The following is a 109528-nucleotide window of genomic DNA, read 5'->3' on the forward strand; positions in this document are numbered from 1 at the left end:
CATGATCCTTTACCCCGCGATCGACCTCAAGGATGGCAAGGCGGTGCGCCTGCTTCGTGGCGATATGGACAAGGCCACGGTCTTCAATGACGATCCCGCTGCACAGGCATTGGAATTCGTTGCGGCGGGCTGTGAATGGCTGCACCTGGTGGACCTCAACGGCGCCTTCGCCGGCGAGCCGGTCAATGGCGCCGCCGTCGAGCAGATCCTGAGCCAGACGAACACACCGGCGCAGCTTGGCGGCGGCATCCGTGACATGGCCACCATCGAGATGTGGCTGCAGCGGGGACTCGCCCGTGTGATCCTCGGCACGGTGGCCGTGGAGAACCCGGCGTTGGTGCGCGAGGCGGCCGCAGCCTTCCCGGGCAAGATCGCGGTGGGCATCGACGCGCGCGACGGCCGCGTGGCGACAAAGGGCTGGGCCGAGGTCACCGACGTCGACGCCACCGATCTGGCGAAATCCTTCGAGGATGCGGGTGTGGCGGCGATCATCTACACCGACATCAACCGCGATGGCGCCATGCAGGGGCCGAACATCGAGGCAACGGCGGCGCTGGCGCGTGCCGTGACGATCCCGGTGATCGCCTCCGGCGGTGTCTCCTCGCTGAAGGATCTCAAGGCTCTGCGCGATTGTGGCGCCGCGCTGAATGGGGCGATCTCGGGCCGGGCGCTTTATGACGGGGCGCTCAACCTCAAGGACGCGATCAAGGCGCTGCGCGACTGATCTATCCAGCCGGCCCGCCCCCGGAAAGCCGGGGTCGGCTCACTTCGCCAGAAAGGGCGCGACAAGACCGGCAATGCGCGCCGATCCTTTCTGCGATGGATGCAGGCGATCCCTTGCGAAGAGTGACAGATCGCCGGGGCGGAACACGTCGTCCATATCCACAAGGCTTACTCCCGCAGAGGCATTGGCCATACGGCCAAGCCGGTCTTCGAGCATGGCGTAGGGCGCGACACAGGCGGTCCCGGCATAGTGCGGAGAGGTGTAGTAATCCGCCCAGATCACCTGCGAGCCGCGAGCGCGCAGATCCGCCACAAGCGTCGGTATCGCGCCACGGCTTCCGTCTTCGGAGATCAACCGGTCCAGAACCGGGCCACAGTCCGCACAGTCGCAATCGCTCAGATCGTTGGCCCCGCCGTTCAGCACAACCCAGTCCGCCCGCACCCCCGCAAGCTGCGCGGGAATGTTGAGCGCGCCGCGTCCGCCCAAAACCTGCGCCAGCGGCAATGACACGTCGCCCACCGGCTCGCCCAGCCGCGCCTGCAGCCCATCCGCCACGGAGCCCCCCGCGATCCGGTTCCACGCCATGACCGAATCCCCGGCCACGACGATCCGCGCATCCTCCGGCACGCCCCGCCCGCAGGCGGCCAACAGGCACAGCGACAGCATGATCCAATATCGCATTCGCATCCCACTCCACACAGTCTCGATCACACCGCCAATTCCCGGGCGGCCCCTGCGGAAGGATGTAGGGCGCTCCGCGCGCCCTGCCCAGGGCCGCGCGCGGTCAGCCGCCACACTGGCCAACCAAAATATCCACAATCCGCGCGTACCACCTTCACAACCCCCACCCTTTCGCGCTACCTCAGCGCCATGTTGAAAACCCGTATCATCCCCTGTCTCGATGTCGCCGATGGCCGCGTGGTCAAAGGCGTCAATTTCGTTGATCTGGTCGACGCGGGAGATCCCGTCGACGCCGCCCGCGCCTATGACGCCGCCGGTGCGGACGAGATCTGCTTTCTCGACATCCATGCCACGCATGAAAACCGCGGCACCATGTTCGATGTGGTCACCCGCACCGCCGAGCAGTGCTTTATCCCACTGACCGTGGGCGGCGGCGTGCGCACCGTGGCCGATGTCCGCGCCCTCCTGCTCGCGGGTGCGGACAAGGTCAGCTTCAACTCTGCCGCCGTGGCCAATCCCGACGTCGTGGCCGAGGCTGCCGACCACTTCGGCAGCCAGTGCATCGTCTGCGCCATCGACGCCAAGACAGTCGAACCGGAGGATCGCGACAAGGGTCTGCCCGGCCGCTGGGAAATCTTCACCCACGGCGGACGCAAACCCACCGGGATCGACGCCGTCGAATTCGCCATCCAGATCGCCGCGAAGGGCGCCGGAGAGATCCTGCTGACTTCCATGGACCGGGACGGCACCAAATCCGGCTTCAACCTGCCGCTCACCCGCGCCATTGCCGACGCCGTGAACGTGCCGGTCATCGCCTCCGGCGGCGTCGGCACTTTGGACCACCTCGTCGAGGGCGTCACGGAGGGCCACGCCTCCGCCGTGCTCGCCGCCTCGATCTTCCACTTCGGCACCTTCACCATCGCCGAAGCCAAAGCCCATATGGCCGCAGCAGGCGTGCCCGTGCGGCCGTGAGCGGCGGGGCCACATCCGACGGCAGCAATGTCGTCATCCGCGAAGGCGAAAGCGAAGAGACCACCTGCACCTGCTGCGGCAAAGCCGTGACCGCCGTCACCGGCTATCTTGACGTGGGCCAGCTTTCCGCAGGCTGGTACACTGTCGCCGTCACCCATGGGACAAAGGACCACCTGCCCCTGCTGCGCCTGTTCATCGGCGATTGGTCCGAAACCGCCGCCCCCTCCGAACGCTGGGGCATCCGCATGGGCATCGACCATGACGGCGCCCATATCACCGACTGGCCCGAGGCCGATCAGCACGAGGCCGCGCCGGTCTTCACGCCCCTGAGCCGCGCCCAGATCCTCGGCACGCCCATGGAGGCCCAGATCTGGACCCTCACGGACCGCATCCTGACCCGAGACAGCCGCCTCTGAAGGAGCCAACAATGACCCTTGAAGACCTCGCCGAAATCGTCGCCCAACGCGCCGCCGCCTCCCCGGACGAGAGCTGGACCGCGAAACTCCTCGCCAAGGGCCCGGAGAAATGCGCCGAGAAATTCGGCGAAGAGGCGGTCGAGGCGATCATCGAAGCGATCAAGGACGACAAGGCCAAGCTCGCCTCCGAGGCCGCCGATGTGCTCTTTCACCTGCTGGTCATGCTGAAATCCCGCGATGTCCCCCTCTCGCAGGTCATGGACGTCCTCGCGGCACGGCAGGCCCGGTCCGGCCTTCAGGAAAAAGCGGCGCGCGGCTGATTTTACTGGAACCGGCGGGCTATTGAGCGCATTGACGAGGGTATCCCCAACCGAGTGGTCCCATGCAAATCTTCGCCTGCCCGACCTGCGGCCACCGCCTGTGGTTTCAGAACGCCACCTGCCCCTGCGGCCAATCGGTGCGCTTTGATCCCGAAACGCAATCGATGCAGGCCAGCGCGGACTCCTGTGTGAATTTCGACGCCATCGGCTGTAACTGGCAACCGGGCGAAAACGGCTATTGCGCATCGTGCAACCTGACCGAGACCGTTCCGGACCTGCGCAAGGACAGCAACCTGCCGCTCTGGGAGCGCACGGAGGCGGCGAAGCGCTGGATGCTGGCCAATCTCGCGCGCTGGGGCTGGTTCACGCTTGCGGACACAGGCGCCCGCCCGACCTTCAAGATGCTCGCAGAACAGACCGTCGAGGGCCGCGAAGAGGTGGTCATGGGCCATGCCTCCGGCGAGATCACCATCAACGTCAGCGAAGCAGATCCGGCGATCCGAGCGCAGCGCCGTGCCAAACTGGGCGAGCTTTATCGCACCATGCTTGGCCACATGCGCCACGAGATGGCGCATTTCCTGTTCGAGCGCCTGCTGCGCCGTCCCGGCTTTGCCGATGATTTCCGCGCCCTCTTCGGAGACGAGCGCGCCGACTACGCCCAGGCCCTGAAACAGCACTACACCCGGCCCGCTCCGGCGGATGAATGGCACATCACAAGCTATGCCACCGCCCACCCGCATGAGGACTGGGCCGAGACCGTCGCGCATCTTCTGCACCTCGTGGACCTGCTCGACAGCGCCACCGCCGCCGGTCTTGTCGGCGGCTATGATCCCTATGGCGAGACCGATACCGATGGCATGCTGACCCGCGCCATTGACCTCTCTCTCGCGGCCAATCACGTGAACCGTGCGCTTGATCTCGCGGACGTCTATCCCTTCATCCTGCCACCCGGTGTGCGGGGCAAGATGGCCTTCGCCCACCGCCACCTGCGGCAGCCGGCGCCTTAGCGACTGTCACGGTATGAGGGGGTTCACCGGCGCTCCGCCGGTCTGACCGCGCTGTGGCCTCAAGGCCAGAATCATCGAAAAAAACGCGCATTAACCAAAAAATCGCGCAAGCGCCGCGCAATCTGCAACCAATGCGTGTGGGATTTTGAGTTTTGTACCAAATCGGCGAGGAATCGTACCAAACGCCGGCTTTCCGAATGGTAAACACGCGGCAGAAAAGGTTAAGCCGCGTCGCGTTCGGGCGTTGGGATGTCGTGTTTGACCAAGGTACGCAGGATTAACCGCATCGTGCGCCGCGTTAATCCCGCGATTTGCCGCGTCCAGCGCCCCGCCACGCCCTCAGAGCTTCGAAGAGATCACGCCGGTGTTGAATCCGCCCATGCGCAATTCGCCAAAAAGCCTTTGATATTCGATCTTTGGACAGCGATCTTGAACCACATCAACGCCCCGCGCCTCGGCCATGGCCGCCGCTTCGGCGTGTTGCACGCCAATCTGCATCCAGACCGTCCTGAGCCCCTCGAAACACTGCAAGGCCTCTTCGACGATTGGCGGCACATGCTCCGGCCGGCGGAAAATATCCACCATATCCACGGTCTTGGGACAATCCGAGAGCGACGCTCTCACCGTCTGCCCGAACAGCATTTGTCCGGCATGGCCCGGGTTAACGGGGATGACCGTGAAACCCTTGAGCGACAGATAGCGCGCCACATAGTAACTCGGCCGCACCGGGTTCATGGACACGCCCACCACCGCCACCACTTTGGTGCGGGTCAGGATGGCCTTCAGGAAGTCGTCGGAATAGGTCATGCGATGACTTTAACCCCCTTTTACACAAAGAAAAAGCGCCCGGAAAAAAATCCGGGCGCCAGTCACGGAACGAGGGACAGTGAAGGCGTCGCGGGGGTTCCGGCCCCGCGATCCTGATAGTGATATAGGCATGAAAGCCACAGTAAAAAGGGTTGTCACCAATCTGTGATGATTGCGCTTGACCATATCAATCAGCCCGGTGGCAGCATCGACATTTTCGGGATAACTCTTTGTAAAGTTGCGTGTATTTTCTCCGACGGGTCGCGGCCGATCGCCCGGGCATGGCGCAGCAGGAACAATTTGGACACCCCCGACCATGTTCCAACCGACGGCGCATCCGGATTCGTCGGAAACCGCTCCCGCCATCCCCCCGGCAGCTCAACGCCGCAGCCTTCCAGCCGCTCCAGCATCCAGACCAGTGGAATATTCGACAACCCCCGCGCCGCGTCGTTCTCGCCCACCTGACCGCCGATATCGCCATGGCTCCCACGGAACCAGACCTGCTCCATGTCGCCGTCCCAGTCATCTTTCTTTTCCCAGAGGACCGGGGCATAGGCCATCCGGGTCTCATCCGCGGCCAGCGCCTGATAGCCCCGTTTCACCGAAGAGCCCAAGGCATGGGAATGAAACGCATGATCGTCGCGAAAGAACCGCCAGAGCAGCGGCAGGCGCAGCCCCAACGCCTTTACCGTGTCCCAGACCCCGATCATCTCGATCGGCGCGTCCGCATGGCAATAGCGCCGCCGGAACACATCGGCCGCACGCCCCCCGGCGTCGTATTGATACAGTCGGTAGGCCTGCCGCACATTCCGCACGGTCGCATACCGGGCCTGCAAGAGGCCGACCTGATCAATCACCCCGGCCAGCGAACGAACCGCGTAGGCCCCGCGCGAGTAGCCCATGAGAAAGATCCGGTCGCCGACATGATACCGCGAGGCGAGATACCCGTAAGCCCTTTGAATTTGGCGATTTATTCCGCGCCCGACCACAACGTCATGGGTCGAGCGCCAGTCAGACCATTGCACGCCCGCCTCATAGTACACAGAGGCGACGCGGGCCTCCGACAGCAGACGGTAGGTCAGTCCGGCATTGGTCTCCTCGCCCGGGGTGAGCGAGGACATGGTGCCATCGAGGATGATGACGTGATCGACAGGGCCACGGCGCGGCGCATAGGAAGAATGGCCCCGGGCAAAGCGCCTGCGGAGCCATCCCAGAAGCGTATCACTCAGCCGCGATCGGTGCATCCCTCAACATCTCCCACACCCTTTGGGGCGTGAATGGCATATCTACTTGTTTCACCCCACGCGACCACACCGCGTCCTGTACGGCATTGCCCATGGCGGCCATCGCTCCGACGGTGCCAGCCTCGCCGCATCCCTTCATGCCCATTGGGTTGGCCGTCGACGGGACCGGCTCCGTCTCGAAATGAACCCAAGGCATGCTGTCGGCACGCGGCATACCGTAGTCCATGAACGTCGCGGTGAGCAGCTGCCCTTCCTCGTCATAGACGACATGCTCCATCAATGCCTGCCCGAGGCCCTGCGCCACGCCGCCATGCACCTGCCCCTCGGCCAGCATCGGATTGATCAGATTGCCGAAATCATCGACCACGTGGTAGCGGTCGCAGGTGACATGCCCGGTCTCCGGATCAATCTCGACCTCGGCGAAATGCGCCCCATTGGGGAAACTGCGCGCCGGAAGCGCGTCCCGCGCCTTCCAGATCAGCAGGTCCTCGCGCCCGGCCTCGCGCGCCATCTTCGCCGCTTCCAGCATCGTCGGCGTCAGGTTCGACCCTTCGGCGCGGAAGCGTTCGTCGTCGAAGGAGATATCTTCGGCCGAGACGCCCATTTCGTCCGCAAGGAAGGCAGAGAAGCCCTCGACCATGTCGCGCACGGCTTTGAGCGTCACATTTGTCTGCGTCGTGACAGAGCGCGAGCCGCCGGTGCCGCCGCCCTTGGCGATCAGGTCGGAATCGCCCTGGATCACCTGGATCCGGTCCGCCGGGATGCCGGTCTGATCCGACAGGAACTGTGCAAAGACAGTTTCGTGCCCCTGCCCGTTCGATTGTGTCCCGACATAGATCAGCGCACCACCCTCCTCGGTGAAATCGACCTGAACGCCCTCGCTAGGATCGCCGAGAATACTTTCAATATAGTAACACAGACCCAGACCGCGCAATTTTCCCTGCGCTTCGGACGCAGCGCGGCGTGCGGCGAAGCCCGGCACATCCGCCAGCTTCTCTGCATGGGCCAGCACGCGAGAGAAATCACCGACATCATAGGTCTCGCCGGTAACTGTCTTATACGGAAAATCCTTGACGAAATTCAGGCGCCGCAGGGCCATGGGGTCCATGTCCAGCTCGCGCGCAGCGCGGTCCATCATCCGTTCCAGAACGTAAATCGCCTCGGGGCGGCCGGCGCCGCGATAGGCGTCGGTCTGTGTCGTGTTGGTAAAGATCCCCTCACAGCGCAGATAGGCGGTCTTGATGTCGTAGGTGCCGGTCAGAACGCGGGCAAAGAGGTTCGACTGGATCGCCTGCGCAAAGTTCGAGCAATAGGCACCCATGTTGCAGATGTTATGCACGCGATAGGCGGTGATCTTGCCCTGCTCGTCAAAGCCGAGCTCGGCCATCGTCACAAGGTCACGCCCGGCATTGTCGGTCAGCATGGCTTCGGTCCGGTCGGACATCCAGCGCACAGGACGCCCAAGGATACGGGCGGCGAGCGGGACGGTGAAATACTCGGGGTATGGCATGCCCTTCATGCCAAAACCGCCGCCGACATCAGGATTGGTGACGCGGATCTTGCCTTCGTCGAGGCCGAAGACACGGGTCAGCTCGGCCTTCATGCCCCAGACGCCCTGTCCGTTAAAAGCAAGATGCACCCGCCCGTCCTGCCATTCGGCATAGCAGCCACGCGGCTCCATGGAATTGACGATGATGCGGTTGTCACCGACCTCCAGCCGCACCACGCGGGCGGAGTTTTTCAGCGCCGCATCCGTGCCTTCAATGTCTCCCAGTCCCCAATCGAACACCCTGTTGTTCGGCGCGTGTTCGGGGTGCAGCGGCTCGCCTGCGGGCGAAAGCTCCATATGGACCGGCAGATCTTCGTACTCGAATTCGATGAGTTCCGCCGCATCTTTTGCCTGGTTCAGGCTCTCGGCAACGATCAGCGCAACCGGTTCGCCAACAAACCGCACGCGGCCTTCTGCGAGGAACGGGCGGCGCGGGGCGGCGGCGTCACTGCCGTCGCGGTTCTTCATGACGGTGAAAGACATGCCCTCGGTCACGCCTTCGGCGGCGATGGTCTCGGCGGTCATCACAAGATGCACGCCTTCGGCCGCCTCTGCCTCTTCGGTGCCGATCGACGTGATTGTCGCGTGGGCCACGGGCGAGCGGAAGATGAAGGCATGCAGCGCACCCTCCGGCGCGATATCATCGACATAGCGGCCAGCGCCGGTCAGAAAGCGACTGTCCTCAACCCGTGTGACCGACTGGCTTTTTCCGAACTTTTCCATGGTAACCTCCCGCTGGACCGTGCGTTTGACTGGGACATTAGACGCGCCTGCGCCGGTGTCCAGCCGGGAGATACGATTATTCTGTCACAACAAGATGCGGCTGGCCGTAACCGTTGAATCCAGTAGCAAGGCACTGGCTGTAGGCGCCCATGCCACGGATCATCACCCTGTCGCCCTCCTGCAGATCGGCGGGCAATGGCAGGGCTTCGGGCAAGCGGTCGAGGCTGTCGCAAGTCGGGCCAAAGACCGTGCGGGGCATCGGCGCGGCCCGGCGCGGGGTGCCGTCCGGAGCCAGTGCGGTGATGCGCTCGGGGGCGGGAATGTCGCGCCATTCCATCAGCGCGCCATACAGCCCATCGTTGAGAAAGACCACATCACCGCTGAGAGCCTTGACACCCAGCGCGAGCGTAAACGCTTCGGACACCATGGCGCGCCCCGGCTCGCAGACCAGCGCGGGCTGCGCGTCTCCGAATGCGGATTGAACGGATTGTTTAATGGCGCTGAAGACCCGTTGCAGATCCGGGGCCCTGGTGCTGCGGAACGCGGCAAACCCGCCGCCGACATTGAGCCGGTGCAGCCGAACGCCGGCCTGCGCCGCAACGCAAGCAGAGACTTCGATATAACGCTGCCACGGCGTGGGATCGTCGCATTGCGTGCCGGGGTGGAAGGTGATCGAGGGGCGCCCTCCCCGGGCCACGACCGTACGCAGAAGGGTCACGGCGGCCTCCGGCTCGGCTCCAAACTTGGACCCGAAGTCGTAGGTCGCGCCTTTCACCGGAAGTTTGAGCCGCACGGCGATCTCCTGCCCGGCGATCTCGCCGAGCTTGTCCAACTCGGAGGCGCGGTCCACCGACCACGAGGTGATCCGGTGGCCGCGCGCCGTGGCGATCTCGCTCATCGCGCGCACCGGGTTGTGATAATGCAGGCGCGCTTCGGGGCAGACGGCGCGAACCTGCGCCATCTCCGCCGGAGAGGCCACGTCAAACGCCCGCATCCCGGCCCGGCACAGGGTTTGCAGCACCCCGGGCGCCGGATTGGCCTTGACCGCGTAGGTGACCTCTCCGGGGAAATTTTCCTCAAAGAACAGCGCGGTATCAGCCAGGACCTTTGGTGAAAAGAAAAACACCGGCGCCTCGCAGCCGTGGCGGATAAGCCAGTCCTGTGGATCGGTGGTGAAGTCTGGATGAATGCCCATCGTGCGCGTCTCCTGCTCTTTTCTTTTCAGGATGAGCGCAAAATACTAGGATTTCACCTGTCAGAACGAACAAAGTGATTCTTCATCTCAAGCAAAACGCCGAGGCTTTGATGCAGATTGACGAAACAGACCGCGCCCTGATTGCCCTGCTGTCCGAGAACGCCCGGTTGCCGGTGGCGGATCTGGCGCGGCGGCTGGGGATTGCGCGGACGACGGTGCAGGCGCGAATCGAACGGCTAGAGGCGCGGGGCGCGCTGGAAGGGTTCACCATTCGTCGCGGCCCGGCCCTTCGCCCGGCGCTTAGGGCGACCGTGCTGGTGAGCATCGAGCCGCGCTCCGGCCCGGCGGTGTTGTCACGCTTGAAGGCGATGCCCGTGGTGGAACAGGTGCACACCACTTCGGGGCGGGTGGATCTGATCGTGATCCTGTCGGCACAAACCACCGAAGAGCTCGATCAAACGCTGGATCAGATCGGCGAGGCCAAGGGCGTCAAAAGCTCCGAAAGCCTCATTCATCTGAGTACGAAGGTAAATCGCACCGGTTAAGCCTTTGTTACGGCAGCGCGCGGGCGCGGCCGCGGACCCAGGTTACAACCGCGCATTGTCCCAAACGACCCCAACGGGCCGGGCCGGATGTCACCACACACGCGCCCGGTCCTGCACGGATCAGGAGGCGCCTTTGCCCTCGTCTTCCTCGATGCCGTAGGTCTTGAACAAGCCACCTTGGGTGATGAAAAAGAGCACAATGGCCGCCGTCAGGCCGAAGGTCTTGAAGTAGACCCAGGTTTCCGTGGACATGGTGCGCCAGATGATCTCGTTGAGAAGCGCAAGGCCGAAGAACAGCATCATCACGCGCCGCGTCAGGATCATCCAGCCTTCGTCTTGCAATGGCATGACCCCCTCCATGACCGAGCGCAGCCAGCTTTCGCCGCGCATCAGCCCGATGGCCAGCGCCCCGCCAAAGAGCAGATAAATCAGCGTCGGTTTCATCTTGAAGAAGCGCTCATCGTTGAGCCAGACCGACAGCCCGCCAAACACCACGATCAGAACGGCGGTGACCGCCTGCATGCGGCTGAGATGGCCGGTCAGCTTCCACAGAATACCGGTTGCCAGCAAGAAGACCGGGATGAACCCGGCGGTGACCACGATGAACCCCTCGTAGGGCGTGCCCCCGATGGTGAAGATCTCGTCCTTGAGCCAGATATAGGCCCCGAAGAAGGCGAGGATCGGCCCCATCTCCAACGCCGTTTTCAGACCCGAACTGATTTCTTTTTGCGCCATGTTGGGCTCCTTTGTCCCCGAGATAGGGGCTTTATCCGGCAAACTCAACGATTACCGCCCCGAGGGCGATCAAGGTCATGAGAGCGATGCGGCGCGGCCCCACCGTCTCCTTCAGCACCAGCCAGCCGATGAGCGCGGCAAAGACCGTCGAGGTCTCGCGCAGCACCGCCGCTTCCCCGACCTTGTCGAGGCGCGTGGCCATCATGATGCCGCCAAAGCTGAGATAGGCGATCAGCCCTCCCGCCACGCCGCGCGTCAGCAGCGGGCCAAGCGCGGGAGGCTCTGCCATGGACCGGTAGCGCAGCACCGCAATGATCGGCATGACGATCCCGTCGATCGCAAAGAACCACGCGAGGAACGTAAACGGGTTCTGCGTGGCGCGGATGCCGTAGGCGTCATAGGTCGTATAGAGCGCCACCAGAAGGCCGGTGGCAAAGGCGAAGAGCAGCGCGGGCACAAGCGTCTCGCGCGCCGTCACGAGGTAGAGATAGTTGTACAGCGCAAGACCAAAGATGCCGGAGAGCAGCACCGCCACCCCGAGCCATTGTGTCAGGGTGAAATGCTCGTTGAAGATCAGCGCCGCGCCAATGACCGCAAAGAGCGGGCCGGTGCCGCGCACAACAGGATAGACCACGGTATAAGCACCGCGCGTGTAGGCCTGCGCCTGCAACAGTTTGTAGACCGTGTGGATCACGAAGGCCCCGGCAAAGATCGGCCACATGTGCGGCTCTGGCCACGGCACGACAAACAGCGCGAAGGGCACGGCCATGAGGCCATACGCCCCGTCGATCGCACCACGCGACAGCCACGGGTCGTGCTTGCCCTTTTGCAGGGCGCCAAAGACAGCATGCAGGAACGCCGCCATGAGCGCGAGACTCAGCGCGAGCTGATGCCCGGCTTCGGTGCCTTCGATGGAAATGAGCCAGTCTGTCATGGGACCTTTCCGGGAACCCGGCCGCGCAGGTGATGGTTGATCCGCGAAATGGCATCAGGAGGGACCGACATGTGGCAGCAGATATCCGATGAACTGGGAGCGAGTTTCTCGGTGGTGCCCGCGTCGCTCGCCTTCACCCGGCTGCTCGTCGCTGTGGTGCTGTCAGCAATTGTCGGATTTGAGCGGGAGTTGCAAGGCAAACCGGCGGGACTGCGCACGCATATCCTGGTTGCGGTGGCTGCGTGTTTGTTCGTTCTGGTCGGTCAGGAACTCAGTGCGATCAGCTTTGGCGACTCCGGCGAACAGCACCACGACCCGCTGCGCATGATCGAAGCAGTGACAGCGGGCGTGGCCTTCCTCGCTGCCGGGGCCATCTTCACCAGCGGCGGCAAGGTTCAGAACCTGACCACCGGCGCATCGCTCTGGCTCTGCGGGGCCATCGGGCTTGGCTGCGGGGCCGGGAGCGTGGCGCTCTCGGCCATGGCGACGGGGCTGGTGGTCGTGGTCTTGTTCTTGCTTAGGCAGTTGGAGAAGGTGATGGGCACCGACGACGCCGGATAGAGCGCCGGCTCAGGTCTCCAGGCCGGTGAGCGCGGCCGCAAACTCTTCGGGATCAAAGGGTTGCAGATCGTCGATCTGCTCGCCGACACCGATGGCATGGATTGGCAAACCGAACTTATCTGCCAACGCCACGAGCACGCCGCCCTTGGCCGTTCCGTCGAGCTTGGTCATGACAAGGCCCGACACGTCGCTGAGCTTCTGGAAGGTCTCGACCTGATTGAGGGCGTTCTGGCCCGTGGTGGCGTCCAGCACCAGCAAGGTGTTGTGCGGCGCCTCCGGGTCCTTCTTGCGGATCACGCGGACGATTTTCGCCAGCTCCTCCATCAGATCCGCCCGGTTTTGCAAGCGCCCGGCGGTGTCGATCATCAGCAGGTCGGCGCCATCTGCCTGTGCGCGGGTCATGGCGTCGAAAGCAAGGCTGGCCGGGTCGGAGCCTTCGGGAGCCGTCAGGACCGGCACCCCGGCCCTGTCGCCCCAGACCTGAAGCTGCTCGACGGCGGCGGCGCGGAAGGTGTCACCGGCGGCGATCACCACCGACTTGCCCGCAGCGCGAAACTGCGAGGCGAGTTTGCCGATGGTCGTGGTCTTGCCGGAGCCGTTGACGCCGACCACCAGGACGACCTGCGGTTTCGTCGGATAAAGCGGCAGCGGGCGGGCCACTGGCTCCATGATCCGGGCGATTTCAGTGGCCAGCAACTGCTTGATTTCCTGAACGGAAAGTTTGCGACCCATGCGGCCTTCGGCGATGTTGGAGGTCACGCGGAGCGCCGTGTCGACGCCCATGTCGGACGCGATCAGCAGCTCTTCGAGGCTTTCGACCATGTCGTCGTCGAGCACGCGCTTGATCACCGGCTCGGCGCTCTGGCGGCCGAACAGACGGCTGATCAGGCCCGGTTTGCCCTGGCTGGCGGCGGGGGTGTCCGCAAGGGCAGCCGCAATGGCGAGATCGTCGGGGCCGACGTTGGGCATGGCCTCGCCGGGGCTTGGGAGTTCGAGCGGGATTTCCGGCGCGGCGGGCTCTTCGGTGGGGGGCACCTCGATGGGCGTGGGAGCCGGATCTGGCTGCGGCGCGGGGGCCGGGTCCTCGGGCGGCGTGGCTTCCGGGCCGATTTCGGGCAGGTCCGGCGCAGGGGTCTCAAGCGGTTGGTCCGGCTGGATTTCCGGCACCGGCTCCGGCGTGACAGGCTCGGGCTGCGGGGCCTCCTGAGGCGGCGCAGGCGGCGTCTCTTCCGGGGTTTCGGGGCGGCCTCGGGGCGGCTCGGGCGCTTCTTCCTGACCGCCGTCCTCGATGATCGCCTCCAGCCCCTCGTCCAGCTTGGAAGAGGATTTGAAGAGCTTGTTCTTGAGCTTGCCGAAGAAGGACATGAGGGGTCTCGGTTCTGTTTGACCTCACCCAAGTAATACGCATGGGCCTGTAATGAAAGTGTGTGTTGACCGAAGCGGGCCCGTGGGCTGTAACTAAGTCATGGTTTTTCGTGTATTTCTCGTGGTTTTGGCGATCCTGTCCGGCGCGGCGGGGACGGCGCGGGAGCCGGGGACCATGTGTTCGCCCGGGGCCTTTGGGCAGGTGCAATGCATCCGACCCGCGCATTTCGTCTTTGACACCTGCCAAGCCATTGAAAGTTTTGCCAAAGAGCAGAGCCTGGACCCCGGCTTCTTTGCCCGGTTGATCTGGCAGGAGAGCCGGTTCAATCCCAATGCGCTCAGCCATGCCAATGCGCAGGGGATCGCGCAGTTCATTCCCTCGACCGCCGGGATGCGGGGCCTTCGGGACCCGTATAATCCAGCGGAAGCCCTTGAATATTCGGCGGAATATCTTGGAGAGCTGCGTCGACGGTATGGCAATCACGGGCTGGCGGCGGTGGCCTACAATGGCGGCGAGCGGCGGGCCGATGGCCTGGTCGCGGGCACCGGGGGATTGGCCAGGGAAACCATTGATTATGTTCGTATAATCACTGGTCTGACGGCCTGGGACTGGGCCAACGCGCCGCCGCAGAGCCATGACTTCAGCCTGCAGAAGGACAAGCCCTTTGCGCAGGCCTGTCACGAGCTTGCGCGCAAGCGGATCCTGACCGCTTTTCCACCGCCGAAACCCAGCGTGAAACCCTTTGGTGTGCAGCTTGCCTTTGGCACGACGAAGCAGAAAGCGCTCACGCTTTTTCAAAGAAAAACAGCAGCTTGCGGCAGTCTTTTAAAGGGGGAGGAACCGGTTCTGATCTGGGAGAAAAGCCGCGCCTCGCCACAGGGTGGATACTACATGGCGCGGATCGGGCGCAACACGCGGGATGCGGCCTGGACGCTCTGCGGAGAACTCAAGAAGCGCGGCTGTGTCTGCGCCGTTTACAAAAACGATTGAGGCCCGATGTTAACGGCCCGTGCGCCGGGGTAACGGACCGCGCGGTGCCTGTCGCACCACGAGATGTTGGGGGGCATACCGGATTTTCCACAAGGCTGTGACAGAGGTTAACCTCTCCGGGGGGCGCATTAACCCGCGTTTGGTACGATTCGGCGCGCGTTTGGTACAAAACTCGAAACCGGAGTGCGGAGTGATCCCGAAACGCTGCTCCTCCCACGGATTTCTGGTTAACGGCGGTTTTTCGGCGGTTTCACCCGAAGGATGCGGGCAGTCACGGCTCAGACGGTCAGGCCAACCAGTCCCATCGCAACACAGGCCTGCGCGGTGCAATAGAGCGCCCAGATCGCCAGCCCCTGCCCCGGCCAGCGGGTCTGCAGGAATCGCTCCCGCCCGATGAGCACATCGGAGATCACGAAGAGCACCGCCCCCAGTCCAATAAGGTGACCGGCGTCGTTCGGCGGCATCATCATGGCCAGTACCGCCATGACCAGAAGCACCGCCCCGTAAAGCGCGACGGGCCGCCGCATTGGCCCGGCGGCGCGGAGGATGCGCGCGGCCATCCACAGGCCCAAGCCGAACAGCAGCAAGGCGCCGCGAAAACGCGGGTCCGGCCAGGGCGGCGCGCCGGTCTGGTTCAGGATGGCAACGAAGAGTCCGATATAGACCAGATGCGCGGCGGCGAAGGCGGCCATGCCGTAGAGGAAGGCGCGCGGGCCAGGGCGGGAGAGGAACCAATCGCCAAAGGCTGAGAAGGCGAGCGCCGCGGCAAGGCCATAGGCCCCAAGGCTCAGCGCCCAGAGTACGAGCGCGGCAATGGCCGTGGTCTTGACGGCGCTGCGCATGAGACTTTCGCCCCTCAGCCACGGATAGGTGAGCGCCGCCCCGAGGAACAGGACGGCGCAGAGGGGAGCGATGCCCGTGAGGGGCGGGATCACACCTCGTCCGGGAAGTGTTTGATGACCGAGCGGATCGGGTTGGGCGCGGCCTGCCCCAACCCGCAGATCGACGCGTCGACCATGGCGGTGGAGAGCTCTTCGAGCAGGCCCTGATCCCAGCGTTCCGCCATCATCAGCTTGACCGCCTTTTCACAGCCAACGCGGCAGGGCGTACACTGGCCACAGCTTTCATCCTCGAAGAAGCGCAGCATGTTGAGCGCAGCGTCGCGGGCGCTGTCCTGATCCGAAAGGATAACCACGGCGGCAGAGCCGATGAAGGTGCCATGCGGTTGCAGCGTGTCGAAATCGAGCGGGATGTCATTCATGGTGGCGGGCAGCAGGCCGGAGGATGGCCCGCCGGGCTGATAGGCCTTGAGGCTGTGGCCGTCCATCATCCCGCCAGCGGCGTCGATGATGTCGGTGATGGTAGACCCTGCGGGCAGCAGGTAAACGCCGGGATTTTTCACGCGCCCCGAGACCGAATAGCTGCGCAGGCCGGTGCGGCCGTTCTTTTCTGTCTGGTTCAGCACCTGCGGCCCTTCACGGCAGATGCGGGCGACCCAGTGCAGGGTTTCGACGTTGTGAACCAGCGTCGGTCGGTTGAAGATGCCGACCTGCGCCACGAAGGGCGGGCGGTGGCGCGGCAGGCCGCGCTTGCCCTCGATCGATTCGATCATCGCGCTCTCTTCGCCGCAGATGTAGGCGCCCGCGCCGCGGCGCAACTCGATATGACCCGGCGCGACAAGTCCGGCCTCCTCCAGCGCCGCGATTTCCGTGGCGAGGATGTGGAGCACCGCGGGGTATTCATCGCGCATGTAGATGAAGCAGCGCTCGGCCTGCACGGCCCATGCGGCGATCAGCATCCCTTCGAGCATCAGGTGCGGGCTGCGTTCGAGATGGTAGCGGTCCTTGAAGGTGCCGGGCTCGCCCTCGTCGCCATTGACGGCGAGGTAGCGCGGGCCTTCGTTTGCCCGGACGAAGCCCCATTTCTTGCCCGACGGGAAACCGGCGCCGCCAAGGCCGCGCAGCCCGGCAGAGAGGATGGTGTCCTGGACCTTCTCCCAATCGCCGTCGGTGCGCAGGGTTTGCAGGGTCTCGTAGCCGCCAGCGTCGCGGTACGCCGAGAGGGTTTCATAGGCCGGAATGCGGGCGTGGATGTCGCCGGAGGCGATGGCCTGCTCGACCTTTTCCGGCGTGGCATGGTCGATGTGGTTGTGGCCGAGTTCGAGCACAGGGGCGGTGTCACACCGGCCCATGCAGGGCGCGCGCAGGACGCGGACCTTCGCCGGGTCCATGCCATCGTGAAGCGCGGCGAGAAGCTGCTCCGCCCCGGCAAGCTCACAGGATAGGGAATCGCACACGCGAATGGTCAGATCCGGCGGCGGGGTCTCGCCCTCGCGGACCACGTCGAAATGGGCGTAGAAGCTGGCCACCTCGAAGATCTCCGCCTGACTGATGCGCAACTCTTCGGCGAGGGCGCGGATGTGCGCGGCGGAGATATGGCCATAGGTGTCCTGCACCCGGTGGAGATATTCGATCAGCAGATCGCGGCGGTGCGGCCCGTCGCCAAGGAGCGTGCGGATCTCGTCCCAGGCCTGATCGTCAAGCTGGCGGCCCTTGGTCGTGTGGCGGCCCTTGCCCTTGCCCGATTTCCAGACGCCTTTGCGTTCATCCAGTGCCATGTGCGGTCTCCTCTGCGCGTGGGGGCACATTAGGCGGACAGCGCCGCCTTGGGCAGGCGGAAAACGACCGTTGATCCCAAGGTCGCGCCCTGAAATGCCCGCGCTTTTGCCCGATGGGTGACGGAAAGTTCCGATAGCGGTACGATCGGGCAGGTTTTTGGGGGCGCGGATGGCGCGGTTTGTCGGTGTAACGTGGGGCATGGTGATCTTGCTGGCGCTTGGAATGGCGTTCGGCGGGCTCTGGGCCGTGGGCGCGTTGCTCTACATCACGGTCTTCACCTTCTTCATGGATCGTGTCGCGGCCCTCGCGGCGCCGGATCATCCGGGGGCGGAGTTTCCGGCCGGGGATGGCCTCGCCGTGGCTTTGGCCCTGGTGCATTTCCCGCTGCTCTATGGCGGGGTTGCGGTGCTTTCGGGCGATGGCGCGGCGGGGGAGCGGGGCGTGCTGTTCGTGGCGCTGGCGCTGTTTCTGGGACAAGTGAGCAATTCCAATGCCCATGAGCTGATCCACCGCGCGTCGCGCGCGCTGCGGCGGCTGGGCACAGCGGTCTATGCCTCGGTGCTCTTCGGTCATCATGCCTCCGCGCATGTTCGGGTGCATCATGTCCATGCCGCGACGGATCGGGACCCGAATTCAGCGCGGCCCGGCGAGGGGTTCTGGCGGTTTCTGGCGCGGGCGTGGCGCGGGGAATGGGTGGAAGGGTATCGCGCCGAGGCGCGTTTGCGGCAGGGGCGCGGCGGGCATCCCTACCGGGGCTACCTCGCGGGCGCGATGCTGTCGATTGGCCTCGCCTGGGGCGTCGGGGGCGGCGGCGGGATCGTGGCGCTGCTGGCGCTGGCGGCCTATGCGCAGGGGCAGCTTTACCTGTCGGATTACGTGCAACACTACGGGCTGCGACGGCGGCAGGAGGGCGCGCGGCTGGAGCCGGTCGGTCCGCAGCATTCATGGAACAGCCCGCATGGGTTTTCCTCGGCGCTGATGCTCAATGCGCCGCGCCACTCGGATCACCACACCCGGCCGGGGGTGCCCTTTCCCGGCCTCGATCTGGATCGCGAAACGATGCCGATCCTGCCGCACAGCCTGCCGGTGATGGCGGTGATCGCGCTGGTTCCGCCCCTTTGGCGTCGTGTGATGGACCGCCGGTTGCGCAGATGGGCGGCGGCGGTCCGCACAAATTAACTTAATAGTAACTAAATTCTTCCCCGCCCCGCGCGGCTCTGGCAGCATGGTTACATGAACCTTAAAGCCAGCATAGTGCTGAGCCTCACGGCAGGCCTCAGCCCCCTCATCGCCATCGCGGCAGAGCCGATGTCCGGTGGGGAATTCGAACGTTATGTCAATGGAAAGACGCTGTATTTCGGCCTCGCCGGACAGGCCTACGGGGCCGAGGAGTACCTGCCAAACCGGCAGGTGCGCTGGTCCTTCCTCGATGGCGAGTGCAAGCAGGGCCACTGGTACGAAGACGCCGGATCCATCTGTTTTGTCTATGAAGACAAGCCCGAGCCGCAATGCTGGTCTTTCTTCAAGGAAGGCGAGAAACTTCGGGCGGTGTTCGAGAATGACCCGGGCAGCACGGTGCTGTACGAAGCGCAGCAGAACGAAGAGCCGATGATGTGCCTCGGCCCCGACGTGGGCGTTTGACCGCGGACAGGCTCCCTTCGGAGTTTCTTCTCTGTCCAAATATCCCGGGGGGAGGCGAAGCCGGGGGGCGGAGCCCCCTGACCCGCCCGCCCCAGGCGCCGTCAGGCGGCATTGGAATTCGCAGCGCCCAGCGTGTTGAATCCCTGCCGCAGATAGGCCTTCATTGTCTCGATCAGCGCCTGATTGCCCCCGCCGCCGTAACCGTAAAGGTTGATTTTCTGCATCCCCAGCGTCGGAAGCTGCGCGCCGGGATCGACATGCACCAGCTGCGATGGCGCGTGGCCTTCAAGCGACGCGGTGACCGCCAGATCGGCGCTCACGGAGGCCTCGATGGTGCGGTCGTTTTCGGAGCTGACGGCCATTTCCCACGGGATTCCGGCCGCGTCCAACGCGGCGATCGTATGCCCGCTGAAGGCGCAGTAAGAGCAGAAGGCAAGCCGCAGCGGCCGCTGCTTCCACGCCTGCCCGTCCGGCGCGCCGACCCAGAGCAGCGGCAGGGCGAGCAATGTCTCGCCGCCCTGATCAAGCCCGCTTTCAGTGGTCAGGATGACGTCAACGTCGCCTTTGGCGAATTGCGCCTTCAGCCGGTTCGTTGAGGAGCTGATCAGCTCGACCCGGACGCGCGGGTGGCTGCGCCCCATGCGTTTGAGAACCTCCGGAATCACCGGATAGACGATGTCATCCGGCACCCCGAGGGCAATCTCCCCTTCCCAGCTCTGATCGGTCAGTCGACTGTAGATCTCGTCGTTCAGCTCGATCATCTTCTGCGCGTAGGTCTGCAGCTGCGCCCCGGCGGGCGTCAGCGTCACGCCGCGCCCGGACCGGTCGAGCAGCTTGAGATCCAGCATTTCCTCCAGCCGCTTGAGCTGCATCGAGACGGCAGATTGCGTCAGGTTCAGAAAGCCCGCTGCGCGCGTGACGCCGCCGGATTCCGCCACCGCGAGAAAGGATCGCAAGGTGGTGATGTCGAGATTTCGCATTCATCAATCCTCGTGATGGATGTCTTAAGGAACATTCGTTTCACAAATACAGCCTGCTCCTTCATATCATCACTATACAACATGACCAAGACGCCCATCATCACAATTATTGAAGGAGACCATCATGATCCGTGCACTCCCGACGATTTTTCCGCAGATCGCCCCACGTCCGTTCGCCCGCCTCGCCCAGTGGAGCGCCCTCGCCCGTCAGCGCCGCCTTCTGCGCGCGCTTGACGATGCTGCGCTCGCCGACCTTGGCCTGTCGCGTCAGGACGCCGAAGCAGAGGCGAACCGCCCGTTTTGGGACGCTCCGGACAATTGGCGCATTTAAGATGCTGCAATCAGCCGGAGTTCCGCCTGTAGTCCTTGAAAAAGGCGTCCGCATGCCCAATATTCCATTCAGGGTCTGCGCGCGCATCCGCGAGCGTGGGGTCCGCGTGATTGCGCGGAGTTGAACAGGGTTCCATTCGGAGGCTTCCATGGCTGAATACAACACGATCCGGGCGTCTGGCGTCTCTGGTGCACGCGCCGCCCAGATTGACGAAGGGCTTCGCGCCCATATGAACAAGGTTTATGCAACGATGTCTGTCGGCACTTTGCTGACATTCCTTGTCGCATGGGCCGTCGGCTCCAATGCCGACCTGCTGAGCGTGTTCCGCGATCCCGCGACACTGCAGCCGAACATCCTCGGCTGGATCGTGATGTTCGCACCGCTTGGCATGATTTTCCTCTTCGGCAGCATGATCAACAAACTGTCGATGGCCGGTGCACAATTGTTCTTCTACACTTTCGCGGCCGTGATGGGCCTGTCGATGGCGTGGATCTTCGTGGCCTTCACCGGCTTCTCGATTGCGCAGATCTTCCTGGTGACCTCGATCGCCTTTGCCGGGCTCAGCCTTTTTGGCTATGTGACGAAGAAGGACCTGTCCGGCATGGGCAGCTTCCTCATCATGGGTCTGATCGGGATCATCGTGGCGTCGCTGCTCAACATCTTCCTGCAGTCGCCGGCGATCTACTACGCCGTGTCGATCCTGGGTGTGCTGATCTTCGCGGGCCTGACCGCCTATGACACGCAGAAGATCAAGAACACCTATATCGAGCACGCCGCCCACGCCGATCAGGAATGGCTGGGCAAGGCCGCGATCATGGGTGCGCTGTCGCTCTATCTCGACTTCATCAACATGTTCATGTTCCTGCTGCAGCTGTTCGGCAACCGCGAATAAGCGCAGGGATCAGAAACAGTCAGGGGGCCGGTCCACGCGACCGGCCCTTTTTCGTTGCGCAGGTTTTGGTTGCGCCATGCGCGATCCACGCTAGGGTTTCACGCAACCACGAGGGGAGGCGGCGCCATGCCGAAGGTAACGCGAGACGCGGTAAAGCGGGAAACAGGCGACGGTGCCTGCGGTCCGTTCGAAGCACTCTTGTTCAGTGACAGCGGCGGGCTCAGCCAGTTTGGCGCAGCAGAGGAGATCCTGCCCCCCGGATCGCGCTCGTCGAACCTGCACTGGCACGAGGAGGAGGACGAGTTCGTCTACGTTCTGGAGGGCACGCTGGTGCTCTGCGAGGGCGACAGCGAGGACACGCTGGCCGTGGGCGATGCTGCCTGCTTCCGTGCCGGCGCGCGGGAGGGGCACTGCCTTGAGAACCGCAGCGACGCTCCGGCGCGGCTGCTTGTGGTCGGCACACGGGCCCCTCGTGACCGGGTGCATTACCCTCAGCACAACCGGGTGCAGCACGTCGATCGCCGCAATGAGGAACGCCGTTGGACCAACGAGGTCGGCGCGCCCGCGGACCCGCTTCCCTGAGCGTCAAGACGCCGATCGCCTGAATGCCCGACTTTCGGGATTCACAGGGAAATGATCCGCTGATACCCTAAGCGCACCCGAAAAAACCGGAACAGGACCAATGAAAACCAGCCCTCTTGCCCTGCTTGCTGCCCTTGGCGCCACCGGCGCTGCCGCTGAAAAGCCTGACACATGGGATCTGCTTGGCCAGATCGAGATTGACGAAGTGGTCACCGAGACCAGCTACACTGTCAACAAACGCTTTCCCGCCGCAATCGGCGAGGCCCCGCAAACCGTGACGATCAGTGGCTACGCCGCCCCTGCGCTGCCCGGCGATCTGGTGAAGGAGCTGATGTTGGTGGCGGACATGGGCACCTGCCCCTTCTGTGGCAGTCTGGACCATGGCGCGGCTCTGATGGTGACGCTGGCCGAGCCGATCGCGTCGCTGGACGAATCCCGGCGCATCACCCTGCAAGGCACGCTGAAACGGGTGACCGATCCGGAAACCTGGCAGGCTGTCGTTATGGAAGACGCGACCATTCTCGCCGACTGAACTGGCGTCTCGCGCGGTTTGACCAATCGTGCGAGCCCCCGCCGGCCGTCCCCACCCGCGACACAAGGAAAAGGCCGCCGCAGGTTTCCCTGCGCGGCCCATTCACACCATCCGCCGGACGGGAGGCAAGATTACTTGATCTTGCCTTCCTTGTACTCCACGTGCTTGCGGGCAACGGGGTCGTACTTCCGCACCGACATCTTTTCGGTCATGGTACGGGCGTTTTTCTTGGTCACGTAGAAGTGGCCGGTGCCTGCGGTCGAGTTCAGGCGGATCTTGATTGTGGTCGGCTTCGCCATTGTCGTGTCTCCTGGGGTCGTGCTGCTACAGGGCGGCGGCCCCGTGAAAATCCGTAGAGCCTGCCTTTTACCCACCCCGCCTCCCGAGTCAACGGGGTAGACGAGAAAATCTCATGCGCGGAAGGCCTATAAGCCGGATTCTGTTCCAGGCCTGGTCTCCCCGGCCCTTCGACGACCATTCATCTGGGCCACGCGTTGCCACGTGGCTCTAGCTGCCAACCCGGACCACTCGGGGTGAAGCCCCCCTGCCCCGATATCCCGCAGGCGGGATCAGGCGGGCGCGTGGTCCCTATTTGGCATTGCTCCCGGTGGGGCTTGCCATGCGGGGACTGTTGCCAGCCCCCCGGTGGGCTCTTACCCCACCGTTTCACCCTTACCTGCCCCGAAGGACAGGCGGTTTGTTTTCTGTGGCGCTCTCCGTCAGGTTGCCCTGCCCGGGCGTTACCCGGCACCGATGCTTCAGCGAGTCCGGACTTTCCTCTCATCCGGGGCACACCCCCGACAAGCGGCCGTCCAGCCTTCCGCGCACCCGCCGCAATAAGAAGCGCGCCCGCAGCCGTCAATCCCCGTCTTCTTGTTGGTCGACATACTCCGTCGCCCGGCTGACCCGGGCGCGGGGGTTCAACCGATTGCGAACCAGAGGCCCTATGCGCCCGCCCGAGGAGAAGGCCGCAAGGCCGCCGACGAGACCAACCGTGTGCGCCGGGACGGCGCACTCCGCGCAAGAGCGCTCAGCGCAGCATCAGCGGCAGGGCGAGCCAGGCGCGCAGCGCGTCGGCCACCGCCTCGGGCGCTTCCAGCGCAGGCAGGTGCCCGGCCTCTTCGATCACCTGAAGCGTCGCGCCCGGGATCAGGTCCGCCATGAAGGCGTGGCGCTTGACCTCAAAGAGCCGATCCTGCGCACCGCAGAGCACCAGAACCGGCACCGCGATCTTGCGCAGCGTGCCCTGCTGGTCGCGCCGCCGCTGCAGCGCGCGCGCCTGCCGCAAGTAGATCTCCAGCCCCAGCACCGCGCCCATGTCCCGCGCCAGCGCGAGGATGTCGTTTCGGTAAGGCCCCGGTGCCAGCGTCTCGGCGGGCAATTCCTGCTCCAGCACCTCGCGCAGCCGCCCGGTCCGGGCGCGCACCATGCGCGGGTCACGTTCGGCGGCCTGCGCGGGCGTGTCCGCCAGCGGCGAGGTGTCCATCAGCGCCAGCCTCGACACCCGGTCCGGCGCCCGCCGGATGATCTCCAGCGCGACCATCCCGCCCATGCCATGGCCCACCAGGGCGCAGCGCTTGGGCAGCAGGTCGAGCATGCCAGAGGCGATTTCCTCGATCCGTTCACCGCGCGTCGGCGGGATGCACATGACAGCAAAGTCGCGGGACAGATCGGCGAGCTGCGGGCCGAAGGCCCGGGCATCCGCCATCATGCCGGGGAGGAACACAACAGTTTCGCGCATGATCGCCGATCAGCTCCTGCTCGTCACGGGTCCGGGCGGCTGGCGGCGGTGCGCGCGGCTAAGCCCCGGATTTTCAGGCACATTACCAGAGCCGCGCTCAGCGAAAAGGCCGAAACGAAAAACCGGCGCGAATCCGCGCCGGTTGTGTGTTTTGCCATGGGGTCCCGCACAGCCCGGCGTCAATTGACGTTCATCCGGTCCCAGAAGATCCCGAGGTGTTTCGAGACGATCTCGTTGTAGCGGTCGCTTTCCTTGAGTTTCGCCAGCCCCGCGTTGAAGCGGTAAAGGAACGTCGTTCCGCGCCAGTGACGCTTCGAGATGATCATATGCATGCCGAGGCTCGACACCGGGCGATCCAGCGGCACCACCTGCCCCTGCAGTCCCATTTCCTTGATCACCTGTGCCCCGAGGAAGACGTTGAGCGACACCGCATCCACGTCACCGTTTTGCAGTTTGCGGAAGCAGGCGGGTTCATCGTCCCCCCGCACCAGCGTCACCTTGCCTGTGCTGAGCCATTGCCGCTCCGGCGTGTCGAGGTCGAAGGACAGGAAGCCATCGGGGCGGCAGATCGTCTTGCCAAAGATATCCTCGTCGCGCTCGAAGGTGAAATCCGAGCCATCCTTGACGAAGAGCAGCATCAGCACCTCGGCCAGCGGATCGGAGAAGTGATAATTCACACAGCGTTCGCTGTCAGGCATCTGATCGCAAGGCGGCTTGTACCACGGAAACCCCATGTCGAAGGTCTTGGCATTGAGCTCAGGGAAGTGCTTGCCCCAGTCATTTTCCCAGGTGATCGAATAGCTCACCGGGTCCGGAGTCTCCTCCATCGCCGCGTTGACCAGTTCGGTCAGCATGCCCTGCCCCGGCCAGTCGAGATCGGTGAACGGCTCGTAGTTCGATCCGGTCAGCAGCTTGAGCTCGGCGTTGGCCACATCGGTCTGCAGCGGCGTCGCATCCGCGGCTTGCGTTGCGGCCTCACAGGGGATGATCAGCATGTCGCCGGGTTTGACCTGAAACACCGACGCGGTCAGCGCCACCTCGTTGGCATAGTAGATCAGCGTCCATTTCTCCGGATCGCCGTATTTTGCCTCCGCGATGGTAAAGATCGTCTCGCCATCGCCCACCCGGTGGGCCGTCGGTGCACAGCTTTGCGCCGAGGCCGCACTGCCGCCCAGGGTGCCCAGCGCGGCGACGATCAGGGCCGCCGCATTTCTCCTCCACGGACCCATCGATCAGAGCCCGGCCCAGATACTGGACATATGGGTGTCGATGACCTTGAGGTATTCGCCACTGTCGCGCATCTTTTCCAGCCCGGCGTTGAAGGCGGCGATCAACTCGTCCGCGCGCGGGTTGGATTTGTGAGCGACCACGTGAAGCCCCTCGATGGCCAGCGGGCGGCGCAGCATCAATTCGACGTCGCGCGCCAGCCCCATGTCCTTGAGCACCACGCGGCCGGTGAATTCGTTCATCGCCACGGCATCGGTGCTGCCATCCATCAGGCGGGTGAAGCATTCCTCCGCGGTCACCGGCTGCTGCAGCCGCGCGCCCTGGCGGGTCAGGTAGTTCGAGCCGCCCTGGCGGCCACCGGCCTCAAAGCCGAGCGGGCTGCACACGCGCATCCCGGCAAGATCGCTTTCGCCGTCAAAGGTGACCGGACGGTCCTTGGCCGTGAACAGCACCACCAGCATTTCGAACATCGGTTCGGAGAAGACATAATCGGTGCAGATCGCCCCGGTGTCGCCGTCGGAGCAATGCGGTTTCTTCCAAGGGAACGCGAGGTCCATCATGCCATCCGACAAGAGCGGATCAAGGTGGGTGGAGCGGTCGTTGATCCAGTAGAACTTGTGCTGGCCGGTGGTGTCGTCGGCCACCAAAGCACGGTTCACAAGATCGGTGATCATGCCCGAGCTCATCTGCAGCCGGTTGGTGAAGGGGCGGAAGTCGTCACCCGCGAGCAGGCGCACATCGACGCCCTGCGCGGCCTCTTCGGCGCTGCGCTGGCGCGCGGCGAGCTGCGCGGCAGCATTGGCGGGTTTGGCGACCGGGGTGATGCGCGGCGCGGCGGCCTGCTTGCTGTCGATCACGGTGCCGCCCTTGAGCCCCGTGGGCAGCCCGTCGATGCAGGGCATGCGGTAGGCCTGACCGACGCGGATGCTGTCCGGGCTCGGGATCACATCGATATTGTTGCGATAGATCGCCGTCCAGGCACCGACGTCCTTGTAAAGCTTGTCGGCGATCAGCGAGAGGCTGTCGCCGCGTTGCACGGTGTAGACACCACCGCAGGTTTCCTGTGCCGCGGCCCCGATGGTCGTGGCAGCGACCAAAGCGGATGCGAGCGCGCTCACGCGTTTCAACATTCGGACTATCCCCCTAGATACTGTACACAAAATCTGGCGCATCTAGTGTGTGTTCGTCAACCTTAACGCAAGCCCTAGTGTGATGCCCGAGATGCATTCGCTATGTTAACAAAGTGTTAACGTCGCATTATTCCGCAATGCGTCGTGCCAGAAGCAGGCTGTGACCGTGGGTTTCGGCGTCATCGGGCGCAAAGGCTTCGGTGGCAAGCCCGGCGCGCGACAGAATCGCCTCGTAGTCCGACGGCGCGAGAGAGGCATGATACACCAGCGCGCCGTTGACATGACCGAGCACCTCTCCCGCCTCCGGCCCGACGGTCAGCAACAGACGCCCGCCGGGGTTCAGATGCGCGGCAATGCGCGGCAGGGCGGCGCGCTGTTCGTCCTGCGTGAGATGAAAGAAAGAATCCCAGCCGATAATCGCATCGAATGTCCGGCCAAGGTCCAGCACGCGCATGTCGGCCATGCGCGCCTCTGCCTGTGGAAAGCGTCCGGCAAAGATCTCAAGCATGCTGTGGGAGAAATCGGCACCGGTCAGCGCGAAGCCCTGTTGCGCGATATACCGGCCAATCGGCTCACCCGCGCCGCAGCCAAGATCCAGAACCGGGCCGCCGGGCGGCACGTTGCGCAAGGCCCGGTCGAGCCAGCCGCGCTCGAACAGGGTCTTGCCGCGTTGCGCATCGAAGGCGGAAGCCTCGCGGTCATAGGTGGCGCGGGTGGTTTCGGACAGGCCGGGGGGCGGAATTTCCTGGGTCATCACCCGCGATGTGACACGATCTGCATCCAGATGGCCAGAGAATCGTAGAGCGTCCATTCCCGGCGCACGCCGAGCGGGCCAAACTCGGCCTGAGACATGCCCATGATGTGCACCTGCGCCCCCGAGGGCGGACCAAAAATGCCCCAGCCGTCATGAGCGCCGGTGAGCGACCAGCGCACCGCGGCGCGGGCGGGCATCAGCGGCTCTTCGAGGCCCATGGCGTGCTCGATCTGGAACTGGGCCGAGGGGAACGCGGCGCGCAGGCCCATCCAGAACTGCGCCGCCTCATCCGGGCCATGGCCACTGACCGCGTCGGGATAGGCAAGCTGGCAGGCGTCGTCGTACTGGCCGGAAACCTGATGCAGCTCACCGGCCATGATATGGCTGAGCAGCCCGGCAAACGCGCGACCCCATTGGTTGGCGTTGCCCTCTCCGGTGTAGGGGCCCTGCTGATCGTTCTCCGGACGGAACGGCATGTTTTCCGGGTCCGCCTCCGGCCAGAGCGCACGGGCGAGCGCCTGCGGATCAAGCCCGAGCTGCGCACAGATCGCGCCATTGTCACGAACGCACCAGATGTCGCTGATACGATTGCCCTTGGCATAGATTTCCGAAAGCTCGCGATAGCGCAGCGCCTTGCCGGTCGGCGCGCCGAATGGTCCCGGCCCGCGATGATGGCCGCGCAGCAGCAGCCGCTGCGCCCCGAGCAGGCCGTGGCTTTCGTTGCCGGTGCTGAACACGTCTTCAGTCAGCGCCTGCTGATCGGGCATCGCGACCATCTGCCCCTGCAGATCCGCCAGCACGGCCCCGCGCCCGAAGGCGATGCCAAGCGCGTCGCGGCGGATGACCTGGGCGTGGAAGGCCTCCTTGAGGCTGCTTTCGATGGTGCGCTCCTCGCGCATGGTTCTGGCCGTGGCCGCGAGGAAGGCGTTGAAGCGCGGGTCGGAGCCGGAGGCGGCACGGGCGGCGGCGGCCTGCGCCAGGGTCTGGTTCGATTGCGGCATGCGCGGCAGGCTGGCCAGCGGATGACTTCGGGACGCTGCGGCGCTCATACGACCTGCCTCGCCAGGGGCCGTGGCCGGGCGTCGTGGGGGAAAGTGCTGGACCATCTGTTCATAGGGGCAAAGCTCCGCAGGCAAGGGGCGACGGGGCCGTGCCCGCACCGGGCGCAGATCGGGACCAAAAGACCGGCGCGGCGCGGGATCGCAGGGATGCGATGGTTAACCCCGTCCCTCCCGGATTAACCGAACGAAGGTTGTGAAAACGTTAACCTTGAAGCCCGCTTCGGTCAGATCTCCCGGTTCTGACTGTCTTATTTCAGTCCAGCCCCGTCCTGCCCAATGTCTGCGCAGCAGGTCGAGCCCGGCAAGACCGCCATTTTGCGCCACCGTACGCCGCAACTCCTCGCGCAGGCGTTCGGGCAGACCGGCGAAGAAATGCCGCGCCTCGGCCTCTTCCTGCGCCTGCCAGATCTCGGACAGGCACTGACCCTTGTCGTCCCAAAGGATGGCCTCCTGCATGACCGGGGCGATCCGGTCGGTCCAGCGGACATGCGCCCCGTCCTGCGCGAGATGACCGGTGCGCATCAAAGCCGCCCCGATCCGGGAAAACCGCGCCGGCAGGGCAAAGGCATCGCGCGTATCGGGCAGCGCGGCAGAGTGGCTGACCGCATGGTCGATGAAAGCTTGTAACACGAGGTCGAACGCCCGCCGCGTCAACGCACGGGTTTCGAGATGGGCCTGCAGCCCGTCCGGCGGCAGTCTCCTCCCCCATACGGTGTAGTGATCGGTGCGCACCAGAACGCCCAGCGCGCCAAGCGCCGCACAGGCGCTTTCATGGGCGGGCTGCCCACCGGTGCAGATCCGCCCTTCCGCCGTGATTTCCATCTGGGGCAGCGCATCGGACAGGAGGTGGTCCGCCGCTTCGGTCAACACCCGCCGTTCCGGCAATGTCAGCGGCTGCGCCGCCGTGTTGTCATTCCGGCCCTGTGACACGGGTGGCCTCCGTTCCTTGATCGAAACGCTTACATGGCGATCCGGCGCGGCGCTGGCAACCCGGCAGGCGCGTTAAGGTTAATGCGTCTGCGGAGGGTCCGGCGCGCGGAACTCGGGGAAATCGGCATAGCGCCTTTGCCGGTCCTCCAGTGGCTCCGGAGGCAGACCGCCGGGACGCAGCAGGCAGCCTTTCGGCGCGATATAGCTGTCGATGCGGCGGCGCGGCTCGGGCCGCCAGGCGATGTTGAAAGCGCAGAGTTTGGGAAAGACATAGATCTCGGAAAAGGGGATGTGATCATACAGCCACCATGCCAGATCCCGCCAATCCCGGCCCCGGTCATAGCGGTCGGAAAACCACGGAAGAACCACGCAGGCCCCGGCGACGGGGCGGTCCGGACTATCCCAGATGTGGCATTCGAGATGCCAGTCGTTGGCGGCGCAGCTGTGGCCCTTATCATTTCCGAAGGCATTCAGCGCCGGGGCGCGGTAGCCGGAGCGGACAAAGACCTTGCCAAAGGTGTCGTGCAGCGGGTCAAGCAGCGTCTCGCACAGGGCGCGCCCCCGAGCGATGGCGAGATCCGGCCGTTCGGGAATGTTCGACAGGCCATGGAGGTTGCCGATCTCCGAATGCAGGAATTCGCGCAGGAAGAAGTGTTTCGAAAGGCGGACGCGGCCAAGGTCCTCAAGGCCGCGCACCGATTTCGGCGGACGCCTCATCCCGCGTCGTAGCCATTCCAGCGGAACGCGCCATCGGGCCCGAGGGCGGAATAGGGATTGTGGGCAAATTCCCAGACATGGCCATCCGGATCCTTGAGATAGGCGATGTATCCGCCCCAAAAGACCTCATGCGGGGGGCGCAGGATGGTGGCACCCGCAGCGCGCGCGCGGTCGGTCAGCGCGTCGACCGCCTCGCGACTGCTCAGGTTGTGTGACAGGGTGGCGGCCCCGGTGCCGAGATCGCCGGGCGCAAGGCCCATGTCCTGCGCGAGCTTGTCCAGCGGATAAAGCCCCAGCGCCTGCCCGATCAGATCGAAAGCGATGACACCATCGGGCGTGTCGACACGGGTCCACCCGAGCGCCTCGTAAAAGGCGGCGGAGGCGTCCATGTCGGAGACGCCAAGGGTGATGAGGCTGACGCGTTGGTCCATGTGTGTGCTCCATTGTTCCGTGTATTATGGGACGTGACGGCTTGTGCCTTGGCTTTGGATTGCGAAGGCGGCAGACACGCCCCGGCGATCACCGCGTGACCGGGGGCATATTCGGCGAGAGTCCTGACAGACCATGTCAGGATCAGCCCGCCCCGGCACCTGCCTCACGCCAGCACGTCGAGCACGGCGGTCTCGATCAGATGCAGGCAGGCGGGCGTGGAAAAGCGGTGATCCGCCCCCTTGACCAATGTCAGGCGGCAGTCCTCCGCGTCGATATGGTCAAGCAGCGCCAAGGCGGTGTCGCGGCGGACCGCCTCGTCCTCTGTTCCCTGCAGCAGGCGCACCGCGCAGGCCATCGGCAGGGGCTGGCGCAGAACGAGGTTCTCCCGGCCGTCCTCGATCAGCTTTCGCGTGACGATGTAAGGGTCTTCGTAGGCGGAGGGCAATTGCACGCCGCCCTCTTCCATGACGGTGCGGCGCTGGTCTTCCGTAAACCCGGTCCAGAAGCCGTCTTCCGTGAAGTCCGGCGCGGCGGCGATGCCGACAAAGCCCGCGAGATCCAGCCGTTGTGACAGGATCGCCGCAATCCAGCCGCCCATCGAGCTGCCGACCAGCACGACCGGGCCAGAGGTGGCATCGCGTATGATCGCCTCGGCATCCGCCGCCCAGTCGCCGATGCAGCCGTCTTCGAATACCCCACCCGACGCCCCGTGCCCGGCATAATCCAGCCGCAGGAACGCGCGGCCCTGCGCTTTGGCCCAGGCCTCCAGATGCACCGCCTTGGTGCCCTCCATGTCCGAGCGATAGCCGGAGAGAAACACAATGCACGGACCGGTGCCGGGGGTGAAGGCATAAGCCAGCCTGTCGCCGCGAGGGCCCGTGATGTAAGAGATGTCCGCCATGAGAGCTCCTGTCATTTTTTCGGCCAGCATAGGCAGGCATGCCGGAAACCCAAGCCCCTGTCCTTCTTCTCTTTCATAAATACTCGTAAAGACACGGCCGAAACCGCAGGCCCGACGCCAGATGCGGACCGCAACACATCGTAGGGCGGGGCTGTGCCCCGCACCCCGGCCCGGTCAGCTGTCGATACTCTGCGCGAGGACGCGGGAAATCACGGTCAGGCTCTCACCGCTTTCGGCCTTCCATGTGTTGAAGGCCTCCTGAACCGCCGTGCGCGCGCTCTTCGAGGTCGGCTCCTTGTCGATCACGCCTTCGGCAATCAGCCGCGCAATGACGCTGCCGGAGAGGATATAGCTTTCCTTGCCGAGCTGCCGCAGCGCGTAGGACCCGGTCGAGCCGCCAAGGCGGGAGCCTTCCTTTTGCAGCCACATCAGCAGCCCGGCGAAATCCTCCGCAGGCCAGTCACCGATGCGGCGTCCAAAGCTGCCGTGTTCGGCGCTGACCTTCTGGATGAAGTAGGCGTTTTCCTGAATGGCGCGGACTTTCGGCGGGCTGCGCACGATGCGCGGATCGTCCAGAAGCTCATCGTACCAATCCTCGGACATCATCGACACGCGCCCGATGTCAAAGCCGTGAAACGCCTCTTCGATGCCCGGCCATTTGTTCTCGACCACCTGCCAGCTGATGCCCGCCTGCATGATGCCGCGCGCGAATTGCGCGAGCCAGAGCGCGTCCGGGATCGCTGCCAGCGCATCGGCGGTCTTGGTTTCGGGGGCACCGTCCAGCACGGCGGCGCGCCCGCCCTTGCGGTCGGCGGCGATGGTCAGGATCTCTTCGTAGCTGCGCATGGGCATGCCCTCACTTTCCCGGCGAGGGTTGCACAGGGCGGCGCGGCAGGAAAGCGATTACGCCTTTTCGTCGCGAAGCCGGAAGGCCAGAAGCCCGCCGATCAGCGACAACACCGCGAAGCCGGCCAAAGCCACAAGCGGGCCGCCCACGGCCAGCGCCCCACCAAGGCCGCCAACCGCCAGGAGCAACCCGCCGATGACCGTATTGGCCAGCGCCGCGTAGCGCGCGCGGCTTTCTTCGGGTGAGATGTCAACGAGATAGACGGAGCGCCCGCGCCGCACGCCCTGATAGGCCAGCATGAAACCAAAGAGGATGGCCGGGATCACATAGCCCGAGCCGGACCAGCCGAACGTTTCCGCCGCCACGGCCAACAGCGCAAAGCCCGCGCCGCACAGGCCCGAAAGCGCAAGAACGAGCCGCGCCGAATGGTCCGCGAGGCGGCCCCAGACATAAGAGCTGACGAAACTGGCCAGGGCAGACGCGAGCAAGAGCGCGCCAAGCCCCTTGAGTGCGCCCTGTCCGCCGCCGAGCAGCACGAAGTAGGGCGGCGCGAGGGCGGTGACCGTCAGCAGGCCGCGCACGGCAATGAAGCGGCGGAAATTGCCGTCTTCCCTCAGCGGCGTAAAGTCGAGCGATTGCGCCTCGCCGGTGTCCGACGGATCTTCTTCGAGGGTTGAAAACAGCGCCGCCGCCGCCAGCCACAACCCCGCCGCCAGCCCGATGGCCGCGATCACCGGCGCCTGCTCGCGAAGCAGACCCGACATGAGCAAGAGCGCGAAGATCACCACCGCGAGCGAGGCCGCACTGCCCGCGACACCGGTAACGGTGCCCCGGCGGTGTTTGGCAATGGTCTTGCCCAGGATGTCCTTGAAGCTCACGGAACAGGCGGCGCGGCTCAGCGCCAGCAGCGCCAGGGCGGCACAGATGGCAAGCCCCGCCGCCATGCCTTCCAGGGTCAGTGCCGACAGCACGATCAGCGCCGCCCCGATCCCCTGCCCCGCCGAGCCAAGCACCCAGGCCCATTTGCGGTGTGTCATCTTCTGCACCCAACCGGCGAGCAGGATTTGCGGCAGGAGCGCCCCGGCTTCCCGGATGGGCACGAAAAGCCCGGTGATCGCCGCTGGAGCGCCAAGCGCCTGACCAAGCCAGCTCAGCACCAGTTTGGGGTCGATCAACCCGTCGGCAATCTTGGTCGTCGACAGCGAGCCGATATGCCGAAGCGCATTGCGTGCCTCGCCCGGCGGCGTCTCCCCGTCGGTCTCCGCCACCGTGTCATAAAGCCGATCCGCAACCCCAGTCATGGCATCTTTACCTCGCTATGCGCATGTGGCCGCAGGCGGCTCCATGCCTTGGCTTGACAGCCCTCGCCGCCCCCGCCAAAACGCGCACAGACACATAACCCGCAACCGGGCGTTCCGTGGGCGCCAAAACGACGAGGAGCATGGCCATGAGCCAGATTTCTTTGACCTTCCCAGATGGTGCAGCCAAGAGCTTTGACAAGGGCGTAACCCCTGCCGAAGTCGCCGCTTCCATTTCCAAATCCCTTGGCAAGAAAGCCATCTCCGCGATGGTCGATGGCCGGCACTGGGACCTGCAGTGGCCGATCGAAGCCGATGCGCAGATCGCCATCAACACCATGCAGGACGAGGCCCCGGCGCTGGAGCTGGTCCGGCACGACCTTGCGCATATCATGGCGCGCGCAGTGCAGGAGATCTGGCCCGATGTGAAGGTCACCATCGGCCCGGTGATCAAGGACGGCTGGTATTACGATTTCGACCGGGAAGAGCCGTTTACCCCCGAAGATCTCGGCGCGATCGAAAAGAAGATGAAAGAGATCATCAACGCCCGGGACGCCGTTCGCACGGAAGTCTGGGACCGCGACGTGGCGATCAAGTATTACGAGGACCGGGGCGAGCCCTACAAGGTCGAGCTGATCGAGAGCATTCCCGGCGATGAGCCGCTGCGCATGTACTGGCATGGCGACTGGCAGGATCTGTGCCGCGGCCCGCACCTTCAGCACACCGGGCAGGTTCCGGGCGACGCCTTCAAGCTGATGAGCGTGGCCGGGGCCTATTGGCGCGGGGACAGCAGCCGCGCCATGCTGCAACGCATCTATGGCGTGGCCTTCCGGGGCAAGGAAGAGTTGCGCAAGCATCTCAACATGCTCGAAGAGGCCGCCAAGCGCGACCACCGCAAGCTGGGCCGCGAGATGGACCTGTTCCACATGCAGGAAGAGGCGCCGGGGCAGATCTTCTGGCACCCGAACGGCTGGAAAATCTACACCTCCTTGCAGGACTATATGCGCCGCCAGCAGGAGCGCGACGGCTATGTCGAGGTGAACACCCCGCAGGTCGTCGATCGCAAGCTGTGGGAAAAGTCCGGGCACTGGGACAACTACCAGGAAAACATGTTCATCGTCGAAGTGGATGAGGAGCACGCCCGCGAAAAGGCGATCAACGCGCTCAAGCCGATGAACTGCCCCTGCCACGTGCAGGTGTTCAACCAGGGTCTGAAATCCTATCGCGATCTGCCGTTGCGGATGGCGGAGTTCGGCTCGTGCAACCGCTATGAGCCCTCTGGCGCGCTACACGGCATCATGCGGGTGCGCGGCTTTACGCAGGACGATGCGCATATCTTCTGCACCGACGATCAGATCGAGGCGGAAACCGCCAAGTTCATCAAGTTCCTCGCGGGGATCTATGACGATCTCGGCTTTCACAACTGGACGATCAAGCTCTCGACCCGGCCGAAAAAGCGCATTGGCTCGGAGGAAAGCTGGGACCGGGTGGAGAAGGCGCTTGGCGATGCCTGCAAGGCGGCGGGCTACGACTTCGACATTCTCGAAGGCGAAGGCGCGTTTTATGGCCCGAAGCTGGAATTCACGTTGACCGATGCCATCGGCCGGGAATGGCAATGCGGCACCCTGCAGGTGGACCCGAACCTGCCGGAACGGCTTGATGCGACCTACATCGGGCAGGACGGGGCCAAGCATCGCCCCGTGATGCTGCACCGCGCCGTGCTCGGCTCGTTCGAGCGCTTCATCGGCATCCTGATCGAGGAGCACGCCGGCAAGCTGCCGTTCTGGCTGGCCCCGCGTCAGGTGGTCGTGGCCTCCATCGTGTCGGAGGCGGATGACTATGTGCTTGAGGTCGTCGCTGCGCTGAAGGCCGCAGGCGTGCGCGCCGAGGCGGACATCCGCAACGAGAAGATCAACTACAAGGTGCGCGAGCATTCGCTCGGCAAGGTGCCGGTGATCCTCGCCATCGGGCACCGCGAGGTGGAAGAGCGCACCGTGACGGTCCGCCGTCTTGGCGAGAAACAGACCAGCGTGACCAGCCTCGACGAGATCGTTGCGGAGCTGGGGCAAAAGGCGCTGGCGCCCGATCTGCTCTGATCCGGGCGACCGCCTCGGCCCCTGACAATGAAAACGCCCCGGTCGCCACGACCGGGGCTTTTTCTTTGCGAAATTCCGGACCTTGTCGGAAGGTCTGCGACCTGCTTTGATTGCGTGATCGTTAGCGGCTTCAACTTCGGGGCCAGTGACCTTGGTACCATTCAGATTTCAGGAGACATTATGAGCCCTTTCAAGACTCTGGCCGCCGCCTTCGCGCTGGGCCTGGCCGCGCTTCACGCGCAGGCCGCGACCGTCGATTATTCGGTTCTGGCAACCACCAACGGTCTGTTCGGCCAATGGCAGTCCGGAGGAACCAATATGGCCAGCGGCCCGCAACTCAGCGCCGGTGAGACCATCACGATCACCGCGCCGGGGACCATCTCTCTCGGCGAGATCTACAACGTCGTGACAGCCGACGGGGTCGATGTGAATGCCAGCACCGGGCATGTGTTTGCATGGGAATACACCCCGCTGGAAGAGGCCGGCGTGGATGCAAACCCGGCGCTGGCCTACGATCCGATGATGTACGGCCTCGGGGCACTGATCGCTGCCTTTGTCCCCACGGCGACGGTGGCCGCGCCGGGGTTCACGGCCCGCAACACGGATGCAGGCGGCGGCATTCAGGCGAGCGATCTGTTTCTCGTCGGCTCCAGCCTGACGTTCACGGCGGCCTATGACGGCTATCTCTTCTTTGGCATCAACGAAGGGTATGTCGCCAACAACAGCGGCAATTTCACGGTCACCGTGACGCCGGGCGGCGGCACCACCGCCGCTGTGCCACTGCCTGCGGGATTGCCGCTTTTGCTGGCCGGATTGGGCGGGCTTGGCCTTCTGGCACGGCGAAAGCGGCTGTAACACAACTCGCGATATGCGTGAACGCGTGGGCGGCCATGCGTGTATATCCGCGGAAGCTGTAACATTCCTGCGCTGGAAGCCTGCCAAGGGGCCTCGATTTGTTTCGGGGCCCTTTCGTTTTCTCTTGAATTCATTGAATTTCTGCGTGTGCGAAGGATCACGGAAGGCGCGATACCGCTGACAGGCGCGTGAAACACGGCTGCGTGAGTGGCTGGATTACCGGGCTGCTGCCAGTCTGAGGAGGCCCGGAACGAGACGATCCGGGGACACACATTCAACCTGCTCAATTGATCTGACTGAAAGGAAATCCGATGTCCTATACCCTCAAGACCGCCGCCCTCGTGGGTGCTGTTGCTGCCTCTTTCGCCGCCTCCGCCGTGCAAGCGCAGGACCAGGAGAAATGCTTTGGTGTGGCCATGGCCGGTGAAAACGACTGCGCCGCCGGGCCCGGCACGACCTGCGCCGGCACCTCCAAGGTCGACTATCAGGGCAACGCCTGGAGCCTGGTTGATGCCGGCACCTGCACCGAGATCGAGTTGCCCGCCATGGCGGACGGCTCCGCGCGTATGGGCAGCCTTGAAGCGCTCGATCGCGATCTGCCGATGGAGGGCTGAGCCTGTGCCACGGGCGGGGCAACAGCCCCGTCCGAACCACCGATGGAGACCGCCATGTACGACCTCAGCCCGTCTTTGCCGCCCCTGCCCGGCGTCGGCTACAAGCCTCAGCATTACCGGGACATTCTCGATGCGGCGGCGCCCGTGGGGTGGCTTGAGATCCATGCGGAGAACTACATGGGCGACGGCGGGCGGCCGCTGGCACAGTTGCGCGCACTGGCGCAGAGATTTCCCATATCCGTGCACGGCGTCGGCCTGTCGATCGGGGGCGCGGGCCCGCTTGATCCAGAGCACCTTGCGCGGTTGAAACACCTTGTGGACTGGCTCGATCCGGCAAGCTTTTCCGAGCATCTGGCATGGTCCACACACGACAGTCATTTCTACAATGACTTGCTGCCCCTGCCCTACACCGACGCGACACTGGTGCGCATCTGCGATCATATCGACAGGGTGCAGGAGACGCTCGGGCGGCCAATGTTGCTTGAGAATCCCTCGTCCTACCTGGCCTTTGCGCGGAGCACCTGGGAGGAGCCCGCCTTCCTCAGGGAAATCGCGCGGCGCACCGGCTGCGGGCTGCTGCTTGATGTGAACAACGTCTTTGTCTCGGCGGTAAACCTCGGGTTTTCGCCGCAGGGCTACATCGAGGCCTTTGACCTTGACCGGGTGGGAGAAATCCACCTCGGCGGGCATGACGAGGATGAAGACGACCACGGCGAGCCGCTGCTGATCGACAGCCACGGGCGCGCGGTCGCGGAGCCGGTCTGGGCGCTGCTGGATGTGGTTCTGGAGAGATCCGGGCCGAAGCCCGTACTGATCGAATGGGATACGGATGTGCCCGAATGGCCCGCGCTGCGCGGGGAAGCGCGGCGAGCGGAGGCGGCGCTGAGCCGGGCGGCGGCATGAGCGCCGGTGCGGGATATCGGGGCTCTGCGCCCGCGTCTGCGACGCTCCCCCGGAGGTATTTGGAAAGAGAAGAAGCCGAGGCGGTCTCGCAAGAGGTTTTTCTTGAGGCTCTGCGAAAGGTCGACAAAGCCGTGCCCGCAGGGCTGACCGACGGCACGGGGCGGCCCGCAGGGAGGCGGTTTGCGGTCTATCGCAACAATGTGGCGGTGTCGCTGCGCGAGGCACTGGAGGTCGGGTTTCCGGCGGTGCGCTCTCTGATCGGCGTGGAGAATTTCGCCCGGATCGCCGGGCTTTATGTCCGGCACGCGGCCCCGACATCACCGGTCATGGCCGGGTATGGCGCGGGTTTTGCGGCAATGATCGCACAGACCGAAGCGCTGAAGCCGATTGGCTATCTGCCGGACGTGGCGCGGCTCGAATTTGCGCTGCGCGAGAGTTATCACGCGGGCGACGCCCCGCCCTTCGATCCCGCGCGACTGCAGGGGTTGTCCGAGAGCGTATTGATGGCGGCGACACTGCGGCTGGCGCCTTCGGTGCGGCTCTTGCGATCACCCTGGCCGGTGGCCTCGGTTTGGCGGTTTGCGCTGCGAGGTGGGGCAAAGCCTGAGGCGCGGGCAGAAGACGTGCTGATCCTGCGGCCGGCGTTCGATCCAGAGCCGCATATTCTGCCTCCGGGCGGCGCGGATTTTGTCATGGCCTTGCAACAGGGCACGACCTTCGGCGCGGCGCTGGAGGCTGCCGGCGCGGATTTCGATCTTGCCGCGATGATGGCGCTGCTGCTGCGCGGCGGGGCGCTGGCCGATATGACGACAGAGGCATAGGAGAGACCGATGGACTGGCTTTTTTCGCTGTATGCAAGGGCGTCCGGCCCTGTGGAACGCCGGGGAGACGGGGTCTTGCCTGTATTTGCGCGGCTGGTTTTTGCCGCCACGCTTCTCGGCTATTTCTGGGCCTCGGGGCTGACCAAGCTCGGCGATGGCGTCTTCGGTTTTCTCAACCCGAGCACCGGCGCCTATGCGCAGATCTTCCCGCGCGCCTTCGAGGCGGCGCGTTACAACACCGAGAACCTGAGCCTCTGGCACTGGGCGGTGGTGACTGCCGGGACATGGGCCGAATTCATCCTGCCGCTGCTGATCGTGATCGGCCTGATGACGCGGCTGGCGGCTTTGGGGATGATCGGTTTTGTCGTCTTGCAGAGCCTGACCGATCTTTACGGGCATGGCGGCATTGCCCATGCACAGACGCTTGGCGCGTGGTTCGACCGGGCACCGGACGGTCTGATCCTTGATCAGCGGGCGTTCTGGATGCTGCTTTTGCTGACGTTGGTGATCAAGGGCGCCGGGGCGCTGTCGGTCGATCGACTATTGATGGCGCGGCGGGGGCCGGATTTGGCACCGGCCTGACGGATCAGGGTGTCTTGCCGAAGTGCGACTTGGGCTCGTCCGGCTGACCCGCAGCGAGGGCAAGCACACCGCCAAGTCCGGCAAAGCAGATCGGGAACATGGTGAAGACGTTGAAGCCAAAGGCGCTGTACATGCCAAAGGCGGAGATCAGCAGCAGAATGCCACCCCAAAGCGCCCGCGATTTCGCCATGGCCCCGCCGGCAATGGCCAGCATGGGCGAGAGGATCGACACGACACGCACCAGGTCCGGATCATCGAACATGCCAAAGGCGTCTTCGATCCCCGAGACATGCCGCGCCAGTTCTGTGTAGCCAAAGCCGAAAAACCCGACGAGCATGCCGAACACACCCGCGATGATGCCAAGGGTCAGTGCCGCGTTCCGCATCAGCCCACCCCAAGCGCCGATTGCGCCGCCTTGTCCCAGCCAAGCACCATGGTGTCGCCGTCCACGATCAGCGGGCGTTTCATCAGCGCCGGGTGATCGCGCAGCAGCGCGGCAGGGGCGCGGGCACGCTCGTCCTCGGACAGGCCGCGCCATGTGGTCGAGCGCGTGTTGAGCAGTTTTTCGCCGAACTGCGCGAGGGCCGCGTCCAGAACATCAGACGGAACACCGTCGTCGCGAACATCCATAAATTGAACGTCTTGCAGGGCTTTACGCGCTTTGCGACAGGTGTCGCAGGTCTTCAAACCATAGAGGATCATGCCATTTCCTTCGTCGATTTCGTTCACATAAGAGCCTGTTTGCTGAAATACGAGGACGTTTTACTTGATTTTTGCAGTGGCACCGCAAAACCTGAAGATGTGACCTTCGACGATCAGTCCCGGAACTGCGGCCACCGCGTTCTTTGCTGAAAGGCGAATGTGACGCGGCAACCTTGCGCACGGCAAGGCCACTTAAATGACTGGGAAAGGAGCACGGAGACTATGCCGAGCGGCACCGTGAAATGGTTCAACACCACCAAAGGCTACGGCTTCATTGCGCCCGATGCGGGTGGAAAAGACGTTTTCGTCCATATTTCGGCGGTTGAGCGGTCAGGTCTGACCGGCCTCGCCGACAATCAAAAAGTCAGCTACGAGCTGCGCGAAGGCCGGGACGGCCGGGAGATGGCAGCTGACATTCAGCCTCTCTGAGGCCGCCTGACTGCCCTGCAATAACCAAAGACGGGCCGCGTTTTGCGGCCCGGTGACCTCCGGGTTCGACCCTGTTCGTGGTCTTTGCTCAGACGCGGGCTGTCTGGCGGCACTGGGCTCTTGCGCTCAGACGACTCCTATCAACGGTTAAGATTGAAGGCATTCGCCGTTAGGCGATGCGATATCGCCTGCCTTAGACTGAGAGCCTGCGCCGTCGCTCTGCGCAGCCCTGGAGTGAGCGGCCCGCCTGTGCGGGCACCCCCTGGTGATACCCGATACCTGAAAGCGAAGGAGGGTCCCATGTCGATCGAAACCAGCATCGTCCTTGCCATTTTCCTGGGTGGCGGGCTTTTTGTGACCGCTGTCGCGCAGTTCAAGCCGCTGACATCCTGGGAGGCGCCGGTCGATACGCTTCAGACCCGCAGCCTGCCGGAGGCGGCCAAGGACGGCGGATATGCCATGTGCCAGGCGAGCATGCCAGGCGTAGACTGCGCCTGCTTTGCTCAGAAGGCCACGCAGGTATTGATGGAAGACCGCCCGCGAGCGAGCGGCTGGTCCTATGCGGATCAATGGGAACTGGCCCGCGCACAGGCCAGCGACAGCTGTTCGTGATCAGGCGCTGCGGCGCAAACTGCCGGACGCCTCAGCCGCCCAGGCCCGAACCGCATCGCCAAAGGCGACGAAGAGCGGACGCGAGACCGGATCGTTGGCGGCGTCCCACTCCGGATGCCATTGAACAGACAGCGTAAAGCCCTTTGCGCCCTCCACATGGATTGCCTCCGGCGTGCCATCGGGAGCGTGGCCTTCGATAACGATGCGCGCGCCGGGCGTCTTGATCCCCTGTCCATGCAGCGTATTGGTCATGACCTCGGTGCTGCCGAACAGCTGGTGGAACACGCCGCCTTCCTGAAGCGTCACCGTGTGACGCAGTTCGAACTTCTCTTCGAGCGTGCCATCGGGCGGCATGCGATGGTTCATGCGGCCAGGCAGATCGCGGATCTCCGGATAGAGCGTGCCGCCCATGGCCACGTTGACCTCCTGAAAGCCACGGCAGATGCCCAGAAACGGTTGGCCGCGCGCCACACAGGCCCGGACCAGCGGCAGCGTGATCGCATCGCGCGCCCGGTCATAAGCGCCGTGCGCCTCGGTCCAGGACTCGCCGTATTCCTCCGGGTGCACATTGGGGCGACCACCCGTCAACAAAAAGCCGTCGCAGGTTTCCATCAACTCCTCGACCGAGACAAGGCGCGGATCGGCGGGGATCAGCAACGGCAGGCACCCGGACACCTCCGAGACCGCCTCAGAATTCATCGTGCCGCCGGCGTGTGCGGGATACTGATCGTTGATCAGGAAGGAATTGCCGATGATGCCCACGATGGGTCGCGCCATGTCGATGCTCCGTCTTTGAACGGCGGGTTCGGACCTGTGTCGCCCGCCGCGTCCCATCGCGCGGCCCGACGGGCGAGGCGCAATGAGAGGCGGGCGGCGCGGCCGATCTACCCGCGAACACTTGATCTCAGGAATAGACCATAGAGCGTCCTTAAGAAAGGTGAACCACCCTGCGCAAATGCACAAGTCACAGGCAGTGCCGCGAAAGCAGGCAAGCACACCGGCCATTTCACACGTCTGAGAATCGGACTACCCTGCCGCCATGGCAGAGCATCTCGTCGATATGAACACATGGCCCCGCGCCGAGCAGTTTCGGTTTTATCGCAGTTTCGAACGACCGCATTACGCGGTCACGGTTCGGCTCAGGCTGGATCACGTGATGGCGCGCAAAGCCGAAGGGCTCTCACCCTATCGCGCCTGCCTTTATGCGATTGGCGCCGGTCTGCATGCGGTGCCGGAACTGTGCATGCGGTTTCGCGGGCAGACCGTTGTCCGCCACGACCGATTGGCCCTGTCGATGACGGTGCCTCGGGCGCGGGGCGACTTCAACTATGCCTACGTGCCGTTCGAAACGGATTTCGCGGCGCTCGATGCGGAGGCGCAGCGCTGCATTGAACACGCGCGCCTGTCTGATGGACTTGATGCCACCGATGGGACAACGCAGGATTCGGTGGCGTTTCTGTCCTGCCTGCCGTGGCTGGATTTCACCGCCATCGACAACGCCCTGCCGCATGCGAACGACTGCATCCCGCGCGTCAGCTGGGGCAGGATCGTTCAGGAGCCGGGAGGGTGGCGCATGGCCATGGCGATTCAGGTGCATCATGCGCTGGTTGATGGCGCGCAGCTCGGTCAGTTCTTCGAGACCGTGCAGGAAAGCCTGGACCGGGTGTGAGACCGCCCCTCAGCCGCGCGGCATTTTCAGGGTCAGGTTGCGACCGCTCTTGGTATAGCGCAGCTCGCTCTCGCCGATCGCGGCCACACGCCCGCCGTCAATCCGGTCTCCGACCTGCACTTTCTTGTAGCTGCCACTGGGCAAGCGGACGAGCGCGCGGCGGTTGGACGGGGTGCCGTAGATGCCAATCAGGCTAACCTTGCTGAGGTTGATGGCGTTGGTGACGGTGGCCGAGCGCGCGACGCTTCCGGCGGTCGTGCCACTGGGCTGTACCGTGCGCGGGGCGATGGCGGCGGCAGACGCGGTCTGGACCTCCGCCTGCGGCGCGGCGGTCCGGGCCTGTTCGACGATGGCGCTCATGTTACGCGGACGGGTCACCGGCACAAGCGACGCTGTGACCGCCTGCTCGGTGGCCGGGCTTTCCGGCTCCGCATCGACGGCGGCTTCCTGCTCGGTGCGAGGCCGCATCACGGGGCGCAGCCCGGCAAGCTCGGCGGTGGAGAGGCCGGTTTGCGTGGCCCGTTCGCGCTGTTCGACGATATCGTCCGGGCGGGCCTCCGGACGCGTTTCACGCAGCGGATTCGCGGCGCCGGTTTCCGGCACTGCGGTGCTCTCCGGTGCGGTAAAATTCGGGCGGCGTGGCGGAACAGCTGGCGGCAGGCCGGTGTAAATCCGCAAGCCATCCGGCGTCAGTGCGCCCTCCGGCGTCGCCCGGATCAGACCGCGCGGGTCAAAATCAAAAGTCATGCCTGCAGGCGGCGGCAGGCCCGGATCGAGCATCGCCAATTCGGGACCGATTTCGCTGGCCTGGGGCAGCGCGACAGCATCGGATTCCTGCACAACCGGATCAATGGAGGCGGCATAGACCTGATCGACGCTGTCCTCTGGCGGTGTCCGGGGCGGCGTCGGCGCGCGCAGCCAGTAGCCCGTTGCCGCATAGGTGGCCGCAGCCTCATCCGCGGTCAGCGCTTGTGGCTGGATCGGCTGCACCGGGCGCGCGGTGGGGCGGGTGCTGTCATCGAGGGTGTCCAGCGCCGCGAGCTGTGTGTCCTGTTCCGCTTCGGTGGTTTCGACCTCGACTTCCGGTGACGCGGGCTGCGCCGGGGCAAGGGCCTGCCCGGTCTCGGGATCGGCGCTGCTGATCGTTGCGGAGCCCTCCGGCAGGCTGGCGATCGCCTCCGGCGCATCATCGCGGAACAATCCGGCCAGACCATCGTGCAGGAAGACCGATGCCCAGGCCGCAACACCGGCAAGGAAGAGCAGCAGCGTCGCGGTCAGCATCAGCCCGAGGAAGCGCGGCTTGCCCCCCACATCCTGCCCACGCGCCCCGAAGATCGTCATCCGGTCGGCTTCGCTCTGACTGGCGATGGCGGCGGTGCCATCGCCCGAAGGCGCCGGGGGAACGGCGGCATTCTTGATTGGCGTTCCCGGATTCGGCATGGCCGTCCGCATCGCGGCGACGCCCGTGCCCGGAGCGGAGCGCGGCGGCGCCTTGGCCGCGGCCATCTTGCCAAGCGATCCTGGGTTGCCGGACTCGGGCGGCACCGCCGTCAGTCCCGGGTCGATGCGCACGCTTGGCGAAGCGGGCTTTGGCGCCGGGGCCTTGGGGAAAGGTTTGGCAGAGAGTTCCGGCGACGTGGCGACCGGTACAGCCGCACGGTCCGCCGTATCGGCCTTGTTCTTGCGCCGCGACAAGAAGCGTGCAGCGGCAGCGGCGGCGCCGGATTTCCGGCCTGGGCGCGGCGCGGGCTGCGCGGCTTCGATCATGCCGGAGGTGATCCCGGCGGATTTCGGACCGGCGTCGGCGCCGACCGGCTTCGGCGCAGGGACGCCCTCCCCTTCCGACCGGGGCGCGCGCGCGGCAAGCGCCACGGCACGATCGCGGGCCGTCAATGGCGTCTCGGCTTTCGGGGTCACTGGCGGCTGTGCCGGGCCGGATGTGGCCGGGGCCGGTGTCTCGGGCGCGGTTTCCGCGACTGTTTCGTCCGGCGTGGCAACCGGCGTGAAACGCGACTTGATCTCTGCCCGCGGCGCTTCCGGCGGCTTGCTTTCGGACCCGGCGTCGTCGAGCACGGCGCGAATGGTCGAGAAATACACGTTTGCCCCGGCCTCCGGATCGGCAGCCGTCGGTTCAGGCTCAGCGATAGCGGGCGTGTCCGCCTGCGGCGGGCTCGCGGGCACCGGGGGCGTTTCTACGGCGGACGGGTCTTCGGGCTGCGGCTGCGACACGGTTTTCGGCTCGGGCTCGTCGACGTGCTGCGCGGCATCGGGCGTGTCGGTGGCGGGCCCGGACGCGGGGAGGTCGCGCGCGCTTTGCGGCGCATCCCCGGCCTGCGGCGGGACTGCCTCCACCGGTTGCGATTCTGGTTCGGCTTCCGCCCCCCGCGGCGCGACCTCGGGCGCTGTCTGGACGACTGGCTCGGAAGACTCGGGCGCTGCGGTGTCGGGGACTGGATCAGGCGCGGGCGGAGCCGGAAGGACGGGCGCAAAAGCCGCCTCATCGGCCTCGAACACCTCAATGGCTTCCGGCAAACGCCGGGCGCGGCCTTTCCAGCTTTTGACCTTGCCGAAATAGACGGCCCCCTTGAAGGCGTCCGCCGGGGCGATGGCGGCGTGCGAGACCCCCTCGAAGCCATGATTGCGGGCGAAGTCTTCTGCTTCCTCAAGGGTTTCGCGCGCCACGGCCGCGACCAGAAGCCGCCCACGGTCGGCGGTATGGTCATAGACCAGCTCCGAAACCGCATAGGGTGTCGCCCCGGCCAACGCGGTGCGGATCGCCTCATCGCGCGCTGCCGCGTCGCCACCGGGATCCGGTGTATCGAGATAGCGGATCTGCTCGTTCGGGATCACCAGAACGACCTTGCTGCCGCCCTCAGGATCGAGGGCCAGAGCCTGCTCCCGCAGAGCGACAACCGCCATATCGAGATCCGGCTCATCGAGAGCCACTTCGGACAGGCGCGCCCAGCGGCCATTCACATGCCGCAGCAGGGCAATACCTTCGAAGGAGAGGGAAAGCGCAAAATCAGGTACCATGCATGGTCTCTAGCAGTCCCACAAAGTCCGTGGGAGTCAATTTCCTGTACACCCTCAATATAGAGCAAGCTTTTGCCGAGGAAAAGAAAAGCTGCGCGGCAGGGTTGCGGAGCGCTGCCCGTACCACGACATTAGCCAAGAGTTCACAGCCTTGTTCCAGGAGTTTTCCATGCTGCGCCTTGCCCTGATCGCTGCCCTGCTTGCCCCGCTGCCCGCGGCGCTTGCCGCCCAGGAGGCTGCCCTGCGCAGCCTGACCGTCACCGGCCAGGGAACGGTGGCCGCCGTGCCCGACATGGCACAGATCTCGCTCGGGGCGCGGGCGCAGGATGAAACCGCCGTTGGCGCAATGAACAAGACCAGCGAAGCGCTCGATGCGATCCTGTCGCGGCTGACCGCCATGGGCATTGATGCGCGCGACATCCAGACCAGTGGGCTGCGGCTTGACGAGCGCTGGAGCAATGGGTCGGTCAACGGGGTACGCGAGCGCGACGGCTATGAGGCAACGAACATGGTAACGGTGCGGGTGCGCGATCTGGAAAAGCTGAGCGATGTGCTGAAGGCGGTTCTGGATGATGGCGCCAACAGTCTCGCCAACCTGAGCTTCGATGTGCAGGACCCGCGCGCGCTGCAGGAAGAAGCACGCCGCCAGGCGGTGCGCGACGCCATGGAAAAGGCCAAGCTCTATGCCGGTGCGGCCGGGGTGACGCTTGGCCCGGTGCTGACGATCACCGATTCCGCAACGCCCATGGTGGCCTCGGGCGATATGCCGATGCTCAGAGCGGAGGCGATGAGCGTGCCGGTCGCGGCCGGTGAGATCACCCTGCAGGGGCAGGTGACGATGGTTTTCGGGCTGGAGTAACGCACTCCCCGAGTGTCATGGGGCGCCTGTACCGCGCCCCATCCGGGCCGGGCGCGCGGGATCGCTCAACTGTCCGGGCCGGAGACGAACCAGTCCCCCACGTCGATGGTTTCCATCCGCAGGCCGTGCGCCACCACGATGCGGCGCAGGGTTTCTTCATGCTCTGTCCCCTCGCCCGCCAGCCAGTCGAGAAAAAGGCGAACGGCGCGGCGCGACAGGTTGCGTTCGGGGCTGAGCACCCAGTAGGCCGGAAACCGCAGCACCGGCAGGTGCGGCGTTACCGGGACAAGCGCGCCGGTTTCGACCTCGGACGCGGCCAGAGCCAGAGATTCGAGGCACACCCCCGCCCCGTCGAGCGCCAGTTGCAGCGCCATCGAAGAACGGTCCATGAGGATGGATTTGCGGTTGGACGCGGTTGTCAGCCCCATGCGCCAGAGCCACATGTCCCACTGGCACAACGCCCGGGCGCTGTCGATCAGCCGTGCGGCGTCCAGTCGCTCCTCCGGAGACTCCGGCAAGCTGGCGAGATAATCCGGGCTGCACAGCGGCAACACGCAATCGTCGAGCACCGCGCGCTCCGGGTAGCTTTGCCAGCCTCCAATGCCATAGCGGATATCGAGGTCCATGATCTCGCGTTCGAAATCGGACGGGTCCGGGGCCGCATCGACCCGGAGGTCCCAATCGGGATATTTCATGACGAAGCGTGACAGGCGTGGACCAAGCCAGCGCACGCCGAAACTGGGGGTGACCCGCAAGTTCACACGACGGGCGTCGCGGCTCTGGCCAAGTTGGGCCTGTGCGTCGCGCAGCATGCGAATCGCGCCGGAACTCGCGCGAAACAGCTGCTCCCCTTCCAGTGTCAGGCGCAGGGCCCGCCCTTGCCGGCGGAACAGCTTGACGCCCATCTGCTCTTCGAGCTGGCGGATTTGCTGGCTGACGGCCGACGGGCTAACGCTCAACTCCTCCGCCGCGCGGCTGAGCGAGCCACGCCGCGCCACGCACTCGAAGTGGAGATAAGCATTGAGGCTGGGGGGGCGTGCCATGGCACTCGGACCGCGACAGGGACGCGCGGGCTTTCAACTGGAAAACCCGCGCGCCCGAGATGCAGATCAGTCAGCCGCCACGGCGGTCTGACGCTGGCGACCAAGGCCGTGAACCTCGATTTCCATGACGTCGCCGGGCTTGAGGAAGCGCTGCGGCTTCATGCCCATGCCGACGCCCGAGGGCGTGCCGGTGGCGATGATGTCACCGGGCTGCAGCTCCATGAACTGGCTCATGTAGCTGACGATTTCACGCACGGAGAAGATCATGTCGGAGGTGTTGCTGTCCTGAACCGTCTCGCCATTGAGATCGAGGCTGACGCGCAGGTTTTGCGGATCGCCCACTTCGTCGGCGGTCACAAGATAGGGACCGGTCGGGCCGAAGGTCGGGGCGGATTTGCCCTTGATCCACTGACCGAGTCTCTCGATCTGGAATTCACGCTCGGAGACGTCGTTGATCGTGCAATAGCCCGCGACGTAGTCCAGCGCATCCTCTTCGCTAACATAGGAGGCGGATTTGCCGATCACCACGCCAAGCTCGACTTCCCAGTCGCCCTTGGTGGATTTGCGCGGAATGACCACGTCGTCAAAGGGACCGGAGAGCGCCGAGGTGGCCTTGGAGAACAGGATCGGTTCTGCCGGGGCGTCCATGCCGCTTTCCTTGGCGTGCAGCGCATAGTTCAGGCCAACGCAGAAGAAGTTCGGCACGGAGGCGAGGCACGATCCGATGCGGCCCGGCTCTTCGACGACCGGCAGGCTGTTCACGTCGATGGCCCGAACAGCGTCCAGCGCCTCCAGCGAGACCCCCTGCCCGGCAAAATCGGGCACCTGGCCCGACAGGTCGCGCACTTTGCCATCCGCATCGAGAATGCCCGGCTTTTCCTGGCCCTTGGGGCCGAAACGAAGAAGTTTCATCGCTCTCGTCTTTCCTTGGTTCGTGAATTTGTCCGTCCGCGCCTCATCACGCGGCAGATGTGGGCGATGCGGGCGTATCCGGCCCGTCATTCGCATGTTCGAAGAAATCCTGCACGTTGATCAGCAGATGTTCGAGATGATTGGACAGATACCCATGTAGCAGCGCCTTGTCACGGGTCTGCAGCCCTTCGACAATGCCATTGTGCTGAGCCAGCACCCGATCGCGCGAGCGTTTGCGGCTTGCCGAGAGATAGCGCGCGCGCCACAGGCGCGACAGCACGGAGCCATGGGCCTCCACCAGAACCGGATTGTTGGCGGCGCGCACGATGGCCTTGTGAAACTCCATATCAAGCTCGAAGACGTCGATCATGTCGATGTCATCATAGAGCCGCTCCATACGGTTCTGGATTTCCACGATCTCTTCGATTTGCGCCTCACTGGCCCGATCAACCGCCAGGCGGGCCGACATCAGTTCGAGTGTCGTGAGGACCTCGATGTTGTCCGCCACCTCGTCAAGCGTGAGCTGCGCGACCACAGGGCTGCGCGCCGGTCGCAGAACGACAAGCCCCTCCTTGGCGAGAATCCGAATCGCCTCGCGCATCGGTGTGCGACTCACGCCCATTTCGGCGGCGTTGTCGCGCTCTTTTACTTGTGCCCCAGGCGCGAGTTTCCCGCGTAGGATGTCCCGACGCAGTTGATTCGCGATCTGGTCCGGCAATGTTTCTTCCGGCATTCGGCGGCCTTTTGACTATTGTTCTACGTGGTTTTGCCGCGTTCGCCCGCCCCCGAAAGGGCGACCTCCCATGAGCAGAATTTGGTATACCAAAAATCCTTGCCTGTCGACTGTGGTTTGGTTAGCGTGGCCCCGCAAGATGGTATACCATCTGAGAGTGGCCGACGAAAACTTGGCCTAAATGCAATCAGGGCGGCTTGAGGAGGCAGCCCTTGGGGAGGAAAACATGACGCTCAAAACCCTTTTGAAATCCGCTGCCGTGGCTTCGGTTGCCGTAACGGGCACAGCCGCATTTGCACAGGACGTGACCCTGCGCATCCAGACGCACTATGCCACGGAGCATCCCACCGGTCAGCGCCTCGCGACCTTCATCGATGACGTGCAGACCATGTCCGGCGGCGAGATCGCCATCGAGATGTTCTACTCGTCCTCCGTCGTCGCAACGACCGAGACCTTCGACGCCGCGATCAACGGCATCGTCGACTGTGACGCAACCGGCGGTGCCTACCAGACCGGCAAGAACCCGGCGTTCCAGTTCGTCGGCGACATCATGGGCGGCTACGACACCCCGTGGCAGCAGTACAGCTGGCTGTACTACGGCGGTGGCTACGACGCCGCGCAGGAACTGTACAACGCCAACAACATGCAGCTGATCGGTTGGTCCATCTATGGCCAGGAATCGCTGTCGTCCTCCAAGCCGCTGGCCGGCTTCGAAGACATCAAAGGCTGGAAGTTCCGTTCGCCTCCGGGCATGGAAACCGAGATCTTCGAAGAGCTGGGCGCCTCGCCCATCGTGATGGACTTCACCGAGATCTTTACCGCGCTTGAAACCGGCATCATCGACGGCGCCGATGCATCAGGCCTCGCCAACAACGTTGGCCTTGGTCTTTATGACATCGTCAAGCACGCCACCTACCCCGGCTTCCACTCGATGCCGTCGGACCACCTCGCGTGTAACCTCGACGTCTGGAATGGCCTCTCCGAAAAGCACCGTCGCATCATCGACACCGCCTGGCAGAAACTGTCCTTCCAGATCGCCCTCTTCAACGAGAAGGCCAACGCCGAAGCCGCTGCTGAACTGCAGGCACAGGGCGTGACCCTCTACAACTGGTCGGCAGAAGATCGTGCAGAGTTCCGCCGTGCGGCGCAGGTTGCATGGGCAGACTGGGGCACCCGTTCGCCGGAGGCCGCCGCGCTTCTGGACAGCCACCGGACCTATCTCACACAGCTGGGCCTGATCAGCGAATAATCTGTCGGACCTGACAATTCAGGTCCGGTGATGAGCGGCGGGCCCCCTTCCGGGGCTCGCCAATTTTTTCAACATCTTCAGAGCAGGAGGAGGCAGGACCATGCAAGAGAACAGCCTCTGGTTGGGGTCGCTCAGGGCACCGGTCAAGAAAGCCGCGACTGGCTTTGCCGGACTGACCGCGCTAATATTCATCTGGCTGGCGATCAACAAGATCATCAGCGAAGACGCCATCGGCATGCACGAAATGATCAGGCCATCCGAAGGCGGCGTGATCGTGTTGATCATGCTCTTCTGCATTGCGGCCACATTGCTGCTGACGTCGATCTACCTGTCCGACACCAAGGGCGCCATCGAGGACGAGCCGCACGGCTTCTTCGACATACTGTCCCTGGTGACATCGCGCATTGCCATGATCTCGACCGGGTTGGTCGTTCTGGTCATGTTCTACGAAGTCGTCTCACGCTACGTCTTCTCGCGCCCGACCCTCTGGGCCAACGAGTTGAGCCTGTGGATCGCGGCCTTCCTGTTTCTGCTTGCCGGGCAATACGCCATGCAACAGCGCAGCCACATCCGCATCTACGTCATCTACGACCTGATGCCGCGCTGGGCGCAGAAGACCTGTGACACCATCTCGGTCTTCCTGATCTGTGTCTTCACCTTTGCCCTTGTCTGGGGCGGATACAACGATGCGATGCGCCGCATGATGCGTATGGAGACCTTCGGCACCGCCTGGGATCCGGCCATTCCCGGTACCGTCAAACCCGCCATTCTGTTCATCATCGTTCTCGTCACGATTCAGGCCATCTCGAACCTGATCGCCGACTGGAACAAGGATCCGCAGCACCACTCGGCGGACGATATCGACGAAATCGAGATCGAGAACATCCGCAAGACCCTCGAGGAGCCCAAGTAATGGTCGATATCGGCACACTCTCCCTTATCCTCCTGCTCGGCATGTTTGCCCTGCTGGCCATCGGGATGCCGCTTGGCTTTGCCTCGGCGTTCCTCGCGGTGGTCACCCTGGTGCTCAAGTTCGACGTGGACATCCTGTTCCGCACCTTCGGACAGGGGCCCCTGTCGGTTCTGGGTCAGGCGGTCTACCGCCAGATGACAAATTACGTCCTGATCTCGGTGCCGTTGTTCATCTTCATGGCGGCGATGCTTGAACGCTCGGGCATTGCCCGGGACATGTATACGTCGCTAAACCAATGGCTCTCCCGCGTGCGCGGCGGCATCGCCTTCGTGACCTCGATCATGGCCGTCATCATGGCTGCCATGTCGGGCATCATCGGCGGCGAAGTAGTTCTGCTCGGCCTGATCGCCCTGCCCCAGATGCTGCGTCTCAAGTATGACCAGAACCTTGCCATCGGTACGATCTGTGCGTCCGGCTCGCTCGGCACCATGATCCCGCCGTCGATCGTTCTGATCTTCTACGGCCTTGTCACGGAGACCTCCATCAAGGCGCTCTTCACGGCGTCCTTCCTGCCCGGCTTCATGCTCGCCACGTTCTTCATCATCTATATCTTCGTGCGCACACGCATGAACCCCTCCCTCGCACCGCTGCCGCCCGAGGATCCCAACGATCCCAAAGGCGTCACCAAGGCGGCTTTGTTCCTGGCCTTCCTCGCCAGGTTCATGACCTATGCGGCGCTGGGCTTCATTGCGCTGATGCTGGTGATCTCGTTCTTCAGCGGAAGCCAGATGTCGGACGACGGTGTCACCACCGTCTGGGAAGTCATGCAAGGCAAGATCATCACCCTCGCCATCGTCGCCGCCATCGGCGTCGCCACCACGCTCGTTCTGGGCAAGGAGCGCGCCGCCACCGGTTGGAACATGGGCAAGGGCCTTGTCGCGCCCATCGTCGTTGTCGGCGTGGTGCTCGGGTCGATTTACGGTGGCATCACCGGCATCACCGAAGCGGCGGCCATGGGCGTGATCGCGGTCTTTGTCATCGGCACGGTCCGCCGTGAAATGACCTTTGACATCGTCTGGGATTCGTTGATGCGTACGCTCAAATCGACGGGCACGATCATCTGGGTCACCATCGGCGCCTCGGCGCTGGCCGCGGCCTACACCCTCGCCGGTGGTCCGACCTATGTTGCCAACATGATCGTCGGTGCCGAAATGCCGACAATGGGTGTGATCCTGGTCATGATGTTCATCTTCCTGATCATGGGGATGTTCATGGATTGGGTCGGGATCGTGTTGCTGATCATGCCGGTGTTTCTGCCGATCGTGACCAAACTGCCCGCCGAGGAAATCGGCTTCTTCGGTCACGTCGACGCGCGCTACATCCCGATCTGGTACGGTGTGGTGTTCTGTATGAACATGCAGGTCAGCTTCCTCTCACCGCCCTTCGGGCCCGCGGCCTTCTACCTGAAGTCCGTCGCCCCGGCGCATATCTCGCTGACCGACATCTTCCGCGGCTTCCTGCCCTTCATCTGCCTGCAGCTTCTGGCACTGGCAGTGTTGCTGGCCTGGCCGCCGATCGTGACGATCTTCCTCTGAACCGTCTGTTCCGGGCGGCCCCTTGGTCGCCCGGAGCGCTTCGTGCTGCTTCTTCTCTGTTCAAATATCCAAAACAGCAACGGCAGCCCCGGGCGGATCGCCCCGCCTCTTCGAGGCCCGACATCTGCACGCCGGACCTCTGTCACGCACCCGTTTCAAGCCGCTGATAAGGTCTCGCAATGCCTCTCTTTCTTACTGCTGAACAGATCGCGTCATTCGAGAGCAAAGGCGAGATGATCGTCGATGACAGGCTGGGCGCTGCCATGGTGGAAGCGGTCAGGGCTGACGGCGCTGTGCCAGTTCACTCGCTGACCCCGCGTGCCTCCTGTAACAACACCTTCGACTTGGCTCGCGGTCGCTTTGACAATCGCAGCACCGTCACCGGCGCGCGCGCCGGACGGGGGCATTTCACTGCCTTCACCGCCTGCGCCCGCACCCGACCCGACACCGGGCAGAGAGACCGAACCGTCCATCAAGACGCCAGGATCGACGCCCGCGCCCCCCTTGCGCCCAAGGACCACATACCGACCCATTGCTGAACCGGTGACGCCCCGGCCTGAGCATCGGCTTGGCGCTGGACCGAATACCGCCGGGGGAGGCTCGTCCGAGCCGGGGCAACGCCCCTTCCCCGCCAACAACACGAGAGTGACCATGAACACAGTCCGCCTTTCCGACGCAGATAACGTCGTCACCGCCATCGCCACGCTCGAAGCCGGGCAGGACGGCGCAACCCAGCTGATCCCGCGCGGCCACAAACTGGCCACGGCGGATATCCCAAAAGGTGCGCCGGTGCTGAAATACGCCCAGGTCATCGGCTATGCCGCACAGGACATTGCCAGGGGTGCGCATGTGCACACGCACAACCTTGAGTTCCGCAACGTGGATACCGCGTATGACTTCGGCACCAACCTGCGCCCGGCGCCCACCGCCACGACGCAGGACACCTTCATGGGCTACCGACGCCCGACGGGACAGGTCGGAACCCGCAATTACATTGCGGTGCTGACGTCGGTGAACTGCTCGGCGACCGCCGCGCGCAAGATCGCCGAACACTTCACCGAAGAGCGGCTGGCCGCCTATCCGAACGTCGATGGCGTCGCGGCCTTTGTGCATGGCACCGGATGCGCCATGGGCGGCGACGGCACCGGCTTCGAGCTGCTGCAGCGCACGCTCTGGGGCTATGCGCGCAATCCCAATGTCGGCGGTGTGCTCATGGCCGGTCTGGGCTGCGAGATGATGCAGATCGACTGGCTCATCGAAGCCTATGGGCTGACCCCCGGCCCGCTGTTCCGGACCATGAACATTCAGGACGTCGGCGGGCTGCGCCGCACGGTCGAGCTGGGCATTGCACAGATCGAAAAGATGCTGCCGCTGGTCAACGAAGCCACGCGCGAGGAATGCCCGGCCTCCGATCTGATGGTGGGCCTTGAATGCGGCGGCTCGGACGCCTGGTCGGGGATCACAGCCAATCCTGCGGTGGGCCATGCCTGCGATCTTCTGGTTGCCCAGGGCGGCACGGGTGTGCTGTCGGAGACACCGGAGATCTACGGCGCGGAACACATGCTGACCGCACGCGCCGCCTCGCCCGAGGTTGGCGAAAAGCTGATCGACCTGATCAAGTGGTGGGAGGGCTACACCGCCAATGCCGGGGGCTCCATGGACAACAACCCCTCGCCCGGCAACAAGAAGGGCGGTCTGACTACGATCCTCGAAAAATCGCTCGGGGCCTCGGCCAAGGGCGGCACCACGCCCTTGATGGGAGTCTTCAAATACGCCGAGCCGGTGACGGCCAAGGGCTTTGTCTTCATGGACAGCCCCGGCTACGATCCGGCGTCGGTGACGGGCATGATCGCATCGGGCTGCAACCTTGTGTGCTTTACCACCGGACGCGGCTCTGCTTTTGGCTCCAAACCCAGCCCATGCATGAAAGTGGCGACCAACTCCGAGATGTATGGCCGGTTACACGAAGACATGGACGTGAACGCCGGAAGCATCCTGTCGGATGGCAAGACCGTCGAGGAGGTCGGCCGCGAAATTTACGAGATGTGGCTCCGCATGGCCTCGGGCGAGAAGACCAAGTCCGAGTTGCAGGGCCTTGGCGACTATGAGTTCGTGCCGTGGCAGATCGGCGCGGTGATGTGACGCCTTGAGAGTCTTCGGATCGCCTCGGACGCCAGCGGCGGCAGGCGGCGATCCGAGCCATTTGGGGCGCTGCCCCGTCCCTGCGGGACTCCCCGGGATATTTTGACAGAGAAGAAACAGAAGGAGAGGCGCGAATGACGGAGCCTTTGCCACTTTGCGTGATCGGGGCCGGATCGATCGGACAGCGCCATATCGAGGTCGCCGGGCTATCAGACCGGGTTGATCTCGTGGCGGTCGTGGAACCGAACGCAGCGCTCCGGGAAGCGTTGGCCGCGAAGGGGCTGCCGATGGCGGCGTCTTTGGAGGACGTACCGGAGCAGGTGCGGGCGGCGGTGATCGCAACCCCGACGCAGGATCATTTCGCTTCGGCTCTGGCCTGTCTTGAACGGGGCTGGGGCGTTCTTGTCGAGAAGCCTACTTGCGCCACTCTGGAGGAGGCGCGGACACTGGTGACGCGCGCGCAGGCCAAGGGCCTGCCTTTCTTCACCGGGCATCATCGGCGCTGCCATCCGTTTTCCATTGCGGCGCGAGACGCCATCGCCGAACTTGGCGATCTTGTCGGGGTGCAGGGGCTTTGGTCCCTGCGCAAGCACGACACCTATTATGATGTGGATTGGCGGCGGGCCCCCGGTGCGGGACCGCTTCTGACCAATCTCACGCATGAGATCGACCTGTTGCGTTTTCTTGTCGGCGAGATGGTGGAGGCCAGCGCGTTGCTTTCCTCCGCCCGGCGCGGCTTTGTCATTGAGGACACGGCGAGCGTGGCGTTTCGCTTTGCGAACGGAGCGCTTGGCTCGTTCCTGATTTCCGACGCCGGCGCATCGCCGTGGTCTTTCGAGGCCGCCAGCCATGAAAACCCGGCCATCGCGGGCAGCGGTGAGGATTACCTGCGCCTGGTCGGCACGGATGGGGCTCTGGCCTTTCCATCATTGACCCGTTGGGGGCGCAGTGCAGCAGGCGAGATCGAATGGTCAAAGCCGCTTGCGCGCCATGACGGCCGAATCTTCGAGCGGATCGATCCGCTGCTTGCACAGATCGACCGTTTTGCCTCAGTGGTTGCAGGCGGCACCGATGATGTGCTCTGCACCGGGCAGGATGGCATCGCAGCCATGGAAATGACCCTCGCCGCCGCCCTCTCGGGGCATACCGGCAAGCCGGTCAAGGCGGCTGAGGTTCCTGGAGATTACAAGGGAGTATGACATGAGCAAGGAAACCATCGGTTTCATCGGGCTGGGCCTTATGGGCCGCGCCATGGTGGGCTGTCTGCAGGACGCCGGGTATCCGGTAATCGGACTGGGCAACCGGGACCGCAGCGGCATCGAGGAAATGACCGCGCGCGGCGGCACCGAGGCATCGAGCGCCCGCGCGCTGGCGGAGCAGGCGGATATCGTCATGCTCTGCGTCGGCACCTCCGATCAGGTCGAGAGCCGGATCTATGGCGAGGATGGTGTGCTCGCCGGTGCCAAAGCGGGGCAGATCGTCATTGATTTCGGCACCTCCCTGCCCGCGTCGACCCTGAAGATCGGCGCCGCATTGCAGGAGAAGGGCGCGGCTTATCTCGACGCGCCGCTGGGCCGCACCCCGGCGCATGCCAAGGATGGTCTGCTCAACATCATGTGTGCGGGAGATGAGGCGGCCTATGCCAAAGTCACACCGGTGCTCGACGTGCTGGGCGAAAACGTGTTCCACCTTGGCAAGCTCGGCAATGGCCATACGATCAAGCTGATCAACAACTTCTATGCCATGACCACTGCCAACGCGATGGCCGAGGCCTTTGCCATGGCGGACGCAGCCGGGATCGAACGCGACTCCCTTTTCAATGTGATGGCCGCCGGACCGAACCGCTCGGGCATGATGGAGTTCATTCGCAACTATGCCGTGGACGGTAAGATCGACCTGGCCTTCTCCGTGGCCAATGGCGCGAAAGACGTCGGCTACTATCGCCAGATGGCAGCGGATCTGGGCAAGCACAGTCGCATGTCCACGGCCGCCGATACCACGTTGCGCGAAGCGCGGGATGGCGGATCGGGCGACCTCATGGTGCCGGAAATGGTCGATTGGATGGTGAGCAACTTGGGAAAAGAAACATGAGACTCAAGGGCAAACGCGCTTTCATCACCGCCGCCGGTCAGGGCATCGGCCGCGCCATCGCAGACCATTACATCCGCGAAGGAGCAATTGTCACGGCAACCGACCTCAAGAGCGACTTGCTGAACGGCCTCGATTGCGAGACCCAGGCGCTTGATGTCACGGACAAGGCCGCGTTGACCAGGGCGGTTCAGGATGCCGCGCCCGACATCCTCGTCAACTGCGCGGGATATGTCCATGGCGGCACGATCCTCGAAGCCACGGACGAGGACTTCGAATGCGCCATGCTGCTAAACGTGCGCTCGCAGTTCCACTCCATGCAGGCGGCCATCCCCGGCATGCTGGAGCGCGGCGGCGGGTCCATCGTCAACATCGCCTCGGTGGCGGGCAGCATCCTCGCCGCGCCCGGGCGCTGTATCTACGGCACATCCAAGGCGGCGGTGATCGGTCTGACCAAATCGGTGGCCAAGGATTATGTGACAAAAGGCATCCGGGTGAACTGCATCTGCCCCGGAACGGTCGACAGCCCGTCTTTGCATGACCGCCTGCGCAGCACCGGCGATTATGAAGCGGCCAAGGCCGCCTTCATCGCGCGCCAGCCAATGGGCCGCATCGGCCAGCCGGACGAGATCGCGCAGCTTGCCGTCTATCTTGGTTCGGACGAAAGCAGCTTCACCACCGGGCAAAGTCATGTCATCGACGGCGGCTGGGCCAACGGCTGACGTCACCTCATTCGCCGTCCGGCGCCCTGTCCGGACGGCGACACTCTCCTGAGTTTTTTTCAAGAGAAGACACAGCGGGCGCCCGCCTCTCTTCTTCTCTTTGGCAAATACTCAATGGCGCAACACGGCGGCCCGGCGAAGCACTCAGCCCGGCGCGCAACGGAGCGGAGGTCTTCATGTCCGAGGCAAAACCAAGAGAGGAGCGCACCGGCGCCGGCGTCCTGTTGATGGCGCTCGCGGTGGTGGGCTTTACCTGCATCGACAGCTCCGCAAAATGGCTGATCCTTGGTGGGCTGCCTGCCCTGCAGGTGGTTTTCGTACGCTACTTCGGGCATTTCCTCGTTGCCGTGACGCTTTATGGCTCGCAGGAAGGGCGGGATGCCTTTGTCTCAAACGCTCCGCTCAAGCAACTCCTGCGCAGCCTGTTTCTCCTTGGCAGCACGGTGTTCAATTTCACCTCCCTGCAGTATCTGCCGATCACCGTCACCACGACGATCATGTTCGCCGGACCCATCGTTGTCACGCTTCTGGCCATCCCGATCCTCGGCGAAAAGGTCGGCCTGCGCCGAATTGTTGCGGTCTGTGTCGGCTTTATCGGCGTTCTGGTGGTGATGCAGCCCTGGGGCGTGGAGTTTCATCCGGCGATGCTCCTGAACCTCGCCGCGCTGACCATGGCGTCGCTCTATTTTATCATGACGCGGCTGCTGGCCGGGATCGAAGGCAACGCCACCCAGCAGATCTGGTCCTCCGGCATTGCGGCGGCGGCCCTTGTGCCGTTCGTTTTCGGGTCCTGGGTCTGGCCCACGGGTACGGGATGGATTGCATTTCTGCTGATCGGAGCCTTTGGCGCCGGCGGACATATCGCCGCGACGACGGCGCATCGCCTGGCTGATGCGTCGATCCTCGCGCCGGTAATCTATATCCAGATCTTCCTGGCCGCCGTGGCCGGGGTGGTGCTCTTCGACACATGGCCGACCGTCTGGACCCTGGGCGGCGGCGCGATCATCATAGGCTCGGGGCTCTATATCTGGCAGCGCGAGCGCGCCGTGCGGGGCCGTATCCGGCGCCCGGTGCCCCACACCCGCTGATGTAGGGCGGGGCTGTGCCCCGCACCCCCGTCAAAAGGCACCTGTCCGCGTGCCCTGGCCAATCAGCGCTTCAAATGATCCGAACATGCCGGACCACCGTAGAGTATGTGTCTGAGGCACGGCGGCCATGGGTCGCCTGCCCGCAGCAATATGGACAGTCTGGAAAGGAAACACCCATGAATCGCCGGTTCGCACTCAAGACGTTTGCCGCGCTCAGCGTTGCCGCTTTTGCCGCCGCATGTGCCCCGATGATGGATGACGGGGATGACATCGTCGACATCGCCGCGTCAAACAGCGACTTCTCGACACTCGTCGCAGCCGTCCAGGCCGCCGGCCTTGTCGAGACGCTCAAGGGCGACGGTCCGTTCACGGTCTTTGCGCCTACGAACGCAGCTTTTGACGCACTGCCCGCAGGCACAGTTGAATCCCTGTTGAAGCCTGAGAACAGGGATCAGCTGGTCGCGATCCTGACGTATCACGTGGTTCCCGGTGCGGTCACCTCTGACCAGCTTGTCGGCAAGCGGCTCTCCGTGGCGACGGTCCAGGGCTCCACCGTGCATATCGACGGCCGGCACGGCGTGAAAGTCGATGACGCCACCGTCACCACCGCCGACATCACCGCGACCAATGGCGTGATCCACGTCATCGACAGCGTTCTCATGCCCTGAAGCAGCACTTTCCGGCAAGGCGTTGAACGCGTCTTGCCGGAAGCCCTCGGATCGCGGCGACAGGACCGCATAGGACAGGCCCGGCACCGGCCCCCCCCCCGGCCTGTCGGGTAAAGGGCCTGTCTCGGTTCAGCCGCGCCCGATATAGGGCATCGCGCTGGCCATGACGGTCATGAACTGCACATTCGCCTCCAACGGCAGGGAGGCCATGTGCAGCACCGATTTCGCCACGTTCGAGACATCCATCACCGGCTCCACGGCGATCGAGCCATCGGCCTGGGGCACGCCCTTGGTCATCTTCGCGGCCATGTCGGTCAACGCGTTGCCGATGTCGATCTGTCCGCAGGCGATGTTGTAGGGCCGCCCATCGAGCGAGATCGAGCGTGTCAGCCCGGTCACTGCGTGTTTGGACGCCGTATAGGGGGCCGAGCCCCAGCGCGGCACATAGGCTGAGACCGATCCGTTGTTGATGATCCGCCCGCCTTGCGGGTCCTGCGCCCGCATCCGGGCAAACGCCGCGCGTGCGCAGATGAAGGACCCGGTCAGGTTGATGTCGATGGCCTTGCGGAAATCGGCCACGCTGGTCTCGTCGATCGTGCCGCCCATCACCGAAACACCGGCGTTGTTGAACAGGCAATCGATCCGGCCCCATTCCGCCATGGCCTTGTCGAAGGCGACATCGACGCTTGCTTCGTCGGAGACGTCGCAGGGCAGTGCCAGGACGCCCTCGTGTTCGGCGGCAAGCGCCTCCAGCGGCTCTGCCCGGCGTCCCACGACACCGACGGTCCAGCCTGCTTCGACAAAGGCCAGCGTGCAGGCCTTGCCGATGCCCTGCCCGCCACCGGTGATGATAATCGTCTGCGCCATGGCGCACCTCCTCGTTCCTGATCTCTCTGGTTTTACTCTCCGGCGTGGCGCGCGACGGGCCATGGGTCAATGCCCCGGCCCGCCGCGCAACCGCTCAGGCCGTCAGTGATTGTCGCGTGGCAGATCGCGCGCCACTTTCTGATAGGCCGTCGCCAGTTCAAGACAGCCACCATCCGCGAGTTGCCCCACGTGCTTGCGATAGATCTCCTGCCACGGGGTCTGGCTGCGGATCTCCGGCGCTTCCCATGCGTCGATCCGGGCCTGCCATTCGGCTTCGTCCACCAGCGCATCCATTTTCGAGTTGTTCAGATCGAGCCGCACCCGATCCCCCGTTTTCAGATGGGCCAGACCGCCGCCGACAACCGACTCGGGCGAGGCGTTCAGGATAGATGGCGATTCGGATGTCCCGGATTGCCGCCCGTCCCCAACCGTCGGCAGATGATTGATGCCCTGCCGGATCAACGCATCGGGCGGCTGCATGTTGACCACCTCGGCGCTGCCGGGATAGCCGACGCAGCCGACGCCGCGAATGAACAGGATGCTTGTCTCGTCGATTTCCAGCGCCGGATCGTTGATCCGGTCGTGGTAATCCTCCGGCCCTTCAAAGACGACGGCGCGGGCCTCGTAGACGCCCTCGTTGCCGGGCTCCGAGAGAAAGCGCTTCTGGAAGTCCGGCGAGATCACCGAGGTTTTCATCAGCGCCGAGTCGAACAGATTGCCCGAGAGCACCTTGAAGCCCGCGTTCTGGCGCATCGGCTCCGCTACGGTCTTGATGACGTCGACATCCATACTCTCGACGCCCGCAAGGTTCACGCCCATCGTGTTGCCCGTCGCGGTCATGACACCCTCATGGATGCGGCCCGCCTTCATCAACTCGCCCATCACCGCAGGCACGCCGCCCGCGCGGAAGAAGCTCTCCCCCAGATACTCCCCGGCGGGCTGCATGTTGACCAGCAGCGGAACGTCAAAGCCGACCGTCTGCCAGTCCTTCACGTTCAGCTCGACGCCCGCATGACGCGCAACCGCCTGAAGATGCGGCGGGGCGTTGGTGCTGCCGCCGATGGCGGAGTTGACCACAATGGCGTTCTCGAATGCCTCGCGGGTCAGGATGTCGGAGGGTTTGAGATCGTCGAGAACCATCTGCACGATACGCTTGCCGGTCTCGAAGGCCATGGCCATGCGCTCGCGGAAGGGCGCAGGGATGGCGCTGTTGCCGGTCAGGGACATGCCAAGCGCCTCTGCCATGGCGTTCATTGTCGAGGCCGTGCCCATGGTGTTGCAATGGCCCAGCGACGGCGCGGAGGCGCAGACCCGGGACATGAATTCTTCGTAATCGATCTTGCCTTCGGCCAGCAGGCGGCGCGATTCCCAGACAATCGAGCCGGAGCCTGCCCGCTTGCCTTTCCACCACCCGTCCAGCATCGGACCGCCGTTCAGGGCAATCGCCGGCAGGTCGGCCGTCGCGGCGCCCATCAGCATCGCTGGCGTTGTCTTGTCACAGCCTGTGGTCAGGACTACGCCGTCGATCGGATAGCCGTGCAACACCTCGACAAGACCGAGATAGGTCAAATTCCGGTCCAGCGCCGCGGTCGGCCGCTTGCCCGTCTCCTGAATCGGATGCACCGGGAACTCCATCGGAACCCCGCCCGCTTCGCGGATGCCTGCCTTGATGCGGTCCATCAGGAAGACGTGGATCTTGTTGCAGGGCGCAAGATCGCTGCCGGAGTTGGCGATGCCGATGATCGGCCGCTCGCCTTGCAGCTCCTCGCGGGTGAAGGTGCTGTTCTGATAGCGCTCGACATAGAGCGCGGTCATGCCCGGATTGTTTGGATTGTCGAACCACTCCTGCGAGCGGAACCGTTTGTTGGCGCGCGTATCTGACATGATGTCCTCCCGAATAACAGGGGCGCGCGACATCCGCGTCTACCCACTGGCTTGCAGCAGCATTTCAATTTGGTATACCAAATGCAAGAGCTACTCACACCCTACGGGAGGAGATGGGATGAGAACTGCCATTTTGGCGTTCGTGCTGATGGGCGCGAGCGCCCTGCCAGCCCTTGCGGACTTTGACCTCGACAAGACGAAGACCTGCCTGCTGGAGGCCCAGTCGAAGAAGGGAAACCCCGCCATCTGCATCGAAGAGGCCCATGCGCCCTGTCTTGCCGAACCTGCGGACAGCCCCAGCCTTGCCGCGCTGTGCTTTACCAAGGCGCGTGAGACATGGAGCACCGGGATCACCGCCGAGATGGATGCAATCAAGGCGGGCGCGCCGGAGCAGATCGCCGCGATTGCCGGGATCGAGCTCAAGTACGATCTGATCGCCAGCCTGACACAGTGCGACCGCATGGAAGAATTGGCCCTGCTTGGCGATATGCCCGCAGAACGCTTGCAACGCGATATGGCGCGCTGCCAGGCGAGCAGTTCCGGCCTTGCCTACGCCCGCTTGCTCTGGCGTGCGTCCACCCTGCCCGTTGAGGACAAATGACATGATCGAAGAACCGCCGTTTCTGACCCTTATCAAGACCGCCCCGCGCCCGACACAGGCCCAGATCGACGCCTTCAAGGGCCTGCCGACCGGGTTCATTTGCGACGCGATGAACGGCAAGGGCGCGCTCGACACCGCCATCGGCCCGATCGGCTTTGGCCGCGATTATGACTGCACCGCCTGTGGCCCGGCGCTTGTCGCGGACAATGGACCGGCGGAAATCCTCGCGACGCTGGCGGCGGTGTCGATGATCAAGCCCGGCGACGTGGTGGTTGCCGCAGTCGATGGGCATCAGGGCTGCTCGGCCTCGGGCGATCAACTGATGGGGATGATGAAGAACGCCGGCGCGGCAGGCTTTGTCACCGACGGGCCGATGCGCGATTACGAAGGGATCGTGGACGTCGGCCTGCCTGCCTTCTGCACCGGCCTCAACCCGAACTCACCCTACGGCAGTGGCCCCGGCACGGTCGGCGGCGCGGCGGTGGTTGGTGGCAGCCGCATCGCCACGGGCGACATGATCATCGCGGACCGCAGCGGCGTCGTCGTCGTGCCCTTCGAGGAGATCGACCGGGTGCTCGCCAAGCTCGAAGAGGTGAAGGCGATGGAAGCCGAGCTCGAAGCCAAGGTGGCCAGCGGGTTCTGCGCCCCGCTGGGCCTCGACGCGCTTGTTGCCGAAGGCAAGGCAGTTGTGAAGGGCTGACCCCCGGACCAGGGATTTCGCCGCGCTGCGCGCGTCGACCGGCTGCGGTTCCTGCGGAACCGCAGCCAACGCGCCTCAGGGCGCGGTCGGGGGCTCCGCCCCCACGGCTCTGCGAGCCTCCCCCGAGGTATTTTCGGACCAAAGACGAGATGCCGCGCCCGTGGAACCGCCGAGTTCGCAAGCCTGCTGCGGCGCCTTTCTTGGCCTACTTCACGGAAAAGGCGCTCTTTGCGCCGCCAGACATCTGTGTCTTGAAGATTGAGGTGTTGTCCTTTGCAGGCGGAAGCGGCATCAGCACCGGCACATCCGCAAGCCGTGGCGTCAGGCAGGGCGTGCCCGTGACGATACGGCTTTGCAAGTCCTCCCAGAACCCGCGCTGACCGAGCGCGTGAATGTAGCTTGCCCCGCCAAGCAAGGGCCAGGCATGCGCCGCCGCCAATTCGTAGAACAGGATCAGCCGCGCCCGGTCCGAGACATTGGGCGCCGAGCCATGAAGAATACGCACATGGTGCACCGTCATGCTGCCAGCCTTGCCCGTCAGGGTCACGGCCTTGTCCATTTCGAACAGCGGATCGTCCGGGTCGATTGCGCCACAGAACACGCCGTCGTTGTGATGGCTCAGAACCGGGCCGAGCTGCGATCCGGGAATGACCATCAGGGGGCCGGTATCCTCGTCCACATCCGCGAGGTTCAGGCCAAAGGCCAGCAGGCTGTCATTGGTGTGTGGGTAAAACGCCCAGTCCTGATGCCATTCGACCGCCGCACCACCGCCGGGAGCCTTTGTGTTCAGCTTTGCCGTGTTGAGGTAGGTATCCGGTCCCAGCAGATCGGTCAGCACGTCGGTCACCTTGGACCGGGTCAGAATTTCCCAATAGTACGGGTCGATCTTGTGAGGCAGTTTGATACGGGTCAGCCGTGGATTATCCGGTCCGTGGCCCTTGTCGAGGTCATAGCGTTCGTTGCTTTCGGTGACAGTCCGGGAGGCTTCGATCAACCCCTTGGTGATGTCCTGCAACTTCGCCAACTGCTCCGGGGTCAGCACATCCTCAACCATGAGGTAGCCGTTTTCCTCGAAAAAAACTTTCTGATCCTGCGTAAGCATCGTGTTGCGCCACCCAATTTGCCGCCGATGGTATCGATACCAAGGCTGGTGAAATCGTTACCATCGCCCTGTCTCGACCGTCAAGACAGCGGGTCGAACCGGTCTGAACGGCGAACCTGAATGGCGACGATGCGCGCCAGGGCGCAGAACGCGGGGATCATGGCGCTGGCATTATCCGGACCTGGCGATATCTGGTTTGACGGGGCTGCGGGCGTGAGCTGAGAATTTTGTTTGGAAAGTTGGCAAGGGATCAGCCGACGGGTTGCGGCTTTGGTTCTTGGGAGGCCCTCGGCTCCAACGTGTATCGACATCGGCTGTGCTCTGCTCCAGCCCGGATCGGGGAGCAGGGGGCGCTGCCCCCTCGGCTCTGCGAGCCTCACCCCCGGGATATTTGAACAGAGAAGAAGCGCAAGGCGCCGACCCTGGCTTCTTCTCTTTCACAAACACCCGGGGGCCGCAGGGCGGGCGCTGCGCCCCATCCCCTTTTCCAAAGAGAGGCGTCCGCGTCAGGCGCCTTTGCTGACTTCCTCTTCGAGGTCCATGCCGTTCAGCCGAGCGACATGATCGGCCAGGAACGGTACGTAATCGTCGGCGTGGCCAATCGCCTCCACATGGGAGAAATACTGCCGCGTGGCCGAGGCGATCAGGGTCAGCGCCCCGGCATCCGCCGCCATGGCATTGGCGTAGCGCACATCCTTGGAGGCATTGGCGATGGTGAACTTGTGGGCGTCGCGATTGCGGTCCACGGCGTAGCTCATGAATGTGTCGAAAAAGCCATTGCCGAGCCGGGATGAGCCGATCACCTTTTGCACCGTCTGCGGCGCGATGCCGACCTTGGCGCCCAGCACCGTGGCTTCGGCATAGAGCGCGGCATAGGACATGCTGATCAGGTTCATGAGCAGCTTCATCTTGTGGCCTGCGCCGGTTCCGCCGACGCGGTTGATATTGCCCGCCCAGCATTCGAGGATGGGGAGGACCTTGGCATAGCTGTCATCATCCGCGCCGACCATGGCATCCAGCGTCCCTTCCTCCGCCTCTTTCGGGGTGCGGCCAAGTGGGGCATCGACGATTGTGCCGCCCTTTTCGGCCAGCGCCTCGGCCAGCTTCATGGTCGAGACCGGATCGGCGGTGGAGCAATCGACGACGATCAGGCCGGGGCGTGCACCCGCCAGAAGACCGTCCTCACCGTGATAGACCGCTTCGATCTGCGGCGAGTTGCCAAGGCACAGGTGGATGACGTCGCATTGCTCTGCCATCTCGCGCGGGGTCTGCACCTCCGTTGCGCCCATGCTCTTGAGGCTCTCGACCGGATCGCGGTTGCGGTTGCCCTTGATGACCAGCGGATAGCCGCCCTGCAGGATGTTCTTGGCCATGCCGTGGCCCATCAGGCCCACGCCGATAAAGCCCACTGTGGGTTTGTCTGACATTTTTTCTCCTCCCGTTTTGCGTATTATTCTGCGGCTTGCGCCAGCGCCTCTGGCGGCAGCATCTTGCCGGGGTTCAGGATCCCCTTGGGGTCCAGTGCCTGCTTGATGCTGCGCATGTACGCCAGCGCGGGGCCATGTTCGGCCACCATGTATTTCTGTTTGCCGAGGCCGACGCCGTGCTCTCCAGAGACCGTCCCGCCAAGCCGCAGCGCGGTCTTGGCCAGCGCTTCGGTGAACTCTTCTGCCCGGGCCATTTCCTCTGGGTTGTTCGGGTCGATGCTGAGCCCGGCGTGAAAGTTGCCATCCCCGACATGGCCTACGATCGTGCTGGTCAGGCCGAGGCGTACGGCGTCGTCCTGGGCCTGCACCACTGCTTCGGCCAATTGGCTGATCGGCACGCAGACGTCCGTGGGCCAGATATGCTTGCCCGTGCCCAGCGCGGCAGAGGCGTAATGCGCGCTGTGGCGCATCTTCCACAGGGCGTTACGATCTTCGGCGCGGCGTGCGGTCTTCCAGCCTTCCGCCCCGAAGTCTTCGGCAATCTCGGCGAAGAGCGCCATCTGCTCGGTTACCCCCGCCTCCGAGCCGTGGAACTCCAGAAACAGATGCGGCATTTCCGGCAGACCGGCATCCGCATAGGCGTTGAAACCGCGCACCATCATATGGTCCAGCAGTTCGATCCGCGCCATGGGCAGACCCGACTGGATCGTCAGGATCACGCAGTTTACCGCCTCCTCGACGGAGGCAAAGCGGCAGGTGGCCGCCGCTGTCGCCTCCGGAATGCCCTGCAAACGCAGCGTCAGCTCGGTGATGATGCCAAGCGTGCCCTCACTGCCCACCATCAGATGCGTCAGGTCGTAGCCGGTGGAAGATTTGCGCGCCTTCGTGCCGGTGCGGATCACCGTCCCGTCCGCCATGACCACCTCCAGGGCAAGGATATTCTCGCGCATGGTGCCATAACGCACCGCCGTCGTCCCCGAAGCGCGCGTCGCTGTCATCCCGCCGATCGACGCATCCGCGCCGGGATCGACCGGAAAGAACAGACCCGTGGTGCGCAGTTCCTGATTGAGCGTCATGCGGGTGATGCCGGGCTGCACGACCGCGTTGAGATCCTCGGCGTTCACCTGCAAAACCGCGTTCATCCGAGTCATATCAAGCGACAGGCCGCCCTGAACAGCGAGGTGTTGCCCTTCGAGCGAAGACGCCGCGCCGACGGGCGTGACCGGGCACCCGTCTGCATGGCAGATCTTCAGGATCGCGCTGACCTCTTCGGTTGTCTCGGGATAAGCGACCGCGTCGGGCGGTGTGTTGGGATAATAGGTTTCATTCTGACCGTGCAGGGTGCGGTCGGCCTGTGACGTGACAAGGCGGTCGCCCAGCAAGTCAGACAGGCGGGTTATGGCGGTGGCGATGGTCATGTTTGTTTCAGTCCGGAGTAGAGGGCGAGCGCGACAACAAACAGCATGGACGCCGCCATGAGATAGTTGATGCGACGCTGGTTCGTCTCGCTCAGGTTCAGCTTGTGCAGGCTCGCCCCGGCCCAGAGCCAACCGAGATGAATCGGGATCCAGATCGCGTTGACGATCAACAGCTTGGCGATGGTCTCGAAGGCGAGGTTGTCCGGGGCAAAGGCAAAGCCGGCAAAGAGCGTGGTGTTGACCGCATAGGCCTTGGGATTGATCGCCTGAAGCGCGATCCCGGCGAGCACGGCCGGCGGGGCCTTGGCCTCGATAAAGGCGAGCTTCGAGCCTGCAAAGGCGATGCGCGACGCGAGATAGATCAGATAGCCTACCGAAGCGATCATCAGCACCGTGCGGATCACCGGCACGGACAGGACGATGGCCGCGACCCCGCTGATCACCGCAAGCGCCACGATATTGGTGCCGAGGAACAGGCCAATCACATAGCGCAGCCCGGCGCGAAACCCGTAAGCAGCGCCAAGTCCCGCCGTCGACAGAACGCCGGGACCGGGTGTGACGATCAGGAAAAACACGGCGGCGGCGAAGGTCAGCATGGGTTTGCCCCGTGCATACCGCATCCGCAATGCGTCGCGCCTGCGCCTGCTGTCATAAGTGCCCTCCCCCGGAATTGCCCGTCTGTCCGGCGGCTGCTTGCATCGCCCGACAAATGGTATACCATTTCATCCAACACGGAATTGCCCCGGAATGTCAACGTCCCGCAGCGGACGAAGCAGGAGGGGCGCGGGAGGACATATGACACTGTTTGATCTAAGCGGGCGCCGGGCGCTCGTCACCGGCTCGTCCATGGGAATCGGTCTGGCGCTGGCGCGCGGGCTGTCGCAGGCGCGCGCTAACCTCGTGCTGAACGCGCGCAACCCCGAGCGCCTCGAAGAGGCCGCCGAAAGCCTGCGCGCCGAGGGTGCCTCGGTGGACACCCTGCCCTTTGACGTGACCGACGCCAAGGCCGCCCGCGCCGCCATCGACGGTTACGAATCGGCCAACGGCGCCATCGACATCCTCGTGAACAACGCCGGGATGCAGCACCGCACCCCGCTGGAGGATTTTCCCGCCGAGGACTTCGACAGGCTCATGCGCACCAACGTCAATTCGGTGTTTTATGTCGGGCAGGCCGTTGCGCGCCACATGATCACCCGCAAACGTGGCAAGATCATCAACATCGCAAGCGTACAGACGGCCCTCGCCCGTCCCGGCATCGCGCCCTACACAACCTCCAAAGGCGCGGTTGCGAACCTGACCAAGGGCATGGCGACGGATTGGGCCAAGTACGGCCTGAACTGCAACGCCATCGCGCCGGGCTATTTCGACACGCCGCTGAACGCGGCGCTGGTTGCCGATCCCGAATTCACCACATGGCTGGAAAAGCGCACCCCCGCCGGGCGCTGGGGCCGCGTAGAAGAGCTTGTCGGCGCCTGCGTTTTTCTTTCATCCGACGCTGCCAGCTTCGTCAACGGCCATACGCTGTTTGTCGATGGCGGCATCACCGCCAGTCTCTGACCGCAGAACAGGAAACCGTCCATGCTGCCGCATCAAAACACCGATCCGAATGCCTGCCTCGTCGGGCGCATCTGGCGCCCCGGCGTCGGCCCCGCCATTGTCACCCTACGCGGTGACACGGTCGTCGATATCACATCGCGCGCCGCGCCGACCCTGTCGGACCTGCTCGATCTGCCCGATCCCGCCGCCCATGTCCGCGCGGCGCAGGGCGAAGAGGTTTGCACACTGGCCGATCTCGCGGCCGCCTCGGTCGAGAGCGCAGGCCCGGACGCCCTGCGCCTGCTCGCGCCCGCTGATCTCTCCGCGATCAAGGCCTCCGGCGTCACTTTCGCCGAGTCGATGGTCGAACGGGTGATCGAAGAACAGGCTGCCGGTGACGCCGACCGCGCCGAGGAAATCCGCGCCCGGGTGAAAACCGCCATCGGCGACAGCCTCTCCGGCATCGAGCCGGGCAGCGAAAAGGCCATGGAGGTCAAGCGCGTGCTGCAGGCAGAGGGCCTGTGGTCCGCCTATCTGGAGGTTGGCATCGGCCCGGACGCCGAGGTCTTTACCAAGTGCCAGCCCATGGCCGCCGTTGGCTGGGGCGCCGCCGTTGGCCTGCACCCGATCAGCACATGGAACAACCCGGAGCCGGAGATCGTCCTTGCGGTCAACGCGCGCGGCGAAATTCGCGGCGCGACTCTCGGCAATGATGTCAACCTGCGCGACGTCGAGGGCCGCTCCGCACTGCTGCTGGGCAAGGCCAAGGACAACAACGCCTCTGCTGCGCTTGGCCCCTTTGTGCGCCTGTTCGACGCGGATTACGGCATGGACGATGTGGAGAACGCCGAGCTGACGCTCACCGTCACCGGCGAGGACGGCTTCGAGCTCAACGGGCACAGCTCGATGAACAAGATCAGCCGCCGCCCCGCCGACATCGTCGCGCAAACCATTGGTCGCCATCACCAATACCCGGATGGATTTTTCCTGTATCTCGGGACGCTCTTTGCCCCGATCCAGGACCGCGACACACCAGGGCAGGGTTTTACCCACAAGCTCGGCGATGTGGTGACGATTGCAGAGCCGAAACTCGGCGCGTTGCAAAACACCGTGCGCCTCTCGACCGAAGCGCCGGAATGGACCTTTGGCACGCGGGAGCTGATGCGCAATCTGGCCGGTCGCGGCCTGCTATGAGTTGCTTTCTCAGCCTTGGTGAGATCATGGTGGAGATGGCCCCGGCGGACGGGGGCCTGTTCCGCAAGGGCTATGCTGGAGACACGTTCAACACCGCGTGGTACACCCGCCGCCTGCTGCCCGCTGACTGGGACGTGTCTTATGGCACGGTGGTCGGCACCGATGCGGTCTCGGACGATATGCTGCGCTTCATCGCGGCGCAGGGGGTCGGAACGGACACCATCCGCCGCGACCCCGCACGGACAGCCGGGCTTTATATGATCAGCCTCGATAAGGGAGAGCGCAGCTTTTCCTACTGGCGCGGGCAATCGGCGGCCAGAACGCTGGGCGACGATCCGGCCTGGCTTGACGGCATTTTGCAAGGGACGGACGTCGTGCAGGTCTCCGGCATCACGCTGGCCATCCTGCCCCCCGAAGGCCGCACGACGCTTTGCGCCGCCCTCGGCCGGGCGCGGGCCAACGGCACCCATGTCGCCTTCGACACCAACCTGCGCCCCCGCCTGTGGGAGGATGCGCAGACCATGGCCGAGGGGCTCAAGATGGGCGCGGCCGTCTCCGACACCGTGCTGCCCAGCTTCGACGAAGAGCAGCTCTGTTTTGGCGACATCACTCCGGACGACACCATCGCCCGCTATCGCGCGCTTGGCGCGACGACCGTCGCGGTCAAAAACGGCTCGGATATCTGCCATGTCTGGTCCGAGGCAGAGGGCGATTTCCGCTATGACCCGCCTGCGGTTGCGCAGGTCGTCGACAGCACCGCCGCCGGCGACAGCTTCGGTGCGGGTTTCCTTGCGGCGCGTGCAATGGGCGGCTCGGTGGCGGAGGCCACAAAGGCCGCCGCGAGCCTCGCGGCGCAAGTCATCCAACAACGCGGCGCGCTGGCGCCACAAATCTTCGAGGGAGGAAACACATGAACGTTCTCATCATCGGCGGCGGCGGCATGGTCGGCCAGAAGCTCGCCCGGAAACTGGCCAGCCTTGGCGAATTGAACGGCAAGCCGATCAGCAAGCTGACCCTCGCCGACATCAATGATCCCGCCCGGATCGACGCCCCCTTCCCGGTCGACTACACGACCTGTGACATCTCGGACCGCGCGTCCGTGGACGCCACGATTCCGGCGGATGTGGATGTGATCTACCTGCTGGCCGCCGTGGTCTCGGCCCACGCCGAAGAGGACTTCGACTTCGGCTACAAGATCAACATGTACGGCACGATCAACGTGCTGGAACGCGCCCGGGCGCTTGGCACCCGGCCGCGCCTTGTCTTCACCTCCTCCATCGCCGTGTTCGGCGGTGAGGTGCCGCAGCCGTTTACCGACAATTCCGCGCTCAATCCGCAGATTTCCTACGGCGCGCAAAAACTCATCGGCGAACTGCTGGTCGAGGATTACAGCCGCAAGGGGTTTATCGACGGGCGCGGTTTCCGCCTGCCGACGATCTCTGTCCGGCCTGGCGCTCCGAACCGCGCCGCCTCCGGGTTCATGTCGTCCATCTTCCGCGAGCCGCTGCAGGGCCAGCCGGCCAACTGCCCGGTGGACCCGGACTTCACGCATTTCTATCTCTCGCCGCAGCAATGCGTCGAGAACCTCGTCACCGCTGCGGAAATCGACGAAGAGGCCTTTGGCAAACGCCGCTGCATGACCATGCCGGGCCGGGTCTGGACGATTCAGCAGATGATCGACGCCATGACCGCCGTCGCGGGCCCGGAGCCGGCCAAGCTGATCACCTGGAACCCGCAGCCCGAGATTCAGGGCATCCTCGATGGCTGGCGCAACGACATCCGTCCGGAAAAGGCGGAAACGCTCGGCCTCAAGGCCGACAACAGCTTCGAGGACAACATCCGCTATTTCCTCGAAGACGATCTGCCGGGCTGATGCCCATCGCAAGCGCCGCCCTGCTCCCGGGCGCGGCGCTTGCCCATTCTCAATCCATCCGGCGCATGCTATCGCCCTCCCATGAGCACCCCCAAGCCGCCCTTTCTGATCGGCATCGACGGTGGCGGCACCGGCTGCCGCGTGGCCATCGCGACGCCGGATCTCAAGATCATCACGCGCGCGAACGGCGGCCCGGCAAATGCCTTTACCAACCGCGCCGGGACCATTCGAAACGTTCTGGACGCACTTGGGCGTGCGGCGCGGGACGCAGGTCTGAGCGATACGGAGATGCGCGGCCTGCCGGCCCATGCGGGACTTGCCGGGGTGATTGCACCGCATATTGCCGACGCGGTGAAAGCGGCGCTGCCGCTGACCCGGCTCACGGTCACAGAGGATCGCGAAACCATGCTCGCCGGGGCGCTGGGAGACCGCGACGGCAGCCTTGCGGCCATTGGCACCGGCAGCTTCTTTGCCCGGCAGAGTGGCGGCGGTTTTCGCAGCATCGGCGGCTGGGGCTTTGCCCTGTCCGATGAGGCCTCGGGCGCGTGGCTTGGCCGGGCTTTGCTGCGCCGGACCCTGCAGGCGCAGGACGGGGTGATCGCGGACGAACCACTGCTTGCTCAGATCCTGCAAGAGCTTGGCGGCCCCACAGGCATCGTCACCTTCGCCGCCAAGGCAGGCGCCAGCGATTATGCCGCCCTCGCCCCGCGCATAACCGCAGACCCGCACGGAACGGGCGCCGCGCTGATGGCCGAGGGTGCCGTGCAGATCGTGCAGGCGCTGAGCGCACTTGGGCATCCCCCCGGCGCGCCGCTTTGTCTGTCTGGCGGGCTTGGCCCGCACTACGCCGGGTATCTGCCGGAGGCGCTCGCCATGGCTCTCGTTTCCGCCGAGGGGTCCGCCCTTGATGGCGCCCTGCGCCTCGCTGCCCGACAATCGCTCTAACCAAGGACCGCCCCATGCGCGACATCACCGCACCGGAGATTTTCGACGGCACAACGCTTTATACCGACCATGCCCTTCGGCTTGACGGAGAGACGCTTCAGGCCATCGTTCCCCGCGCCGATGCCCCGAACGCCGAGCCTCTGGACGGCACGATCCTGCCCGGTTTTGTAGACCTGCAGGTCAACGGCGGCGGCGGCGTGCTGTTCAACGACGACACCAGCGTGGAGGCCCTTGTCCAGATCGCCGAGGCCCATGCCTCAACCGGCACCACGGCGCTCTTGCCGACGTTGATCACCGACACGCCGGAGCGCAGCATCCGCGCGGTGGATGCGGTGGCGGAGGCGATCGAACGCGGCCTCCCCGGCATCATCGGCCTGCACCTCGAAGGTCCGCATCTGTCGCTTGCCCGCAAGGGTGCGCATGATCCGTCCCTGATCCGGGACATGACCGACGCCGACGAAGCCCTCCTGTGCGAGGCGGCCCGCCGCCTGCCCAATCTCATGGTCACGATAGCGCCCGAAGCGGTCCCTCTCGGTCGCGCGCGCAGGCTCGCACGGGCGGGCGTGATCCTCTCGCTCGGCCATACCGATTGCGACTATGACACCGCGCGAGCCTATTTCGCCGCCGGGGTGCGCTGTGCCACTCATCTGTTCAATGCCATGAGCCCGATGGGCAACCGCGCGCCGGGCATGGTCGGCGCGGTGCTCGATGATCCGGCGGTCAGTGCCGGGCTGATTGCCGACGGGTTTCATGTCCACCCCGCCGCGATGCGCCTTGCGCTTTGCGCGCCGAAAACCGACGGCAGTCTGTTCCTCGTGACCGATGCCATGGCGACCGTCGGTTCACAGATCACCGAATTCACCCTCAACGGCCGCCGCGTTCTGCGCCGGGAGGGGCGGCTGACGTTGGAGGATGGGACGCTGGCCGGGGCCGATCTGACCATGCCGCAGGCGCTTGGCATCCTCGCCGGACTGCCATTGCCCCGCGCCCGCGCGCTGGCCATGGCGACCAGCCTTCCCGCCCGCCTCCTGGGCAGACCCGCAAACCACGGCCACCTGCGCCCAGGTGCGGCGTTTCATGCCATCCGGCTGGACGCCACCGGCCGATTTGCCGGGAGACTCTGACTGCGGCCTGCCTCTGCCCGCCGCCGGTATCAGGCGCTGAACAGGTCCTTGTAGGCATCGCGCAGGATGTTTTTCTGGACCTTGCCCATGGTGTTACGCGGCAGTTCGGGCACTGTGATGAACTTGCGCGGATGCTTGAAGCGGGCGAGGCTCTCCGCGCAGGCAGCCGCCATCAGGGTCTCATCAGGGCTCGCGCCCGCCTCCGGCACCACAACGGCCACCACCGTCTCGCCGAAATCGGGATGCGGCACGCCGATCACGGCCGTTTCCAGAACGCCGGGTTGATCGTCCAGCACCAGCTCGATTTCCTTTGGATAGATGTTGTAACCCCCGGAAATGATCAGGTCCTTGTTGCGCCCGACGATGGTGACATAGCCATCCTCGCCTTGTGTCCCGAGATCACCGGTGATGAAGAAACCGTCCTCGCGCAGCTCTGCGGCTGTCTTCTCGGGCATTTGCCAGTACCCCTTGAAGACGTTGTCGCCGCGCACCTCGATCTGTCCGACCTCCCCGCGTGGCACCTCTGCGCCAGTTTCCGGATCACAGACCTTGAGCTCCACCCCCGGCAACGGCAGACCGACGGTCCCCGCGCGCCGCTCGCCCTCGTAGGGGTTGGAGGTGTTCATGTTGGTTTCCGTCATGCCATAGCGTTCAAGGATGCGATGCCCGGTGCGCTCTTCAAAACGAACATGCGTCTCCGCCAGAAGCGGCGCGGAGCCGGAGATGAACAGGCGCATGCCCTGCGTCAGGTCCTTGTCGAACCGCGCATCGTCAAGCAGCCGGGTGTAGAAGGTCGGCACGCCCATCAGGGTCGTCGCGCGCGGCATCAGCGCTATCATCTGGTCCAGATCGAACTTCGGCAGGAAGATCATCGCACCGCCCGCCAGAAGCGTCACGTTCGACGCCACGAATAACCCGTGTGTGTGAAAGATCGGCAGCGCGTGCAAAAGCACGTCATCAGACGTGAACTGCCAGTGTTCGACCAGCGTCCCGGCGTTGGACAGCAAGTTCTTTTGCGTCAGCATCGCCCCCTTGGAGCGCCCCGTGGTGCCGGAAGTGTAGAGGAACGCGGCAAGGTCATCCTCCGCCCGCGCCACCGTTTCATAAACCTCCGGCTGGCTTTGCGCCGCATCGGTGAGCGTGCCGCTGCCATCCGCGGCCAGCGTCATGAGCACCGCACCAAGCCCTTCGACCATTGGCCGCAGATCCCCGGCCCTGGACGGATCGCCGACAACCATGCGGGCCCCGGAGTTCTCCGCGAAATACGACAGCTCATCGCGGGTATAGGCGGTGTTCAGCGGCAAAAAGACCACCCCCGCCTGCACACAGGCGGCGTAAAGCGCCAGCGCTTCGGGAGATTTTTCCACCTGCGCCGCAAGTCGATCGCCGGGAGCAAGCCCCGCACCACTGAGCACATGCGCCATCCGCGCAGCCATCCGCAGAAAGCGATCATGGCTCAGCGTCTCGCCACTGGCCAGATGCAGGAAAGGCGTATCCTTGCCGGCGTGTTTTCCGAAGAGACGGTCGAAAAGCGGATTCATGAGGTGATTTCCTTCAAGGCTGTCTCGGCGGCGGAGGCGAGGCTGCGCACCTCGGAAGCGGTGGCAATCTCTCCGGCTGCCGCGAATTTTTCGTGGTTTTGCGACACGCGGGACAGATCGTAAAGGTAATTGACCATGACCCCGTGCGATTGTTTCAGACCGTTTGGCGCGGTATCCGCCTGCGCGTGCAGGGCATGGACCTGCGCTCCGTTTCCCAGATGAAAGCGCGCGACCGGATCATCCGGAAGCCCGTTCGGACGTTTGGCCCGCGTCAGGTAATAGGCCGCAAGCTGACGCAGCTTGAGATCATCGGAGGTGTCGACGGTGACGGGCTGCGCATCGAGCCAGCGGGCAAAGCCGGGGATCGGCGAGAGCGTGACAAAGGTCTTCAGGCCCGGAAGGGCGCTGGACAGATCCGCGGCCACCTGTTTGATCAACGAATTGCCAAAGGAAATCCCGGCAAGCCCGGCCTGACAGTTGGAAATCGAATAGAAGACAGCGGTGTTGGCCTGCTCTGCCGACAGGATGTCGCGCGCCTCGGCGAGCAGCCCCTGCACCGAGCCGGGCACCCCTTTGGTCAGGGCAACCTCGACGAAAATCAGCGGCTCGTCCGGCATCGCGGGGTGAAAGAAGGCAAAGCAGCGCCGATCCTCTGGCTGCAGCCGCCGACGCAGATCATCCCAGCTGTGGATTGCATGGACCGCCTCATAGGCGATGATCTTTTCAAGGATATGCGCCGGGCTTTCCCAACTGATCGGGCGCAGCACCAGAAAGCCGCGATTGAACCAGCTTGCAAAGAGATGCCGGAAATCGAGGTCCAGCGCCATCAGCGCATCGTCCCCGCGCCCCAGCCGGAGCAAATCCGCCCGCATCCGCACCAGTTGCCGCGTCGCCCCCGGCACCTGGTTCAATCGCCGGACCAATTCCTGGCGCGGCGGCTCGGCAGCGGCGGCGAAGGCGCGGTAGCTGGCCTTGTCCGAATGTGCGGCATAGGCATCGAGGGCCGCGCGCACCGCAGCGGGATCAAGGTCCAGATCGGTCGCGAGATGGCGGAAGAAACCCAGCTTTTCATCGTCGTCCCAGCCAGCATAACGGTCGATGATCTGCCGGGCCACCGCCTGCCCGGTGACCTCCCCGGTCGCGCCGACAAGCGCGGCGGTCAGATCTTCTGTCTTGCGCCCGTCCTGACGGGCAAGGCCAAAGCGATACCGGTTGTCAAATACGTTCGAGAGAAGATCGGCAAACAGACTCATCTGGCGGCTCCCATTACAAGGTCCGGCAACCATGTTGCCAGCCCCGGAAAGAGGCACAAGAGCACGATAGCCAAAACCATGCATCCAACGAAAGGAATGCTGCCGGAAAGGATGGTCTTGAGCGAAATGTCCGGCGCGATGCCGTTGATGACATAGAGATTGAGCCCCACCGGCGGCGAGATCAGGCCGATTTCCATGTTGATGGTCAGCACGACCGCAAACCAGATCGGATCGAACCCGGCGGTTTCGATGATCGGCAGCAGGATCGGCGCCGCCATCAGGATCACCGCCACCGGCGGCAGGAAGAACCCCGCGACCAGCAGGAACAGGTTCACCGCGATCATCAGCACCCAGCGGTTCACCTCCAGCTCTCCGATCCAGGCCGCGATGCTCTGCGTGATGAACAGGGAGGACAGCATGTAGGAGAACACCCCGGCGGCGGCGATGATGAAGAGGATCATCACGCTCTCCCGCGTCGAATCGCGCAGCACGGTCCAGAGCGCCCTCGGCGACCAGAGTTTGTAAATGATCATCGCAACCAAGAGGCACATCAGCGCGCCGACGGCGGCGGTTTCGGACGGCGTCGCGATGCCGCCGTACATGGCATAAAGCACGCAAAGGATGATGAAGAGGAACGGCAGAACACGCGGCAGGATCTCGATCCGCTCGGCCCAGGTGTAAGAGCGCGAGGCAAGCAAGGCGCGATCGCCGGACCGGGCCGTGGCATAGATCGACCAAGCCATGAACAGCGCCATGAGCATCAGTCCAGGGATCACCCCCGCGAGGAACAGCCGCCCGATGGAAGTCTCCGTGGCGATGCCGTAGACGATCATGGTCACCGACGGCGGGATCAGGATACCCAGCGTGCCACCCGCCGCAATGGACCCGGCGGCGACGCCATCGGGATAGCCGCGCTTGCGCATTTCCGGGATGCCCATCTTGCCGATGGCGGCGCAGGTGGCCGGGCTCGACCCGGACATGGCGGCAAAGAGCGCGCAGGCCCCGAGGTTCGAAATCACCAAACCGCCGGGCACCCGCGTCAACCAGCGTTCAAGCGCTTCATAAAGGTCGGCGCCGGCGCGGGTGGAGGCAATGGACGCCCCCATGATGATGAACATCGGGATCGACAGGAGCGCAAAGTTGTCGAGCTTGCCGAACAGGATTTCCGGCATGAGTTCAAGCGAGCGCGCGCCGTCAAAGATCAGCAGGAACCCCGCCGAGACGATCAACAACCCAAGCGCCACCGACACCCCGGAAAACAGCACCACGATCGTGGCAATGGCGACAAAAGCGCCAAGCAAAAGCGGATCCATCAGTTGGTCTCCCCAGCGTCAGACGTGTCTTCAAGACCAAAGGGCGCTTCGACCCCGGTCAACATGGCGATCAGGTCGGCGATCAACTGCAACAGTAGCAGCGCAAAGCCCACGGGGATCGAAAGATAGGGAATCCAGAGTCTTACACCCCAGACCGTGTCCGACTTCCAACCGCGCTCCCAGGCGAAATGCCAGTAGTCGTAGCCATAGAACAGCATGATCGCGACGATCACGATGGACAGGCCAAGCGTCAGCGTCGCCATCGCCTTGCGCAGCCGGTGCGGCAACGCCAAAGGCACCAGATCGACGTTCACATGGCCGCGCAGCCGCTGCACATAGGACAGCCCGATAAGCGTCGCCGCGATCACGAGGTAGATCACCGCCTCCGTCTGCCACACGGTCGAGCCGTTCAGCACGAAGCGCACCCAGATCATCTGGCAGGTGATCGCCACCGCCGCGACGATCATGCCCGCCGCACACCAGCCCGCCAAAGTACTGAGTGCGTTCACGCCTCGCAAAAATGGATTGTTCCCGGTCTGCGCAACCGCGCCGCCGATCTGGCCCGCCATGGCCACCCTCCGTCCTGTCAGGAATTGTCTTCAATCAGGGCAAGGGCGACGCCTGGCCGCCCCCGCCGGTCCGCTCACTCGACCGAAAGCGCCAGATCGAGCAGCTTCTGCCCGTCCGGTGTCTCTTCGACGAAGGCTTTATAGGACGTCTGCTGCGCAAGCGCGCGCCAGGCGTCGAACTCCTCGGCACTCATCTGCGCGATCTCCACACCGTTGTCGGCAAAAACCTTGGCGCTCTCGGCGTCCTGCTTCTTTGCTTCTTCGAGGTAGTAGGCCTGCGCCTTCTCCCCGCCCGCCTGAAGCGCCGCCTTCTGCGCGTCGGTCAGCCCGTCATAGGTGCTCTTGTTGATGAGCAGCGGCTGATACATGAACCAAAGCGCATAATCCCCCGCCGGGGTGTAGCATTTGACCTGCTCGTAAATCCGGTAGGACACGAATGAGGACGACGAGGTGTTCGCCGCGTCCAGAACGCCGGTCTGCATGGCGTTGTAAATCTCGGAAGACGCCATCGACGCGATTGACGCACCGGCCCCGGCCAGCATCTGCTCGAAAGCCTTGCCGGCGGCACGGGTCTGTTTGCCCTGCATGTCATCCGGCCCGGTGATGCAGGCATCGCGGCCCGCAAAGCCCCCGGCGAGATAGCCATGCACCAGCACCATGACATCGTCCTCGGCCATGATGTTTTCGATCTCGCTCATGAATTCGCTGTCGTTCATCCGCGCGGCGTGGTCGTGGTTCTTCACCAGACCGGGCATCAGCGTGAGATTATAGGCTGGCTGCTGACCGCCAGCATAGGACAGCGGCAGAACCGTCATATCAAGCTGGCCCCGGCTCAGCGGCTTGTACTGCTCGCGCGCCTTGAAAAGCGAGCCGGACGGAAAAATCCTGATATCCAGATCGACATCCGCAGCGGCCACCTCATCGGCGACGATCTGCGCGACCTGATGACGGACATCGCCGGTTGACCACTGGTGCGACAGGCGCAGTTCGGCGGCGGATGCGGCGATGCCGGTGGCGCACAGCGCCGCGGCTGCCACGGTGGCAGACAAAAAGTGCTTCATGATTTTCCTCCCTTGGCCGGACTCCTCTCCGGTCTGTCCGGCAACGTGGCAGTCCATGCACACGCTGTCAAACATTTTGTATACAAGAATTCCAATATTGCGTTCACACCCCAGTCGTGCAAAATCCTGTCCCATGGAACGCAAACGGTCGGACATCATCGCGGACGAGATCGAAGAGCGGATCTTCGATGGCACCTTCCCGGACGGGGCAAGGCTGGAGGAAGTCATGCTGGCCGAGCGGTTTTCCGTCTCGCGCACGCCGGTCCGCGAGGCGCTGCACCGGCTGTCCCTGTCCGGCCTCGTCGAACAGATCCCGCGCCGTGGCGTGTTTGTCCGTCAGCCCGGACCCGTCGAATTGATCGAGATGTTCGAAGTCATGGCCGAGCTGGAAGCCATCTGTGCCCGCCTCGCCGCCACGCGCATCACCGACGCCGCGCTGACCGAGCTTGCCGAGATCAACACGCGCTGCGCCCGGGCGGTCACGTCGCAGGACGCTGTTGCCTATTATCTTGAAAACGAACGCTTTCACGCGCTGATCTACCGTCAGGCCGGCAACAGCTTTCTTGAACAGGAGGCACTGCGCCTGCAACGCCGCCTGCAACCCTTCCGCCGCACCCAGCTCAGGCTGCGTGGTCGCCTGCGGCAGTCCATGTCCGAACACGAAGCGGTTCTGAACGCCCTCACGGACGGCGATGGTCGCGCCGCCGCCGACATCATGCGTGCGCATGTGGCGGTGCAGGGCGAAAAATTCCACCATCTGATGGCCAGCCTGAAACCGGCCGCCGAATAGGCAGGTCCTGTCCGCGATCCCGGCCTGCCGGCAAGGCCGATCAGACCGAACAGGACACCGCCCGGCGCCTGGACGCCCCGCTCAGGCCGCTTCGCCCGATTTGATCCCGGAAATCGCCTGAATGAGGTTGTCTTCGCTGACCTCCTCGGAGGTGAAGGTGCGCATGATCCGGCCCGAATACATCGCGACGATCCGGTCGGAAACGTGCAGCACCTCAGGCATTTCCGAGCTGATCACCATCACCGCATAGCCCTGTGCCGCCAGTTCGCGCAGCAGCTTGTGGATCTCCGACTTGCTGCCGACGTCGATGCCGCGCGTCGGCTCATCCACGATCAGCACGTTGGGATGCATCGACAGCCATTTGCCGATGACGATCTTTTGCTGATTGCCACCGGACAGGTTGCCCACCTGCTGCTTCCAGCCCGGCGTGCGGATATCCAGACGGTCGCGGTATTGATCGAAAATCGCCACTTCCGCGCCTTCGGCAACGAACGGACCAGCCTTCAGATCATCCACCTGCGGCAGGGTCATGTTGTCGCGGCAGTTCATGCCAAGAATAAGCCCCTGCCCCTTGCGATCCTCGGGCACCAGGGAGATGCCGCGCGCAATCGCATCGACCGGCGAAGACAGGCGCACCTGCGCGCCATCGAGCAGGATTTGCCCGGCGGAGGGGGCGCGCAGGCCAAACAGCGTCTCGGCAATCTCCGTCCGGCCCGCGCCGACAAGGCCATAGAACCCGACAACCTCGCCGCGCCGCACCTCGAAGCTGACGTCCTGGAACAGCTTGCCGCAGCTCAGACCCCGCACCTCAAGCGCCACCGCGCCAATCTCGTGGTGCACCGCGTTGCGCGTGATGTCCAGCTTGCGGCCGATCATCATCTGGGTGACCTTTTCCTCGTCGGTGTCGGCGGTGGCGACCGTGCCCTGATACTGCCCGTCGCGCAGGATCGAGATCCGGTCGGTGATCTTGAAGATCTCCTCCATGCGGTGGGAGATGTAGATGATCCCCACCCCGTCCGACTTCAGGTCCGCGATCACATCGAACAGCACCACCTTTTCCGCATCCGTCAGGGACGCGGTCGGCTCGTCGAAGATCACCGCCTTGGCGTCCACCGTCAGGGCGCGGGCGATTTCGACCATCTGCTGATTGGCGATGGACAGATCCCCGACGCGGGTCCGGGCATCGAACCCCACGTTCAGCTTCTTGAGAATGGCGTTGGTCCGCTCGGTCAGTGTCGCCCAGTCGACGCGGCCAAAGCGCTTGCGGGGCAGCTCACCGAGATAGATGTTTTCCGCCACCGAGAGTTCCTCCGCAAGGCTCAGCTCCTGGTGGATGAAGACGATGCCCTTGGCCTTGGCCTCCAGCGGACCGGCCATGACGACCTGCGCATCGCCCATGTAGATGGCGCCTTCGTTGGGCTGATGAATGCCGCCCAGCACCTTCATCAGGGTCGACTTGCCCGCGCCATTCTCGCCCATGAGCGCATGCACCTCGCCCGGCATCACGTCGAGGGACACACCATCAAGCGCGCGCACACCGGGGAAAGTCTTGACGATGCCTTCGAGGCGCAGAACCGGATCGGTCATACTCTCAACTCCTCTTTGCCTTTGACGTTCAACTGTCGGTCCAGGAACAGCACGGCGATCAGGATCAGACCAATGACAAGGTTCACCGTCGAGGTATCCGCCCCGATATGGCCCAATCCCTTGCGCAGCAGCTGGATCGCGATGACGCCGCCAAAGGTGCCGATGACGCTGCCCGCGCCGCCGGTGATCTTGGTCCCGCCAAGCACAACCGCAGTGATCACCCACAATTCATAAAGCTGGCCGTCGTTGGGGTTCACCGAGCCGCTCTCGGAGTAGAACACCACCGCCGACAGCGCCGCCAGAAAACCGATAATCGCGAAGTTGATCATCATGTGCGGCCCGACGCGGATGCCGGCATTGACCGCCGCCTCGCGGTTGTCCCCGATGGCATAGGCGTTGCGGCCATGCACCGTCCGCGCCATGACGAACCAAATGACCAATGTCACCGCCAGCAAGAACCACGACGCCGTGGCCAGCCCGAGAAACTCCGCTTCGGCGAAATCGACCAGCGTCCAGTTCAGGTGGCTGGTGGGGTTCTCGCCGTTGAACATGAAGACGATCCCGCGAAAGCCGAGCATCGAGCCCAGCGTCACGATAAAGGCGTCCACCCCCGTCTTCCAAACGATCAGCCCGTTGAGCGCGCCCAGAACCGTGCCCACCAAGAGCGCCAGCACCCAGGCCACCGGGATCACCCAATCGCCAAGACCGGCAAAGATCGGCCAAGTCATGCTGTCCAGCAGGATGATGGCCGCAATGGCAAAGGTCGCCCCGACCGACAGGTCGATGTTGCCGTTGACCATCACGATCGTCATGCCCATGGCAATGATCCCGATGGGCGCTGACTGCTTGAGCAGCAGCAGCATGTTGTCATAGTCCATGAAGGCCTTGTCAGAGAGCGACAGATATTCGCCCGCCACGCTGAAAAAGATCAACTCCAGCACGATAAAGCCCCAGATCGCGCCGCTTTTCAGCGCCTTGGACAGTGCACCCGATTGCATGGTTCCCACTCCCTCTTACGCGATTGGCGACCAGAGCTTGCCGCGCTTGGCCGCGATATCGAGCCAGACAGCAAGGATGATGATGATCCAGGTCACAATGAACTGAACATAGAACTGCAGTCCGACCAGCAGCAGACCGTTCTGGATGAACCCCAGGATAAGCACGCCGATGACCGTCTTGAAGATCGTGCCGGACCCGCCAAGAAGCGACGCCCCGCCAAGGATGACAGCCGCCAGCACCTCAAGCTCCAGCCCCTGCCCGACGGTATTCTGCGACCCAAGCGACCGGCTCGCCTGGATCAGCCCGGCAATCGCCACACAGCCCGAAGAGATCAGGTAGCAGGTGAACACCGTGCGCGCCCGGCGGACGCCGGAAAAGGTCGCCGCGGTGCCATTGCCGCCCACCGCATAGATCTTGCGCCCGAAGGGTGTCTTGGCCAGCGACAGGCCAAGCAGCGCGGCCAGCGCCGCGAAAATCAGGATCGGCACCGGAATACCAAGCGCCGTGCCTTGTCCGAAGACGCTGAACCATGTGCCTTCCTTGTCGGCGATATCCATGTTCTGGCCGCCCGAATAGGTCAGCGTCAGCCCGTGGATCGCCGAGAGCATGCCCAGCGTGACAATCAATGAGTTCAACCTCAGATACCCCACCAGAAACCCGATGAACGCCCCGAGGCACAGCGTCAGCCCCACCATCGCCGGAATGGCCAGAAACGGCCCGATCTTGTCATGCAGATCCAGCACCACGATGGTCGAGAAGGACATCATTGACCCCACCGACAGATCGAGATTGCCGCTGATTACGACGAAGGTCACGCCAAGCGCCATGATCCCGAGGATCGCGGATGAGCGCACCACGCTGAACACGTTGTCGACGGACAGGAACTTGGGGTTGGCAATCGTAAAGGCGATCATGAAGATCGCAAACGCGATCAGGATGCCCTGCCTGGCAAGCATCCCTCCGATCTGCTGCTTGGTCACTGTTGCCATTTTCCCCTCCCTAAGGTCGCTGGCCTTGTGTGTCGTGCTGTCGGACATGCCGCCCCTCCCCGGTTGGCCTTCCCGCGTCGCCTGTCAGATCAGCGTCATGCCGCCGTCGATCATCACGATCTGGCCGGTCATGTAATCACTGTCCTTCGAGGCAAGAAACGTCGTTGTGCCGGTGATGTCCCGGGGCAGCGCAACGCGGCCCTTCAGGATCTCGGCCGAAAACTCCTCCATCGCCTGTCCGGGGCGCTCGGCGGCCCCGATGTTCAGCAAGTCCTGATCGACCTGCTCCCACATCTCCGTGGCCACCACGCCGGGCGCGAACCCTGTCACGGTGATATCATGCCTGGCCAGCCCCCGCGCCGCCGATTGCGTCAGCGACACAACCGCGAACTTGGAGGCGCAATAGGGCGCGACATTGTCGAAACCCTGGCGGCTGGCAATGGACGCCGTGTTGATGATCTTGCCGCCGGTCCCCTGGGCGATCATCTGGCGGGCGGCTTCCTGCATGCCGATCATGCAGCCAAGCCCATTCACCCCCATGATGAAATTCCAGTTGTCCTCGGTGACATCCATGAAATTCTGCGGCTTGTTCACCCCGGCGTTGTTGAATTTGACGTCGAGACGGCCAAAGGTTTCGACCGTATGGGCGATCATCGCCCGCACCTGTTCGCGGTCGGTCACATCGACCTGCGCCGACGTCACGGCCCCGCCCTGCCCGTTCAGGCGGCTGCGGTTGGCCTCGGCGACCTCGGCCACCTGTGCGCCATTGATGTCCGCAAAGCAGACCTTGGCACCCTCGTCCAGCAAGGCTTCGCCGATCGCCCGGCCAATGCCCCGTGCGGCGCCTGTCACGATGCAGACGCGGTCAGAAACACGTCCCATGCCGCGTCCCCCCTCGTGTATGGAAAAAGTGTGACGATGCGGGGCGCGCGCATCCTGGCTGCGCGCGCCCCGCAGGCGGGAGGAGTCTCAGAAGACCGGCTTGGTATACTCGTCCATGTTGTCCTGGGTGATCTTCGGCGTGTCGAAGTAGTTCAGGAACGGCACGTCCTTGCCATCCAACACCTCGACAGCGGTTTTCAGTGCCGCTTCGGCATCGTCCACCGGCGACTGGTAGATCGAGCCCCAGTAATCTCCGGCGGCCATCGCCTCGTAGCCAACCGCAAAGTTGGTGGCGCCGACAAAGATGATGCCCTCACGGCCCGCCGCCTTGGCGGCGTTCAGCGCGCCGACGCCCATATTGTCGTCACCGGCATAAACGCCGTCGATGTCGTCATATTTGACAAGGAAGGCTTCCATGACCTGCTGCGATTTCTCGCGGTTCCAGTCGCCCGGCTGGGTGTCGAGAACGGTCACGTTCGGGCAGACCTCGGGCAGACGGTCGTCAAAGCCCTTGGCGCGCTCGATGGCAGTGGTGTAACCCGGCTGACCGGTAATATGCACCACGTTGGCTTCATCCTCGATGCCCATCGCCTTGAACTTGTCGCACATGATCTCGGCCGAGCGTGCGCCCTGCGTGATGTTGTCCGGTCCGGAGAAGGACTTGACGAAATCAAAGCCCGCTTCGGCGATGTTCGAATTGGTCACGATCACCGGAATGCCCGCCTGCTGCGCCTTGCGCACGGCCGGGATCACCGCCTCGCCATTCGTCGGCCAGATGATGATGGCATCCACTTCCTGCTGGATCAGGTCTTCCATCTGGGCGATCTGACGCGCCACGTCGCCCCCGGCATCCAGCACCACGGCCTCGATATCGGGATTGCTTTCTGCGGCGGCGATGAACGCCTTTTCATAGGTGGTCTGATAGCTGTCGACGCCCACGTTGTTCTGCGTGATGCCGATCTTCATGCTCTCGGCGGATGCGGTGCCTGCCAGCGCAAACACGGCGGTGGAAGCTGCAAGGATAGTGCGAAACTTCATTTGGGTCTCCTCCCCGGTCAATACGGTCTGTTCTCCCCGGCGCCCCTCCCGGACGCCAATCACCACTCGGCGCACCGAGCGAATGAAACGTAGTCTGGCCGGACCGCGCCGCAATGAATGCAGCAATGATATCCACTTTGGATATTTTTTTCCTCAAAATGGATATCTTCACGCTACGCTCGAAGCTCCACATTGGACATTTTCGGGAGACAGCCTGTGACTCAGTTCAAATCATCCGATCCGGATAATGGCCAGGAGACAGACAGGCGCCGCACGCAGCAAAGGCAAACCGACAAGATGAATGCCATGGTAGGACATAGTCAAAGTACCCCGGTTGCGCCACAGGCGCAAAGCGAGGCGCTTGCCATGCTGGCCTTCATTGACGAGTTCAGCAACGAACTCGAAGGGGCGCTGGACATCATCGCACCGAACGCCCATCTGCGCATGGCTCTTCACCTGCTGCACGGCCATTTCGACGCCAAGACCATCACGCCGACATCCCTGATCAGCGCCAGCCGTGTGCCCTACGCCACCGCAAGCCGCCGCATGAAGCAGATGATCGACGACGGGCTGATCGAACAGCGCCCCCGCACCAAGACCGGCAAGAGCTTCTCCCTGCACCCCAGCGAAACGCTGCTGTCGCAGTGGATGCAGCTTTCGGGCCGTCTGCGCCGGATCGCCGAAGGCTGCTTTGGCGGTCAGGACAAGGGGCAGGACTCCGAGGATTACTACTTCGGCGGCAGCTACACGGAGGCGCAGTCCATCCCGCCGCTGCGTGTCCTCAACGAGCAGCTCAAGGTGTCGGGTGGCATTCGCGTACTGGTGCACGGCGATCCCACCTTCATGGTGATGGACAACCTCAAACGCCAGTTCGAACAGGTCATCGGCACCGACATAAGCCAGCGCGCCTTCTCCATCGACCGCCTGCGCGAGGAAGCCCTCCGCAACGCCCAGCGCGACACCAGCCGCTATGACATCATCGCCGTGGATCTGCCGTGGATTGGTGAGTTCGCGCAGAAGGATGTGCTGATGCCGCTCGATCAGATCATGGATCTGTCCCGGCTCGATCCGGCGGATTTTCACACGGCGGGCTGGAAGGCGGCGCATTGGGGCGGTCGGGCCTACGGCGTTCCCGCGCAGACCACGCCAGAGTTGCTTTTCTACCGCCGCGACATGTTTGCCAAGGCCGGTCTGGAGCCGCCCGCGACCACCGACGCGCTGCTGCACGCCGCCCGAACCCTGCACGAGCCGCGCCGGGGGCGTTATGGCATCGCGTGGAACGCCGCGCGTGGCACCGCCCTTGGCCATACCGTACTGATGACCCTCGCCGATTTCGGGCAACCAATCCTCGATCTGCCGGAAATCGCGGGCGGTTTCGACACCGATCGCCTCGCGCAGGGCGGTTACCGGGCCACCATAGACACGGAGGCCGGGCTGCGCGCCGCGGAATTCCTGCTCGAACTGCTGCAGTATTCGCCGCCCGACATCCTGTCGATGTCCTGGTACGAGCGCATCCGCCCCTACGCTGCCGGCAACATCGCCATGGCCTATGGCTACACGCTTCTGGCCCCCTATTTCGAGCGAGACGAGAGCTGCCCGGCCTATGGCCAGACCGGCTATCTGCCGCATCCGGCCGGCCCCGGCGCCAGCCAGGTCGCGCCGGTGGGCGGCTATGTCATGGGCATTCCGGCCAATCTCGCCCCCGAGCGCATCAAGGCCGCCGTCGAGGCGCTGACCGTCTTCACCTCCCCCGAGGCACAGAAGCTCTATGTGCAGAACGGCAGCCGCACCAACCCGCGCTACTCCGTCGGCTCCGATCCCGAGGTGCGCCGCGCCTCGTCGATTTTCGAGGCGGTCGACGGCATGTCCTGGCGCGATGAATTGCAATTCTGGCCGCGCCCGCCCGTGCCCGAAATCTGCGGCATCATCCAGATCTGCGGCGAGGAATTCCACGACATGCTGCGCGGGCTGATCTCCCCGCGCGAGGCATTGCGCAAGGCTCAGGAGAGGGCCGACGCGCTGATCACCGCAGATCGGATAAAATAATACGAGGAGGAGAGACCATGGACCCCAATCGCCTGAAAGGGAAAAACATTCTGATCACCGGCGCCGGACGCGGCATGGGCGCCGCCAATGCCGAGGCCTTCGCCGCGCAGGGCGCCAATGTCTGCCTCGGGGATCTTGATCTCGAAGAGGCCACCAAAGTCGCGGGCAGCATCAACGCCGCCGGAAACGGCAAGGCGTTTCCCGTCAAGATGGACGTGACCAAGCGCGAGGACAACGCCGCTGCCGTCGCCGCCACCGTCGAGGCTTTTGGCTCGATCAACGTGGGCCTGTTCAACGCGGGTCTGAACAAACCCCGGTTCTTCATGGATATCGACGAAGACAACTGGGACATGATCATGAACGTCAACACCAAGGCGATGTGGCTGGGCATGCAGGAAACCGCCCGCCAGATGATCAAGCAGGGGCCAATGGAGGATCACCCCTACAAGCTGATCAACGTCGGCTCCATCGCGTCGCGCAAACCGCTGGTGGACGTGACTGTCTACTGCACTTCGAAATACGGCTGCCTTGCGCTGACCCACTGCGGTGCCATCGGTCTGGCCGAACACAACATCACCGTGAACGGCTATGCGCCGGGCGTTGTGGTGACACCGCTCTGGGAGCAGCTCGACAAGGACCTCGTCGACATCGGCTTCAAGGAGCGCGAAGGCCAGGCCTATGACGACATCGTCCGCGACGCGCTGCAGATCAAGCGCGTATCCTACCCAAAGGACATCACCGGCACCGCCTCGTTTCTCGCCAGTGACGACAGCGACTACATGACCGGCCAGATGGTCCACATCGACGGCGGCTGGTGCATCCAGTAACGCGTCACCCCCCCTGCTTTCATTCACAAACCGGGTGCGCATGGTCGCGCCCGAAAGGAGCATCCTATGTCAGAACGTCCAGGCAATGCCTTGATGCCGAACCTGCTCACCCCGCAGGACCTTGAGACCAACTGGGAATGGCGGGACAAGATCCCGGCCTGGGGTCACAGCTCTGTCGATTTCGAACGCCGGGTCGATCACGACCGGCTGCGCCGCTACCGTCTTGCCCGCACCCGTCAGAGCTTGCAGAACTCGCAGGCAGGCTCCTTGCTGCTCTTCGATGTGAACAACATCCGCTATGTGACCTCGACCAAGATCGGCGAATGGGAACGGGACAAGATGTGCCGCTTCTGCCTGCTGACCGGCGACGACAGCCCCTATGTCTGGGATTTCGGCTCGGCCGCCGTCCATCACAAGCGGTATTCCGACTGGCTGGAGCCGGATCACTGCCTGGCCGGCGTTGTCGGCATGCGTGGCACCATTCCGCCCGAGTTCGGCCTGATGAAGAAATATGCCAAGATGATCGCGCAGCTGATCAAGGACGCGGGCATGGCCAACATGCCGGTGGGTGTGGATTATGCCGAAACGGCGATGTTCCACGCGCTGCGCGAAGAGGGCATCAACGTGGTCGACGGCCAGCAGATCATGCTCGCCGCCCGTGAGATCAAGAACTGGGACGAAATCCAGCTTCTGACGCAAGCCGCCGCGATGGTCGATGGCGTCTATCACATGATCTACGAAGAGCTGAAACCCGGCGTGCGCGAGAACGACATCGTCGCCATGTCGAACAAGCTGCTCTACGAGATGGGCTCGGATGATGTGGAGGCGATCAACGCTATTTCCGGCGAGCGTTGTAATCCGCATCCGCACAACTTCACCGACCGTCTGATCCGTCCCGGCGATCAGGCTTTCTTTGATATTCTTCAATCCTATCAGGGGTATCGAACCTGTTATTACCGCACGTTCAACGTGGGCCGGGCGACCCCGTCGCAAAACGACGCCTACGTGAAGGCCCGCGAATGGATCGACGCCTCGATTGCGATGATCAAGCCGGGCGTCACCACGGACAAGGTCGCCGCCGTCTGGCCCACCGCCGAATCCCTCGGCTTCGAGAACGAAGATCAGGCCTTTGGCTTGCAGTTCGGCCACGGCCTTGGCCTTGCCCTGCACGAACGCCCGATCATCTCCCGCGCGGTCAGCATGGAGCACCCGATGGAGATCCAGACCGGCATGGTCTTTGCGCTGGAAACCTATTGCCCGGCGACGGACGGCTATTCGGCGGCGCGGATCGAAGAAGAGGTGGTCGTGACCGAAACAGGCTGCGAGGTGATCTCGCTGTTCCCGGCCGAAGAGCTGCCCATCGCGAACCGGTACTGATCATGAGCAATCCGTTTGACCTGACCGGCCGCAAGGCCCTTGTCACCGGCGGCGCAACCGGCATCGGCGAGGGCATCGCCCTTGCCCTTGCTGCCGCCGGGGCCGATGTGGTGCTGACCTATCGCAGCCACGCGCCCGAAGAGACCCTCGACAAGATCGCGGCGCTCGGCGTCAAGGGCGCCGCCGTCAAGGCCGATTTCACCGGCATGGACCGGGCCGCCGCCGAAGAGGTGGTGCGCTTTGCAAGGGAGGCGCTTGGCGGGCTGGATATCCTCGTGAACAACGCCGGGATCATCCACCGCGAGGACAGCACCGACATGCCGCTCGAAGACTGGCGGCGCGTGCTGTCGGTCAACCTCGATTCCGTTTGGCTGTTGTCGCAGGCCGCCGGGCGGCACATGGTGGCGCAGGGCGCGGGCAAGATCGTCATCGTCTCCTCCGTTCTGGCCACGCAGGGCGGCCTTCGCGTGCCCGCCTACGCCGCCAGCAAACACGCTGTCACCGGACTGACCCGCGCGCTGTGCAACGAATGGGCGCCGCACGGCGTCAACGTCAATGCCATCGCGCCGGGCTACACCGCCACCGACAACACGCAGGCATTGCGCGATGATCCCGATCGCTCCCGCGCCTTGCTCGACCGCATTCCCGCAGGCCGTTTCGCCGAACCGCACGAGATCGCGGGCGCGGCTGTCTTCCTCGCCTCCGATGCCGCCGCCTATTGCCATGGCAGCACCGTGACCGTCGACGGCGGCTGGCTCGCCCGCTAACCAGGAGGCCCCCATGACACACACACTTGACGGCAAGACGGCTCTTGTCACCGCCGCCGGAAACGGCATTGGCCGCGCTTCAGCCGAGGCGCTTGCCCGGCTCGGGGCGCAGGTGATCGCCACCGACATCGACGGCGCCGCCGTCGCGTCCGTCTCCGAAGGCTCCGACAACATCCGCGCCGAACAGCTGGACGTACTCGATGCGGCCGCCGTGCAGGCGCTGATCAAGTCCTCCGGACCAATCCATATCCTCGTGAACTGCGCCGGCTGGGTCCATGACGGCTCGATCCTCGACTGTGCGGAGACGGCCTGGGACCGCTCCTTCGATCTCAACGCCAAGTCCATGTTCCGCCTGACCAAGGCGGTCCTGCCCGGCATGCTGCATGCGGGCGCGGGCTCCATCGTCAATATCGCTTCCATCGTGTCCAGCGAAAAAGGCGCGCCGCGCCGCTTTGCCTATGGCGCCTCCAAGGCCGCGATCATCGGCATGACCAAGTCCATCGCCGCTGATTTCGTCAAGGACGGCATCCGCTGCAACGCCATCTGCCCCGGCACAGTTCAGAGTCCCTCGCTTGAGGATCGCCTGCGCGCCACCGGCGATTTCGACACGGCCTTGGCCGCCTTCAAGGCCCGTCAGCCGATGGGACGGCTCGGCACGCCGGAGGAAATCGCGGAAATGGTGTGCTATCTGGCAGGCGACATGTCGGCCTTTACCACCGGTCAGGCCTTTGCCGTGGACGGCGGGTGGTCGATATGACGGCACTGGAGCGCGCCGCCTCCATCGAGGATCTGCGCCAGATCGCGCGGCGGCGGATTCCGCGCTTCGCCTTCGATCTGGTGGATGGCGGCGCGGAATCCGAACGCAACCTGCGGCGCAACTCCGAAGCCTTCGAAGAGGTCGAGCTGACCCCGCGCTACATGGTCGACGTCTCCGAGATCGACACGCGTACCACGCTGTTCGGCACGAATTATGCCCTGCCCTTCGCCATGGCCCCGATCGGGATGCTCAATGCCTTCTGGCCCGATGCGGACCTGACGCTGGCGCGGCTGTGCAAGCGCGAGAACATCCCCTACGTCGCCAGCTCCGCCTCCTCAACCACGCTCGAACGGCTGGCCGAGGCCGCTGAGGGCAATGGCTGGTTTCAGCTCTATGTCTCCAGCGATCCGAGCGTGACCGACGGGCTGATCGCCCGCGCCGAGGCCGCCGATTATGAGGTGATGATGGTCACCGCCGACGTGCCCGCCGCCGGAAAACGCGACCGCGACATCCGCAATCAACTCGCCGTTCCGTTCCGGTTCACCCCCGAAGTCGTGGTACAATGCGCGCTCAACCCGACCTGGGCGTTGACCAGCCTCCGGCATGGCACGCCCAATGTCGCCAACTATGCCGATCTTCTCCAGCAGGCCACGTCTTACGCCGAGGTGCAAAAGACGCTGATCACACCGGGCTTTTCCTGGGAGAGCCTTAAAGAGCTGCGGGCGCGGTGGCGCGGAAAGCTGCTGGTCAAGGGCATCCTGCACCACGATGACGCGGTCCGCTGCGCAGAGATCGGGTGTGACGGGATCGTGGTGTCCAACCACGGTGGGCGGCAAGTGGCTTTCGGCCCGGCAACCGCCGACGTGCTCCCGGCCATCGCCGGGGCCGTCGCGGGGCGCATGAGCGTCCTTGTCGACAGCGGCATCCGTCGCGGCGCGGACCTGATCCGCGCCAAAGCCCTTGGCGCGGATTTCGCCATGACCGGTCGCGCGCTGGCCTATGGCGTCGGCGCCGGCGGGAATGCCGGGGCGGAGCGCGCCATGGAAATCCTCAAACTGGAGCTCGTGCGCGCCCTCGGGCAACTCGGCGCGCCGTCGATCAACGCCGTCGGCCCCGCCGATCTCACAAGGCCGCCACAGGGCGCATGACCGCCCCCGAAGCAGGGCATCAGGCCGGGTTCGCCCGGCCCGGCCCCAGCCTCAGTTCTTGACCAGCATTTTGCGCGGGATGTCACAGAACACTTCCGGCGCATCGTCGGTGATGGCGATGGACTCCGTGGTCTCGTAACCCCAGGTGTCCATCCACAGGCCGGTCATGAAGTGGAAGGTCATCCCCGGTTTCAGCTCGGTCATATCCCCGCGCCGCAGGGACATCGTCCGCTCGCCCCAATCCGGCGGATAGCTTAGCCCGATGGAATAGCCACACCGGTTGTCCTTGACGATCCCGCGTTTCTCCAGCGACTTGAAGAAGGCATCCGCGATGTCGTGGCAGGTGTTCCCCGCCCGCGCGGCCTCCAGCCCCCGGTCCATCCCTTCCAGCACCGCCTCTTCGGCATCGAGGATGTACTGTGGCGGCTCGCCGAGGAAAATCGTCCGCGACAGCGGCACGTGATAGCGCTGATAGCAGCCCGCGATCTCGAAGAACGTGCCCTCGTTCGCCTTCATCGGCAGATCGTCCCAGGTCAGATGCGGCGCGGCGGCGTCCGGCCCCGACGGCAGCAGCGGCACGATGGCGGGATAATCGCCGCCGTGTTCATACCATTCGTCATAACGCAGCCCGGCGTCGTAGATCTCGGCCACCAGATCGCATTTGCGCACGCCCACTTCGATCTTGTCCGCGATGCGGTGGTGCATGCGCTCGACGATCCGCGCCGCCTGCCGCATGTACTCCAGCTCCTTGTCGGATTTCACCGCCCGCTCCCAGTTGATGAAGGCGGTGACGTCCTGAAACTTGGCATTCGGCATGCCGTGCTGCAGCCGCTCATAGGCGCGGGCGGAGAACCAGTAGTTGTCCATCTCGACGCCAATGGTCCCCTTGGCCAGCCCCATGTCCGTGAGCTGCTCGCACAGGTATTCCATCGGGTGGCGCTCGGTGGATTGCACGTAATGGTCGGGATAACCGATCACGTTGTCCCGGCTCATCCATACCGTGCGATAGGCACCTTGGGCATCCTGCCCGCGCCCGTACCAGATCGGATCGCCGGTCGGTGGCACGATCACGCATTGATGCACATAGAAGGACCAGCCGCCATACCCGGAGATCCAGCTCATGTTGGACGGGTCCGACAGGATCATCATGTCCAGACCCTGCTTCTCCATCTTGGCCCGGATCCGGACCAGCCGTTCGCGATACTCTTCGGTTGTGTAACGCTCGGGCGTTCTCTGCAATTTGTTCATAGAGGCCTTTCCAGTCCGTTCTGTCCGGAGCCGAGACGGCAACCGGCAGGCAGCGCCGGGCCTTGGCCCGTCCCGCCGCATGGGCCGATCCTGCAGGGCAAAGCCCTGCCCTGCAAGGTCAAGCGCGACAGAAAATAGCGCAGCTGCGATCAGCGGCGCGGTTTTGATCAGCCGGGACGCCCGCCACGCTCCGCCGCACAGCGCCACCGTTGACAATCCCACGGCGGGGCGAAACAACCACGGTTATGGATCAGACACGCCTTGATGAGCGCGACATCGCCATCCTCGCCACCCTGTGCCGCGAGGGCCGCATCGCCAAGACCGAGCTGGCCGCGCGGGTCAACCTCTCGCCGACGCCGTGCTGGGACCGGATGAAGCGGCTGGAAAAGGCCGGGCTGATCCGGGGCTACCACGCCGAGATCGACCTCGACCGCCTCGGCCCGCATGTGCAGGTCTTCGTCACCGTCGAGCTCGACAGCCACAAGGCCGAGACCTTCCAGCTCTTCGAACGCACCGTCGCACGCATGGACGCGGTGACCGGCTGCTGGGCCATCGGCGGCGGCTATGACTACCTGATGCAGATCGTCTGCCCCGATGTGGCGCGCTTTCAGGATCTCATGGACGGTCTGCTCGAAAGCCGCGCGGGCGTGCGACGCTACTACAGCTATATCGTGACCAAACCGGTCAAGAACGATCCCCCGGCGATGGGCCTGCTGCGGCGTTGAAAAGCATGGCGGCGCGGTAACATCGGCCCGAAGCGCTCGATCGGTCAGCAATCCCGTGCCCGCAGCACGGGCAAGCAATTCGACGCCCCCTTGAAGCCGGCGCCTGGGCCGTCGCGCCCCTGACACGCACACCGGTGGGTGAATGAAATTGCGGAGAAACAGCGTGCTGTCGCCATGCCACGACCCGGCGGTCTGCCTGTGACGACAGGCTGTCCGGCAGTGCGGCCCGGGACCGGTCAGGAACAGAATTCAGACACCGGTTCCGGGCCACCGCGCTTTCAATTCCCCAAGACAAATCCTCTCCCCCGCCGCCCAAGCAAAGAGACTTCCTCTCCCCGGGGCGCACCAAACAGGCAAACCCTCTGCCCGCGCCGTGCCAAATTCATGGGGAAAGGAGACCACTTCCCATGACCAAGATGACGCGCGCCCTCGAGGCCTGGATCACCGACACCGCCCTTCTGCAAACCACGGGGGATTTCCCGGGACAGGGCCGCCTTGCCGTGCGCGATCCCGCCACCGGCGATCTCGTGGCGCAGGTCGCACTCAGTGACGCCACCGGCGCCCGTGCCGCCGTGGATGCCGCCGACGCCGCCTTCCCCGGCTGGTCCACGATGCTGCCGCAGAACCGCGCGACGATCCTGCACCGCTGGCATGACCTGATCATGGAAGCCAAGGAAGATCTCGCCCGCATCATGACCGCCGAACAGGGCAAACCAATCTCCGAGGCGCGCGGCGAAATCGACTATGCCGCCAGCTTCGTGCAATTCTACGCCGAGGAGGCCCTGCGCCCCAACATCGAAGGCGTCACCAGCCACCTGCCCGACGCGGAAATGGAACTCTGGCGCGAACCGGTCGGCGTTGCCGCGCTCATCACCCCGTGGAACTTTCCCTGCGCCATGATCACCCGCAAGGCCGCCGCAGCGCTGGCCGCCGGGTGCACCGTGGTTATCCACCCTTCCGCCGAAACCCCGCTCTCGGCGCTGGCACTGGCCGAACTGGCCCGGCGCGCGGCATTCCCGGACGGTGTGATCAACACCGTTATCGGCGACGCGCCCGCCATCGTTGGCGAATGGACCGCCGATCCGCGGGTTCGGGCGCTCTCGTTCACCGGCTCCACCGAAGTCGGCAAACTGCTCTACCGCCAGTCCGCCGATACCGTGAAACGGCTGGTGCTCGAACTCGGCGGACATGCGCCATTCATCGTCTTTCCCAGCGCCGATCTCGACCGCGCGGTGGCCGAAGCGGTGAAAGCCAAATTCGCCACCTCCGGTCAGGACTGCCTCGGCGCCAACCGCTTTTACGTACACCGCGACGTCTACGACGCCTTCTGCACCCGCTTCGCCGCCGCCGTGGGAAAGCTGACCATGGGCAAAGGCATGGACAATCCGGACATCGGCCCGCTGATCAATGAAAAGGCCATCGCCAAGCAGGTGGAGCAGGTCAAGGATGCCCTCGCCAAAGGCGCCAAGCTCGTCAGCGGCGGCGCGGTCGACGACGAGAAAGGCCCGCTCTTCTTCCCGCCCACCGTCCTCACCGACGTGCCCGACACCGCCGCGATCATGTCAGAGGAGAACTTCGGTCCCGTCGCGCCCATCACCCCCTTCGATACCGAAGAGGAGGTCATCGCCCGGGCGAATGCCACCGAATACGGCCTCGTCGCCTATGTCCACAGTCAGGACCCGCGCCGCATCTACCGCCTGACCCGCGCCCTGCAGTTCGGCATGGTCGCGGTCAACCGCACCAAGGTCACCGGCGCCCCGATCCCCTTCGGCGGGACCAAACAGTCCGGACTGGGCCGTGAGGGCGCGCGGCAGGGGCTGGAAGCCTTTACGGACATCAAATACGTCTGCCGCGACTGGGGCTGAGCGCCCGCGACGCACCCAACGGCGCGGACTGCAAGCGCGCGCCCTGCCGAGGCTGTCCAAGCGCCGTGTCCACCCACATGGGAACATGGTGTCCAAGAAGAAACGCCCCCGCAGTGCATTGCGGGGGCAAATTGGATTGCGATGCCGGGTGTGCGGACCGTCCTTGCCTTCGCGACCGGTGCTCAGTGCGTTCTGCACCCTCGAACGCCTGTGGCAGGGTGGACGGCGCGCGTGCATGCGCCGCGATGCAGCAGCACAGTTGAGGCACCGCCAAAGCGGCCCTACAAAGCCAGTCGGTTTGGTCGGTGTGAAACGCGCCTTCGGTTGTCCGCCCTTTGGTTTGGGGGAGCGTGGACAAGACGGGGCAAGATTCACGGGTTCGGGTCCGTGGCCATGAAACCCGGCAGGCGCAAATCAATCGACGGTTTCGCGTCTCAATCCGGCACATGGTCGATATCGAAGGTCATGTAGACCGTACAGTCAGACAGACCCAGAGCCGATAGGCTGTCCATCCCCATCAACGCGCCGATCAAGAGATCGACATGAGAGCCGATCTGCGTGGGTGAGGTGATTTCCGTGCCGACACCAGCCCCGACTTTACCGGGCCCGGAGGCAACCTCGAACAGCGCGCCTTTACAAGCGTTGGGGCCGACCCTTCGCCAGGTGACCTGCTGGACTTCGCCATTCATGAAGTCAAGCACCGCCGAGTCGAAGCGTCTGCCCCAGTCGATGTGGTGGGTCTCCGATTGGGCATCAATCCATGCCGGAGCCGCGCAGCATGGTTTCCATTTGCGCAGGGCATTTGGTGAACGTCTGATCGCGCGACGTGACCCGCCAAAGGCCGTCGCGCGGTATGTTCCCGCCATCGCCTGCTTCGGGAAAAAGATCAATGACCCACTCCTTCCCTCATCCCCCGGCGCGAAGACCATGACGGCATCATCACGAATTGCCTCGCCGGGAAGAAAGCTGAGCCGCGTCATCTGCCCTTCGCCGCCATACGCCTGATGCACGGCTGCGGGCGCCAGCGGCACAAGCGAAGGGTCCCGGCTGCCAGCGAGATAGACAATCGTGACCTCGCCCGGCGTGAACGATTGGCCAAACAGCACGCCCGCAGCAGATTCGCCTATCTGTGCCTGTCCTGCTGCGCAGCCTTCGCCCGGCGTGCAATAGAGCACCGGAGCCGATGCTATCGGCCAGCGCCGCGCACGGGGCAAGACCAAAGACCGCCGCGGTCATCAATGAAACATTATGAAAACAGAACGTTTGCATGATGCAGTCCTGAATAAACAGTTTAGGGGTTGAACGGTTTGAAGCAGCAACGCGGCTCCAAGCCGGGCTGCGGGACAATCCGGCGTCAGGTTACAGACCGGCCCCATGGTCGAGGGCAGGCAGAGCATCCCGTCCGTTATCTCGGCAGGGGCGTTCGGAACCAGACGCGCACTGCGTGCACTATCGAAAATGGGGCTGCGCACCGGTGCGCCAGGACCGTCACGATAGAGAAAATCCGTGCCCCAGCCCTGACGCAGGAAAAAGCTGATGCCGGTCTCGGGATCGTCGATCTGGCAACCAAGCTGCTCTTCGCAGAGATAGGCGACATCCTCAGCAAGCGCCGCGTCTTCGGGTTCGGACCCGGTGCTCCCCGCCCCTGCTGTTGCAGGTGCCGAACTTTGCCCGTCCGCTTGCGTGGTGGCGGTTTCGGCCGCAGAGGGCGCGGTATCCGCGTCTGTTTCGCGTATGTCTGCCGACCAATCGGGGGCATCGGCGACAACGGTCAGTGCCTGCTGGAACAGCAGCGCGCGCTCACGCGTGCCATCCGCGATCCTTGCCTGCTCCTCCGCAGTCAGCGGCTGCACGCAGCGTACCACATATTCGCCGAGTTCGGCTGGCATGGTCAGCGACAGGCTGTCGGATCCGGCCTCAACGGCGACAGAGTCGAGGGAATGGGTGCCTGCCCCGTCAAACGGGGCCATGTCGATGTAATCCCCCGCGCGGGCGGGCCCGGTCCAAGACACGTCGAAGCGTGATGCGCGGCCAATGGTATCCGGTGCCCTGCGGGTGGCAACTGGGTCTGGCGGCAACGCAGCCTCCGACTCCTGCACTGCCAGCGCAGCAAGTGTCTGGTCGAGGGCGCGCGCGTCACCCGCATCGAAATGCCGCCCGCCTGCCTCCGTAGCGCGGCATTCCAGCGCCGCTGTCTCGGCGCCCTGCAGTCCGAAGCCAACCGCATGGGCGGTGAACCCGACCGAACTTGATCTGGACATCGTATCTGACACGGTCCGGGCGTTTGTGGATCAAGCTGCCTTCGACAGCCTCATCGAAAGCTGGAACCAGAAACTCAATGCGCTCGATACGGCAGCCCGTGTGTTCGAGCGGCATTTCTCGGCCGCGTTCTTCAAGCAAATGGACCTTGCTGCGGACACGCTCGACCGTCTGGACTTGCAAATCTTCGAAGATCCGTTGGAACGGCTTGTCTCCGAGGTTTCCGGTCCTGCGGTGGTGATCAGTCCGGATTTGCGGATCGCGTCCGTGAATGCCGAGGCAACAGAGCGGCATTTCGCAAGCTCCCGGTGCCCCAGGCCACGCTCTTGCGGCTTGCCGGAACGGCACCGCGGCTATTGGAACTGATTGCCAGGGCTGGCCAGCGCTTGATCCGACGCTACTGCGTGGATTGGCACCTGGGCCGCGCACACGCGTCGACACCGCTTGACCTTGAAATCTGCCGCACCCCCGCAATGGCATCTCTGGTGCGCGACGCTTGCCCGCATCTTGTCGTACAGGGCCCCCGCAGGTTTGTCCGGGACATGCAGATGTTCCATGCTCCGGTCGATGGAGCGATCGATCGGTTGACCATTCCAATGCTGAGCATGGTGCCAACCGAAGACGGGCTGTTTGATCTCTACGAGTACCGGCAGCTCGAAGCCCGCAGTTCCCGGGTGACGGTTCTGCCCGTCCCGGATAGTGCGGATCTGATGATCTACCGGCAAACCGATTTCATAATGGACCGGATTAGCGAGAGGGTGTCGGGCGCGCGCCAACCGAGCAAGGGCTCGCCTTGGATGTCCGCGTCATCCTGCCCACCGACCCCGAACAGTCCCACGCGCCCCAAGGTCGGGCTTTTCGGTCATGAGGCGACAACCACCCATGTATTCGATTGCCTGAGATCACGTGAACAATTCGGATCAGGGCGGACAGGCGGACAGCAGCAAACCTCGGTCGCCCGACCTCTTGGCTGACTGGCATCTCTTTGACGTGGATGGCCGGTTTGCGCGCCGGGGAAGACAATGCTGCGCGTTTGCGAGGCAACCAGCGAGAGCCTGTTTCGGGGATGCTGCCGCCAGGTCGACAGAATGCGCGATACTCATATCAATGAGTACGCATCGGTGAGCTGAGACAGCCGATTGATCTTCGAGCCGGTCGGGACCGACATGCAGATCGGGATCGCCACGTCTGGCACAAGAAACGGAGGCCTCCTGAGCATCGCTGCCCTGCGTACAGGAACACTGCGAAGGTCGGATTTCCACCGATCTCGTGAAAAACACCCGTTCGCGGGTGCAGACTATCGACTGCGGGTAAGGGCATGAGCGCCTTTCTTGTCGGGCGTTTCGAGATTGCTGTGAAGCAAGGATCCTGGCCAGTTCGCGGAGGTTCCGGGCGGTGGCAGAAAGAACCAGCGCGCCCTTGAGGCCACCTGCCCGGCCGCCAATCCAAGAACACCTGCAGCCCCGCCGCGCCGGAGGGTTACTCGCCGCACGCGCAAAAATGAGGCGGCAGGACGTGGGACATTTGAGCCCGAACCGGACGAGCCTCCTCGTGATGACCGCTCCCTCAGTCCGGCCGCGCACCTTTGCACATCCGTCAGGGGATTGCCGTCCGGCTTTCTTTTTTGCCCCAATGAACGGCACGCCCTTCCAAACCGCATCCGCTTCCGGGAATATGCCGCGAAAACGACGCAGCACAGGAAAACCCCGATGACCGACTTCGCCACCTACCCCAGCCTCAAAGACCTGCCCGTGCTGATCACCGGCGGCGCCTCCGGGATCGGCGCAGCCATGGTCGAGGCCTTCGCGCGGCAGGGGGCGAGACCCGCCTTCGTCGACTTCGACGAAACGGCCGCCGCCGCCCTGCTTGAAAAGCTTGCGCCGCTCGGGGCCGACATCGCCTTCGAGCCATGCGATCTGCGCGACATCGAAGCGATGAAGGCTGCCTTTGCCCGGATCGAAACCCGCATCGGCGCGCCGCTGGTGCTGGTCAACAACGCCGCTCGCGACGACCGCCACGGCTGGGAAACGGTGACCCCCGACTATTGGGACGAGCGCATGGCCACCAACCTGCGCCATCAGTTCTTTGCCATACAGACGCTGGCACCGGGGATGATTGCGGCGGGCAAGGGGTCGATCATCAACATGGGCTCGGTCAGCTGGATGATGCCGCAGGGCGGCATGCCGGCCTATACCACGGCGAAATCCGCCGTCCACGGCATGACCCGCAGCTTTGCCGCAGACCTCGGCAAGCACCGCATCCGCGTCAACGCCATCGCCCCCGGCTGGATCATGACCGAACGCCAACAGACGCTCTGGCTGACCCCGCAGGCGCGCGAAAAGCACCTCGAGCGGCAGCTGCTCCCCGATCTGATCGACCCGGTCTATCTTGCGAACATGGTGCTGTTTCTGGCCTCGGACGATGCCGCGATGTGCACGGCGCAAACCTTCATCGTCGATGGCGGCACGGTCTGAAGAGGGATTTCGCCGCGCTTTGCGCGTCGACCAACGCGCCTTCGGCGCGTGATGGGGGCTCTGCCCCCGCCCTTTCAGGACTCCCCCGAGGTATTTGGGGACCAAAGACGGAAAGAACAGCGCCCTGCAGTCTTTGGTTTGCCCGGTTTGCAACACGCCAGGCAGGGAGCAGCCTGCACCCTGCCTGGGCGCAGGCCGTTTGCGATCAGTTGACCGGAGTCACCAAAGGCTTGCCTTCGAGACAGGCCGTCACGTTTTCGAGTTGCAGCATCGCCATGGCGCGGCGCGTCTCGACTGTGCCCGAGCCCTGGTGCGGCTGCAGATGCACGGTGTCCAGCGCAAAGAACCGAGGGTTCACGACCGGCTCGCCGACGAACACATCAAGGCCCGCACCGGCGATCGTCCCCGCTTCGAGCGCATCGAGCAAAGCCTCTTCGTCGATGGTGGTCCCGCGCGAGATGTTGACCACCACACCGCGCGGGCCAAGCGCCTCGATGGCCTCACGGCTGACGGTCTTTTCGGTGGCCGGGCCGCCGACGATGGCCACCACGAGGAAATCCACCGCACGGGCAAGGCTGACCACATCCTCTCCGTGATAGGTCCAGCCCGGCGTCTCCTTTTCGGAGCGCGAGGTGTAGTGGATCTCCATCTTGAAGGCCGCCAGCCGGTCCGCGATCTCGCGCCCGATGCGGCCAAGGCCCACGATTCCAACCGTAGAGCCGGTGGCCTTGCGGTTCAGCGGCAGCTCGCCCTTGTCCGGCCATGCGCCGCTGCGCACGCGCGCGTCACCCGCCACCATATTGCGGCACTGCGCCAGAAGCATCGCCACGGCCAGATCCGCCACATCATCGTTCAGCACGTCCGGCGTGTTCGTCACCTTGACGCCGCGCGCCGTGGCGTCCGGCACGATGATCTGGTCATAGCCCACACCGAAGTTGGCGATCACCTCAAGGTTCGGAAGCAGATCCATGCCCGCGCCGTCAAAGCGGTGGTGACCGCGATAGGCAACGGCCCGCACCTGCGCGCGGGTCTCGGCGTCCACCTCGGCCAACGCATCGAAGTTCGCGGCATAGACCGACGCATGCGCGGCCTCCAGGCGGGCGCGGTCTTCGGCGGTGGTGCCGCCACCGAGGATCAGAAGGGGGGTACGGCTCATGGCGTGTCCTTTCACAGAAGCTTGGCGATGCGCGACAGCGCCTCGCGGATGTTGTCGGCGGAATTGGCGTAGGAAAAGCGCAGATACCCCTCGCCCCATTGGCCGAAGGAGGTGCCCGCCACGGTGGCGACCCCCGCTTCGTCCAGAAACCGGTTCTGCGCGTCCATCGCACTCAGGCCGGTGCCCTCGATGTTCGGGAAAGCATAGAAGGCACCGGCCGCATCGGCGCAGCGCACCCCCGGCAGGGCGTTCAGCCCATCAACGATGATCTGGCGACGCTCGTCGAAGTGCCGGAGCATTTCGTGCACCGCATCCTGCGGCCCCTCCAGCGCGGCAATCCCGGCGAATTGCGTCGCCGCATTGACACAGGAATGATCGTTGATGCACAGGCGCGTGACGTGATCCACACAGGCATCCGGCCAGACCGCATAGCCAAGGCGCCAGCCGGTCATCGCATAGGTCTTGGACCAGCCGTCGAGCATGATCAGCCGATCACGGATTTCCGGATACTGCAACAGGCTGACATGCTCGCGCCCGCCGTAGAGCATGTTGGAGTAAATCTCGTCTGACATCAGGGCAACGCGCGGATGCGCCTCAAGCCCCTTGACCAGCTTGTCGATCTCTTCGCGCGGAGTGACGCCGCCGGTCGGATTGGCCGGGGAGTTGATGATGATCAAGGAGGTCTTCTCGGTGATCTGGCCAAGCACCTCTTCGGCGGAAAAGGCAAAGCCGTTCTCTTCCTTGAGGGCAATCGGCACCGGCGTCGCACCGGAATACTTGATGACCGATTCATAAATCGGAAAGCCCGGATTGGGGTACATGATCTCCGCGCCCGGCTGTCCGAACATCATGCAGGCAAAGAACATCGTCGGCTTGCCGCCGGGCTGAACCACCACGTTGTCCGGGTTCACCTCGACGCCGTGACGGCGATGCAGATCGGCACTGACCGCCTCGCGCAGTTTCGGCAGACCATTCGCCGGCGTGTAACCGTGATGCCCATCGCGCAGCGCCTTGATCCCGGCCTCGACAATATGCTCCGGCGTCTGGAAATCCGGCTGGCCAATGCCAAGGTTGATGATGTCCCGCCCTTGCGCGGCAAGCTTGCCCGCGCGGGCCAAGACCATGAAGGCCGATTCCGTGCCAAGCCGCGACAGGCTGTCGGCGAATTTGAGCTGTGTCATAGATATCCTCCCTGCGCCCTGTCCCGGCGCGTCAAGAATTTTGGTATACCAGATTCGAGGGCGTTTCCAGAGGCAGGTTTTGCGCCGCGCTGACGCGCGTCGCCGGGTGGGGGGCTCTGCCCCCGCCGCAGCAAAGCTGCGACTCCCCCGAGGTATTTGCGGACCAAAGAGACAAAGCCGAGAGAGAAACGTCAGAGCCGCCGCAATGGACACGCCGCAGAGGCCGCAGCCTTTGCGCGTTCTCAGACAAAGCGCGCCGCGCGTCTTTGGTCCTCAAATACCTCGGGGGAGGCTCGCAGAGCCGGGGGCGGAGCCCCTTTGGGGCAGCGATTCCGAAGGAAGCGCTGCCCCCGGTCAACGCGAGCCAGCGCGGCGACACCCCTCAGCCCTGCGCCAGACCGAACTCCACCTGCGCCTCTGCCAGACCAAAGCGCGCCGGGGCCAACGCCAGCCAGCCGGCCATCTCCGTATCAAACCCTTGCGCCGCGATCCGTTCAGCAAGGCACGCCGAGACACAGGCCCAGCCCGCGCGCAGATATCCATCCGCCGCCGCCAGCTGCCCGGAATGCCCCGCCTCTGCCACGCGTTCGGACAGGCCTTCGAAGCGAGTCAGCAGCGCCAGCCCCACGCCCGGCGAACGTTCCGCGCGCATGCGCTCGGCAAAGGCGCGCAGCCCCGCACCGCCGTCCCTGAGCAGGCGTCGGAACAGGAAGTCCTGCCCCTGCATCCCCGTCGTGCCTTCGTAGATCGTGCAGATCCGCGCATCGCGGTAGAGCCGCTCGGCGGGCCACTCACGGGTATATCCGGACCCGCCCAGCACCTGGATGGCGGTCGAGGCCACCTCCTGCGCGCCCTCCCCGCAGAAGGTCTTGGCCAGTGGCAGCAGGAAGGCGGCGTAGTCGCCCTGACCGTCCCCCACGGCCACCGCTGCCTCGACCATCAGCGCGGTCGAGATCAGCGCCTGCGCGTCGATCGCATCCAGCATACGCGCCACGTCCAGGTGGCTTGCGATCGCGGGCGGCGCTTTGGACGGCGCCCCGCCCTGCCGCCGCTCCGCCGCATAGCCGCGCGCCAGCTCCGCGCAGCGCAGCGTGATCCCCGCTCCCTGGCCGCCAACCTGAAGCCGCATCAATTCGATCATCGTGAAGAGCTGGGCCAGCCCGCGCCCCGGTGCACCAATCATCGTACCTTCCGAGTCTTCAAAGCGCAGGACGCAAGTCGGCGAGCCGTGCAGGCCAAGCTTTTCCTCGATCCGTTCGATCCGCACGCCGTTGTCCTTGCCATCGTCCGTCAAGTTCGGCACGAGGAACAGCGACACGCCGCGCGTGCCCTCCTCCACCGTCCCGGTCCGGGCCAGCGCCAGATGCCCAATGCGGTCGGTCATGTCGTGGTCGCCGAAGCTGATCCAGCATTTCGTTCCCGAAAGCCGCCATACGGGTCCATCCTGCACCGCCCTTGTGCGAATGCGGCCCACGTCCGACCCTGCGTCCGGCTCGGAGATGCAGATGGTCACCGCCCAGTCGCCCGCTGCAAGCTTCGGGCACCAATCATCGCGCAGATCCGGTGCCAGGTCCGCCAGCAAATGTGCCCCGGCCCGGGATGCGCCAAGCGCCATCATGAACGGCATCGCCGCCCCCTCAAAGGGCAGGCTGGCCGCCACGTGCAGCGCCACAGGCAGGCCCATGCCGCCAAAATCCGGGTCGAGATCGGCGCAAATCCAGCCATCCGACCCGAGGCGCTTGTAGGCCTCGGGATAGCCCGCCGGGGTCTTCACCCGGCCATCCTCCAAACGGCAGCCCCGCGCATCCGCCTCCGCCGCCATCGGCTCCAGAAGATCGCGCGCCAGCTTGGCCGCTTCCTCCATCACCTGCGCCACTGCCGCCTCGTCCAGCCCCGCCGCATTTGCCTGCGCGGCCCAGCCCGGTGTAGCCCAAAGCACCCTCTGGATTGTCTCGATCATTGCCGTCCCTCCCTTGCCATCACGCGCCGGTCTTCACGCCACGGCGCCACGATCAGATACGCGCGGCGGCGCAGCACGGCCCTTTGCTTGATGCTGCCGTGGTCCGTCCCCGCGCCGTGGCTCACGTCCACAGGCCCCGCCTTGAGCAAGACCCGCTCACCCGGCGGGCCGGGTCGATCGCCTCGGCGCCATGACCCGCGCGGCGCTCTGCCGCCCCCTGCCAGATGTGAGTGCTGCCATCGGGGCACGTCTCGTTCGGCACATCCAACTCCCGCAGCGCCACCGGCGGTCTCGGCTCAGTCATGACAACTCCTCCCCTGCCAGACTTGTGATGCACGTTGACTCGAATCGCAAAATTTGTCTACTAGGAAACAGAATTGGCCGCAGAAGACACGAACGGCCCGAGGGAGGACACGCATGTCACAAAGCGCGGGCGAAGCGGAACGCTTCGTCACCTATGAATTGCGCGGCGCTGTTGCGCTGATCGGCCTTAACCGTCCGAACAAGCGCAACGCCATTTCCGACCGCTTCGTCGAAGCCATTGCCGAGGCTGTCCAAAAGGCGTCATCCGAGGCGAAGGCGGCCGTGGTCTTCGGCCATGGGCCGCATTTCTGCGCCGGTCTGGACCTGTCCGAGCATTCGGAAAAGCCGCTGTTCGAGGCGGTCAAAGGCTCGCGCCGCTGGCATGCGGTCTTTGACATGATCGAACGCGGCACCATCCCGTTCGTCTCTGCGCTGACCGGCGCGACGGTGGGCGGCGGCTTCGAGCTGGCCGCCTCCACGCAGATCCGCGTCGCCGATCCCACTGCCTTCTTTGCACTGCCCGAAGGCCAGCGCGGTATCTTTGTCGGTGGCGGCGGCTCGGTGCGCATTGCGCGGCTGATCGGCCCGGCCCGTATGGGCGACATGATGCTGACCGGACGGGTGCTGAGCGCCGAAGCCATGGAAGGCTGGGGCGGCGTCAGTTACGTGGCGCACGAAGGTCAGGCCCTCGACAAGGCGATCGAGGTGGCCGAGCGCATGGCGCAAAACGCCGAGTTCACCAACTATGCCATCATCAACGCCCTGCCGCGCATCGCGGACATGTCGTCCGAGGATGGCCTGTTTACCGAGAGCATGGTCGCCAGCCTCGCCACGATGACCGACGACGCCAAACAGCGCCTGCGCGACTTTCTCGAAAAACGCGCGGCCAAGGTCCAGGCCCCCGGCGGGTCGTGATGGACAACGCCAAATCCGCCGCCAGCCCCGGGGATGAAAACCTGGACTATGGCGAGTTGGCCGGCTCGCTCGGGTTCCTGCTGCGCCTGTCGCAGCTGCAAAGCTTTGCCGGGTTCTTCAGCGGGATGGAAGGCTTCGATGTTCGCCCCGGCGAGATTTCCGTGCTCATGCTGCTTGCGCAGAACCCCGGCGTCCGGCAGGGCGTTCTGGCCCGCGCCCTGATGATCAAACGCGCCCATATGACCAAAATGGTGCGCGCCATGGAAACCGCCGGCATCGTCACCCGCACCGTGCCCGAGGACGACCGCCGCTCGGTCGAACTGTGGCTGACGGACAAGGGAAAGGCGCGGCTCGACACCATGCAAGCGCCCTTCCTCGCCCACGAAACCCGCAACGCGTCCGTCCTCTCGGCCACCGAAGAGGCCCAGCTCAAGACGCTGCTGCGCAAATACCTCGGCCTCGCCGATCCGGAGACCTGACACATGCCCATGAATATCGACGATCTTGTCGCCATCGACTTTCACACCCACGCCGAAGAGCCGTGCTGCGGGCCGCGCGACGACGGTTATGACGAGTTTCAGGCCGGCATGGCCGCCTATTTCAAGAATCCGGCGGGCGCGTCGGGCATGCTGCCGTCGGTGCAGCAAACCGCCGAATACTTCCGCGAGCGCAAGATCGGCGCGGTGATCTTCCCGGTCGATGCCGAGCGCGAAACAGGCTTCCGCCGCTACTCCAACGAAGAGGTGGCGCAGATCGCCGCCGAGAATGACGACATCCTCATCCCCTTCGCCTCCATCGACCCGGCCAAGGGCAAGGCAGGCGCGCGTGAGGCGCGGCGCCTGATCAAGGACTTCGGCATCAAGGGCTTCAAGTTCCATCCCACGATGCAGGGCTTTTTCCCGAACGAACGCTGGGCCTATCCGCTCTATGAGGCCATCGCCGAAGAGGGCGGCATCATGCTGTTCCACACCGGCCAGACCGGCGTTGGCTCCGGCATGAAGGGCGGCATGGGGATGCGGCTCAAATACTCCAACCCGGTGCACATCGACGATGTCGCCGTGGATTTCCCCGACACGCCGATCGTGCTCGCCCACCCCTCCTTCCCCTGGACCGAAGAGGGGCTGATGGTTGCGCAGCACAAACCGAACGTCTACATCGACATGTCCGGCTGGTCGCCGAAATACTTCCCGCCAATCTTTGTGCAATACGCCAATTCGATCCTGAAGAAGAAGATGCTCTTTGGCTCCGACTGGCCCGCCATCACGCCGGACCGTTGGCTGAAGGATTTCGAGACGATTGGCATCAAAGATGAGGTCAAACCGCTGATCCTGAAGGAAAACGCGCGGCGCATCCTCAGCCTGTGAGACCCGCGCCGTCACCCGCCGAACCGGCGATGGACCGGCCCTGAGCCGCCGCGCCAAAGCGGCCAGAGCCGCCCCCGCCCTGCGCGCCGCGCCCCATGCTCGATGCCCTTGTGACCCCCCGCCCGGCTCTGATACCCATCAGGCTGGACAAGCCCCAGAGCGAACGGATCGCCCCATGACCCAACCTCTCGTGATGATCGCCGGCGGCGGTATTGGCGGTCTGAGCACGGCGCTCACGCTGCATCAGATCGGCGTGCCTTGCGTGGTTTTCGAAAGCGTCCGGGATCTCAAACCGCTCGGCGTCGGCATCAACATCCAGCCCAACGCGGTGCGCGAGCTCTTCGATCTGGGGATCACCGCCGGGATGCTCGACACCGTCGGCGTTCCGGCCCGCGAATGGGCGCTTGTCGGGTTGAACGGCAACGACATCTACTCCGAGCCGCGCGGCACCCTCGCTGGCTATGACTGGCCGCAATATGCCGTGCACCGGGGCGAATTCCACATGTTGCTCTACCGCACGCTGGCCGCGCGCATCGGCGCTGACAACATCCGCCTTGGCCACCGTGTCACCGGCTATCGCACCAATGCCGACGGCACCGTGACCGCGCTGATCGAAACCGTCGATGGCCCGCTTGAGCACACCGGCACCCTGTTGCTTGACGGGATGGGCATCCATTCCCCGATCCGCGCCCAGATGCACCCCGACCAGCCGCCCATCCACTGGGGCGGCGCGCTCATGTGGCGCGGCACCA

111 protein-coding genes and 1 other RNA gene (1 of these 112 running past the window's edge) are annotated in these 109528 nt (G+C 64.2%); 58 read left to right on the top strand and 54 right to left on the bottom strand.

All coding sequences use genetic code 11. The annotated features are described in order from the left end of the window. Position 1: 1 nt before the first annotated feature. Positions 2 to 724 (top strand): 1-(5-phosphoribosyl)-5-[(5-phosphoribosylamino)methylideneamino]imidazole-4-carboxamide isomerase, encoded by a 723-nt coding sequence (gene hisA, locus ACN2XU_RS05890; RefSeq protein ID WP_419409478.1) that lies wholly within the window; start codon positions 2 to 4, stop codon positions 722 to 724. Between the two features lie 39 nt (positions 725 to 763). Here hisA and ACN2XU_RS05895 read toward each other — a convergent pair whose 3' ends face one another. Then, a complete protein-coding gene (locus ACN2XU_RS05895; RefSeq protein WP_419409479.1) occupies positions 764 to 1405 on the bottom strand; it encodes an SGNH/GDSL hydrolase family protein in 642 nt (213 codons plus the stop codon). A gap of 189 nt (positions 1406 to 1594) precedes the next feature. Between ACN2XU_RS05895 and hisF the strand changes: the two genes are divergently transcribed. From hisF to ACN2XU_RS05915, 4 genes are all read left to right on the top strand, one after another. Continuing rightward, positions 1595 to 2377: an imidazole glycerol phosphate synthase subunit HisF gene (hisF, locus tag ACN2XU_RS05900; protein ID WP_419409480.1), complete on the top strand. Its 783-nt coding sequence runs from the start codon at positions 1595 to 1597 to the stop codon at positions 2375 to 2377. After that, entirely contained in the window at positions 2374 to 2793 is a 420-nt protein-coding gene (locus ACN2XU_RS05905) for a hypothetical protein (RefSeq protein ID WP_419409481.1), read from the top strand. Before hisF ends, ACN2XU_RS05905 begins: the two co-directional genes overlap by 4 nt. A gap of 11 nt (positions 2794 to 2804) precedes the next feature. Continuing rightward, entirely contained in the window at positions 2805 to 3113 is a 309-nt protein-coding gene (locus tag ACN2XU_RS05910; protein ID WP_419409482.1) for a phosphoribosyl-ATP diphosphatase, read from the top strand. 62 nt (positions 3114 to 3175) lie between these two features. Continuing rightward, positions 3176 to 4120: a zinc-binding metallopeptidase family protein gene (locus ACN2XU_RS05915; protein WP_419409483.1), complete on the top strand. Its 945-nt coding sequence runs from the start codon at positions 3176 to 3178 to the stop codon at positions 4118 to 4120. 339 nt (positions 4121 to 4459) lie between these two features. Here the strand turns inward: ACN2XU_RS05915 and ACN2XU_RS05920 are convergent, their stop codons facing one another. The 4 genes from ACN2XU_RS05920 to ACN2XU_RS05935 all read right to left on the bottom strand — a co-directional run bounded on the left by ACN2XU_RS05920 (position 4460) and on the right by ACN2XU_RS05935 (position 9638). Next, positions 4460 to 4927: a CoA-binding protein gene (locus ACN2XU_RS05920; protein WP_419409484.1), complete on the bottom strand. Its 468-nt coding sequence runs from the start codon at positions 4925 to 4927 to the stop codon at positions 4460 to 4462. Between the two features lie 191 nt (positions 4928 to 5118). Next, positions 5119 to 6171 carry a T6SS phospholipase effector Tle1-like catalytic domain-containing protein gene (locus ACN2XU_RS05925; protein ID WP_419409485.1) on the bottom strand — a complete coding sequence of 351 codons (1053 nt, stop codon included), beginning with the start codon at positions 6169 to 6171 and terminating at the stop codon, positions 5119 to 5121. Beyond that, positions 6149 to 8443 carry a xanthine dehydrogenase family protein molybdopterin-binding subunit gene (locus ACN2XU_RS05930; protein WP_419409486.1) on the bottom strand — a complete coding sequence of 765 codons (2295 nt, stop codon included), beginning with the start codon at positions 8441 to 8443 and terminating at the stop codon, positions 6149 to 6151. The genes ACN2XU_RS05925 and ACN2XU_RS05930 overlap by 23 nt, the downstream gene beginning before the upstream one ends. Positions 8444 to 8519: 76 nt before the next feature. Further along, a complete protein-coding gene (locus ACN2XU_RS05935) occupies positions 8520 to 9638 on the bottom strand; it encodes a type III PLP-dependent enzyme (RefSeq protein WP_419409487.1) in 1119 nt (372 codons plus the stop codon). A 110-nt stretch (positions 9639 to 9748) separates the two neighbouring features. On the opposite strand from ACN2XU_RS05935, the gene ACN2XU_RS05940 reads away from it, so the two are divergent. Then, positions 9749 to 10183 (top strand): Lrp/AsnC family transcriptional regulator, encoded by a 435-nt coding sequence (locus ACN2XU_RS05940; protein ID WP_419409697.1) that lies wholly within the window; start codon positions 9749 to 9751, stop codon positions 10181 to 10183. Between the two features lie 120 nt (positions 10184 to 10303). Here the strand turns inward: ACN2XU_RS05940 and ACN2XU_RS05945 are convergent, their stop codons facing one another. Next, a complete protein-coding gene (locus tag ACN2XU_RS05945) occupies positions 10304 to 10918 on the bottom strand; it encodes an inner membrane-spanning protein YciB (protein WP_419409488.1) in 615 nt (204 codons plus the stop codon). Positions 10919 to 10949: 31 nt separating this feature from the next. Continuing rightward, positions 10950 to 11852: an EamA family transporter gene (locus tag ACN2XU_RS05950; RefSeq protein ID WP_419409489.1), complete on the bottom strand. Its 903-nt coding sequence runs from the start codon at positions 11850 to 11852 to the stop codon at positions 10950 to 10952. Between the two features lie 69 nt (positions 11853 to 11921). Here ACN2XU_RS05950 and ACN2XU_RS05955 point away from each other — a divergent pair, with 69 nt between their 5' ends. After that, positions 11922 to 12413, top strand: a complete 492-nt coding sequence (locus tag ACN2XU_RS05955) for an MgtC/SapB family protein (RefSeq protein ID WP_419409490.1) — start codon at positions 11922 to 11924, stop codon at positions 12411 to 12413. Positions 12414 to 12422: 9 nt separating this feature from the next. Here the strand turns inward: ACN2XU_RS05955 and ftsY are convergent, their stop codons facing one another. Beyond that, on the bottom strand, positions 12423 to 13778 hold the full coding sequence (gene ftsY / locus ACN2XU_RS05960; protein WP_419409491.1) for a signal recognition particle-docking protein FtsY: 1356 nt from the start codon (positions 13776 to 13778) through the stop codon (positions 12423 to 12425). Positions 13779 to 13878: 100 nt separating this feature from the next. Between ftsY and ACN2XU_RS05965 the strand changes: the two genes are divergently transcribed. Next, positions 13879 to 14769: a lytic transglycosylase domain-containing protein gene (locus tag ACN2XU_RS05965; protein ID WP_419409492.1), complete on the top strand. Its 891-nt coding sequence runs from the start codon at positions 13879 to 13881 to the stop codon at positions 14767 to 14769. 278 nt (positions 14770 to 15047) lie between these two features. Here ACN2XU_RS05965 and ACN2XU_RS05970 read toward each other — a convergent pair whose 3' ends face one another. Together ACN2XU_RS05970 and ACN2XU_RS05975 are read right to left on the bottom strand one after the other, a co-directional pair. Further along, entirely contained in the window at positions 15048 to 15704 is a 657-nt protein-coding gene (locus ACN2XU_RS05970; protein WP_419409493.1) for a lysoplasmalogenase family protein, read from the bottom strand. Further along, positions 15701 to 17386: an NAD(P)H-dependent oxidoreductase subunit E gene (locus tag ACN2XU_RS05975; protein WP_419409494.1), complete on the bottom strand. Its 1686-nt coding sequence runs from the start codon at positions 17384 to 17386 to the stop codon at positions 15701 to 15703. The genes ACN2XU_RS05970 and ACN2XU_RS05975 overlap by 4 nt, the downstream gene beginning before the upstream one ends. Before the next feature lie 169 nt (positions 17387 to 17555). Between ACN2XU_RS05975 and ACN2XU_RS05980 the strand changes: the two genes are divergently transcribed. Further along, a complete protein-coding gene (locus ACN2XU_RS05980; protein WP_419409495.1) occupies positions 17556 to 18566 on the top strand; it encodes an alkane 1-monooxygenase in 1011 nt (336 codons plus the stop codon). A 54-nt stretch (positions 18567 to 18620) separates the two neighbouring features. Continuing rightward, on the top strand, positions 18621 to 19028 hold the full coding sequence (locus tag ACN2XU_RS05985; RefSeq protein WP_419409496.1) for a hypothetical protein: 408 nt from the start codon (positions 18621 to 18623) through the stop codon (positions 19026 to 19028). Between the two features lie 101 nt (positions 19029 to 19129). On the opposite strand, the gene ACN2XU_RS05990 is transcribed toward ACN2XU_RS05985, so the two are convergent. Next, entirely contained in the window at positions 19130 to 20008 is an 879-nt protein-coding gene (locus ACN2XU_RS05990; RefSeq protein ID WP_419409497.1) for a LysR family transcriptional regulator, read from the bottom strand. Between the two features lie 124 nt (positions 20009 to 20132). Here ACN2XU_RS05990 and ACN2XU_RS05995 point away from each other — a divergent pair, with 124 nt between their 5' ends. The 4 genes from ACN2XU_RS05995 (at position 20133) to ACN2XU_RS06010 (ending at position 22345) form a co-directional block, all read left to right on the top strand. Then, positions 20133 to 20339 (top strand): YjiS-like domain-containing protein, encoded by a 207-nt coding sequence (locus ACN2XU_RS05995; RefSeq protein ID WP_419409498.1) that lies wholly within the window; start codon positions 20133 to 20135, stop codon positions 20337 to 20339. A gap of 148 nt (positions 20340 to 20487) precedes the next feature. Continuing rightward, complete coding sequence (locus tag ACN2XU_RS06000; RefSeq protein ID WP_419409499.1) at positions 20488 to 21231, top strand: Bax inhibitor-1/YccA family protein; 744 nt, start codon at positions 20488 to 20490, stop codon at positions 21229 to 21231. Positions 21232 to 21357: 126 nt separating this feature from the next. Then, complete coding sequence (locus ACN2XU_RS06005; protein WP_419409500.1) at positions 21358 to 21813, top strand: cupin domain-containing protein; 456 nt, start codon at positions 21358 to 21360, stop codon at positions 21811 to 21813. A 100-nt stretch (positions 21814 to 21913) separates the two neighbouring features. Further along, positions 21914 to 22345, top strand: a complete 432-nt coding sequence (locus ACN2XU_RS06010; RefSeq protein WP_419409501.1) for a hypothetical protein — start codon at positions 21914 to 21916, stop codon at positions 22343 to 22345. 131 nt (positions 22346 to 22476) lie between these two features. Here ACN2XU_RS06010 and rpmG read toward each other — a convergent pair whose 3' ends face one another. From rpmG to ACN2XU_RS06075, 13 genes are all read right to left on the bottom strand, one after another. Continuing rightward, the gene (gene rpmG / locus ACN2XU_RS06015; RefSeq protein ID WP_050927593.1) at positions 22477 to 22644 is read right to left on the bottom strand and encodes a 50S ribosomal protein L33; all 168 of its coding nucleotides are present in this window, start codon (positions 22642 to 22644) and stop codon (positions 22477 to 22479) included. Positions 22645 to 22757: 113 nt separating this feature from the next. Then, an RNA gene (gene rnpB, locus ACN2XU_RS06020) (RNase P RNA component class A) lies at positions 22758 to 23169 on the bottom strand. Positions 23170 to 23375: 206 nt separating this feature from the next. Beyond that, positions 23376 to 24086 (bottom strand): alpha/beta fold hydrolase, encoded by a 711-nt coding sequence (locus ACN2XU_RS06025; protein WP_419409502.1) that lies wholly within the window; start codon positions 24084 to 24086, stop codon positions 23376 to 23378. A gap of 179 nt (positions 24087 to 24265) precedes the next feature. Continuing rightward, positions 24266 to 25315: a transporter substrate-binding domain-containing protein gene (locus tag ACN2XU_RS06030; RefSeq protein ID WP_419409503.1), complete on the bottom strand. Its 1050-nt coding sequence runs from the start codon at positions 25313 to 25315 to the stop codon at positions 24266 to 24268. A 3-nt stretch (positions 25316 to 25318) separates the two neighbouring features. Next, positions 25319 to 26443, bottom strand: coding sequence for a LysM peptidoglycan-binding domain-containing protein (locus tag ACN2XU_RS06035; RefSeq protein WP_419409504.1), 1125 nt, complete (start codon positions 26441 to 26443; stop codon positions 25319 to 25321). 127 nt (positions 26444 to 26570) lie between these two features. After that, a complete protein-coding gene (locus ACN2XU_RS06040; protein WP_419409505.1) occupies positions 26571 to 27197 on the bottom strand; it encodes a class I SAM-dependent DNA methyltransferase in 627 nt (208 codons plus the stop codon). Then, on the bottom strand, positions 27197 to 28246 hold the full coding sequence (locus ACN2XU_RS06045; protein ID WP_419409506.1) for a nuclear transport factor 2 family protein: 1050 nt from the start codon (positions 28244 to 28246) through the stop codon (positions 27197 to 27199). Before ACN2XU_RS06045 ends, ACN2XU_RS06040 begins: the two co-directional genes overlap by 1 nt. A gap of 168 nt (positions 28247 to 28414) precedes the next feature. Next, positions 28415 to 29188: a hypothetical protein gene (locus tag ACN2XU_RS06050; protein WP_419409507.1), complete on the bottom strand. Its 774-nt coding sequence runs from the start codon at positions 29186 to 29188 to the stop codon at positions 28415 to 28417. A gap of 78 nt (positions 29189 to 29266) precedes the next feature. Further along, positions 29267 to 29905: a hypothetical protein gene (locus tag ACN2XU_RS06055; protein ID WP_419409508.1), complete on the bottom strand. Its 639-nt coding sequence runs from the start codon at positions 29903 to 29905 to the stop codon at positions 29267 to 29269. Continuing rightward, the gene (locus tag ACN2XU_RS06060) at positions 29902 to 30336 is read right to left on the bottom strand and encodes a VOC family protein (protein WP_419409509.1); all 435 of its coding nucleotides are present in this window, start codon (positions 30334 to 30336) and stop codon (positions 29902 to 29904) included. The genes ACN2XU_RS06055 and ACN2XU_RS06060 overlap by 4 nt, the downstream gene beginning before the upstream one ends. A 164-nt stretch (positions 30337 to 30500) precedes the next feature. Beyond that, the gene (locus ACN2XU_RS06065) at positions 30501 to 31238 is read right to left on the bottom strand and encodes an alpha/beta hydrolase (protein ID WP_419409510.1); all 738 of its coding nucleotides are present in this window, start codon (positions 31236 to 31238) and stop codon (positions 30501 to 30503) included. Between the two features lie 174 nt (positions 31239 to 31412). Further along, positions 31413 to 32090: a DNA-3-methyladenine glycosylase I gene (locus ACN2XU_RS06070; protein ID WP_419409511.1), complete on the bottom strand. Its 678-nt coding sequence runs from the start codon at positions 32088 to 32090 to the stop codon at positions 31413 to 31415. Positions 32091 to 32141: 51 nt separating this feature from the next. Further along, complete coding sequence (locus ACN2XU_RS06075) at positions 32142 to 33386, bottom strand: MFS transporter (protein WP_419409512.1); 1245 nt, start codon at positions 33384 to 33386, stop codon at positions 32142 to 32144. Positions 33387 to 33532: 146 nt separating this feature from the next. Between ACN2XU_RS06075 and thrS the strand changes: the two genes are divergently transcribed. The 6 genes from thrS (at position 33533) to ACN2XU_RS06105 (ending at position 39254) form a co-directional block, all read left to right on the top strand. Further along, on the top strand, positions 33533 to 35479 hold the full coding sequence (thrS, locus tag ACN2XU_RS06080) for a threonine--tRNA ligase (protein ID WP_419409513.1): 1947 nt from the start codon (positions 33533 to 33535) through the stop codon (positions 35477 to 35479). Positions 35480 to 35659: 180 nt separating this feature from the next. After that, a complete protein-coding gene (locus ACN2XU_RS06085; RefSeq protein WP_419409514.1) occupies positions 35660 to 36334 on the top strand; it encodes a VPLPA-CTERM sorting domain-containing protein in 675 nt (224 codons plus the stop codon). 311 nt (positions 36335 to 36645) lie between these two features. Next, complete coding sequence (locus tag ACN2XU_RS06090; RefSeq protein ID WP_419409515.1) at positions 36646 to 36948, top strand: BufA1 family periplasmic bufferin-type metallophore; 303 nt, start codon at positions 36646 to 36648, stop codon at positions 36946 to 36948. 54 nt (positions 36949 to 37002) lie between these two features. Further along, positions 37003 to 37851 (top strand): MNIO family bufferin maturase, encoded by an 849-nt coding sequence (bufB, locus tag ACN2XU_RS06095; RefSeq protein WP_419409516.1) that lies wholly within the window; start codon positions 37003 to 37005, stop codon positions 37849 to 37851. 59 nt (positions 37852 to 37910) lie between these two features. Next, positions 37911 to 38672, top strand: a complete 762-nt coding sequence (locus ACN2XU_RS06100) for an HvfC/BufC family peptide modification chaperone (protein WP_419409517.1) — start codon at positions 37911 to 37913, stop codon at positions 38670 to 38672. A 9-nt stretch (positions 38673 to 38681) separates the two neighbouring features. Beyond that, positions 38682 to 39254 (top strand): DoxX family protein, encoded by a 573-nt coding sequence (locus tag ACN2XU_RS06105; RefSeq protein ID WP_419409518.1) that lies wholly within the window; start codon positions 38682 to 38684, stop codon positions 39252 to 39254. Between the two features lie 4 nt (positions 39255 to 39258). On the opposite strand, the gene ACN2XU_RS06110 is transcribed toward ACN2XU_RS06105, so the two are convergent. Both ACN2XU_RS06110 and ACN2XU_RS06115 read right to left on the bottom strand, forming a co-directional pair. After that, on the bottom strand, positions 39259 to 39639 hold the full coding sequence (locus ACN2XU_RS06110; protein WP_419409519.1) for a hypothetical protein: 381 nt from the start codon (positions 39637 to 39639) through the stop codon (positions 39259 to 39261). Continuing rightward, on the bottom strand, positions 39639 to 39956 hold the full coding sequence (locus tag ACN2XU_RS06115) for an ArsC/Spx/MgsR family protein (RefSeq protein WP_419409520.1): 318 nt from the start codon (positions 39954 to 39956) through the stop codon (positions 39639 to 39641). Before ACN2XU_RS06115 ends, ACN2XU_RS06110 begins: the two co-directional genes overlap by 1 nt. Positions 39957 to 40178: 222 nt before the next feature. On the opposite strand from ACN2XU_RS06115, the gene ACN2XU_RS06120 reads away from it, so the two are divergent. Together ACN2XU_RS06120 and ACN2XU_RS06125 are read left to right on the top strand one after the other, a co-directional pair. Beyond that, positions 40179 to 40385: a cold-shock protein gene (locus ACN2XU_RS06120; RefSeq protein WP_419409521.1), complete on the top strand. Its 207-nt coding sequence runs from the start codon at positions 40179 to 40181 to the stop codon at positions 40383 to 40385. A gap of 300 nt (positions 40386 to 40685) precedes the next feature. After that, positions 40686 to 40997: a hypothetical protein gene (locus ACN2XU_RS06125; RefSeq protein ID WP_419409522.1), complete on the top strand. Its 312-nt coding sequence runs from the start codon at positions 40686 to 40688 to the stop codon at positions 40995 to 40997. On the opposite strand, the gene ACN2XU_RS06130 is transcribed toward ACN2XU_RS06125, so the two are convergent. After that, positions 40998 to 41774 carry a gamma-glutamyl-gamma-aminobutyrate hydrolase family protein gene (locus ACN2XU_RS06130; RefSeq protein WP_419409523.1) on the bottom strand — a complete coding sequence of 259 codons (777 nt, stop codon included), beginning with the start codon at positions 41772 to 41774 and terminating at the stop codon, positions 40998 to 41000. A gap of 262 nt (positions 41775 to 42036) precedes the next feature. On the opposite strand from ACN2XU_RS06130, the gene ACN2XU_RS06135 reads away from it, so the two are divergent. Further along, entirely contained in the window at positions 42037 to 42666 is a 630-nt protein-coding gene (locus tag ACN2XU_RS06135) for a CatA-like O-acetyltransferase (RefSeq protein WP_419409524.1), read from the top strand. A 9-nt stretch (positions 42667 to 42675) separates the two neighbouring features. Here the strand turns inward: ACN2XU_RS06135 and ACN2XU_RS06140 are convergent, their stop codons facing one another. Further along, entirely contained in the window at positions 42676 to 45699 is a 3024-nt protein-coding gene (locus tag ACN2XU_RS06140) for a hypothetical protein (protein ID WP_419409525.1), read from the bottom strand. 169 nt (positions 45700 to 45868) lie between these two features. Here ACN2XU_RS06140 and ACN2XU_RS06145 point away from each other — a divergent pair, with 169 nt between their 5' ends. Then, positions 45869 to 46558, top strand: coding sequence for an SIMPL domain-containing protein (locus tag ACN2XU_RS06145; protein ID WP_419409526.1), 690 nt, complete (start codon positions 45869 to 45871; stop codon positions 46556 to 46558). A gap of 65 nt (positions 46559 to 46623) precedes the next feature. Here the strand turns inward: ACN2XU_RS06145 and ACN2XU_RS06150 are convergent, their stop codons facing one another. From ACN2XU_RS06150 to ACN2XU_RS06160, 3 genes are all read right to left on the bottom strand, one after another. Further along, positions 46624 to 47601: a LysR family transcriptional regulator gene (locus ACN2XU_RS06150; protein WP_419409527.1), complete on the bottom strand. Its 978-nt coding sequence runs from the start codon at positions 47599 to 47601 to the stop codon at positions 46624 to 46626. A 66-nt stretch (positions 47602 to 47667) separates the two neighbouring features. Then, on the bottom strand, positions 47668 to 48513 hold the full coding sequence (locus ACN2XU_RS06155; protein WP_419409528.1) for a fumarylacetoacetate hydrolase family protein: 846 nt from the start codon (positions 48511 to 48513) through the stop codon (positions 47668 to 47670). A 46-nt stretch (positions 48514 to 48559) separates the two neighbouring features. Continuing rightward, positions 48560 to 49246, bottom strand: coding sequence for a GntR family transcriptional regulator (locus ACN2XU_RS06160; protein WP_419409529.1), 687 nt, complete (start codon positions 49244 to 49246; stop codon positions 48560 to 48562). A gap of 226 nt (positions 49247 to 49472) precedes the next feature. On the opposite strand from ACN2XU_RS06160, the gene ACN2XU_RS06165 reads away from it, so the two are divergent. The 10 genes from ACN2XU_RS06165 (at position 49473) to ACN2XU_RS06210 (ending at position 59711) form a co-directional block, all read left to right on the top strand. Further along, entirely contained in the window at positions 49473 to 50495 is a 1023-nt protein-coding gene (locus tag ACN2XU_RS06165; protein WP_419409530.1) for a TRAP transporter substrate-binding protein, read from the top strand. Positions 50496 to 50595: 100 nt separating this feature from the next. After that, complete coding sequence (locus ACN2XU_RS06170) at positions 50596 to 51408, top strand: TRAP transporter small permease subunit (RefSeq protein ID WP_419409531.1); 813 nt, start codon at positions 50596 to 50598, stop codon at positions 51406 to 51408. After that, the gene (locus ACN2XU_RS06175) at positions 51408 to 53003 is read left to right on the top strand and encodes a TRAP transporter large permease (RefSeq protein ID WP_419409532.1); all 1596 of its coding nucleotides are present in this window, start codon (positions 51408 to 51410) and stop codon (positions 53001 to 53003) included. Before ACN2XU_RS06170 ends, ACN2XU_RS06175 begins: the two co-directional genes overlap by 1 nt. 179 nt (positions 53004 to 53182) lie before the next feature. Then, positions 53183 to 53542, top strand: coding sequence for a hypothetical protein (locus ACN2XU_RS06180; protein WP_419409533.1), 360 nt, complete (start codon positions 53183 to 53185; stop codon positions 53540 to 53542). Positions 53543 to 53654: 112 nt separating this feature from the next. Continuing rightward, positions 53655 to 55145, top strand: coding sequence for a UxaA family hydrolase (locus ACN2XU_RS06185; RefSeq protein ID WP_419409534.1), 1491 nt, complete (start codon positions 53655 to 53657; stop codon positions 55143 to 55145). A 134-nt stretch (positions 55146 to 55279) separates the two neighbouring features. Further along, the gene (locus ACN2XU_RS06190; protein WP_419409535.1) at positions 55280 to 56344 is read left to right on the top strand and encodes a Gfo/Idh/MocA family protein; all 1065 of its coding nucleotides are present in this window, start codon (positions 55280 to 55282) and stop codon (positions 56342 to 56344) included. A 1-nt stretch (position 56345) separates the two neighbouring features. Further along, on the top strand, positions 56346 to 57236 hold the full coding sequence (locus ACN2XU_RS06195; protein ID WP_419409536.1) for an NAD(P)-dependent oxidoreductase: 891 nt from the start codon (positions 56346 to 56348) through the stop codon (positions 57234 to 57236). Beyond that, entirely contained in the window at positions 57233 to 57955 is a 723-nt protein-coding gene (locus ACN2XU_RS06200; RefSeq protein WP_419409537.1) for an SDR family oxidoreductase, read from the top strand. Before ACN2XU_RS06195 ends, ACN2XU_RS06200 begins: the two co-directional genes overlap by 4 nt. A gap of 176 nt (positions 57956 to 58131) precedes the next feature. Next, positions 58132 to 59043: a DMT family transporter gene (locus ACN2XU_RS06205; protein ID WP_419409538.1), complete on the top strand. Its 912-nt coding sequence runs from the start codon at positions 58132 to 58134 to the stop codon at positions 59041 to 59043. A 176-nt stretch (positions 59044 to 59219) separates the two neighbouring features. Continuing rightward, a complete protein-coding gene (locus ACN2XU_RS06210) occupies positions 59220 to 59711 on the top strand; it encodes a fasciclin domain-containing protein (RefSeq protein WP_419409539.1) in 492 nt (163 codons plus the stop codon). Between the two features lie 129 nt (positions 59712 to 59840). Here ACN2XU_RS06210 and ACN2XU_RS06215 read toward each other — a convergent pair whose 3' ends face one another. Both ACN2XU_RS06215 and ACN2XU_RS06220 read right to left on the bottom strand, forming a co-directional pair. Then, positions 59841 to 60578 (bottom strand): SDR family oxidoreductase, encoded by a 738-nt coding sequence (locus ACN2XU_RS06215; protein ID WP_419409540.1) that lies wholly within the window; start codon positions 60576 to 60578, stop codon positions 59841 to 59843. A 102-nt stretch (positions 60579 to 60680) separates the two neighbouring features. Then, positions 60681 to 62462, bottom strand: coding sequence for an IlvD/Edd family dehydratase (locus ACN2XU_RS06220; RefSeq protein ID WP_419409541.1), 1782 nt, complete (start codon positions 62460 to 62462; stop codon positions 60681 to 60683). A gap of 118 nt (positions 62463 to 62580) precedes the next feature. On the opposite strand from ACN2XU_RS06220, the gene ACN2XU_RS06225 reads away from it, so the two are divergent. Then, complete coding sequence (locus ACN2XU_RS06225; protein WP_419409542.1) at positions 62581 to 63063, top strand: hypothetical protein; 483 nt, start codon at positions 62581 to 62583, stop codon at positions 63061 to 63063. Position 63064: 1 nt separating this feature from the next. Beyond that, on the top strand, positions 63065 to 63763 hold the full coding sequence (locus ACN2XU_RS06230; protein ID WP_419409543.1) for an RraA family protein: 699 nt from the start codon (positions 63065 to 63067) through the stop codon (positions 63761 to 63763). 205 nt (positions 63764 to 63968) lie between these two features. Here ACN2XU_RS06230 and ACN2XU_RS06235 read toward each other — a convergent pair whose 3' ends face one another. The 4 genes from ACN2XU_RS06235 to ACN2XU_RS06250 all read right to left on the bottom strand — a co-directional run bounded on the left by ACN2XU_RS06235 (position 63969) and on the right by ACN2XU_RS06250 (position 68306). Next, entirely contained in the window at positions 63969 to 64865 is an 897-nt protein-coding gene (locus ACN2XU_RS06235; protein WP_419409544.1) for a phytanoyl-CoA dioxygenase family protein, read from the bottom strand. Positions 64866 to 65371: 506 nt separating this feature from the next. After that, on the bottom strand, positions 65372 to 66292 hold the full coding sequence (locus ACN2XU_RS06240; protein ID WP_419409545.1) for an NAD(P)-dependent oxidoreductase: 921 nt from the start codon (positions 66290 to 66292) through the stop codon (positions 65372 to 65374). Positions 66293 to 66315: 23 nt separating this feature from the next. After that, positions 66316 to 67710 carry an FAD-binding oxidoreductase gene (locus tag ACN2XU_RS06245; RefSeq protein WP_419409546.1) on the bottom strand — a complete coding sequence of 465 codons (1395 nt, stop codon included), beginning with the start codon at positions 67708 to 67710 and terminating at the stop codon, positions 66316 to 66318. After that, positions 67707 to 68306 carry a LysE family translocator gene (locus tag ACN2XU_RS06250; protein ID WP_419409547.1) on the bottom strand — a complete coding sequence of 200 codons (600 nt, stop codon included), beginning with the start codon at positions 68304 to 68306 and terminating at the stop codon, positions 67707 to 67709. The genes ACN2XU_RS06245 and ACN2XU_RS06250 overlap by 4 nt, the downstream gene beginning before the upstream one ends. A 199-nt stretch (positions 68307 to 68505) precedes the next feature. On the opposite strand from ACN2XU_RS06250, the gene ACN2XU_RS06255 reads away from it, so the two are divergent. From ACN2XU_RS06255 to nagA, 6 genes are all read left to right on the top strand, one after another. Beyond that, positions 68506 to 69267, top strand: coding sequence for an SDR family oxidoreductase (locus tag ACN2XU_RS06255; protein ID WP_419409548.1), 762 nt, complete (start codon positions 68506 to 68508; stop codon positions 69265 to 69267). Positions 69268 to 69288: 21 nt separating this feature from the next. Next, entirely contained in the window at positions 69289 to 70440 is a 1152-nt protein-coding gene (locus ACN2XU_RS06260) for a fumarylacetoacetate hydrolase family protein (RefSeq protein WP_419409549.1), read from the top strand. After that, the gene (locus ACN2XU_RS06265; RefSeq protein WP_419409550.1) at positions 70437 to 71354 is read left to right on the top strand and encodes a sugar kinase; all 918 of its coding nucleotides are present in this window, start codon (positions 70437 to 70439) and stop codon (positions 71352 to 71354) included. Before ACN2XU_RS06260 ends, ACN2XU_RS06265 begins: the two co-directional genes overlap by 4 nt. Then, positions 71351 to 72313, top strand: a complete 963-nt coding sequence (gene denD, locus ACN2XU_RS06270) for a D-erythronate dehydrogenase (RefSeq protein WP_419409551.1) — start codon at positions 71351 to 71353, stop codon at positions 72311 to 72313. The genes ACN2XU_RS06265 and denD overlap by 4 nt, the downstream gene beginning before the upstream one ends. Before the next feature lie 81 nt (positions 72314 to 72394). Next, on the top strand, positions 72395 to 73258 hold the full coding sequence (locus ACN2XU_RS06275) for a glucosamine kinase nucleotide-binding domain-containing protein (RefSeq protein ID WP_419409552.1): 864 nt from the start codon (positions 72395 to 72397) through the stop codon (positions 73256 to 73258). Positions 73259 to 73272: 14 nt separating this feature from the next. Further along, entirely contained in the window at positions 73273 to 74382 is a 1110-nt protein-coding gene (gene nagA / locus ACN2XU_RS06280) for an N-acetylglucosamine-6-phosphate deacetylase (RefSeq protein WP_419409553.1), read from the top strand. A gap of 29 nt (positions 74383 to 74411) precedes the next feature. On the opposite strand, the gene ACN2XU_RS06285 is transcribed toward nagA, so the two are convergent. From ACN2XU_RS06285 to dctP, 5 genes are all read right to left on the bottom strand, one after another. Continuing rightward, a complete protein-coding gene (locus tag ACN2XU_RS06285) occupies positions 74412 to 75923 on the bottom strand; it encodes a malonate--CoA ligase (RefSeq protein WP_419409554.1) in 1512 nt (503 codons plus the stop codon). Next, positions 75920 to 77176: a malonyl-CoA decarboxylase gene (locus ACN2XU_RS06290; RefSeq protein ID WP_419409555.1), complete on the bottom strand. Its 1257-nt coding sequence runs from the start codon at positions 77174 to 77176 to the stop codon at positions 75920 to 75922. Before ACN2XU_RS06290 ends, ACN2XU_RS06285 begins: the two co-directional genes overlap by 4 nt. Then, positions 77173 to 78489 (bottom strand): TRAP transporter large permease, encoded by a 1317-nt coding sequence (locus ACN2XU_RS06295; RefSeq protein ID WP_419409556.1) that lies wholly within the window; start codon positions 78487 to 78489, stop codon positions 77173 to 77175. The genes ACN2XU_RS06290 and ACN2XU_RS06295 overlap by 4 nt, the downstream gene beginning before the upstream one ends. Further along, positions 78489 to 79058 (bottom strand): TRAP transporter small permease, encoded by a 570-nt coding sequence (locus ACN2XU_RS06300; protein ID WP_419409557.1) that lies wholly within the window; start codon positions 79056 to 79058, stop codon positions 78489 to 78491. The genes ACN2XU_RS06295 and ACN2XU_RS06300 overlap by 1 nt, the downstream gene beginning before the upstream one ends. A 74-nt stretch (positions 79059 to 79132) precedes the next feature. Beyond that, on the bottom strand, positions 79133 to 80119 hold the full coding sequence (gene dctP / locus ACN2XU_RS06305) for a TRAP transporter substrate-binding protein DctP (protein WP_419409558.1): 987 nt from the start codon (positions 80117 to 80119) through the stop codon (positions 79133 to 79135). 133 nt (positions 80120 to 80252) lie between these two features. Between dctP and ACN2XU_RS06310 the strand changes: the two genes are divergently transcribed. Further along, positions 80253 to 80909, top strand: coding sequence for a GntR family transcriptional regulator (locus ACN2XU_RS06310; RefSeq protein ID WP_419409559.1), 657 nt, complete (start codon positions 80253 to 80255; stop codon positions 80907 to 80909). 81 nt (positions 80910 to 80990) lie between these two features. On the opposite strand, the gene ACN2XU_RS06315 is transcribed toward ACN2XU_RS06310, so the two are convergent. From ACN2XU_RS06315 to ACN2XU_RS06335, 5 genes are all read right to left on the bottom strand, one after another. Beyond that, the gene (locus ACN2XU_RS06315; RefSeq protein WP_419409560.1) at positions 80991 to 82496 is read right to left on the bottom strand and encodes a sugar ABC transporter ATP-binding protein; all 1506 of its coding nucleotides are present in this window, start codon (positions 82494 to 82496) and stop codon (positions 80991 to 80993) included. Then, entirely contained in the window at positions 82493 to 83494 is a 1002-nt protein-coding gene (locus ACN2XU_RS06320) for an ABC transporter permease (protein ID WP_419409561.1), read from the bottom strand. Before ACN2XU_RS06320 ends, ACN2XU_RS06315 begins: the two co-directional genes overlap by 4 nt. 15 nt (positions 83495 to 83509) lie before the next feature. Next, positions 83510 to 84484, bottom strand: a complete 975-nt coding sequence (locus tag ACN2XU_RS06325) for an ABC transporter permease (protein ID WP_419409562.1) — start codon at positions 84482 to 84484, stop codon at positions 83510 to 83512. Positions 84485 to 84568: 84 nt separating this feature from the next. Next, positions 84569 to 85366 carry an SDR family NAD(P)-dependent oxidoreductase gene (locus ACN2XU_RS06330; RefSeq protein ID WP_419409563.1) on the bottom strand — a complete coding sequence of 266 codons (798 nt, stop codon included), beginning with the start codon at positions 85364 to 85366 and terminating at the stop codon, positions 84569 to 84571. 87 nt (positions 85367 to 85453) lie between these two features. Then, positions 85454 to 86404 carry a sugar ABC transporter substrate-binding protein gene (locus tag ACN2XU_RS06335; protein WP_419409564.1) on the bottom strand — a complete coding sequence of 317 codons (951 nt, stop codon included), beginning with the start codon at positions 86402 to 86404 and terminating at the stop codon, positions 85454 to 85456. A gap of 297 nt (positions 86405 to 86701) precedes the next feature. Here ACN2XU_RS06335 and ACN2XU_RS06340 point away from each other — a divergent pair, with 297 nt between their 5' ends. From ACN2XU_RS06340 to ACN2XU_RS06365, 6 genes are all read left to right on the top strand, one after another. Further along, a complete protein-coding gene (locus ACN2XU_RS06340; RefSeq protein ID WP_419409698.1) occupies positions 86702 to 88450 on the top strand; it encodes an extracellular solute-binding protein in 1749 nt (582 codons plus the stop codon). Between the two features lie 17 nt (positions 88451 to 88467). Further along, entirely contained in the window at positions 88468 to 89277 is an 810-nt protein-coding gene (locus ACN2XU_RS06345) for an SDR family oxidoreductase (protein WP_419409565.1), read from the top strand. Between the two features lie 66 nt (positions 89278 to 89343). Beyond that, positions 89344 to 90654 carry a M24 family metallopeptidase gene (locus tag ACN2XU_RS06350; RefSeq protein ID WP_419409566.1) on the top strand — a complete coding sequence of 437 codons (1311 nt, stop codon included), beginning with the start codon at positions 89344 to 89346 and terminating at the stop codon, positions 90652 to 90654. Between the two features lie 2 nt (positions 90655 to 90656). Continuing rightward, a complete protein-coding gene (locus tag ACN2XU_RS06355) occupies positions 90657 to 91421 on the top strand; it encodes a glucose 1-dehydrogenase (RefSeq protein ID WP_419409567.1) in 765 nt (254 codons plus the stop codon). Between the two features lie 13 nt (positions 91422 to 91434). Then, complete coding sequence (locus ACN2XU_RS06360) at positions 91435 to 92178, top strand: SDR family oxidoreductase (RefSeq protein ID WP_419409568.1); 744 nt, start codon at positions 91435 to 91437, stop codon at positions 92176 to 92178. After that, positions 92175 to 93326 carry an alpha-hydroxy acid oxidase gene (locus ACN2XU_RS06365; protein WP_419409569.1) on the top strand — a complete coding sequence of 384 codons (1152 nt, stop codon included), beginning with the start codon at positions 92175 to 92177 and terminating at the stop codon, positions 93324 to 93326. Before ACN2XU_RS06360 ends, ACN2XU_RS06365 begins: the two co-directional genes overlap by 4 nt. Positions 93327 to 93377: 51 nt before the next feature. On the opposite strand, the gene doeA is transcribed toward ACN2XU_RS06365, so the two are convergent. Then, positions 93378 to 94574, bottom strand: a complete 1197-nt coding sequence (gene doeA, locus ACN2XU_RS06370; RefSeq protein ID WP_419409570.1) for an ectoine hydrolase DoeA — start codon at positions 94572 to 94574, stop codon at positions 93378 to 93380. Between the two features lie 245 nt (positions 94575 to 94819). Between doeA and ACN2XU_RS06375 the strand changes: the two genes are divergently transcribed. Both ACN2XU_RS06375 and ACN2XU_RS06380 read left to right on the top strand, forming a co-directional pair. Then, a complete protein-coding gene (locus tag ACN2XU_RS06375; protein WP_419409571.1) occupies positions 94820 to 95299 on the top strand; it encodes an Lrp/AsnC family transcriptional regulator in 480 nt (159 codons plus the stop codon). Between the two features lie 407 nt (positions 95300 to 95706). Then, on the top strand, positions 95707 to 97164 hold the full coding sequence (locus ACN2XU_RS06380; protein WP_419409572.1) for an NAD-dependent succinate-semialdehyde dehydrogenase: 1458 nt from the start codon (positions 95707 to 95709) through the stop codon (positions 97162 to 97164). Positions 97165 to 97598: 434 nt separating this feature from the next. On the opposite strand, the gene ACN2XU_RS06385 is transcribed toward ACN2XU_RS06380, so the two are convergent. Together ACN2XU_RS06385 and ACN2XU_RS06390 are read right to left on the bottom strand one after the other, a co-directional pair. After that, the gene (locus tag ACN2XU_RS06385) at positions 97599 to 98339 is read right to left on the bottom strand and encodes a hypothetical protein (protein ID WP_419409573.1); all 741 of its coding nucleotides are present in this window, start codon (positions 98337 to 98339) and stop codon (positions 97599 to 97601) included. A gap of 60 nt (positions 98340 to 98399) precedes the next feature. Beyond that, positions 98400 to 99425 (bottom strand): hypothetical protein, encoded by a 1026-nt coding sequence (locus ACN2XU_RS06390; RefSeq protein ID WP_419409574.1) that lies wholly within the window; start codon positions 99423 to 99425, stop codon positions 98400 to 98402. Here ACN2XU_RS06390 and ACN2XU_RS06395 point away from each other — a divergent pair. The 3 genes from ACN2XU_RS06395 (at position 99397) to ACN2XU_RS06405 (ending at position 101897) form a co-directional block, all read left to right on the top strand. Then, positions 99397 to 99789, top strand: a complete 393-nt coding sequence (locus tag ACN2XU_RS06395) for a hypothetical protein (protein WP_419409575.1) — start codon at positions 99397 to 99399, stop codon at positions 99787 to 99789. The genes ACN2XU_RS06390 and ACN2XU_RS06395 overlap by 29 nt on opposite strands. Positions 99790 to 99971: 182 nt before the next feature. Next, positions 99972 to 100397 carry a hypothetical protein gene (locus ACN2XU_RS06400; protein WP_419409576.1) on the top strand — a complete coding sequence of 142 codons (426 nt, stop codon included), beginning with the start codon at positions 99972 to 99974 and terminating at the stop codon, positions 100395 to 100397. 735 nt (positions 100398 to 101132) lie between these two features. Continuing rightward, positions 101133 to 101897 (top strand): SDR family NAD(P)-dependent oxidoreductase, encoded by a 765-nt coding sequence (locus tag ACN2XU_RS06405; RefSeq protein WP_419409577.1) that lies wholly within the window; start codon positions 101133 to 101135, stop codon positions 101895 to 101897. Between the two features lie 205 nt (positions 101898 to 102102). Here the strand turns inward: ACN2XU_RS06405 and ACN2XU_RS06410 are convergent, their stop codons facing one another. From ACN2XU_RS06410 to ACN2XU_RS06425, 4 genes are all read right to left on the bottom strand, one after another. Then, positions 102103 to 103053, bottom strand: a complete 951-nt coding sequence (locus ACN2XU_RS06410) for a 2-hydroxyacid dehydrogenase (RefSeq protein WP_419409578.1) — start codon at positions 103051 to 103053, stop codon at positions 102103 to 102105. A gap of 11 nt (positions 103054 to 103064) precedes the next feature. After that, positions 103065 to 104234: a pyridoxal phosphate-dependent aminotransferase gene (locus tag ACN2XU_RS06415; RefSeq protein WP_419409579.1), complete on the bottom strand. Its 1170-nt coding sequence runs from the start codon at positions 104232 to 104234 to the stop codon at positions 103065 to 103067. 382 nt (positions 104235 to 104616) lie between these two features. Beyond that, positions 104617 to 106194 carry an acyl-CoA dehydrogenase family protein gene (locus ACN2XU_RS06420; RefSeq protein ID WP_419409580.1) on the bottom strand — a complete coding sequence of 526 codons (1578 nt, stop codon included), beginning with the start codon at positions 106192 to 106194 and terminating at the stop codon, positions 104617 to 104619. Positions 106195 to 106315: 121 nt separating this feature from the next. Continuing rightward, entirely contained in the window at positions 106316 to 106498 is a 183-nt protein-coding gene (locus ACN2XU_RS06425) for a hypothetical protein (protein ID WP_419409581.1), read from the bottom strand. Positions 106499 to 106611: 113 nt separating this feature from the next. Between ACN2XU_RS06425 and ACN2XU_RS06430 the strand changes: the two genes are divergently transcribed. The 4 genes from ACN2XU_RS06430 to ACN2XU_RS06445 form a co-directional block, all read left to right on the top strand. After that, complete coding sequence (locus ACN2XU_RS06430) at positions 106612 to 107412, top strand: crotonase/enoyl-CoA hydratase family protein (RefSeq protein WP_419409582.1); 801 nt, start codon at positions 106612 to 106614, stop codon at positions 107410 to 107412. Then, positions 107412 to 107891, top strand: coding sequence for a MarR family winged helix-turn-helix transcriptional regulator (locus ACN2XU_RS06435; protein ID WP_419409583.1), 480 nt, complete (start codon positions 107412 to 107414; stop codon positions 107889 to 107891). The genes ACN2XU_RS06430 and ACN2XU_RS06435 overlap by 1 nt, the downstream gene beginning before the upstream one ends. Before the next feature lie 9 nt (positions 107892 to 107900). Beyond that, a complete protein-coding gene (locus ACN2XU_RS06440) occupies positions 107901 to 108776 on the top strand; it encodes an amidohydrolase family protein (protein WP_419409699.1) in 876 nt (291 codons plus the stop codon). Positions 108777 to 108951: 175 nt separating this feature from the next. Beyond that, positions 108952 to 109528, top strand: partial view of a flavin-dependent oxidoreductase gene (locus tag ACN2XU_RS06445; protein WP_419409584.1) — the 5' portion only. It continues 713 nt past the right edge of the window; only the first 577 of its 1290 coding nucleotides appear in the window; its start codon is at positions 108952 to 108954; the stop codon falls past the right edge of the window.

Origin of the sequence: Pacificoceanicola niger, assembly GCF_048553275.1 — a bacterium.
GTDB lineage: Bacteria > Pseudomonadota > Alphaproteobacteria > Rhodobacterales > Rhodobacteraceae > Pacificoceanicola.

What these genes read in the sequence shown, in the direction of transcription:
- ACN2XU_RS06085 (WP_419409514.1), top strand. Translation starts at nt 35,660, where the DNA reads ATGAGCCCTTTCAAGACTCTGGCCGCCGCCTTCGCGCTGGGCCTGGCC.
- ACN2XU_RS05990 (WP_419409497.1), bottom strand. Translation starts at nt 20,008, where the DNA reads ATGCGAAATCTCGACATCACCACCTTGCGATCCTTTCTCGCGGTGGCG.
- ACN2XU_RS06325 (WP_419409562.1), bottom strand. Translation starts at nt 84,484, where the DNA reads ATGGCAACAGTGACCAAGCAGCAGATCGGAGGGATGCTTGCCAGGCAG.
- ACN2XU_RS06070 (WP_419409511.1), bottom strand. Translation starts at nt 32,090, where the DNA reads ATGCCCATGCGCAGCTACGAAGAGATCCTGACCATCGCCGCCGACCGC.
- ACN2XU_RS06405 (WP_419409577.1), top strand. Translation starts at nt 101,133, where the DNA reads ATGACCGACTTCGCCACCTACCCCAGCCTCAAAGACCTGCCCGTGCTG.
- ACN2XU_RS06425 (WP_419409581.1), bottom strand. Translation starts at nt 106,498, where the DNA reads ATGACTGAGCCGAGACCGCCGGTGGCGCTGCGGGAGTTGGATGTGCCG.
- ACN2XU_RS06345 (WP_419409565.1), top strand. Translation starts at nt 88,468, where the DNA reads ATGGACCCCAATCGCCTGAAAGGGAAAAACATTCTGATCACCGGCGCC.
- ACN2XU_RS06060 (WP_419409509.1), bottom strand. Translation starts at nt 30,336, where the DNA reads ATGGACCAACGCGTCAGCCTCATCACCCTTGGCGTCTCCGACATGGAC.
- ACN2XU_RS06150 (WP_419409527.1), bottom strand. Translation starts at nt 47,601, where the DNA reads ATGGCACGCCCCCCCAGCCTCAATGCTTATCTCCACTTCGAGTGCGTG.
- ACN2XU_RS06195 (WP_419409536.1), top strand. Translation starts at nt 56,346, where the DNA reads ATGAGCAAGGAAACCATCGGTTTCATCGGGCTGGGCCTTATGGGCCGC.
- ACN2XU_RS06260 (WP_419409549.1), top strand. Translation starts at nt 69,289, where the DNA reads ATGCTGCCGCATCAAAACACCGATCCGAATGCCTGCCTCGTCGGGCGC.
- ACN2XU_RS06190 (WP_419409535.1), top strand. Translation starts at nt 55,280, where the DNA reads ATGACGGAGCCTTTGCCACTTTGCGTGATCGGGGCCGGATCGATCGGA.
- ACN2XU_RS06145 (WP_419409526.1), top strand. Translation starts at nt 45,869, where the DNA reads ATGCTGCGCCTTGCCCTGATCGCTGCCCTGCTTGCCCCGCTGCCCGCG.
- ACN2XU_RS06240 (WP_419409545.1), bottom strand. Translation starts at nt 66,292, where the DNA reads ATGTCAGACAAACCCACAGTGGGCTTTATCGGCGTGGGCCTGATGGGC.
- ACN2XU_RS06090 (WP_419409515.1), top strand. Translation starts at nt 36,646, where the DNA reads ATGTCCTATACCCTCAAGACCGCCGCCCTCGTGGGTGCTGTTGCTGCC.
- ACN2XU_RS06360 (WP_419409568.1), top strand. Translation starts at nt 91,435, where the DNA reads ATGACACACACACTTGACGGCAAGACGGCTCTTGTCACCGCCGCCGGA.
- ACN2XU_RS06235 (WP_419409544.1), bottom strand. Translation starts at nt 64,865, where the DNA reads ATGCTTACGCAGGATCAGAAAGTTTTTTTCGAGGAAAACGGCTACCTC.
- ACN2XU_RS06430 (WP_419409582.1), top strand. Translation starts at nt 106,612, where the DNA reads ATGTCACAAAGCGCGGGCGAAGCGGAACGCTTCGTCACCTATGAATTG.
- ACN2XU_RS06120 (WP_419409521.1), top strand. Translation starts at nt 40,179, where the DNA reads ATGCCGAGCGGCACCGTGAAATGGTTCAACACCACCAAAGGCTACGGC.
- ACN2XU_RS06030 (WP_419409503.1), bottom strand. Translation starts at nt 25,315, where the DNA reads ATGGGTCCGTGGAGGAGAAATGCGGCGGCCCTGATCGTCGCCGCGCTG.
- ACN2XU_RS06225 (WP_419409542.1), top strand. Translation starts at nt 62,581, where the DNA reads ATGAGAACTGCCATTTTGGCGTTCGTGCTGATGGGCGCGAGCGCCCTG.
- ACN2XU_RS06355 (WP_419409567.1), top strand. Translation starts at nt 90,657, where the DNA reads ATGAGCAATCCGTTTGACCTGACCGGCCGCAAGGCCCTTGTCACCGGC.
- doeA (WP_419409570.1), bottom strand. Translation starts at nt 94,574, where the DNA reads ATGAACAAATTGCAGAGAACGCCCGAGCGTTACACAACCGAAGAGTAT.
- ACN2XU_RS06140 (WP_419409525.1), bottom strand. Translation starts at nt 45,699, where the DNA reads ATGGTACCTGATTTTGCGCTTTCCCTCTCCTTCGAAGGTATTGCCCTG.
- ACN2XU_RS05975 (WP_419409494.1), bottom strand. Translation starts at nt 17,386, where the DNA reads ATGGCACTGGATGAACGCAAAGGCGTCTGGAAATCGGGCAAGGGCAAG.
- ACN2XU_RS06155 (WP_419409528.1), bottom strand. Translation starts at nt 48,513, where the DNA reads ATGAAACTTCTTCGTTTCGGCCCCAAGGGCCAGGAAAAGCCGGGCATT.
- ACN2XU_RS06285 (WP_419409554.1), bottom strand. Translation starts at nt 75,923, where the DNA reads ATGAATCCGCTTTTCGACCGTCTCTTCGGAAAACACGCCGGCAAGGAT.
- ACN2XU_RS06215 (WP_419409540.1), bottom strand. Translation starts at nt 60,578, where the DNA reads ATGGCGCAGACGATTATCATCACCGGTGGCGGGCAGGGCATCGGCAAG.
- ACN2XU_RS06130 (WP_419409523.1), bottom strand. Translation starts at nt 41,774, where the DNA reads ATGGCGCGACCCATCGTGGGCATCATCGGCAATTCCTTCCTGATCAAC.
- ACN2XU_RS06205 (WP_419409538.1), top strand. Translation starts at nt 58,132, where the DNA reads ATGTCCGAGGCAAAACCAAGAGAGGAGCGCACCGGCGCCGGCGTCCTG.
- rpmG (WP_050927593.1), bottom strand. Translation starts at nt 22,644, where the DNA reads ATGGCGAAGCCGACCACAATCAAGATCCGCCTGAACTCGACCGCAGGC.
- ACN2XU_RS06135 (WP_419409524.1), top strand. Translation starts at nt 42,037, where the DNA reads ATGGCAGAGCATCTCGTCGATATGAACACATGGCCCCGCGCCGAGCAG.
- ACN2XU_RS06315 (WP_419409560.1), bottom strand. Translation starts at nt 82,496, where the DNA reads ATGACCGATCCGGTTCTGCGCCTCGAAGGCATCGTCAAGACTTTCCCC.
- ACN2XU_RS05895 (WP_419409479.1), bottom strand. Translation starts at nt 1,405, where the DNA reads ATGCGATATTGGATCATGCTGTCGCTGTGCCTGTTGGCCGCCTGCGGG.
- ACN2XU_RS05955 (WP_419409490.1), top strand. Translation starts at nt 11,922, where the DNA reads ATGTGGCAGCAGATATCCGATGAACTGGGAGCGAGTTTCTCGGTGGTG.
- ACN2XU_RS06295 (WP_419409556.1), bottom strand. Translation starts at nt 78,489, where the DNA reads ATGGATCCGCTTTTGCTTGGCGCTTTTGTCGCCATTGCCACGATCGTG.
- ACN2XU_RS06340 (WP_419409698.1), top strand. Translation starts at nt 86,702, where the DNA reads ATGAATGCCATGGTAGGACATAGTCAAAGTACCCCGGTTGCGCCACAG.
- ACN2XU_RS06320 (WP_419409561.1), bottom strand. Translation starts at nt 83,494, where the DNA reads ATGCAATCGGGTGCACTGTCCAAGGCGCTGAAAAGCGGCGCGATCTGG.
- ACN2XU_RS05920 (WP_419409484.1), bottom strand. Translation starts at nt 4,927, where the DNA reads ATGACCTATTCCGACGACTTCCTGAAGGCCATCCTGACCCGCACCAAA.
- ACN2XU_RS06035 (WP_419409504.1), bottom strand. Translation starts at nt 26,443, where the DNA reads ATGTTGAAACGCGTGAGCGCGCTCGCATCCGCTTTGGTCGCTGCCACG.
- ACN2XU_RS06065 (WP_419409510.1), bottom strand. Translation starts at nt 31,238, where the DNA reads ATGGCGGACATCTCTTACATCACGGGCCCTCGCGGCGACAGGCTGGCT.
- ACN2XU_RS06115 (WP_419409520.1), bottom strand. Translation starts at nt 39,956, where the DNA reads ATGATCCTCTATGGTTTGAAGACCTGCGACACCTGTCGCAAAGCGCGT.
- ACN2XU_RS06110 (WP_419409519.1), bottom strand. Translation starts at nt 39,639, where the DNA reads ATGCGGAACGCGGCACTGACCCTTGGCATCATCGCGGGTGTGTTCGGC.
- ACN2XU_RS06300 (WP_419409557.1), bottom strand. Translation starts at nt 79,058, where the DNA reads ATGGCGGGCCAGATCGGCGGCGCGGTTGCGCAGACCGGGAACAATCCA.
- ACN2XU_RS06185 (WP_419409534.1), top strand. Translation starts at nt 53,655, where the DNA reads ATGAACACAGTCCGCCTTTCCGACGCAGATAACGTCGTCACCGCCATC.
- ACN2XU_RS06310 (WP_419409559.1), top strand. Translation starts at nt 80,253, where the DNA reads ATGGAACGCAAACGGTCGGACATCATCGCGGACGAGATCGAAGAGCGG.
- nagA (WP_419409553.1), top strand. Translation starts at nt 73,273, where the DNA reads ATGCGCGACATCACCGCACCGGAGATTTTCGACGGCACAACGCTTTAT.
- thrS (WP_419409513.1), top strand. Translation starts at nt 33,533, where the DNA reads ATGAGCCAGATTTCTTTGACCTTCCCAGATGGTGCAGCCAAGAGCTTT.
- ACN2XU_RS05950 (WP_419409489.1), bottom strand. Translation starts at nt 11,852, where the DNA reads ATGACAGACTGGCTCATTTCCATCGAAGGCACCGAAGCCGGGCATCAG.
- ACN2XU_RS06210 (WP_419409539.1), top strand. Translation starts at nt 59,220, where the DNA reads ATGAATCGCCGGTTCGCACTCAAGACGTTTGCCGCGCTCAGCGTTGCC.
- ACN2XU_RS06275 (WP_419409552.1), top strand. Translation starts at nt 72,395, where the DNA reads ATGAGCACCCCCAAGCCGCCCTTTCTGATCGGCATCGACGGTGGCGGC.
- ACN2XU_RS06400 (WP_419409576.1), top strand. Translation starts at nt 99,972, where the DNA reads ATGTTCCATGCTCCGGTCGATGGAGCGATCGATCGGTTGACCATTCCA.
- ACN2XU_RS06410 (WP_419409578.1), bottom strand. Translation starts at nt 103,053, where the DNA reads ATGAGCCGTACCCCCCTTCTGATCCTCGGTGGCGGCACCACCGCCGAA.
- ACN2XU_RS06290 (WP_419409555.1), bottom strand. Translation starts at nt 77,176, where the DNA reads ATGAGTCTGTTTGCCGATCTTCTCTCGAACGTATTTGACAACCGGTAT.
- ACN2XU_RS05965 (WP_419409492.1), top strand. Translation starts at nt 13,879, where the DNA reads ATGGTTTTTCGTGTATTTCTCGTGGTTTTGGCGATCCTGTCCGGCGCG.
- ACN2XU_RS05985 (WP_419409496.1), top strand. Translation starts at nt 18,621, where the DNA reads ATGAACCTTAAAGCCAGCATAGTGCTGAGCCTCACGGCAGGCCTCAGC.
- dctP (WP_419409558.1), bottom strand. Translation starts at nt 80,119, where the DNA reads ATGAAGCACTTTTTGTCTGCCACCGTGGCAGCCGCGGCGCTGTGCGCC.
- hisF (WP_419409480.1), top strand. Translation starts at nt 1,595, where the DNA reads ATGTTGAAAACCCGTATCATCCCCTGTCTCGATGTCGCCGATGGCCGC.
- ACN2XU_RS05945 (WP_419409488.1), bottom strand. Translation starts at nt 10,918, where the DNA reads ATGGCGCAAAAAGAAATCAGTTCGGGTCTGAAAACGGCGTTGGAGATG.
- ACN2XU_RS06230 (WP_419409543.1), top strand. Translation starts at nt 63,065, where the DNA reads ATGATCGAAGAACCGCCGTTTCTGACCCTTATCAAGACCGCCCCGCGC.
- ACN2XU_RS06435 (WP_419409583.1), top strand. Translation starts at nt 107,412, where the DNA reads ATGGACAACGCCAAATCCGCCGCCAGCCCCGGGGATGAAAACCTGGAC.
- ACN2XU_RS05980 (WP_419409495.1), top strand. Translation starts at nt 17,556, where the DNA reads ATGGCGCGGTTTGTCGGTGTAACGTGGGGCATGGTGATCTTGCTGGCG.
- ACN2XU_RS05935 (WP_419409487.1), bottom strand. Translation starts at nt 9,638, where the DNA reads ATGGGCATTCATCCAGACTTCACCACCGATCCACAGGACTGGCTTATC.
- ACN2XU_RS06415 (WP_419409579.1), bottom strand. Translation starts at nt 104,234, where the DNA reads ATGACACAGCTCAAATTCGCCGACAGCCTGTCGCGGCTTGGCACGGAA.
- ACN2XU_RS06420 (WP_419409580.1), bottom strand. Translation starts at nt 106,194, where the DNA reads ATGATCGAGACAATCCAGAGGGTGCTTTGGGCTACACCGGGCTGGGCC.
- ACN2XU_RS06000 (WP_419409499.1), top strand. Translation starts at nt 20,488, where the DNA reads ATGGCTGAATACAACACGATCCGGGCGTCTGGCGTCTCTGGTGCACGC.
- ACN2XU_RS06220 (WP_419409541.1), bottom strand. Translation starts at nt 62,462, where the DNA reads ATGTCAGATACGCGCGCCAACAAACGGTTCCGCTCGCAGGAGTGGTTC.
- ACN2XU_RS06365 (WP_419409569.1), top strand. Translation starts at nt 92,175, where the DNA reads ATGACGGCACTGGAGCGCGCCGCCTCCATCGAGGATCTGCGCCAGATC.
- ACN2XU_RS06055 (WP_419409508.1), bottom strand. Translation starts at nt 29,905, where the DNA reads ATGAGGCGTCCGCCGAAATCGGTGCGCGGCCTTGAGGACCTTGGCCGC.
- ACN2XU_RS06005 (WP_419409500.1), top strand. Translation starts at nt 21,358, where the DNA reads ATGCCGAAGGTAACGCGAGACGCGGTAAAGCGGGAAACAGGCGACGGT.
- bufB (WP_419409516.1), top strand. Translation starts at nt 37,003, where the DNA reads ATGTACGACCTCAGCCCGTCTTTGCCGCCCCTGCCCGGCGTCGGCTAC.
- ACN2XU_RS06375 (WP_419409571.1), top strand. Translation starts at nt 94,820, where the DNA reads ATGGATCAGACACGCCTTGATGAGCGCGACATCGCCATCCTCGCCACC.
- ACN2XU_RS06180 (WP_419409533.1), top strand. Translation starts at nt 53,183, where the DNA reads ATGCCTCTCTTTCTTACTGCTGAACAGATCGCGTCATTCGAGAGCAAA.
- ACN2XU_RS06170 (WP_419409531.1), top strand. Translation starts at nt 50,596, where the DNA reads ATGCAAGAGAACAGCCTCTGGTTGGGGTCGCTCAGGGCACCGGTCAAG.
- ACN2XU_RS06245 (WP_419409546.1), bottom strand. Translation starts at nt 67,710, where the DNA reads ATGACCATCGCCACCGCCATAACCCGCCTGTCTGACTTGCTGGGCGAC.
- ACN2XU_RS05940 (WP_419409697.1), top strand. Translation starts at nt 9,749, where the DNA reads ATGCAGATTGACGAAACAGACCGCGCCCTGATTGCCCTGCTGTCCGAG.
- ACN2XU_RS05995 (WP_419409498.1), top strand. Translation starts at nt 20,133, where the DNA reads ATGATCCGTGCACTCCCGACGATTTTTCCGCAGATCGCCCCACGTCCG.
- ACN2XU_RS05925 (WP_419409485.1), bottom strand. Translation starts at nt 6,171, where the DNA reads ATGCACCGATCGCGGCTGAGTGATACGCTTCTGGGATGGCTCCGCAGG.
- hisA (WP_419409478.1), top strand. Translation starts at nt 2, where the DNA reads ATGATCCTTTACCCCGCGATCGACCTCAAGGATGGCAAGGCGGTGCGC.
- ACN2XU_RS06075 (WP_419409512.1), bottom strand. Translation starts at nt 33,386, where the DNA reads ATGACTGGGGTTGCGGATCGGCTTTATGACACGGTGGCGGAGACCGAC.
- ACN2XU_RS06040 (WP_419409505.1), bottom strand. Translation starts at nt 27,197, where the DNA reads ATGACCCAGGAAATTCCGCCCCCCGGCCTGTCCGAAACCACCCGCGCC.
- ACN2XU_RS06105 (WP_419409518.1), top strand. Translation starts at nt 38,682, where the DNA reads ATGGACTGGCTTTTTTCGCTGTATGCAAGGGCGTCCGGCCCTGTGGAA.
- ftsY (WP_419409491.1), bottom strand. Translation starts at nt 13,778, where the DNA reads ATGTCCTTCTTCGGCAAGCTCAAGAACAAGCTCTTCAAATCCTCTTCC.
- ACN2XU_RS06165 (WP_419409530.1), top strand. Translation starts at nt 49,473, where the DNA reads ATGACGCTCAAAACCCTTTTGAAATCCGCTGCCGTGGCTTCGGTTGCC.
- ACN2XU_RS06265 (WP_419409550.1), top strand. Translation starts at nt 70,437, where the DNA reads ATGAGTTGCTTTCTCAGCCTTGGTGAGATCATGGTGGAGATGGCCCCG.
- ACN2XU_RS06200 (WP_419409537.1), top strand. Translation starts at nt 57,233, where the DNA reads ATGAGACTCAAGGGCAAACGCGCTTTCATCACCGCCGCCGGTCAGGGC.
- ACN2XU_RS05915 (WP_419409483.1), top strand. Translation starts at nt 3,176, where the DNA reads ATGCAAATCTTCGCCTGCCCGACCTGCGGCCACCGCCTGTGGTTTCAG.
- denD (WP_419409551.1), top strand. Translation starts at nt 71,351, where the DNA reads ATGAACGTTCTCATCATCGGCGGCGGCGGCATGGTCGGCCAGAAGCTC.
- ACN2XU_RS06175 (WP_419409532.1), top strand. Translation starts at nt 51,408, where the DNA reads ATGGTCGATATCGGCACACTCTCCCTTATCCTCCTGCTCGGCATGTTT.
- ACN2XU_RS06160 (WP_419409529.1), bottom strand. Translation starts at nt 49,246, where the DNA reads ATGCCGGAAGAAACATTGCCGGACCAGATCGCGAATCAACTGCGTCGG.
- ACN2XU_RS06255 (WP_419409548.1), top strand. Translation starts at nt 68,506, where the DNA reads ATGACACTGTTTGATCTAAGCGGGCGCCGGGCGCTCGTCACCGGCTCG.
- ACN2XU_RS06025 (WP_419409502.1), bottom strand. Translation starts at nt 24,086, where the DNA reads ATGCGCGAAACTGTTGTGTTCCTCCCCGGCATGATGGCGGATGCCCGG.
- ACN2XU_RS06380 (WP_419409572.1), top strand. Translation starts at nt 95,707, where the DNA reads ATGACCAAGATGACGCGCGCCCTCGAGGCCTGGATCACCGACACCGCC.
- ACN2XU_RS06350 (WP_419409566.1), top strand. Translation starts at nt 89,344, where the DNA reads ATGTCAGAACGTCCAGGCAATGCCTTGATGCCGAACCTGCTCACCCCG.
- ACN2XU_RS06335 (WP_419409564.1), bottom strand. Translation starts at nt 86,404, where the DNA reads ATGAAGTTTCGCACTATCCTTGCAGCTTCCACCGCCGTGTTTGCGCTG.
- ACN2XU_RS06390 (WP_419409574.1), bottom strand. Translation starts at nt 99,425, where the DNA reads ATGTCCAGATCAAGTTCGGTCGGGTTCACCGCCCATGCGGTTGGCTTC.
- ACN2XU_RS06440 (WP_419409699.1), top strand. Translation starts at nt 107,901, where the DNA reads ATGAATATCGACGATCTTGTCGCCATCGACTTTCACACCCACGCCGAA.
- ACN2XU_RS06250 (WP_419409547.1), bottom strand. Translation starts at nt 68,306, where the DNA reads ATGCTGACCTTCGCCGCCGCCGTGTTTTTCCTGATCGTCACACCCGGT.
- ACN2XU_RS05930 (WP_419409486.1), bottom strand. Translation starts at nt 8,443, where the DNA reads ATGGAAAAGTTCGGAAAAAGCCAGTCGGTCACACGGGTTGAGGACAGT.
- ACN2XU_RS06125 (WP_419409522.1), top strand. Translation starts at nt 40,686, where the DNA reads ATGTCGATCGAAACCAGCATCGTCCTTGCCATTTTCCTGGGTGGCGGG.
- ACN2XU_RS05910 (WP_419409482.1), top strand. Translation starts at nt 2,805, where the DNA reads ATGACCCTTGAAGACCTCGCCGAAATCGTCGCCCAACGCGCCGCCGCC.
- ACN2XU_RS06330 (WP_419409563.1), bottom strand. Translation starts at nt 85,366, where the DNA reads ATGGGACGTGTTTCTGACCGCGTCTGCATCGTGACAGGCGCCGCACGG.
- ACN2XU_RS06045 (WP_419409506.1), bottom strand. Translation starts at nt 28,246, where the DNA reads ATGAGCGCCGCAGCGTCCCGAAGTCATCCGCTGGCCAGCCTGCCGCGC.
- ACN2XU_RS06010 (WP_419409501.1), top strand. Translation starts at nt 21,914, where the DNA reads ATGAAAACCAGCCCTCTTGCCCTGCTTGCTGCCCTTGGCGCCACCGGC.